The organism is Dickeya dadantii NCPPB 898 (genome assembly GCF_000406145.1).
In the GTDB taxonomy this organism is placed as follows: domain Bacteria; phylum Pseudomonadota; class Gammaproteobacteria; order Enterobacterales; family Enterobacteriaceae; genus Dickeya; species Dickeya dadantii.
In genome coordinates this window covers 4,025,143-4,140,485 of the sequence record NZ_CM001976.1, presented here as the reverse complement: position 1 = coordinate 4,140,485, position 115,343 = coordinate 4,025,143, and the positions used below count along the sequence as shown (strand labels likewise).

The following is a 115,343-nucleotide window of genomic DNA, read 5'->3' as shown; positions in this document are numbered from 1 at the left end:
CGTAGCTACAGGCACAAGCACACCATGACGCAGGATGAACTGAAAAAAGCCGTTGGCTGGGCCGCACTCGACTATGTTCGCCCCGGTACTATTGTTGGCGTGGGGACCGGCTCTACCGCCGCCCACTTTATTGATGCGCTGGCTTCAGTCAAGCATCAGATCGAAGGCGCCGTCTCCAGTTCGGACGCCTCTACCGCCAGGCTCAAAAGCCTGGGAATTCCGGTCTTTGACTGCAATGACGTGGATGTGCTCGATGTCTACGTGGATGGCGCGGATGAAATCAACCCGCACATGCAGATGATCAAAGGCGGCGGCGCGGCGCTGACCCGGGAAAAAATCGTAGCGGCGATCGCCCGTCAGTTCGTGTGTATTGTCGATGCGTCCAAACAGGTGGATGTGCTGGGGCGTTTCCCGCTGCCGGTGGAAGTGATTCCGATGGCGCGCGCCTACGTGGCCCGTGAGCTGGTCAAGCTGGGCGGGCAGCCGGTATATCGTGACGGTGTGGTTACCGACAACGGCAATATCATTCTGGATGTGCACAACATGGATCTGTCCGATGCGGTGGCGATGGAAAATCGTATCAATGGTCTTGCCGGCGTGGTGACGGTGGGGTTGTTCGCTAATCGCGGCGCGGACGTCGCGCTGGTGGGCACGTCCGACGGGGTGAAAACGGTTCGCCTGAAATAAATCGTTGTTGTTTCTTGCCCGTATCCGGTGACGCTAACGGCGGCCGGATTTTTTTATCTAAAAAATCCGGCTAGGGTTAACGGCTCATTTTTGGTACTTAATATCAGTTTTTCTTATTTCGCATCATCCCTGTGTGGTCCTGCTGGTGGTTGGCAGTATTTTTTGTCGTGAAACCCTTCGGGTGAGGTGGCGCGAAAAAACGGGCAGGCAATCGTTTGTATTGCCGCTTGCGTATTTTTTGTTATGTTTGCAGAGACCGGTTTGCAAACCGTTATATCTGAAGTCTGAAAATAAGGTCGGGAAATGGCAAAGGTATCACTGGAAAAAGACAAGATTAAGTTTCTGCTGCTGGAGGGTGTACACCCGAACGCGCTGGAGAATCTGCGCGCCGCAGGTTATACCAATATTGAATACCATAAGGGGGCGCTTGACCCGGAAGCGCTGAAAGCATCGATTCGTGATGCGCACTTTGTGGGAATTCGATCGCGCACGCATCTGACGGAAGAGATTTTCGCCGCCGCCGAGAAACTGGTGGCCGTCGGCTGTTTCTGCATCGGTACCAATCAGGTTGAACTGTCGGCAGCGACCAAGCGCGGTGTCCCAGTCTTCAACGCGCCTTTTTCCAATACCCGTTCCGTGGCCGAATTGGTGATCGGCGAGTTGCTGCTGCTGCTGCGCGGCATTCCGACCGCCAACGCCAAAGCTCACCGTGGTATCTGGCACAAGCAGGCGGTTGGCTGCTTTGAAGCGCGCGGCAAGAAACTGGGCATCATTGGTTACGGTCACATCGGTACCCAACTGGGTATTCTGGCCGAAAGCCTGGGGATGCACGTCTATTTCTACGATATCGAAAGCAAATTGCCGCTGGGCAACGCCCAACAGGTACGTCATTTATCCGACCTGCTGAACATGAGCGATGTGGTCAGCCTGCATGTGCCGGAAACCGACAGTACCCAGAATATGATCGGCGCCGACGAACTGGCGCTGATGAAGCCGGGTTCTATCCTGATCAACGCGTCGCGCGGCACCGTGGTGGACATTCCGGCGCTGAGCAATGCGCTTGCCAGCAAGCACCTCTCCGGCGCAGCTATCGACGTGTTCCCGCAGGAGCCGGCGACCAATAGCGATCCGTTCCTGTCGCCGCTGTGCGAGTTCGATAACGTGCTCCTGACGCCGCATATCGGCGGTTCTACTGAAGAAGCGCAGGAGAACATCGGTGATGAAGTGGCCGGTAAACTGGTGAAGTATTCCGACAATGGTTCCACACTGTCTGCCGTCAACTTCCCGGAAGTGTCGTTGCCGACGCACAGCGACCGCGCCAGCCGTCTGCTGCACATCCATGAAAACCGTCCGGGTATCATGACGCAGATTAACCACATTTTTGCCGAGCAGGGCATCAACATCGCGGCGCAGTACCTGCAGACCAGCCCGGAAATCGGTTATGTGGTGATTGATGTGGAAACCGACGGCGCCGACACCGCGCTGCAACTGATGAAATCCATCCCCGGCACCATTCGCGCTCGTTTGTTGTACTGAGTATGGGGGCAAGCCGGTTGTAACCGATAATTCGGCTTAATGAGGAAGCCAGCCCACCGGGCTGGCTTTTTTTATGCCGGTTTATTTTATGTTGGTTTATTTCATGTTGTTTTAACTACAGCGTGATCACCACTTTGCCGCGCATATGACCGGCCAGTACGGCATCGTGCGCTTGTTTCAGTGTGGTGGTGGTCAGCCCGTTCAACGTTTGGCTGAGGGTGCCCTGCAATTCGCCGCTATCCACCCGTTGCGCCACCTCACGCAGGATTTCGCCCTGACGCGCGATGTCCGGCGTAGTGAACATGCTGCGGGTAAACATGAATTCCCAGTGTAGCGCAGCGCTTTTTAGCTTGAGTTGGTTCTGGTCCAGCGGCCGGGTGTTTTCCACGATGGTGCAAATGTGTCCCAGCGGTGCGATTAACCGACTGATGGCATCCCAGTGGCCGTCGGTATCATTCAGGCAGAAAATATAATCGACCTGCTCAATGTTCTGCTTTTTCAATTCATCCTCCAGATGGCGGTAATCCACCACCAGATGAGCGCCTCGATCACGACACCATTGCGCGGAGTCGGGACGGGAAGCGGTAGCGATGATCGTCGCCTCGCTGCGCTGTGCCGCCAAAGAAATGGCTAGCGAGCCGACGCCGCCGGCGCCGCCGATAATCAGCAGCGTTTTGCCTTTAGCCGCGTGCTGGATGTTCAGATGCTCGAATAATCCTTCCCAAGCGGTCAGGGCCGTCAGCGGCAGCGCGGCTGCTTCAGCCCAGTTCAGCGTGGCAGGTTTATGCGCGGCGATACGCGCATCGATCAGTTGGTGCGTGCTGTTGCTGCCGGGGCGCGTGATATCGCCTGCATACCAGATTTCGTCCCCCGCTTTGAAACCGCTCACCGCTGAACCGGTTTTGATAACGACGCCGCTGGCGTCCCAGCCAAGAATGCGCGGATGTTGCAGGCCGTCCCGACGCAACCCGGCATGAACTTTAGTGTCGACCGGGTTAACCGATACCGCTTTTACGGCCACCAACAGGTCGTGTTCGCCGGGGTGTGGTAATTCGGCGGTGATTTCTATGAAGTTCTCGGGTTGTTTGGGGTCAACGGCTATCGCTTTTACTGTCATGATGAGTTTTTCCATTGTTACGTGTTGGACTGCATAACAGTGTAGAACCTGTCGATAGTGCTGATAAGATGGACAATTACTAACGAAGTGTTCGACTATGAAGAACAATCATGTTCAAACAATTACAGGATATGGCGCTGTTCGCGCTGGTGGCGGAATGCGGCAGTTTTACCGAAGCCGCCAGACAGGCGGGCATAGCCAAGTCGAGCCTCAGCCTGCGCATCAGTCAACTGGAGCAGTCGTTGGGGCTACGGCTGTTTAACCGCACCACTCGCAAGCTCAATCTGACCTTTGCCGGCGAACGTTATCTGGTGCATTGCCGGGAGATGCGGCAAGCCAGTGAACGCGCCGAGATGGCGATGCAGCACTTGCGCGATAATCCCAGTGGGCGTTTGCGGATCACCAGTCCGGCCGGGTTGGGGGCCACCCTGCTGGCGCGCCTGACCGCGGAGTTTCAGTTGCGCTTTCCGGCGGTTTCGCTGGATGTCGTTGTTGCCGATCGGGTCATCGATTTGGTGGACGAAGGGTTTGACGCCGCGCTGCGCACCGGCAAGCCGCAGGATTCTTCCCTGATTGGCCGTTCGCTGGGGCAGGTGCCGCATTATCTGGTCGCTTCGGCTGGGTATCTGGCGGGTTCCGAGCCGATCGCACACCCGCGTGAATTGCAGTCGCACCGCTGTATTGCGCATCGAGCCTGGCCGGAGTGGGGGTTTCATCATGAAGCGGAATATTTCCTCTGGCGGCTACCGCAATCGCATATTACCGATAATTTGCTGTATGCCCGAGCCTGCGCGCTGGCCGGCGGCGGCATTACGCTGTTGCCGGCGTTCCTGTGCCGCGAACAACTGGACAGCGGCGAGCTGGTCTGCTTGCTGCCCGGATGGCGGGCGGATAGCAACGATCTCTATCTGATTTATCCCGGACGCAAACTGAATTCACCCGCCCTTAACTGCTTTATTGATTTTGCTCTGAGTTTTGAGGCATTGCGTGATTATTCTTTTCGTTAAGTGATATCTCGTTCTCCACGGAACCGAAGATCCGATCGCGCGTTATTACACGCCGTCCTGCCAGAGAACGTTATTGTTTACCTTAATGGTTTCAACCTTAATGATTTCAAACCTTGTGTTTTCTGGCGGCAAACGCGGTTTTTTCGGTTTATATCCCTGCTACTTATGGATGACTCAGCCGGAAAAAGGAACCTGACCGTTTCTGTTGACCACTTATCCGTAGAGCATGCTACAGTCATCACGGTTTTTCTTTTTTAAAGAAACAACAATGCAATTAAAATAAAATGTTGTTTTGTTTTCCTGCTCCAGTGTGACGTCTGTTGTCTTTATGGGAACTGATGTGCAGTGTTCGGTGTTTGTCAGGAAATAGTGAATGGCGCAAAGCTATACGTGCTTCTGCTGCTGACGCGGTGGAAGTGATCAGCATCTTGTAGTGAAAGTGAGAAATCGGAATGGCAGAACAAAAAGGGAATATCTCTTCTATAAACAACATTCGTCTTGTGACACTCTTTATCACGCTGTTAACCATTATTCTGATTCTATTTGCTCTCTCAATTGGTACTGCCAGTTATTTTCTCAAACAGAGTAATGCCTCTCTGGGCCGGGCTAATCTGGTGTCTGAGATCCGTGCCGGGGTCAGCAGCAGCATGGACAATTTCCGCGTTTCCCGCCAACTGCTGGTGCAGGCGGTGGCGTCATCACGTATTGGTGATAAGGATTCCTACAGTCAGGCTTTCAATGAAGGCATGGAACGCATCAAAAGCTCCCAGAAGCGCTTTGATGATTATATGGCCCGTACTGATAAGTCGGATGAAGAGAAGGCGCTGGATGCCGAGCTGACCGCCAACTACACCGCCTATCGGGATAAAGTGATGGTGCCGATGGTGGAGTTTGTGCGTAACGGCGAATTCGAAAGCACTATTGAACTGGAAACCACGCTGGCGCGCCAGCTGGATACCAATTACGCCATGCAGGTACGAAAGGAAGTGAAATACCTGACGGAACATGCGAACAGTATTAATGCGCTGGCCTCTGATAATGCTCGTCTGGGAAATATCCTGATGGGCGCGTCGTTTATTCTGTCGATTCTGCTGGCGGCGTTGACTTATCTGGTAATCCGCCGGGCGATTCTGGTGCCGGTCAATGTACTGATTACCCGCATCCAGAAAATTGCGCAGGGCGACCTGACGCAGCCCGCTGAAAATATGGGGCGTAACGAAATCGGTATTCTGGGCCAAAACCTGCAGCACATGCAGGAGTCGTTGACCAACACCGTGACCGTGGTTCGTGAAGGCGCGGACTCTATTTATCAGGGCGCTTCCGAAATCAGCGCCGGCAACGTCGATCTTTCTTCCCGCACTGAACAACAAGCGGCAGCGCTGGAGCAGACGGCGGCCAGCATGGAGGAACTGACCTCCACGGTGAAACAGAACTCGGATAACGCCAATCATGCCAGCCAGCTGGCGCGCAATGCCTCCGGCAAGGCGGAGCAGGGCGGTAATATCGTTCAGGATGTGGTGAAAACCATGGGAGATATTTCGTCCAGCTCGAGGAAAATCTCTGAAATCACCAGTGTTATCAATAGTATCGCTTTCCAGACTAATATTCTGGCACTGAACGCCGCCGTAGAGGCTGCCCGTGCTGGCGAGCAGGGCCGGGGTTTCGCGGTGGTTGCCGGAGAAGTACGCAGTCTGGCGCAACGTAGCGCGCAGGCGGCGAAAGAAATCGAATCGCTGATTGGCGAATCCGGCAGGCTGGTGGATACCGGTTCGGAACTGGTAGCCAAAGCCGGGAATACGATGGAAGAGATTGTGAAAGCGGTGGTCAGCGTGACGGATATCATGGGGGAAATCGCTTCCGCCTCTGATGAGCAAAGCCGGGGCATCGGTCAGGTGAATCAGGCCGTGCTGGAGATGGAAGGGACAACCCAGCAGAACGCCGCGCTGGTGCAGGAGGCTTCGGCCGCCGCCGTCTCGCTGGAATCACAGGCTGAACGTTTGACCCAGGCGGTGGCGGTCTTCAAGCTGAGCCACCGCAGGGACAGTGAGCCGGTTCGCGTCTCGCTGCCATCCCGGCCGACCGCACAGCCGGTCCCGGCGGTAGCCGCTATTGGCGCAGGCAGAGTAAGCCGTAACGACCAGAACTGGGAAACGTTCTGATTGCGGTGATGTGTGGTGGAGGTGGGGTGTGGTGGATCAGGTCACACATCTGATTGGATAAAATGCGATCGCATGAAAAAGGATTACCACCTCTCCAGGAGGTGGTTTAAGACTGACGTTGAAGACTGAAAATGAAAAAGCCCGCCGATTTGGCGGGCTTTTGCTGTCACGGCATTTTTACTGTGACAGGTATACGGGACGCAAATGTCACGCCATTTTCTTGTACTTGATACGGTGTGGTTCCAGCGCTTCCGCACCCAGCGTACGTTTTTTGTACTCTTCGTATTCTGTGAAGTTGCCTTCAAAGAATTCCACCTTGCCTTCATCCTGATAGTCGATGATGTGGGTGGCGATACGGTCCAGGAACCAACGGTCATGGGAAATCACCATGGCGCAGCCAGGGAATTCCAGCAGGGCGTTTTCCAGCGCGCGCAGGGTTTCGATATCCAGGTCGTTGGTCGGTTCGTCAAGCAGCAGCATGTTGCCGCCAACCTGCAGCAGTTTTGCCAGGTGCACGCGGCCACGTTCGCCGCCGGAGAGCTCCCCGATACGTTTGCCCTGATCGACGCCTTTGAAGTTGAAACGGCCGACATAGGCGCGGCTCGGGATCTCGAAATTGCCGATACGCATGATGTCCTGACCGCCTGAAACTTCTTCCCATACGGTCTTGCTGCCGTCCATCTTGTCACGGAACTGATCTACCGACGCCAGTTGCACCGTTTCGCCCAGCGAGATGGTGCCGGAATCCGGTTGTTCCTGAGCGGACAACATACGGAACAGGGTCGATTTACCGGCGCCGTTGGGGCCGATAATACCGACGATGGAGCCTTTCGGAATGGCGAACGACAGGTTATCAATCAGCACCCGGTCACCGTAGGATTTGGTGAGGTTCTGCACTTCCAGCACTTTGTCGCCAAGGCGAGGGCCAGGTGGAATGAACAGTTCGCTGGTTTCGTTGCGTTTCTGGTACTCGACGCTGTTGAGTTCGTCGAAGCGAGCCAGACGCGCTTTGCCTTTGGCCTGACGGCCTTTGGGATTCTGACGCACCCACTCCAGCTCTTTCTCGATGGATTTGCGACGAGCGGCTTCGGTGGAGGCTTCCTGTGCAAGACGCTGGTCTTTCTGTTCCAGCCAGGACGAGTAGTTGCCTTCCCACGGAATCCCTTCGCCGCGGTCCAGTTCCAGAATCCAGCCGGCAACGTTGTCGAGGAAGTAACGGTCATGGGTGATGGCGACCACGGTGCCTTCGTAGTCGTGCAGGAAACGCTCCAGCCAGGCGACCGATTCCGCATCCAGGTGGTTAGTGGGTTCGTCGAGCAGCAGCATGTCCGGTTTTTCCAGCAACAGGCGGCAGATGGCGACACGGCGGCGTTCGCCCCCGGAGAGGTTGGCGATTTTCGCTTCCCACGGTGGCAGACGCAGCGCATCGGCGGCCCGCTCCAGCTGGTTATCGAGATTGTGACCGTCCTGGGCCTGGATAATTGATTCCAGTTCTCCCTGTTCTTTCGCCAGCTTGTCGAAGTCGGCGTTCGGGTCAGCGTAGGCGGCATAAACTTCGTCCAGACGAGTCAGCGCGCGTTTCACGTCGCTGACCGCCTCTTCAACCGCTTCGCGGACGGTATGTTCCAGATTTAACTGGGGTTCCTGAGGCAGGTAGCCGATTTTTATCCCCGGCTGCGGGCGGGCTTCACCTTCGATGTCTTTATCGATCCCCGCCATGATGCGCAGCAGGGTGGATTTACCCGCCCCGTTCAGACCCAGCACGCCGATTTTGGCGCCCGGGAAAAAGCTGAGGGAAATATTTTTCAGGATATGACGCTTCGGCGGAACAACCTTGCCGACGCGGTGCATGGTGTAAACGTATTGAGCCACGTTGCTCTGAGCCTCTTTCTGTCCAGTTTAGCGTTATGCCATTAAAAGCATGGCGCCTGTAGGGGCATGATACCGGAAGAGCGCTGACGCCCCACCGGCAAAAGGAATTTACTGTTGACGGAGTTTAGCTGTTTTCGCTGCGTGATCCCAGCCATCCCGTCATCGTGTTGCTGACTCTGCGAGGCAGCTTCCATCCACGATGGAACCACTGAGACGGATATCAGCCGAAACTGCGGGCGTTCTGGTAAAAGGATGTTAACGCAGCGAATTTCGTTCTGTTTTACGCTGCTTTCGGCGTATCGTTGCCGGGCAGGATATGCCACACTGATTTAGTTTGAAAAAACCAACGTTAGTCGATGGAATGCGGTCGTCATGGGTATAGGGCGATGTATGGCGCGATGGTCGTGAGCGTTGATGGCGGCGTTCGGCGGGTAATGGCGGAAACGATAACGAGTGAGGTCAGGGCAGTTATGTTCAAATTAGGGTATTGGCGCTATATGGCCGCCGCACTGTGTCTTATTGGGGTATCGTGCCAGGCGCTGGCGGATTCGCTGGATGAGCAGCGACAGCGTTATCAGCAAATAAAGTCCGCGTGGGATAATAACCAGATGGATGTGGTTTCCCAGTTAATGCCAACGCTACGCGATTACCCGCTTTACCCTTATCTGGAATACCGGGCGCTGACGCAGGATTTGTCGACGGTCAGCGAGGCTCAGGTCAAACAGTTTATGGCTTCGCATCCGACGCTGCCTGCGGTGCATACGCTCAATAACAGTTTTATCAATGAACTGGCTCGTCGTCAGGACTGGAATGGACTGCTGGTGTTCAGTCCAGAACAACCCAAGCCAGTCGCTTCTCTATGCAACTACTTGTATGCCAAAGTCATGGTGGGCCAGCAGCAAGGCGTCTGGGAACAAACCCGCGATATCTGGCTGACCGGCCGTTCATTGCCGCCGACCTGCGACAAGCTATTTTCAGCCTGGCAGCAGCAGGGCGGGTTGACATCGCTCATGGTCCTTGAGCGGATGCGACTGGCGATAGATGCGGGCAGCGCAGGTCTGGTTAATCATCTTTCCAGACAATTGCCGGCGGATTACAAGACCATCACCGATGCGTTGCTGAGATTGCAAAGCAACCCTAAAACTATCGAGCGCTTCGCCCGCTCTGTCGGCCCGACGGATTTTACCCGAAGAGCAGTATTATCGGCGTTCAGCCGCATTGCCCGCCAGGAGCCGGATGAGGCGCGGGCGTTACTGCCGCAGCTGATTCGCCTGCAGAAAATTCGCCCGCAGGAGCGCCAGAGCATGGAGGATGACATCGCCTGGCGCTTGATGGGCAGCGATACCACCGATGAACAGGCTCGTTGGCGCGATGCCGTAATTCTGCGCAGCGCCTCGGCGCCGTTGCTGGAGCGGCGTGTTCGCATGGCGCTGGGGCAGGGGGACAGGCCCGGGCTGAAGCAGTGGATAGCGCGCTTGCCGGCCGATGTGCAGCAAAAGGATGAATGGCGTTACTGGCGTGCGATACTGCTTATCGAACAAGGGCAGAAGCAGGAAGGCGAGACACAACTGCGCGAACTGATGTCGATTCGAGGTTTTTACCCGATGGCCGCCGCGCAGAAGCTTAATGTGAACTATCCACTGACCATTATGATTGCCGCCAAGCCGGAGCGCTCGATTGGGCAGCTACCGGAAGTGGCGCGGGTACGCGAACTGATGTTCTGGGGACTGGAAAGCCTCGCTCGTTCCGAGTGGGCGGGGCTGGTGGCCAGCCGGGATCGTCCGCAGCAGGAAGCGCTGGCGCGTTTTGCGTTTGAACAGCATTGGTATGACCTGAGCGTTCAGGCCACGATTGTGGCGAAACTCTGGGACAACCTGGAAGAGCGCTTCCCGCTGGCATGGAATGACGATTTCCGCCGGGCGACGCAAGGCAAGGGCATCAGCCAGAGTTATGCGATGGCGATTGCCCGTCAGGAAAGCGCCTGGAACCCGCAAGCGCGTTCCGCTGTGGGGGCGGCCGGCCTGATGCAGTTGATGCCGGCCACCGCGCAGCACACCGCCGAAATGTTTAATATCGCCAGCTATAGCAACAGTAGCCAGCTGCTGGATCCGCAGATGAATATCCAGCTTGGCACCAGTTATCTGGATTATGTTTATCAGTCGTTCGGCCAGAACCGTATTCTGGCATCCGCTGCTTACAATGCCGGTCCATCGCGGGTGACTAACTGGCTGAAGGACAGCGATGGTCGGATTGACGCCATCGCGTTTGTGGAAAGTATTCCGTTTTCCGAGACGCGGGGATACGTCAAAAATGTACTGGCATATGACGTTTTCTACCGTAGCCTGATGCAACAGCGCCCGACAACGTTGCTGATGGACAACGAGTGGCAGCGGCGTTACTAACAACTGTCAGCGGGGATTGCCTGAGATACGCATTTCCCGCCTTACGCGGATGAAAATACGCGAGTGAAGATACGCAGATGAAGAAAGATTTCATCATGCGAGTAGTCATTACCTTACGCCCGTCTCGCTAAGGCGGGTGTTTATCCTATTTTTTACGCTTTTTTTCGTTATGAAGAGTATGTTATGCTGGTGTACTAGTTTAATAGTATGGTGCCCGTTATGACATCACCTTCACTTCATGATCCGGTATTTTCCGAACAAGACGATGAAAACTGGCAGGCGTTTGTCAGCCTGTTCCAACAGGCGATGGCGGAAGGGTTGGAACAACCGCTGCTGCAACTGCTGTTAACTCCAGATGAGAGAACCGCGCTGGGAACCCGGGTACGTATTATTCAGGAATTGATGCGCGGCGAGATGAGCCAGCGTGAACTAAAAAATGAGCTGGGCGCGGGCATTGCGACCATCACCCGAGGTTCCAACAGCCTCAAATCCGCCCCGACCAGGCTGAAAGTCTGGCTGGAGGAACAATTGCTACCAGAGCTACCAGAGAAGAAGGACTAGCGTTCGGAAGCGATCAAACCGGCACATGAATCGGGTGCTGATAAACCGGATTATGAAACGGCACCAGCGCCAGCAGCAACGCCTGATAATACACGCTGGTTCTCGACAGTTTGCCATCCGTGAAGACGCCAATCGCGCCGCCCTGACGTTTGATATCCTGAATGCCGGTGAGCCGGGCCATTTCATCGCCTAGCTCGCGGCCTTCACCAATTCCCTGCAGAATGCTTTCCGGTAATACCAGGCTGGCTGAACGGGATTCACCGCGGATGACCGCATTTTCAATCACCATCCAGGCGAACGTCATGCTTTCTTCAATGCCGGCTTCCACGCCTACCCAGAAATCGGCTTCCGGACGGACCTGTCGCGCCCTCATCACACGATTCCTGGCGCCCGTGCGGGTTTCGACGGAACCTAGCGGTTGACTGGGGACCCCGCTATCCACATCAACCCCTTCGATGCGGCAATTATCCACACCAAAAACGTCGGCAAATGCTAAAGTGATGGCGTTAATCTTGGCCGGGTTGGTCGTAGAAGCGACAACATGGTACATAATGTTTCCCTACCTTGTAGTTAATTTGACGCAGTATAACGGAAAAAAATCATGTTACAGGTATATCTTGTTCGCCATGGTGAAACAGAGTGGAACGTGGCGCGGCGCATTCAGGGGCAGTCGGACAGTCCGCTGACCCTGGGTGGCGAGCATCAGGCCCGGCTGGTTGCTGAAAGGGTAAAGAAGCTGGGAATTACCCATATTTTTACCAGCGATCTGGGGCGCACCCGTCGCACTGCCGACATCATCTCGCAGGCTTGCGGAAACTGCCCTGTTATCATGGAGCCCTCTCTGAGAGAGCTGAACATGGGCGTGCTGGAAGAAAGGCTGATTGATTCGCTAAGCCCTGAAGAAGAGCGCTGGCGTAAACAGTTGGTGGATGGCACCCGCGATGGCCGAATTCCCGACGGCGAGTCTATGTCGGAACTGGCTCTGCGTATGCAACGCGTATTGACAAAGTGTCTGGCGCTGCCGGAAGGCAGCCGTCCACTGCTGGTGAGTCACGGTATTGCGCTGGGCTGTTTGCTGAGTACGTTACTGGGATTACCGGCCTGGGCGGAGCGTCGCCTGCGGCTGCGCAACTGTTCATTGTCTCGCGTCGATTATCAACAGAGCCCCTGGCTGGCGCCCGGATGGATAGTGGAAACCGCCGGAGACATCTCCCATCTTGACGCTCCGGCATTGGATGAATTGCAGCGTTAACGCTGAATTGGAATCAGGTATTCGCAGCGGATGATTTTGGGCGGTTCGGTTTCTTTGTGGCCTTTGGGGTAAAAGCGTTCAGCATCAAAACCTTTGCGACGGGTCAGTTTATAGGTCGGCAGGCAGGTGTCGTACAGGGTAATAATGAAATCCTGCAAATCATCCGCCGGGCCTTCGTAGATAAACATCGCATAGTCGCCGCTCGGCAATACTGCCGGTTCGCCAGGATGAACGCCTTCCGGAACATGATGCGGCTCTAGCGCGGTGGTATACAGCACTTCATGTTCATCATCCTTCTCCTTGCTTGGACGAGAATGGTGCAGACCATATAACACCGGCGGTACCTGTTTGGCCTCTCCCAGATATTGTCGCCAGAAATGGACGCGTATTTCGGTACGAAAACAGGTAATTTGCTCCAGGTTGCAGGTATAGCTCTGGGTCAGACCAACCAACTGCGTTTCCGGCAAGGTGATGAATTGCGGTTGCGGCATGGTAAAGGCGCCAAGACGAATCGGTGGATGGATACCGAAGGTATTCCAGTCATCCGACCGACGATAGGACGCCGGGGTCTGGGCAAACTGCTTTTTGAACGCCCGAGTGAACGTCTGTTGCGAATCGAAACGGTACTGCAAGGCGATATCAAGAATCGGGCGACTGGTCAGACACAGTGCGACAGCCGCTTTGGTGAGCCGACGGGCACGAATGTATGAACCGATGGCATGACCCGTTACGTCCTTGAACATTCTCTGCAAATGCCACTTGGAATAGCCGGCCTTGGCTGCGACATTATCCAGCGATAAAGGCTGGTCAAGATGACCCTCCAGCCAGTTGAGCAGGTCACGTATGATACTGGCTTGATCCATAGATCGTCCTCATAGAACACACCGAGAGCTAAGCGTATAAGCCCGGCATAATAGCAACTTTTTTCCTGGGGCACTTACCAAGATTTTTGTGCCTTATGTATAAAGAATCTGATTAACATAGGCTGCTAAAGAAATCTATCCGACAAACGGTCTTTGAACCACAGAAACTACGCCATGGCGGCGACAAAGTGAGAGAAAGGCAATGATGAAAAGACGAATTGTTTTGATGGCTGCGGTTCTGCTCTGCGGTGTAACGTCGGTCTGGGCTGAGGAAATCGGCTCTGTGGATACGGTCTTTAAGCTGTTGGGGCCGGACCACAAAATCATCGTGGAAGCGTTTGACGATCCGGATGTGACAAACGTGACCTGCTATCTGAGCCGAGCCAAAACCGGCGGCATCAAGGGGGGGCTTGGCCTGGCGGAGGATACGTCGGATGCCGCCATTTCTTGTCAGCAGGTGGGGCCGATTACTCTGAGCGACAAGATTACCGGCAGCAAGGGAAAAGGTAGCGTGGTGTTTCAGCAGCGCACGTCGCTGATTTTCAAGAAACTGCAGGTGGTGCGTTTTTACGATGCGAAACGCAATGCGCTGGTTTACCTGACCTATTCCGATCGTCTGGTGGAAGGGTCGCCGAAAAATGCGCTCAGCGCGGTGCCTATTCTGCCCTGGAGCAAGTAACGGCTGTCTATCCCAGAAATAAAAAGATCGCAGAAATAAAGCAGAAATAAAGAAGCCGGGGTAGACCCGGCTTTTTTACGTACTGGCGCATGATAAGCGCGCTGAGAATCAGTCTTCCAGATCGCCGCAGAAGCGATAACCTTCGCCGTGAATAGTGGCGATGATTTCCGGCGTATCGGCGGTGGATTCGAAATGTTTGCGGATACGACGAATGGTAACGTCGACCGTGCGGTCATGCGGTTTCAACTCGCGGCCGGTCATTTTCTTCAGCAGCTCGGCACGGGACTGGATTTTTCCAGGGTTCTCGCAGAAGTGCAGCATGGCGCGGAATTCGCTGCGCGGCAGTTTGTACTGCTCGCCGTTCGGGCTGACCAGCGAGCGGCTGTTGATATCCAGTTCCCAGCCGTTGAAGCGGTAGCTTTCCACCAGACGACGCTCTTCGGTGCCGCCGCCCAGATTCATGGTGCGGGACAGCAGATTGCGTGCGCGGATGGTCAGTTCACGTGGGTTGAACGGTTTGGTGATATAGTCGTCCGCGCCGATTTCCAGGCCCAGGATTTTGTCGACTTCGTTATCGCGTCCGGTCAGGAACATCAGCGCCACGCTCGCCTGCTCTCGCAGTTCACGCGCCAGCAACAAACCATTCTTGCCCGGCAGGTTGATGTCCATAATGACCAGATTGATGTCATGTTCAGACAGGATGTTATGCATCTCGGCGCCGTCGGTGGCTTCGTGAACAACGTATCCCTCGGCCTCAAAAATACTTTTGAGGGTGTTACGAGTTACCAACTCGTCTTCTACAATAAGAATGTGGGGGGTCTGCATGTTTGCTACCTAAAATTGCCAACTAATATAGAGATTCGAAAGTACAGAAGTCCTGGTTCTCTCGGGCGCTTTGGGAAATCGTGTTCACCGTTTTTTCGCCGACTGACTCAAGTACGTAAATACGTTTTGAAGCACTTGTTTCCACCCGACGCGCGCCTGATAACAGGTGGCGATGAGGTTTTTCAACAGAGCTTATTGTGGCGCACAGTTTAACCTTATTAACAGCAACATAACAGTGAGCACTGATTTCGCCGACTGGCAAATCTACGGTTCCATTGACATATATCAAATTTCATTGTAGCACGTTAGCAATTTGTGGAAAACGCACTACGAATACCGCTATCTATCACAATTTAACATTTTTATATTCGCTGCGGCATAATAAATGCTGATAGCTGAAGCGTTTCCATTCCCGTCGCGTCATCCGGTCGCGCGCCAATGCGGCTGTGGTTTCAGGCCATCTGTCGGGAGGCGTCAAATCCCGGTATCAACTTATTTTCCGGCGTAAATCATCGCCGAACCCTGATTGTCAGCGCCCTGTGGAGGCTAGCTGGGAGGTTGTGTGCAGTTTTATATCATTTTGGTGGCGCCTGCCCGGGCCGAAAACGTCGGTGCGGCGGCGCGTGCCATGAAAACCATGGGTTTCGGCCGGATGCGGATTGTCGACAGTACCGCTCATCTTGAGCCTGCGGCGCGTTGGGTGGCGCACGGCTCCGGCGATATTCTTGACGGAGTAGACGTTTTTCCGACGCTGGCCGACGCGCTGGCGGATATTGAGTTTACAGTGGCGACCACCGCCCGCAGCCGCGCCCGTTTTCATTACTACTGCGAGCCGGCGCAACTGTTGAGCGTGCTGGAGGAAAAGCGTCAATGGGTCAGTTCTGCGGCGCTGGTATTTGGGCGCGAAGATTCCGGGCTGACCAATGAGGAACTGGCGCTGGCGGACATCCTGACCGGCGTGCCGATGGCGGCCGACTATCCGTCATTGAATCTGGGTCAGGCGGTGATGGTGTATTGCTATCAACTGGCGTCGTTGATGCAGGTGGTCGCGGCCGAGCCGACGCAGGCCGAGTTCGGGCAACTGGCGGCGTTGCGCGAGCGGTTTTCACGCTTGCTGGTTCGGGTCGATGCACAACAGGATGAAAAACTGCGCGACTGGCTGCAACAACGGCTCGGGTTACTGGAGCAGCGCGATAGCGCCATGTTGCATCGGCTGTTGCATGATGTGGAAAAAGCACTATCGGCAGAAGATCAGGAAAAATGAGGATTCTCTGGCGAATCATCACGGTTGATTGTTTTTTCTGAATCATTGTTTGGGTTTTTGGTTTTTCCATAGAGACTTTATCCGCCGTCATTGGCGTAAAGTGGAGGGAGGAATAAAGAAATCCGTTGACTTAGCAGGGCGATTGCCCTAACTAATAGAGCAGATAATTTTTCGATCTACGAGAACGTTACGCAATGCATCACATCAGCCTGGTTACCACCACCATTATTATTACCACCGGTACGACGAGTAACGGTGCGGGCTGACGCGTACAGATGAATCCAGAAAAAGCCCGCACTTCACAGTGCGGGTCTTTTTTTTTACAGTTACTGCGGGCTTATTCTTGCCCGCCAACCTTAGTAAGGCCATTGCAAATGGCTTTCAAAAACGCTCCCGGCGTTTTTGGCAACTGAAAGTTCAGGAGAACAGACAAAAATGCGAGTGTTGAAATTTGGCGGGACCTCGGTAGCCAACGCAGAACGATTTGCGCGCGTTGCCGATATCATCGAAAGCAATGCACGTCAGGGACAGGTCGCCACGGTGTTGTCGGCACCGGCGAAAATCACCAACCACTTGGTGGCCATGATTGAAAAAACCGTGGCTAAACAGGATATCCAGCCAAATATCACCGAAGCGGAAGTCATTTTTGCCGATTTGCTGCAAGGACTGGCGCAATCCCAGCCCGGTTTTGCCTATGACCGGCTGAAAGCGCGGGTGGATGAAGAATTTAGCCAACTCAAACAGGTGCTGCATGGCATCGCCTTGCTGGGGCAGTGCCCGGACAGCGTCAACGCCGCCATTATCTGCCGGGGCGAAAAACTCTCCATCGCCATCATGGAAGCAGTATTTCAGGCGCGTGGTTATCAGGTATCGGTCATTGACCCGGTGCGCAGCCTGCTGGCGCAGGGCCATTATCTGGAATCCACGGTCGATATCGCTGAGTCCACCCGTCGCATTGATGAGCAGGCGATCCCCGCTGACCATGTGATTCTGATGGCGGGTTTTACCGCCGGTAACGATAAAGGCGAGCTGGTGGTGCTGGGCCGCAACGGCTCCGATTATTCGGCGGCGGTGCTGGCGGCGTGTCTGCGGGCCGACTGCTGTGAGATCTGGACTGACGTCGACGGCGTGTACACCTGTGACCCACGCCAGGTGCCGGATGCGCGATTACTGAAGTCGATGTCTTATCAGGAAGCGATGGAGTTGTCCTACTTCGGCGCCAAAGTTCTCCACCCCCGCACTATCGCCCCCATCGCCCAGTTCCAGATTCCCTGCCTTATCAAGAACACCGAAAATCCTCAGGCCCCCGGCACGCTGATCGGGCTGGAAAGCAACGATAACCAGTACCCGGTCAAAGGCATCACCAACCTGAACAACATGGCGATGATCAACGTTTCCGGCCCCGGAATGAAAGGGATGGTCGGGATGGCGGCGCGTGTGTTCGCCGCGATGTCCCGCGCCGGTATCTCGGTGGTGCTCATCACCCAGTCCTCTTCCGAATACAGCATCAGCTTCTGCGTGTCCCAGAGTGAGCTGCCGCGCGCGCGCAAAACGCTGGAAGATGAATTCTATCTGGAACTGAAAGAGGGTGTGCTGGAGCCGCTGGACGTGGTGCAGCGGCTGGCGATCATTTCCGTGGTGGGCGACGGCATGCGCACGCTGCGCGGTCTGTCGGCTCGGCTGTTCACCGCGTTGGCCAGCGCCAACATCAACATCGTGGCGATCGCTCAGGGCTCGTCCGAACGCTCGATTTCAGTGGTGGTGAACAATGACGTAGCGACCACCGGCGTGCGGGTGGCTCACCAGATGCTGTTCAACACCAATCAGGCGCTGGACGTGTTCGTGATTGGCGTCGGCGGCGTCGGCGGCGCATTGCTGGAGCAGATCCAGCGTCAGCAGCCGTGGCTGAAACAAAAACACATCGACGTGCGGGTATGCGGCATCGCCAACTCCAAAGCGATGCTGACCAACGTGCACGGTATTCCGATGGATCGCTGGCGCGACGAGCTGGCGCGGGCGCGTGAGCCGTTTAGCCCGGCCGCGCTTAGCCGGCTGGTGAAAGAGTATCACTTGCTGAACCCGGTAATCATCGACTGTACCTCCAGCCAGGCGGTTGCCGATCAATACGCCGATTTCCTGGCGGACGGCTTCCATGTCGTCACGCCCAACAAGAAAGCCAACACAGGCACACTGCGTTATTACCACCAGTTGCGTCAGGCGGCGGCCAAATCTCGCCGCAAGTTCCTGTATGACACCAACGTCGGTGCTGGTCTGCCGGTAATCGAAAACCTGCAAAACCTGCTGAACGCCGGTGATGAGCTGATTCGCTTCAACGGTATTCTGTCCGGTTCGTTGTCCTTTATCTTCGGTAAGCTGGATGAAGGCATGTCGCTGTCCGACGCGACCTTGCTGGCGAAAGAGAAAGGCTTTACCGAGCCGGATCCGCGCGACGACCTGTCCGGAATGGACGTGGCGCGCAAGCTGCTGATTTTGGCGCGTGAAGCAGGTTATGAACTGGAGCTGGATGACATTCAGGTCGACTCCGTGCTGCCGCCGGAATATGCACAGGGCGATGTCGCCAGTTTCCTGGCGCGCCTGCCGGAACTGGACGCCGAATTTTCCCGCCGGGTTGAAGCGGCGCGGTCAGAAGGTAAAGTGTTACGCTACGTCGGCAAGATCGACGACGGCAAGTGCCAGGTGACGATCAGCGCGGTGGGCGGCAACGATCCGCTGTTCAAGGTGAAGGACGGCGAGAACGCGCTGGCGTTTTACAGCCGTTACTACCAGCCGCTGCCGCTGGTGTTGCGGGGCTACGGGGCGGGCAATGATGTAACGGCGGCCGGGGTGTTTGCAGACCTGCTGCGTACGCTGTCGTGGAAGGTGGGAGTGTGAGAATGGTGAAGATTTATGCCCCGGCATCCATCGGGAATGTGAGCGTGGGGTTTGACGTGCTGGGCGCGGCGGTGTCGCCGGTGGACGGCACCCTGTTAGGCGATTGCGTGACCGTGCGGGAAGCCGAGCTGTTTAGCCTGCATAACGAAGGGCGTTTTGTCAGCAAGCTGCCGGACAACCCGAAAGAAAACATCGTTTATCAGTGCTGGGAGCGCTTCTGTCAGGAGATCGGCAAGACCGTGCCGGTCGCCATGACGTTGGAAAAAAACATGCCGATCGGCTCCGGGCTGGGGTCCAGCGCTTGTTCGGTGGTCGCCGGCCTGATGGCGATGAACGAATTCTGCGGCAAACCGTTGGACGATACCCGTTTGTTGACGCTGATGGGCGAGCTGGAAGGACGCATTTCCGGTAGCGTGCATTACGACAACGTGGCGCCGTGCTTCCTAGGCGGCATCCAACTGATGGTGGAAGAGATGGGCATCGTCAGTCAGCCGGTACCGGGATTTGACGACTGGCTGTGGGTGATGGCCTATCCGGGCATCAAGGTGTCCACGGCCGAAGCGCGGGCGATCCTGCCGGCGCAGTACCGTCGTCAGGATTGCATCAGCCACGGCCGTTATCTGGCGGGCTTTATCCACGCCTGCCATACCGGCCAGGCGGAACTGGCGGCGACCCTGATGAAAGACGTGATCGCCGAGCCTTACCGGACGCGTCTGTTGCCCGGTTTTGCCGAAGCGCGTCAGGCCGCCAACGAGTTGGGCGCGCTGGCCTGCGGCATTTCAGGCTCCGGGCCGACGCTGTTCTCCGTGTGCAATAACATGGGCGCCGCGGAACGTCTGGCAAGCTGGCTGCGGGAAAACTATCTGCAGAACGACGAAGGTTTTGTTCATATTTGCCGTCTGGATACCGCAGGCGCGCGACAATTGGGATAACGCATGAAACTGTACAATCTGAAAGATCACAATGAACAGGTGAATTTCGCCGAAGCGATCCGCAAAGGGCTGGGAAGTAATCAGGGCCTGTTTTTCCCGCTGGAGCTGCCGGAATTCGACCGCACGACGATTGATGAACTGCTGGAGCAGGATTTTGTCACCCGCAGCAGCCGCATTCTGTCGGCGTTCATTGGTGATGAAATGTCCGATGAAATCGTCTATCAGCGCGTTAAAGCGGCTTTCCGCTTTCCGGCGCCGGTAGTCCCGGTGAGCGAGGACATCGCCGCGCTGGAGCTGTTTCACGGCCCGACGCTGGCGTTCAAGGACTTCGGCGGCCGCCTGATGGCGCAGATGCTGGCGGAAGTCGCGGGCGATCAACAGATCACGATTCTGACCGCCACCTCGGGCGACACCGGCGCAGCGGTCGCGCATGCGTTTTACGGCCTGAAGAATGTGCGGGTGGTGATTCTGTACCCGAACGGCAAGATCAGCCCGTTGCAGGAAAAACTGTTCTGTACGCTGGGCGGCAATATCCACACTATCGCCGTCGACAGCGATTTCGACGCCTGTCAGGCGCTGGTGAAACAAGCGTTCGATGACGAAGAACTGAAACGTGCGATAGGGCTGAACTCCGCCAACTCCATCAACATCAGCCGTCTGCTGGCGCAGATCAGCTACTACTTCGAAGCGGTGGCGCAGTTGCCGCAGGAAGCCCGCAATCAACTGGTGATCTCGGTGCCGAGCGGCAACTTCGGTGACCTGACCGCCGGTCTGCTGGCGAAATCGCTGGGCTTGCCGGTGAAACGTTTTATCGCCGCCACCAACGCCAACGACACAGTGCCGCGTTTTCTGCAAAACGGAAGCTGGCAACCGAATCCGACTGTGGCGACGTTGTCCAACGCGATGGATGTGAGCCAGCCGAACAACTGGCCGCGTGTGGAAGAATTGTTCCGTCGCAAGAACTGGCAACTGAAGGAACTGGCGTTCGGTGCGGTGAGCGATGAGACCACCAAAGCTACCATGCTGGAACTGGAGGCGTTGGGATATACCTCTGAGCCGCATGCGGCGATTGCGTACCGTTTGTTGCGCGATCAGTTGCAGCCGGGCGAGTACGGCCTGTTCCTGGGCACCGCCCATCCGGCGAAGTTCAAGGAGAGCGTGGAAGAGATTCTTGGTAAGGCACTGCCGTTGCCAACCGCGCTGGCTGAACGCGCCGACCAGCCGCTGCTGTCACACCACTTCGCGCCGGACTTCGCGCAGTTGCGCAAATTCCTGATGGAACTGCCGCACTAATCTTCAATTTATTACCGCGGGAGTGCATTACCGCGGAAGTGCATTACGGCAGGAAGGCATTACGGCCGGAAAGGGGGAAACCGCTTTCCGGCCGTATTCGTTTGTCTAACGAATAACGCGTGTTGTCAGGCGTCGCGTTCGTGGCGCTTGAAGATCAGTTCGTCAGCCGAGGAATCGGCGGCGTCAAAGTAATAGCCTTCGCTGTCAAAGTCTTTCAGTTGCTCCGGCGTGGTCAGGCGGTTCTGAATGATGAAACGGCTCATCAGGCCGCGCGCCTTCTTGGCGTAGAAGCTGATCACCTTGAATTTGCCGTTCTTTTCATCGAGAAAGACCGGTTTTATCAGCCGCGCGTTGAGTTTGGCCGGTTTGACGGATTTGAAGTATTCGTCGGACGCCAGATTGATCAGAATATCGTCGTTCTGCGCTTTCAGTGCCTGATTGAGCGTTTCGGTGATGGTATCGCCCCAGAACTTATACAGGTCGTTGCCTGCGTCGTTTTTCAGCCGGATGCCCATTTCCAGCCGGTAAGGCTGCATCAGGTCCAGCGGCCGCAGCACGCCGTACAGACCGGACAGAATACGCAGATGCTGTTGGGCGAAATCGAAATCCGCCTCGTTGAAATCTTCCGCCGCCAGCCCGGTGTAGACATCGCCTTTGAACGCCAGCAGCGCCTGACGCGCGTTATCCGGCGAAAACGCCGGATGCCATTCCTGAAAACGGGCCGCATTCAGGTCCGCCAGCTTGTCGCTAATGCCCATCAGCGAAGCAATATCCGCCGGGGTCAGTTGTTTGCAGTGTTTAATCAGTTGCCGGGAATAATCCAGCAGTTCGGGTTGCGTATAGCGTTGCGTAGGCAGCGGGCTGGTGTAATCCAGCGTTTTGGCAGGTGAAAGGGTGATCAGCATAAACGTATCCCGTTGGTGTCTTGAATGGCCTTACTGTAGCAAAAGCCGGTAAAAAAGGGGCGATGGCTGCGACAGGCGCGATAAATCAGCGTTGTTTAGGCTCTCGTGCGTTTTTTCATCAAAAATAGAGAGAAAAGAAAAAACAATGACACTTACTTTGTTGATTTTTAATTGAAAAAATATGTTTTTTCTAGCGTGCGGTTTTTTTCTGGTCCGCTTGCGCGGGCTTGGGCGCGTGTTATTATCAGGCTCTGGCGACAGTTCCTGCCACCAGTTCATGCACAAACAATGAGAAAGGCCAACATGACGGATAAACTGACTTCCCTACGCCAATTCACCACTGTGGTGGCGGATACCGGCGATATCGCGGCAATGAAGCTTTACCAGCCGCAGGACGCCACCACCAACCCTTCCCTGATTCTGAATGCCGCGCAAATCCCGGAATACCGTGCGCTGATTGATGACGCTGTGGCCTGGGCACGTGCGCAGAGCGACAAACGTGAGCAACAGGTTGTCGATGCGACGGACAAACTGGCGGTTAATATCGGTCTGGAAATTCTCAAGTTGATTCCAGGGCGCATCTCCACCGAAGTGGACGCCCGTCTTTCCTATGACACCAAGGCCAGCGTCGCCAAAGCGAAGCGCCTGATCAAACTGTACAACGATGCCGGCATCAGCAACGACCGTATTCTGATCAAACTGGCGTCCACCTGGCAGGGTATCTGCGCCGCCGAGCAGCTGGAAAAAGAAGGCATCAACTGTAACCTGACCCTGCTGTTCTCGTTTGCTCAGGCACGTGCCTGCGCCGAAGCGGGCGTGTTCCTGATTTCCCCGTTCGTGGGCCGTATTCTGGACTGGTACAAAGCCAACAGCGACAAGAAAGAGTTTGCGCCGCACGAAGATCCGGGCGTCGTCTCCGTGACCGACATCTACAAATATTACAAACAGCACGGTTATGAAACGGTAGTGATGGGCGCCAGCTTCCGCAATGTCGGCGAGATTCTGGAACTGGCGGGCTGCGATCGCCTGACCATTGCGCCGGCGCTGCTCAAAGAGCTGGCGGAAAGCCAGGGCGATGTGGCGCATAAACTGTCTTACAGCGGCGAGGTGAAAGCGCGCCCGGCCAGACTGACCGAGTCCGAATTCTACTGGCAGCACAATCAGGATCCGATGGCGGTGGACAAACTGGCCGACGGTATCCGCAAGTTTGCGGTAGACCAGGAAAAACTGGAAAAAATGATCGCCGCACTGCTGTAACGTTTACCGCAGTTTCGGTGCGAAAAACGGTCAGCTGGCGCTGGCCGTTGTCGTTTCTGTGGCTCCCTGAGACTGCACGAACGGAATGGTGATGGTGCAGTTGCGGGTTCTTTTTGCCAGATACAGGTTAACGTCGGCGCGGCGGATGATTTCATCCAGCCCCTCGTCCGGCGACTCGACGGCCACCAGCCCGATGCTGACGGTAATGACCGGCGACATTGATGACGAGGTATGGCCGAGCTCATGGATTCCCTCTCTGACGCGTTCCGCCACGCGTACGGCGTTTTCCTGCGAAATGTTGGGCAAGACGACGGCAAACTCGTCGCCGCCCAGACGGCAGAGGATGTCATGACGGCGAAACGAATGCCGAATAACGTTCGCCACCGCTTTCAGCGCTTCGTCGCCTGCCGCGTGCCCCAGCGTGTCGTTCACCTGCTTGAAGTGGTCGATATCAATCAACATGGCACACATCGGCTTGTTCTCATGACGCGCCGCTTTCAACGCACGGTTGGCTGACTGGTAAAACGCATCCCGACGCAGAAAGCCGGTCAGGTCGTCGTAACGCGCCGTGGTGGGCAACTCAATCAGATACTTTTTCGCGACCAGCGACAGCAGGCTGCCCATCACGGCAATCATCAGGCTGATGCAGGCCAGCGTGATGATTTCCGCCGAGGAGGTAGCAATATTGCTAAAGCCGGGCGAGGAGCCCAGCGTAGTGACGCGTATGCGTAAGCCGATGAGTTTATCGGTGGGCGAGAGAATCGGCATGACGGTGGTGAGTTGATTCTTTTCCGGCAGATTGCCGGCGGACGGCAGCAGATTCTGGCATACCCGGATAATCGCCATATCGTTAAGGGAAAGATCCAGCTCCGACAGGCGATTGATGCATTCATGGCCGACGTCGCGGGTGTTGAACGCCATAATGCGCACGCGGGAAAACATCGAATTGCCGACTTTGTAGAAACGATCGCTTTCGGCGATTTCGCCGCCGGTATTATAGGATTCGTACAAGCGGATGATGTTGTCGAAATTGCGTTTTTCCTCTTGCCAGTCTTTCTGGCGGGAGTTCAGCAGCAACAGGCTGGTCAGCGTCACCGAAAACAGACCAAACAAAACAAAAGCGGAAACCGGATTGGCAAATAGCCTGACAAGGTGATTTTTAATGAAATTCATTCACTTTTCCTGCATTTCCCAGTAATGCGCCGTTGTCCGGCAATGGTCTTACTCACAGAGTCCAGCCCCGCTGGGTAATTCGCTTAGCGGGTTAACGCGGATGGGGTTAACGTGGATGGTGCCCGGAATTCGCACAGACGTGATTAACGTTGTGGTTTCCGTTCACTTTCCTTGTTCAATCCGGCTGCGAGAATCACGCAGGCTGAGGTAGACTCTTAATTATTGTTATCGTCAGAAACATTAACCGATGAACGAGGATTAACTCGTTGAATCGTTAGATTTTGTGCACGGTCATAACGCGTTTTATTGTGGGGCCGCGCAGATTTCGAGCATTGTCGCATTAGCGAGCAAATTTTTGAATGGATTTAACGCGTCGGATAATTAATCAGATTGATAGAATAAATTTTTTGATAAACAAGAGGTGCTTATGAACAGTCTATGTGTTGGTTTGGTATCCATTTCTGATCGTGCATCCAGCGGTGTCTATCAGGATGAAGGCATTCCGGCTCTGCAAACATGGCTGGCGGAAGCACTGACCACACCTTTCGATGTGCAAACCCGTCTGGTGCCGGATGAGCAGCCGTTGATTGAGCAGACGCTGTGTGAACTGGTGGATGAATGCGGCTGCCACCTGGTGCTGACTACCGGCGGCACCGGCCCGGCGCGACGGGATGTGACGCCGGACGCCACGCTGGCGGTAGCCGACCGGGAAATGCCGGGGTTCGGCGAACAGATGCGCCAAATCAGCCTGCGTTTTGTTCCTACCGCCATTCTGTCGCGCCAGGTCGGCGTGATTCGTAAGCAGGCGCTGATCCTCAACCTGCCGGGGCAGCCGAAATCTATCCGCGAGACCCTGACCGGACTGAAAGATGCGTCCGGTCAGGTCGTGGTGCCGGGGATTTTCGCCAGTGTTCCCTACTGCATCCAACTGCTGGAAGGACCTTATATCGAAACCAATCCGGACGTAGTAGCAGCTTTTCGGCCCAAGAGTGCGATACGCGATATAAAAAGCTGAAGTTAACGCATTTTGTTGATAACTGTTGCTCGATGCTGGTGTGTCAAAAAACTGCCGCTATAGTAAGGTTTCATTTACACAGCGATTTGAAATTATTTTTCTTATTTTACTGGCATTGTGCGGTGATTTATGGCTGGCGAACAACACCGTCGATTGAATCGACACGATTATAAAACCCTTTCATTGGCGGCGTTGGGCGGCGCGCTGGAGTTTTACGACTTCATTATCTTCGTCTTCTTTGCCGCCGTTATCGGCGACCTGTTTTTTCCGTCGGATATTCCCGAGTGGCTGCGGCAGGTGCAAACCTTTGGTATCTTTGCCGCCGGCTATCTGGCGCGCCCGTTGGGCGGCATCGTGATGGCGCATTTTGGCGATCGGGTCGGTCGCAAAAAAATGTTCAGTTTGAGCATCCTGCTGATGGCGTTGCCCACGCTGGGCATGGGGATGCTGCCGACTTATGCTTCTATCGGTATTGCGGCCCCGTTGCTGCTGCTGTTGATGCGGGTGCTGCAGGGCGCGGCGATTGGCGGTGAAGTGCCGGGTGCCTGGGTGTTTGTGGCGGAACACGTTCCCCGCTCTCGCATCGGCATCGCCTGCGGCACGCTGACCGCCGGGCTGACGCTGGGGATTTTGTTCGGTTCGATGATCGCCACGTTGCTCAATACTTTGCTGCCGCCCGCGCAGATCGTCGCCGGCGGCTGGCGTATTCCGTTCTTTATTGGCGGTATCTTCGGGCTTATTGCGCTGTATTTGCGGCGCTGGCTGCAGGAAACGCCGATTTTCCGCGAGATGCAGGCGCACAAGGCGCTGGCGGAAGAACTGCCGCTGAAGACCATCGTATTGCGTCATAAGAAAGCGATACTGGTCAGCATGTTGCTGACCTGGATGCTATCCGCCGGGATTGTGGTGGTGATTCTGATGGCGCCGGTGTATCTGCAAAAATTGCATGGCATCCCGGCGGCGTTGACATTGCAGGCCAACAGTCTGGCTACCGTCGCGTTGATGGTCGGCTGTATTGTCGCCGGGCTGGCGGCGGACCGGATTGGCGTCGGCCGTACCTTCATCATCGGCAGCCTGTTGTTTGCGACCTGCAGTTGGTTGTTTTACTCCCATGCTGCGCAGAGTCACAGCCTGCTGTTTATCAGCTATGCGCTGGCGGGATTGAGCGTCGGGGTGGTGGGCGCGGTGCCCTACGTGATGGTGCGGGCGTTCCCGGCGGCGGTGCGTTTCTCCGGCATTTCTTTCTCGTACAACGTGGCATACGCCATTTTTGGCGGCATGACGCCGATTTTCGTCACCCTGATGATGAAGTGGACGCCGCTGGCGCCGGCCTTCTACGTGCTGGCGTTGTGCACGTTGGGGCTGGTGCTGGGGATTTATTTGCAAAGCCATACTCACCGCGAAGTGGAAGCGCAGGCGGAGCAGGTCGGTTCACCGGCCGGGGTGTAGGCGATCTCGGATATCCGGACAAAAAAAGAGAGGCGCCTGATGCGCCTCTCTTTTTACGTTGATTTGCGTTGGTGCCGCGCTAAACGGTTTTCCGTTAGTGCGCGCCGCGAGCGCCAATCGGCAGTACGGTACGGCCATACTGTTCGTTGAGCACTTCGGCCATCGCCAGATAGATCGCGCTGGCGCCGCAGATAATGCCTTCATAACCGGCGAAGGTCAGCAGCGCGTGGTTGCCGGTGATGTTGCCGATCGCCAGCAGGGCGAACAGCACGGTCAGGCTACCGAACACGAACTGCAGTGCGCGGTTAGCGCCCAGCGTGCCGAAGAACATGAACAGGGTGAAGATGCCCCACAGCGCCAGGAATACGCCGAGGAACTGTGCATCGGCCGCTTCCGCCAGGCCCATTTTCGGCAGCATGATGATGGCGACCAGAGTCAGCCAGAACGCGCCATAGGACGTAAAGGCGGTCACGCCAAAAGTATTGCCTTTCTTATATTCCAGCAGACCGGCCAGAATCTGGGCGATGCCGCCGTAGAAGATCCCCATGCTCAGAATAATGGAAGTCAGTGGGAAAAAGCCTGCGTTGTGCAGGTTTAACAGAATGGTGGTCATCCCGAAGCCCATCAGTCCCAGTGGGCCTGGATTCGCCAACGTTTTCGCGTGCATACATCCTCTGCAATAACAAAATGGTCAATGTGTTGTTGTATCTGAAGGTTCGCCCGGCAGGCGTTCTTATGAAGTCAACGGAGCGTCGCCGGTACCCGCTGTCAGGCCGGGTCAGTCCCTTTTCTGCGGCGAGCGCGGCATCATAGCGGGCGGGAATGGGCGATACAACCAGATAGCTTGCGAATACTTTGATCAAAAACCGGGAAGATGCAGTTTTTTTGGTTAGTGCCCCTTGATGCGGGAATTGTCGTCCCCATCTTAGAGTCATCAAAGCGGTTTGGCCGAAAAGACTAAAGACGATTTCGGGGTGTTGAAAAGCAACATTTCGCCCGCATAGTAGGTTAAACCACCACACCGGATATGACTTTTAAGTGGAGATGTTTAGATGGGTAAGATTATTGGTATCGACTTGGGTACAACCAACTCTTGTGTAGCGATTATGGACGGTACGCAGGTTAAGGTACTGGAAAACAGCGAAGGCGATCGCACCACGCCTTCCATTATTGCCTATACCCAAGATGGTGAAACTCTGGTTGGCCAACCGGCTAAACGTCAGGCGGTGACTAACCCGAAAAATACGCTGTTCGCCATCAAGCGTCTGATTGGCCGTCGTTTTCAGGATGAAGAAGTGCAGCGTGATACCAACATCATGCCGTACAAAATCATCCCGGCCGACAACGGCGACGCGTGGGTGGAAGTGAAAGACCAGAAACTGGCTCCGCCGCAGATTTCCGCTGAAGTCCTGAAAAAAATGAAGAAAACGGCGGAAGATTATCTGGGTGAAACCATCACCGAAGCGGTCATCACCGTACCGGCCTACTTCAACGACGCCCAGCGTCAGGCGACCAAAGACGCCGGCCGCATCGCCGGTCTGGAAGTGAAGCGTATCATCAACGAACCGACGGCGGCTGCGCTGGCCTACGGCCTGGACAAAGGCGTCGGTAACCGTACTATCGCGGTGTACGACCTGGGCGGCGGTACGTTCGATATCTCCATCATCGAAATCGACGATGTGGACGGCGAGAAAACCTTCGAAGTACTGGCGACCAACGGTGATACTCACCTGGGCGGCGAAGACTTCGATAGCCGTATGATCAACTACCTGGTTGACGAATTCAAAAAAGAGCAGGGCTTTGACCTGCGTAACGACCCGCTGGCGATGCAGCGTCTGAAAGAAGCGGCGGAAAAAGCGAAGATTGAACTGTCTTCCGCTCAGCAGACCGACGTCAACCTGCCGTACATCACGGCGGACGCCACCGGTCCGAAACACCTGAACATCAAGGTAACCCGCGCCAAACTGGAATCGCTGGTGGAAGATCTGGTGACCCGTTCTCTGGAGCCGCTGAAAGTGGCGCTGCAGGATGCCGGCCTGTCCGTTTCCGAAATCCAGGATGTGATTCTGGTCGGTGGTCAGACTCGTATGCCGCTGGTGCAGAAGAAAGTTGCCGATTTCTTCGGTAAAGAGCCGCGTAAAGACGTGAACCCGGACGAAGCGGTAGCGATCGGCGCCGCGGTGCAGGGTGGTGTGTTGGCCGGCGACGTGAAAGACGTGCTGCTGCTGGACGTGACGCCGCTGTCTCTGGGTATCGAAACCATGGGCGGCGTGATGACTCCGCTGATTACCAAGAACACCACTATCCCGACCAAACACAGTCAGGTGTTCTCGACGGCGGAAGACAACCAGTCTGCGGTGACCATTCACGTGCTGCAGGGCGAGCGTAAACGTGCTCACGATAACAAATCGCTGGGTCAGTTTAATCTGGACGGTATCCAGCCGGCGCCGCGCGGTATGCCGCAGATCGAAGTTACCTTCGATATCGATGCCGACGGTATCCTGCACGTTTCCGCCAAAGACAAGAACAGCGGCCGCGAGCAGAACATCACCATCAAGGCGTCTTCCGGCCTGAACGAAGACGAAATTCAGAAGATGGTGCGTGACGCTGAAGCCAACGCCGAAGCGGATCGCAAGTTTGAAGAGCTGGTGCAGGCGCGCAACCAGGGCGACCACCTGTTGCACAGCACCCGCAAACAGCTGGAAGAAACCGGCGACAAACTGGCCGCAGCCGACAAGGCCGCTATCGAAGAGGCGCTGAAAGCGCTGGAAACCGCGCTGAAAGGCGAAGACAAGGCGGACATCGAAGCGAAGATCCAGAAGCTGGCGGAAGCGTCCACCAAACTGCTGGAAGCCGCTCAGCAGCAACAGGCTCAGGCCGGTGCTGCGGGTGCCGACAATGCAGCCCGTCAGGATGATGATGTCGTTGACGCCGAGTTCGAAGAAGTCAAAGACAAGAAATAATCGCCCTTAAGCGGGCGCAGTGGCGGTAGCTCATACTGTTGCTGGCAACCAGCACGGGCGTCGGGGAAACTCTGCGCCCGTGCACGCATGTTGAGGGCAGGAAAAAAAGAATGGCGAAGCAAGACTACTACGAGATTCTGGGCGTTGCGAAAGACGCAGATGAGCGTGAAATCAAAAAGGCTTACAAACGGCTGGCGATGAAATATCACCCGGATCGCAATCCGGGCGACAAAGACGCCGAGGCCAAATTTAAGGAAGTCAAAGAAGCCTATGAGATTTTGACCGATGCTCAGAAACGCGCTGCCTACGATCAGTATGGACATGCCGCGTTTGAGCAGGGCGGTATGGGCGGCGGTGGCGCAGGTGGTTTCGGCGGCGCTGATTTCGGTGATATTTTCGGCGACGTTTTCGGTGATATCTTTGGCGGCGGTCGCCGTCAGCGTGCGAGTCGCGGCTCTGATTTACGCTACACCATGGAGCTGACGCTGGAAGAAGCGGTACGCGGCGTCACCAAAGAGATCCGTATCCCGACACTACAGGAATGCGATGTTTGTCATGGCAGCGGCGCCAGACCGGGCAGCAGCGCGGTGACCTGTCCAACCTGTCACGGTAACGGGCAGGTGCAGATGCGTCAGGGGTTCTTCACGGTGCAGCAAACCTGTCCGCACTGTCATGGCCGCGGCAAGATCATCAAAGATCCTTGCACGAAGTGTCATGGTCACGGGCGCGTTGAGAAAAGCAAAACGCTGTCGGTCAAGATCCCGGCCGGCGTGGACACCGGCGATCGCATCCGCCTGGCGGGTGAAGGGGAAGCAGGGGAATTTGGCGCCCCGGCTGGCGATCTGTACGTACAAGTGCAGGTACGCGAGCACCCGATCTTCCAGCGCGAAGACAATAACCTCTACTGTGAAGTGCCGATCAACTTCGCCATGGCGGCGTTGGGCGGTGAAATTGAAGTGCCGACGCTGGATGGCCGCGTGATGTTGAAAGTGCCGGCGGAAACGCAAACCGGCAAGCTGTTCCGCATGCGCGGCAAAGGCGTGAAGTCGGTACGCGGCGGTATGCAGGGCGACCTGCTGTGCCGGGTGGTAGTAGAAACCCCGGTCAACCTGAGCGATCGTCAAAAACAGCTGTTGCAGGAACTGCAGGAAAGCTTCGGTGGCCCGACAGGCGAAAGCAACAGCCCACGTTCCAAAAGTTTCTTCGACGGCGTGAAGAAGTTCTTTGACGACCTGACGCGCTGATCCTGAGTGCCGCAGTGACGTACGATAAAAACCGGCCGGGTTGATCCTGGCCGGTTTTTTTGTTGCTATCGTTCGATGATTCGGTTTTTTCGAGTATTAATCCAGTTTAAAACTGCTTTTAACGATGAGTAGTGTGGCTTAACCTTGCTATCCATTATTGGGCAGTGATGCCCGCCGATGATGTTTAAGGCCGATATTTAAGGCCGATGCTGCAAGGGAGAATAAACGTGATAAAGCTGTTCCGCTATCTGACCGGGCTGGAAGCCGCCGCCGGCATGATTTTAATTGCCGCGACCTTGCTGGCGCTGCTGGTCGCCAACATTCCGGCCACATTGCCGTGGTATCAGTCCTTTCTGGAGATACCGGTGGTGATGGGCATCGGCGCGCTGGAAATCAACAAGCCGCTGCTGTTGTGGATCAATGACGGCCTGATGGCGCTGTTTTTCCTGCAGGTCGGTCTGGAAGTCAAACGCGAACTGGTGGTCGGCGCGTTGGCGAGCCGGCGACAGGCGATACTGCCGGTGGTGGCGGCCTTTGGCGGGATGCTGGTTCCCGCGCTGTTTTTCCTGTTGTTTAACGCCGCTGACGCGGAAACCCGATCCGGCTGGGCGATCCCCACCGCGACGGATATCGCTTTTGCGGTCGGCATTCTGGTGCTGCTGGGCAAACGAGTGCCGGCAGGGCTGAAGGTGTTTCTGCTGGCGCTGGCGATCATTGACGATCTGGGCGCGATCGTAATTATCGCGCTGTTCTACACTCAGCAATTGCACTGGGTGGCGCTGTCGGGCGCACTAGCGGCGATTGCTGTGCTGGCGTACATGAATCACCAGCAGGTGATGAAAACCTCTGCCTATCTACTGGTCGGGATAGTGTTATGGGTCTGCATTTTGAAATCCGGTGTGCATGCCACGCTGGCCGGGGTGATCGTCGGTTTCTTTATTCCGCTGCGTGTTCCGGCAGGTAACCCTTCGCCCGCCAGTGCGCTGGAACACGGCCTGGCAAGCTGGATCGCATTTCTGGTGATCCCATTGTTTGCCTTCGCCAACGCCGGCATTTCGTTGCAAGGCGTCGCCGTGGGGCATTTGCTGTCGCCATTGACGCTGGGTATCGCCAGCGGATTACTGCTGGGTAAACCGATTGGCGTGTCGCTGTTTAGCTGGCTGGTGATTCGACTGGGGCTGGGTAAATTGCCGAGCGGCGTGGATTTCCGTCAGGTGATGGCGGTGTCGGTGCTGTGCGGCATCGGGTTCACCATGTCTATCTTCATTACGCTACTGGCGTTTGGCGAGGTGTCGGCGCAGGACATCCTGTACGCCAAACTGGCGATTTTGCTGACGTCGCTCACGACGGCGGTGCTGGGCTACCTGACGTTACGTTCGGTATTGCCTGCCGCACAACGCTGAGGCGCGCACGAGAAGCAAGGGGAACGATGGCATGTCGCACATCAACTTCAATCATCTCTATTATTTTTGGCAGGTGTGCAAGACCGGTTCGGTGGCGGGCGCCGCCGAACGGTTGTTCCTGACGCCGCAGACGATTACCGGGCAGATCAAGTCGCTGGAAGAACGTTTGCAGGGCAAGTTGTTCAAACGTAAAGGGCGTGGCCTGGAGCCAACCGAGCTGGGGCAACTGGTGTTTCGTTATGCGGACAAGATGTTTGCGCTGAGCCAGGAAATGCTGGATATCGTCAATTATCGCAAGGAGTCTAGTCTGCTGTTTGATGTCGGCGTTGCGGATGCCTTGTCCAAACGGCTGGTGAGCCGGGTGCTGGAAACGGTGGTGAATGAACAGACGCCAATTCACCTGCGCTGTTTCGAGTCTACCCATGAGATGCTGATCGAGCAGTTGAGTCAGCATAAGCTGGACATGATCCTGTCGGATTGTCCGGTCGACTCCGGCCAGCAGGCGGGGCTGTTTTCCCGTAAGCTCGGCGAGTGCGGCGTGAGTTTTTACTGTCGTCGGCCGGGGCCAAACCTGCCTTTTCCCGCTTGTTTGTCGCAGCGAAAACTGTTGATCCCGGCTCGTCGCACCATGCTGGGCCGCAAATTGCTCAACTGGTTTAACGAACAGAGCCTGCCGGTGGAGATCATGGGGGAGTTTGACGACGCAGCGCTGATGACCGCTTTCGGCATGGGCCATGACGCGATTTTTGTCGCGCCGTCGCTGCATGCCCGTGAGATGGCCGCGCAGGGCGAGATGATGGAACTCGGCCGCCTCGACAACATTCAGGATGAATATTACGTCATCTTCGCAGAGCGGATGATCCAACATCCGGCGGTGCAGCGCGTGTGCAACGAGGATTTCTCTTTGCTGTTTCGAGAATGAACCGATTTTCGTCGTTTTTCAGACACAAAAAAACCGGCCTGAGCCGGTTTCTTCAGCGATTAATCACGTAAACGTGATTATTGCATCGCGTTGATCTGCGCAGTCAGATTGGATTTATGACGAGCAGCTTTGTTTTTGTGGATCAGACCTTTGCTGGCCTGACGATCCACGATCGGTTGCATGTCATTAAATGCTTTCTGCGCAGATTCTTTATCGCCGCTGGCGATGGCCGCATACACTTTCTTGATGAAAGTACGCATCATGGAGCGACGGCTTGCATTGTGCTTGCGGCGCTTCTCAGACTGTACGGCGCGTTTCTTAGCTGATTTGATATTAGCCAAGGTCCAACTCCCAAATATATTCTATCGAGGACAATTCAAAGGCCGAGGAATATGCCCTTTTAGCCTTCTTTTGTCAATGGATTTGTGCAAATAAGCGCCGTTTGTACGCCAGCGCTTGTTACGTTGTGATGGCGCGGGATTTTAACAGCTTAAGCGTCGGGAATACAGCCTTTCGCGTCATAAATTCACCCTTTGCCGCCTTTGTCGCGTCAAGCGTTTGATTACGGGTTAAAAGCCGCGCGCCCGACGAGGCGCCCGATTTCCGGTATTATGAAAAATTCTCATCGGAGCGGGACGCCGAAATCCGCCGAGCCGGCAACAAAAGGCATGAATCGCGGGTTAACCTTGCTCGCTGTACAAGGTATAATCCGCCGATTTCCACTGTTTTGAGCCAGTTATGCAGCTAATTCGCGGTATACACAATCTCCAGGCCTGCCATTACGGCTGTGTGCTAACTATTGGTAACTTTGACGGTGTCCACCGCGGACATCAGGCACTGCTCGAACGCCTGAAGCAGGAAGGGCAGGCGCGCGGGTTGCCGGTGATGGTGATGATTTTCGAACCTCAGCCGCTGGAACTGTTTGCCCCGGAGAAAGCGCCGGCACGACTGACCCGCCTGCGCGACAAAGTGAAATATCTGGCGCAGGCCGGCGTGGATTACCTGCTGTGCGTAACCTTTGACGCCGGCTTTGCCGCTAACCATGCCAATACCTTTATCTCCAGTCTGCTGGTGGAAAAACTGGGGGTGAAGTTTCTGGTCGTGGGAGATGACTTCCGCTTCGGGGCTGGCCGGGAGGGGGATTTCCTGTTATTACAGAAAGCCGGCGCCGAGCAGAATTTCGAGGTGATCAGCACCACCACCTTCTGTAGCAGCGGCAAGCGGGTGAGCAGCACCGCCGTGCGTGAAGCGCTGGCGCAGGACAACCTGGCGCTGGCGGAGGAACTGCTGGGGCATCCGTTCAGTATTTCTGGTCGGGTGGTGCACGGCAATGAGCTGGGGCGCACTATCGGTTTTCCAACGGCCAACCTGCCTCTCAAACGCCAGGTATCGCCTGTCAGCGGCGTGTATGCGGTTCAGGTGTACGGGCTGGGCGACGCGCCGTTGCCCGGCGTGGCCAATATCGGCACCCGCCCGACGGTGAACGGCGACAAACGCCAGCAACTGGAAGTGCATCTACTGGATGTGGCACTGGATCTGTATGGCCGACATATAGATGTGGTGATGTGTAAAAAATTACGTAGTGAGCAGCGGTTTGCTTCGCTGGATGCGCTGAAGCAGCAAATCGCCAACGATGTGGTGGCCGCCCGTGAGTTCTTCGGGTTGAAGGCACCGGTTTAATTTTTCTCTAGCCGAAAACGAAATCGAGAAGCGAATGAGTGACTATAAAACTACCCTGAATTTGCCGGAAACAGGGTTCCCGATGCGTGGCGATTTGGCCAAGCGCGAACCTGACATGCTGAAACGTTGGTATGAACAGGATTTGTACGGGATTATTCGTGGCGCCAAGAAGGGTAAAAAAACCTTTATCCTTCACGATGGCCCGCCGTATGCGAACGGCAATATTCACATTGGTCACTCGGTTAACAAGATTCTCAAAGACATTATTATCAAGTCCAAAGGTCTGTCTGGTTATGACTCGCCGTACGTGCCGGGTTGGGACTGCCACGGCCTGCCGATCGAACTGAAAGTAGAACAACTGGTGGGCAAGCCGGGCGAGAAGGTCAGCGCCGCGCAGTTCCGTGAAGAGTGCCGCAAGTATGCCGCCGAGCAGGTTGCCGGACAGAAAAAAGATTTCATCCGTCTGGGCGTGCTGGGCGATTGGGATCGCCCCTACCTGACGATGGATTTCAAAACCGAAGCCAACATTATTCGCGCACTGGGCCGCATCATCGAAAATGGCCATCTGCACAAGGGCGCCAAGCCGGTGCACTGGTGCGCCGACTGCGGTTCCGCGTTGGCGGAAGCGGAAGTAGAGTATTACGACAAAACCTCTCCGGCGATTGATGTGGCGTTCAACGCGGTCGATCGCGCGGCGGTGCTGGCGAAATTCGGCCTGGCCGCCGATGCGGTAAACGGCGATGTCGCGCTGGTCATCTGGACCACCACCCCCTGGACGTTGCCGGCCAACCGCGCCATCTCACTGAACGCCGAGTTTGACTATGCGCTGATTCAGGTGGCCGGCAAAGCCATCATCGTTGCCGAAGGGCTGGCCGACGCGGTCGCTAAACGCGTGGCCGGGAGCGACGCCAGCACCCGTCTGGGTCATACCGTCAAAGGCAGCGATCTGGAACTGCTGCGTTTCCGCCATCCGTTCATGGATTTCGACGTGCCTGCCATTCTGGGCGATCACGTTACGCTGGACGCCGGTACCGGTGCGGTACATACCGCCGGTGGTCACGGCCCTGACGACTATGTCATCAGCCAGAAATACCAACTGGAAATCGCTAACCCGGTCGGACCGAACGGTTGTTTCCTGCCGGGCACGTTCCCGGGGCTGGATGGCCTGTTCGTGTTCAAAGCCAACGACAAGATTGTCGAGCTGCTGCGTGAGCGCGGCGCGCTGCTGCATGATGAAAAATTGCAGCACAGCTATCCGTGCTGCTGGCGTCATAAATCGCCGATCCTGTTCCGCGCCACGCCGCAGTGGTTCGTGAGCATGGACCAGAACGGCCTGCGTAAACAGTCGCTGTCCGAAATCAAGGGCGTGCAGTGGATCCCGGACTGGGGTCAGGCGCGTATCGAATCCATGGTGGCGAACCGTCCTGACTGGTGCATTTCCCGTCAGCGTACCTGGGGCGTGCCGATGTCGTTGTTCGTGCACAAAGAGACGCAGGCGTTGCACCCGCGTACCACCGAACTGATCGAAGCGGTGGCTAAGCGCGTCGAACAGGACGGTATTCAGGCATGGTGGGATTTGAACCCGGCTGACCTGCTGGGTGCGGACGCCGCCGAGTACGAAAAAGTGCCGGATACGCTGGATGTGTGGTTCGATTCCGGATCAACCCACGCATCAGTGGTGGATGTGCGTCCGGAATTCAGCGGTCACGCGGCGGACATGTATCTGGAAGGTTCCGACCAGCATCGCGGCTGGTTCATGTCTTCGCTGATGATTTCTACCGCCATCAAAGGCAAGGCGCCGTACCGTCAGGTACTGACCCACGGCTTCACCGTGGACGGCCAGGGCCGCAAGATGTCGAAATCCATCGGCAACACCGTCAGCCCGCAGGACGTGATGGATAAACTGGGCGCGGATATTCTGCGCCTGTGGATCGGTTCTACCGACTACTCCGGCGAGATCGCGGTGTCCGACGAGATCCTCAAGCGTTCCGCCGATGCCTATCGCCGTATCCGCAACACCGCGCGTTTCCTGCTGGCCAACCTGAACGGTTTCGACCCGGCGCAGCACAGCGTGAAACCGGAAGATATGGTGGTGCTGGATCGCTGGGCGGTGGGCTGCGCTAAAGCCGCGCAGGACGAGATCGTCGAGGCTTACGAGAGCTACGATTTCCACCGTGTGGTCCAGCGTTTGATGCAGTTCTGCTCCATCGAGATGGGGTCGTTCTATCTGGATATCATCAAGGACCGTCAGTACACCGCGAAACACGATAGCGTGGCGCGTCGCAGCTGCCAGACCGCGCTGTTCCATATCGCCGAAGCGCTGGTGCGCTGGATGGCGCCGATTCTCTCCTTTACCGCGGATGAGATCTGGGCCTACCTGCCGGGTGAGCGCGCGCAGTATGTCTTCACCGAAGAGTGGTATGACGGTTTGTTCGGACTGGCGGACAGCGAGCCGATGAACGATGCTTTCTGGACCGACATGCTGAATGTACGCGGTGAAGTGAACAAAGTGATCGAACAGGCGCGTAACGACAAGCGCATCGGTGGTTCTCTGGAAGCGGCGGTAACGTTGTATGCCGACGACACGCTGTTTGCGAAGCTCAGCAGCCTGCAGGGCGAACTGCACTTTGCCTTGTTAACCTCCAGGGCGCGTCTGGAACATGACGAAAATGCGCCGGCGGATGCCCAGCAGAGTGAATTACCGGGTCTGAAAGTTGTCCTTAGTAAGGCCGACGGGGAGAAATGCCCGCGTTGTTGGCACTATGAAACGGATATCGGCAGCGATGCCGCGCATCCGGATGTGTGTGGTCGCTGTGCGACCAATGTTGGCGGCAATGGCGAAGAGCGTAAATTTGTCTGATGAGTAAATCTACTGGAGCAACGGGTCTGCGCTGGCTGTGGCTGGCTGCACTGGTACTGGTGGTCGATTTGGGCAGCAAACAGTGGGTGATGACCCACTTTCAGCTGGGCGAATCGGTACCGCTGGTGCCATTCTTCAATTTTACCTACGCTCATAACTATGGCGCGGCGTTCAGCTTCCTGGCGGACAAAGGCGGCTGGCAGCGCTGGCTGTTTGCCGTAATCGCGTTGGTGATTATTGTGGCGCTGCTGGCGATGATGCATCGCTCCAGCGCCAGCCAGAAGCTGAATAATATTGCGTATTCGCTGATTATCGGCGGCGCGATCGGCAATCTGGCCGATCGACTGGTGCATGGTTATGTGATCGATTTTCTGGATTTTTATGTCGGCAACTGGCATTACCCGACGTTTAATCTGGCGGATAGCGCGATTGTGGTCGGCGCACTGCTGATTGTGCTGGAGGGGTTTCTGGCTTCTCCGCAAAAAAAGCAGGCGGAAGGTAAATAACGCATGACGGAATGGGTGACAAACGGTTGTGAAGTGCTGGTGCATTTTGCGCTGATGCTGGAAGACGGTTCCGTGGCGGAATCGACGCGCGAAAGCGGTAAGCCGGCGATGTTCCGGTTGGGCGACGGCAGCCTGTCGGCGGCGCTGGAGGCTCAGTTGCTGGACCTGCGGGTTGGCGACAGGCGCCAGTTCAGTCTGCCGCCGGAGTCTACGTTCGGTCCCTCGAATCCGGACTTGATCCAGTTCTTCCTGCGCCGCGACTTTGCGCAGACCGGGGTGCCCGACGTGGGCACCATCATGCTGTTCAGCGGCATGGCCGGTAACGATATGCCGGGCATCATTCGCGAGGTGGCGGAAGAGTCGGTTACGGTGGATTTCAACCATCCGCTGGCCGGGCACACCATCACCTTTGACGTGGAAGTACTGGAGATTCATCCCCCTTCAGCGGAGGCAACGCATGAAAATCCTGCTGGCTAATCCGCGTGGATTTTGCGCTGGCGTCGACCGCGCCATCAGCATTGTCGAGCGGGCGCTGGAAGTCTACGGCGCGCCGATTTACGTCCGTCATGAAGTGGTACATAACCGCTATGTGGTGGAAGGGTTGCGCGAGCGCGGCGCTATCTTCATCGAGCAAATCGAAGATGTACCGGATGGCGCCATTCTGATTTTTTCCGCTCACGGCGTCTCGCAGGCGGTGCGGGCGGAAGCCAAAAGCCGGGAACTGACCGTCTTCGATGCCACCTGCCCGCTGGTGACCAAAGTGCATATGGAAGTGGCGCGCGCCAGCCGTAAGGGAACGGAGGCGATCCTGATCGGCCATGCCGGGCATCCTGAAGTGGAAGGCACCATGGGCCAGTACAACAACCCGAACGGCGGTATGTATCTGGTGGAAGGTCCCGAGGACGTCTGGGCGCTGCAGGTGAAAGACGAATCCAACCTCTGTTTCATGACCCAGACCACGTTGTCGGTGGACGATACGTCGGCGGTGATCGATGCGCTGCGGGCGCGTTTCCCGCAGATTGTCGGGCCGCGCAAAGACGATATTTGCTACGCGACCACCAACCGTCAGGAAGCGGTGCGTAATCTGGCGGCCGAAGCCAGCGTGGTGCTGGTGGTCGGCTCGAAAAACTCGTCCAATTCCAATCGCCTGGCAGAGCTGGCTCAGCGCGTCGGTAAACCGTCTTACCTGATTGATTCCGCTGATGATATTCAGGAAGGGTGGCTGAAGAGTGTCGCCTGTGTCGGGGTAACGGCTGGAGCTTCCGCGCCGGACGTGCTGGTTCAGCAGGTGATCAAACGCCTGCAGAGCATGGGCGGACAGATCGCGATGGAGATGCAGGGGCGCGAAGAGAACATCGTGTTTGAAGTGCCGAAGGAACTGCGTATGGACGTTCGTGAAGTGGAATAACACGTTCGCCTTGTCATTATGAGAAGATGCCAGACGATGAAAATCGCCTGGCATTTTTTTGGGAGAAAGATCATGAAGCGAATCCCGATTATTCTGGATACCGACCCGGGTATTGACGATGCCGTTGCTATCGCCGCCGCCTTATTTGCTCCTGAACTGGAGCTGAAGCTCATCACCACGGTAGCGGGAAACGTGGATGTGGAAAAAACCACCCGCAACGCGCTGCAACTGCTGCATTTTTGGGGCTCGACGGTGCCGGTTGCACAAGGGGCGGCGACGCCGCTGGCGCGCGCGTTGCGTGACGCGGCTTACGTCCACGGTGAGTCCGGGATGGCGGGGTATGACTTTGTGGCGCATGACCGGGTAGCGCTGGAAAAGCCCGCGGTGCAGGCGATGTATCAATGCCTGAGCAGCAGCCCCGAGCCGGTGACGCTGGTCACCATCGGGCCGCTCACCAATATCGCATTGCTGCTGACCCAATACCCGCAGTGTAAAAGCAGTATTAAACGTCTGGTAATGATGGGCGGTTCGTCAGGGCGCGGCAACTTTACGCCGAATGCGGAATTCAATATCGCGATTGATCCGGAAGCGGCGGCACGAGTGTTCGACAGCGGAATCGACATCGTGATGTGTGGTCTGGACGTTACCAACAATGCGGTGCTGGCGCCGGATTATCTGGAAGCGTTGCCGGGGCTTAACCGGACCGGTGCCATGCTTCATGCGTTGTTCAGTCACTACCGCAGCGGCAGCATGGCGACCGGTTTGCGTATGCATGATCTATGCGCTATTGCTTATCTGGTGCAACCGGCGTTGTTTACCCTGCAGCACTGCTTTGTGGCGGTGGAAACCCGCGGCGAGTATACCGCGGGCACCACGGTGGTGGATCTTCAACACCATCTGAGCCGCCCGGCCAACGCGCAGGTGGCGTTAGCGCTGGATGTGGCTGGTTTCCGCGCCTGGGTGGCGCAGGTGTTGGCGCTGGCGCCTTGAGCCGTGCGTCATCGCTGCCGGGGCTGCGCCAGTGACATGAATACGGGTGGGTACGGCTTAATCGTCAGGCGGCGGATAATCGCGGCGGCCGTGAGGCTCTGGCTAATAAATAGCTTTTACTGATATCCCTGCTGTTTTGTCGTAAATTTCTAATTATTGGCGTTTTCGGCTGGCGGCCCTGGGCCGGGCTGGTTAACCTGATAACGTTTTCTCATTCATCAACAGATAAAGAGTATGAATATGCGTGATGCACAAATCCGCGTCGCCATCGCGGGAGCGGGTGGCCGCATGGGACGGCAGTTGATTCAGGCTGCGTTGCAGATGGATGGCGTAGCGCTGGGCGCTGCGCTGGAACGTGAAGACTCGTCCCTGCTTGGCAGCGATGCGGGAGAATTGGCCGGCGCAGGTAAAACGGATATCACCGTACAAAGCAGCCTTGAGGCGGTCGTTGACGATTTCGATGTATTTATCGATTTCACCCGTCCGGAAGGTACGCTGAGCCACCTGGCTTTTTGCCGTAAGCACGGTAAAGGGATGGTGATAGGCACCACCGGTTTTGACGAGCAGGGCAAAGCCGCGATCCAGCAGGCTGCCGCCGACATTGGGATTGTCTTTGCCGCCAACTTTAGCGTCGGGGTTAACGTGCTGCTCAAGCTGCTGGAAAAAGCGGCCAAAGTGATGGGCGATTACACGGATATTGAAATCATTGAAGCGCACCACCGCCACAAAGTGGATGCGCCGTCAGGCACCGCGCTGGCGATGGGGGAAGCGATCGCCGGAGCGCTGGGCCGCGATCTGAAGCAATGTGCGGTTTATGCACGTGAAGGCTATACCGGCGAACGGGAGCCGAAAAGCATCGGTTTTGCCACTATTCGTGCCGGCGATATCGTGGGTGAACATACTGCCATGTTTGCAGATGTCGGTGAACGTATCGAGATAACGCACAAGGCTTCCAGCCGCATGACGTTTGCAAATGGCGCGGTCAGGTCCGCATTGTGGGTAAGCTCTCGTAATCATGGTCTTTTTGATATGAGAGATGTGCTGGGGCTTGATGACATATAACAGGAAAATATTTTTCTGTTTCTAATTAATTGATTTTAATGGCGCTAAAATTAGCGCCATTATTTTTGTGTAAAAATACTGGTTTCGTGTCTTATTTTTATCAAAGCATATTTTTATTGGTGTTATCTGTCTTTTTCTCATCTGTGTGTCAGCCATTTACGATTCGGTTTAGCGATTTTGGCGTGATTTTAATCATTCTATCAATCATTGACGCTGGCAACCGTTTACTTTCGAGAGTTGATGTGTGTTTTTACGGGTATAACCGCGCATTACCTTCTTAAGCCATAAAATAGTGAAAAAAAATCCGGTTTGGCTAGACAACAGTCAGGGGCATCATTAAAATGCGCGCAATTTGCCGAAAATTTGCCTTACAGGTGGTTTTTGCATTGATTTAGTACGTCAAATCTGAATTAATATGCAAATAACATGATTTTTTATTCCTTGGAGGGTGTTTTGATTAAGTCAGCGCTATTGGTTCTGGAAGACGGAACCCAATTCCACGGTCGGGCCATTGGGGCAGAGGGAACGGCAGTGGGGGAAGTGGTTTTCAATACGTCAATGACCGGTTATCAAGAAATCCTCACTGATCCTTCCTATTCCCGCCAGATTGTCACTCTTACTTATCCCCATATCGGTAATGTCGGCGCCAATAAAGCCGATGAAGAATCCCCCGCCGTTCATGCTCAGGGCCTGGTCATCCGCGATTTACCCCTGATTGCCAGCAACTACCGCAGCGAAGAAAGCCTGTCTGATTACCTCAAGCGCAACAACATTGTGGCGATTGCGGACATCGACACCCGCAAACTGACGCGACTGCTGCGTGAAAAAGGCGCGCAGAACGGCTGCATCATCGCGGGCGATGCGCCGGATGCGGCACTGGCGTTGGAAAAAGCCAAGGCGTTCCCCGGCCTGAAAGGCATGGATCTGGCGAAAGAAGTCACCACCCACTCCAGCTATAGCTGGTTGCAGGGCAGTTGGACGCTGGAAGGCGAGCTGCCGGCAGCGAAAGAAGAGAGTGAACTGCCGTACCACGTGGTGGCGTACGATTACGGCGTGAAGCGCAATATCCTGCGCATGCTGGTGGATCGCGGCTGCCGCCTGACGGTAGTGCCGGCGCAAACCCCGGCGGAAGAAGTGCTGAAGCTCAACCCGGACGGCATTTTCCTGTCCAACGGCCCTGGCGATCCGGAGCCGTGCGATTACGCCATCAGCGCGATCAAAACCTTCCTGGAAACCGAGATTCCGGTGTTCGGCATCTGTCTGGGCCACCAGTTGCTGGCGCTGGCCAGCGGCGCGAAAACCGTCAAGATGAAATTCGGCCACCACGGCGGTAACCATCCGGTCAAAGATCTGGACGGCAACCGGGTGATGATCACCGCGCAAAACCACGGGTTTGCGGTAGACGAGACGTCTCTGCCCGCCACGCTGCGCACGACGCATAAGTCGCTGTTCGACGGTTCGCTGCAGGGCATTCACCGCACCGATAAAGCGGCGTTCAGTTTCCAGGGTCACCCGGAAGCCAGCCCCGGCCCGCATGATGCCGCGCCGCTGTTCGATCACTTCATCGAGCTGATTGAGTCTTACCGTAACACCAAATAATCAGAATCCGTTTAGTCACGCTGCGATAGAGAGAAAGAATATGGCGGAAGCGCCGGCGCGGCGGTGAGTAAACGGGTTCGCAGGAGCGAAAAATGCCAAAACGTACAGACATAAAAAGTATCCTGATTCTCGGTGCCGGCCCGATCGTGATCGGTCAGGCGTGCGAGTTTGACTACTCCGGCGCCCAGGCGTGTAAAGCGCTGCGTGAAGAAGGCTACCGCGTGATTCTGGTGAACTCCAACCCGGCCACCATCATGACCGACCCGGAGATGGCCGACGCCACCTATATAGAACCGATCCACTGGGAAGTGGTGCGCAAAATCATCGAAAAAGAGCGCCCGGACGCGGTGCTGCCGACCATGGGCGGCCAGACGGCGCTGAACTGCGCGCTGGAGCTGGAGCGTCAGGGCGTGCTGGAAGAATTCGGCGTGACCATGATCGGCGCGACCGCCGATGCCATCGATAAAGCGGAAGATCGTCGCCGTTTCGATATCGCGATGAAGAAAATCGGCCTGGAAACCGCTCGCTCCGGCATCGCGCATAACATGGACGAAGCGCTGGCGGTGGCGGCGGACGTGGGCTATCCCTGCATTATCCGTCCGTCCTTCACCATGGGCGGCACCGGCGGCGGCATCGCTTACAATCGTGAAGAGTTCGAAGAGATTTGTACCCGCGGTCTGGATCTGTCGCCGACCAAGGAACTGCTGATCGACGAATCGCTGATCGGCTGGAAAGAGTATGAAATGGAAGTGGTGCGGGATAAAAACGACAACTGCATCATCGTCTGCTCGATCGAAAACCTCGACGCCATGGGGATCCACACCGGCGACTCCATCACCGTCGCGCCGGCGCAAACCCTGACCGACAAGGAATACCAGATCATGCGTAACGCCTCGATGGCGGTACTGCGTGAAATCGGGGTGGAAACCGGCGGCTCCAACGTGCAGTTCGCGGTCAATCCGAAAACCGGCCGTCTGATCGTCATCGAAATGAACCCGCGCGTGTCCCGCTCTTCGGCGTTGGCCTCCAAAGCCACCGGCTTCCCGATCGCCAAGATCGCCGCCAAGCTGGCGGTCGGTTATACGCTGGATGAGCTGATGAACGACATCACCGGCGGCCGTACCCCGGCGTCGTTCGAGCCGTCCATCGACTACGTGGTCACCAAGATCCCGCGCTTCAACTTCGAAAAATTCGCCGGCGCCAACGATCGCCTGACCACGCAGATGAAGTCGGTCGGCGAAGTGATGGCGATTGGCCGCACCCAGCAGGAGTCGCTGCAGAAAGCGCTGCGCGGTCTGGAAGTCGGCGCCACCGGCTTCGATCCGAAAGTCGATCTGGACGACCCGGAAGCGCTGACCAAAATCCGCCGCGAGCTGAAAGACGCCGGCGGCGACCGTATCTGGTATCTGGCGGATGCGTTCCGCGCCGGGATGTCGATTGACGGCGTGTTCAACCTGACCAATATCGACCGCTGGTTCCTGGTGCAAATCGAAGAACTGGTGCGTCTGGAAGAGCAGGTGGCCGAGCAGGGCGCCAACGGCCTGACGAAGGAATTCCTGCGTCTGCTGAAACGCAAAGGCTTTGCCGACGCCCGCCTGGCGAAGCTGGCCGGCGTGTCTGAAGGTGAAATCCGCAAGCTGCGTTACAAATACGACCTGCACCCGGTCTACAAGCGCGTGGACACCTGCGCCGCCGAATTCGCTACCGACACCGCCTACATGTACTCCACCTATGACGAGGAGTGCGAAGCCAACCCGAATCAGGATCGCGACAAGATCATGGTGCTGGGCGGCGGTCCGAACCGTATCGGTCAGGGCATCGAATTCGACTATTGCTGCGTGCACGCGGCGCTGGCGCTGCGTGAAGACGGCTATGAAACCATCATGGTTAACTGTAACCCGGAAACCGTATCCACCGATTACGACACCTCCGATCGCCTGTACTTCGAGCCGGTCACGCTGGAAGACGTGCTGGAGATCGTGCGTATCGAGCAGCCGAAAGGCGTGATCGTGCAGTACGGCGGCCAGACTCCGCTGAAACTGGCGCGTCAGCTTGAAGCCGCCGGCGTGCCGGTGATCGGCACCAGTCCGGACGCCATCGACCGCGCGGAAGACCGCGAGCGCTTCCAGCAGGCGGTGAACCGTCTTGGCCTGAAGCAGCCGGCTAACGCCACCGTCAGCACCATCGATCAGGCGGTGGAAAAAGCGGTCGGCATCGGCTATCCGCTGGTGGTACGTCCGTCTTATGTGCTGGGCGGTCGGGCGATGGAAATCGTTTACGACGAAGTGGATCTGCGCCGTTACTTCCAGACCGCGGTCAGCGTTTCCAACGATGCGCCGGTGCTGCTGGACCGCTTCCTGGACGACGCGGTGGAAGTGGACGTGGACGCCATCTGCGACGGCGAGCGCGTACTGATTGGCGGCATCATGGAGCATATCGAGCAGGCCGGCGTGCACTCCGGCGACTCCGCCTGTTCACTGCCGGCCTACACCCTGAGCAAAGACATTCAGGACGTGATGCGCCGTCAGGTGGAAAAACTGGCGTTCGAACTTTCCGTGCGCGGCCTGATGAACGTGCAGTTCGCGGTGAAGAACAACGAAGTGTACCTGATTGAGGTTAACCCGCGCGCCGCCCGTACCGTGCCGTTTGTCTCCAAGGCGACCGGCGTGCCGCTGGCGAAAGTTGCGGCTCGCGTTATGGTTGGGCAGACGCTGGCTCAGCAGGGCGTCACCAAAGAAGTGATCCCGCCGTACTACTCCGTCAAGGAAGTGGTGCTGCCGTTCAACAAGTTCCCGGGCGTGGACCCGATCCTCGGGCCGGAAATGCGCTCCACCGGCGAGGTGATGGGCGTGGGCCGTACCTTCGCGGAGGCTTTTGCCAAAGCGATGCTGGGCAGCAACTCGCCGATGAAGAAAACCGGCCGCGCGCTGCTGTCGGTGCGTGAAGGCGACAAGGCGCGGGTGGTGGATCTGGCGGCTAAACTGCTCAAGCACGGTTTTGAACTGGACGCGACCCACGGCACCGCCGTGGTACTGGGCGAAGCCGGTATCAATCCCCGTCTGGTGAACAAGGTGCATGAAGGCCGTCCGCACATTCAGGATCGCATCAAGAATGGCGAATACACCTATATCGTCAACACCACGGCAGGTCGTCAGGCGATCGAAGATTCCAAACTGATTCGCCGCAGCGCGCTGCAATATAAGGTGCATTACGACACCACCATGAACGGCGGTTTCGCCACTGCCATGTCGTTGAATGCCGACCCGACCGAGCAGGTGGTTTCCGTTCAGGAAATGCATGCCCGTATTCAGGGGTAATGGGTAAAAAAAACCGTGCCGGTTCCGGCACGGTTCAGCGAGAGGCAAAACCGGTCAGTTATCTGGCCGGTTTTTTTTTCGTCTGCATCCGGGGGGATGTTTAGCTTAAGGCGACTTTGATGCCGAGGCTGATCAGCACGCCGCCCAGCAGCTTGTCGATTAGCTTCTGGGCTTTGGTCAGGCCGCGACGCACCGGTTCGCTTTGGATCAGGATAACCAGCAACGGCCACCAGACCAGCGTCAGCCCCCAGATGATCCCGGCGTACCACAGTTTTTCACCAACGCTGGAATTCAGGCTCAGCACTTGGGTAAACACCGCCAGAAAAAACAGCGTGGCTTTCGGGTTCAGCAGGTTGCAGAGGTAGCCCTGAATAAACGCTTTCCATAGCCCGACGCGCTGTGGCGCCAGGCCGGACAGATCCAGCGTGTTGCCGCCGCGTGAGCGCAACGCCTGAATGCCCAGCCAGATCAGGTAGGCGGCGCCGACGTATTTCAGCAGGCTAAACAGCCAGGGCGTGGTGGTGATGACCACCGCCAGCCCGGCGACGCAGTAGGCCATGTGGGTGGCGACGCCGGCAATCACGCCGACGGCGGTCATCATGGCGGCCAGCCGCGGGTAGCGGACCGCGTTTTTGATCACTAAAAAGAAGTCAGGACCGGGGGAGATCATCCCCAGCGCGGCGATGGTCGCAACGAATAAAGAGGTTTCAAGCATGATGGATTCAGAATGACAATCAAGGAACCGACGGAAAAAGGTGGGCATAATACCGTCGGTGGCATTTTTTCGCACTATCAATCATCGATTTGAAATGTTAATAAACTTATAAAAACCACGCTTATAGTGGTTGTATTCAAGGCAGGGGACGGGAACGTAACATGGTAAATGAAACCACACAGCAGCGGGATATTACCCGGTTGTGTATTCAGTGCGCGCTGTTGCTGTTACAGCATGGCGCGGAAAGTATGTTGGTCGAGCAGCTGTCATCGCGGCTCGGCGTTGCGCTGGGGATGGACAGTGTGGAAAGCTCGATTTCGGCTAACGCGATTGTGCTGACCACCATCATGCAAGGGCATTGCCTGACCTCCACCCGTAAAAATGTGGATCGCGGCATCAATATGCACGTGGTGACCGAAGTGCAGCACGTGGTGATCATGGCTGAACATAAGCTGCTGGATGTGGACGGGGTGGCAAAGCGTTTCAGTCATATCAAACCGTTGCGTTATCCGCGCTGGCTGATGGTGACGATCGTGGCGCTGTCGTGCGGCTGCTTCAGCCGTCTGAACGGCGGCGGCTGGGATGCGTTTCTGGTCACGTTGCTCGCCAGCGGCATGGCGATGTATGTGCGGCAGGTGCTGACCGCCCGGCATCTCAATCCGTTGATTAACTTCTGCATTACCGCCTTTGTGGCGACGTCGGCGTCCGGGCTGCTGATGCGTGTGCCCGGTCTGGAGCACAGCTCCTCCGTGGCGATGGCCGCCAGCGTGCTGCTGCTGGTGCCCGGCTTCCCGTTGATCAATGCGGTGGCGGATATGTTCAAAGGCCATGTCAACACCGGTCTGGCGCGCTGGACGATGGCCAGCCTGCTGACGCTGGCGACCTGTATTGGCGTGGTCACGGCAATGGCGATATGGGGGCTGCACGGATGGTCATTGAACTGATTTGGGCGTTGATTCAGGACATGGTGCTGGCGGCGGTGCCGGCGGTAGGGTTCGCTATGGTATTTAACGTGCCGGTGAAGGCATTGCCTTATTGCGCGTTGCTGGGCGGGCTGGGGCACGGCGTACGTTTCCTGATGATTCACTTTGGTATCCCCATCGAATGGGCGACCTTCGTGGCGTCGATCATGGTGGGTATCATCGGTATTCGCTGGTCGCGCTGGTTTCTGGCACATCCCAAAGTGTTTACCGTTGCGGCGGTGATCCCAATGTTCCCCGGTATTTCAGCCTACACGGCGATGATTTCGGTGGTGCAGCTTTCCCATCAGGGGTACAGCGAAGCGTTGATGCAAATGCTGATCACCAACTTCCTGAAGGCCAGTTTTATCGTCGGCGCGCTCTCCATCGGGCTATCGTTGCCGGGGATCTGGATTTATCGTAAACGGCCGGGAGTATAAGGATTCGGTGTTCTCTTAAATATTGGGCAGCGACCCGGTAATCATATCGACGCATCAATGGGCTTTCCGTATAGTGGCACCAATTTTGTAGCCTGCAGGGTTTTACCATGGTGATTAGTTTGATTGCCGCATTGGCAGTAGATCGTGTTATCGGTATGGAGAACGCCATGCCGTGGCATTTGCCGGCCGATTTGGCGTGGTTTAAGCGCAATACGCTCAACAAGCCCGTGATTATGGGGCGCAACACGTTCCGCTCCATCGGTCGGCCGCTGCCGGGGCGGTTGAATATTGTGGTGAGCAGCCAGCCGGGCGACGATGACCGCGTCACCTGGGCGGCTTCGCTGGAAGCGGCGCTGGTGGCGGCTGGCGAGGTAGACGAAGTTATGGTGATCGGCGGCGGTAGTATCTATCAACAGATGTTGCCGCAAGCCGGCCGTCTCTATCTGACCCACATCGACGCCGAGGTGGAGGGTGATACCCATTTCCCGGATTACGAGCCGGACGAGTGGGTGTCCACTTTTAGCGAGTTTCATGACGCGGACGAACAAAATTCCCACAGCTATTGCTTCGAGATCCTCGAACGACGTTGATTGCCGCTGATTCGCCATCTCAAACCCGCTCATCGAGCGGGTTGAGGCTGTTGACAAACAGCCATGTTGTTTTATGAATTGTGAATTTGTCCGGTCAGTGAATAGTTTCGTGCGGGATAAGCGGTATAATTTCTTTGCCACTTTATCGCACGCACGACAAGGAGAGGCTCAAACGCCGCCTCTCCTTGACCACTGGCTGGTGGCTAAACAGTGGCGCTACGCGCTACCTTCGGCGTTCGACTTCGCTACTCGGGCCACCCGTGACGCGTTTACTCGCCCCATCCATGTGGCTCGCCCTACGGGCCAGCGTAAACGCTGTTCAAAAACGCTCCCGGCGTTTTTGTCCGACGCGACACGGGCTTTCGCCGCGTCCATGCGGCTCACCCGGCGAAGTCGTCCACCTCAGCACTGTTTGGGACGCCAGAAAAACCCACTCACCGATAATCAAGGTGTTTGTCAGCAATCTGACCCGCTCATCGAGCGGGTTTTTCTTTTTTTATTTTAATGTATCTATATGTGTAAGCCTTACACCAGAACCGCCTTCCTGTTTTCAACCGGGTCATACTCAGGAAGAACATTATTTGAATAAGCTGAAGTTCAGCTTATTCATCAGGTTAATAATCCGACTTACTTATCAAGGAATCTGAAACCTGGCAGCAAACAGGCTGATTGCGTTATACCCTATCTACTTTACTCTCTTACATTGTCACCAGCATTTCTTTATTTTTCGCTATGTTAATATTGAAAAATGGCCTATAAATAAATTCTCAGGAGCTATACCCAAGATTATCCGGGTTGCAGGAACGCCGCCAACACACCGGTACCTTGAAGTATGATGGGTATAAAGGTTAAGGAGATAAAGGACTGTCAGTATATGAAAATTTTATCAATTCAGTATTTGCGCGGGCTGGCTGCTTTGCTTGTAGTCGTGGCGCATAATTCTTCAATGCTGGGAAGTGAGTGGACAAAGCGCATTCCTGGCGCGCTTGGTGTGGATGTTTTTTTTATAATTAGCGGTTTTATCATGACATTCATTACCTATCATACACCTGGCAGTCCGGTTGCATTTATAGTTAAACGCTTCTTTCGCATATGGCCGGTCTTTTTTTTCGTTTGGCTGTTTTCTTTTATTTTTGTGTACAATGAAAGAAGTTTTAGTCAGATGGCATGTACACTCTATTTTTGCCTGCAGGATTACAGCCAGCCAGGACCAACCTTCGGCTACAGTGCTCTTGGCCCTCCGTGGACGTTATCCTACGAAATAATGTTCTACTTTATTTTTTCTGTATCGATGTACATCAATTACCGCTATCGCAGCTACATTTGCACGCTGGTTTTTGTGGCCGCCATGACAGGTTTTCAGCTGTACTACAACGGCAATTTTAATTTCTCATCACAGGTGTCGCCGGATATTATGGTTACACACTGGTGGCAAGCTTGGATTAAATTAATAAGTAATACCATCATGTTTGAATTCATTGCTGGTATGTTGCTGGCTGAATTAATGATCAGGGGGAGAATCAATAAATCACCTTGCAGCCGGACCGTTGCGAAAATAGCCTTCGCTGCTGCAGCAGCTGGTGCTGTTATTGTTGGTCCACAGGTTTTTGGCTTGAGTGGCGGTTTCTGGTTGGCGTTGGTTATCATGATTTCGGCCATTATACTGAATGGTAACAATGAGACAGGAAATAGTCGGATACTGACTTTTCTCGGGGGCATCTCCTATTCACTTTATCTCGTTCATTATCCTGTAATGGTTTTTTTAAAAAACCATTTATCAGACTCAGCGACATCTATCGAAAGAATGGCAATATTTATGCTCTCTATTGCCGGCAGTATCCTAATGTCATCAGTTATGTTCACATGGATTGAAACGCCTTCGATTCGGGCAGGAAAAAAGGTAGCGGCAATTTTATCTGTGATGAGGAAACCTTATCAGCATTGAGCTTTGGCGATATCGGCATGGCTGGATGGTAGCGATCGGCCCGCTTAGTCCAGCATCGACTTTGGTCATCATGTTCACCCGAGAAGACGGCGGTGTGATCGGGGCGTAATGTTGTAGATCGGGGCAGGCGTGCGATATCCGGCGACAACCGCCGCCGGATACATCAAATGGCGTCGGTTTCCGGGGCCGTCAGCGACGGTTGGGTGAAGTAGCGCTGGTCTTCCCAGCGCAGGCCGGTGAGCGCGCCTCCCCAGCAGCAGCCGGTATCCAGCGCGTAGATGCCTTCCGGCGTGCCTCTACCTTCCAGCGACGCCCAGTGGCCGAACGCGATGGCGTATTCGGCCGATACCGGTCCCGGCAGTTCGAACCAGGGTTTCAACAAGGACGGCGCCTGCGACGGCGCTTCCTTGCACAGCATGTCGAGCTGGCCGCCGGAGAAGCAGTAGCGCATGCGGGTAAATACGTTGGTGCTGAACCGCAGACGCGCCAGCCCGCTCAGTTCCGGACTCCAGTGGTTCGGCATGTCACCGTACATCGCGTCCAGAAACAGTGGGTAGCTATCGCTGCTGAGGATCGCTTCCACTTCCCGCGCGCACATTTTGGCGGTGTCCAGATCCCACTGCGGCGTGATGCCGGCATGGGACATCACCAGCTTGCGTTCCTCGTCCACCTGCAGCAGCGGCTGGCGGCGTAGCCAGTTGATCAGCTCGTCCGCATCCGGCGCCGACAGCAGCGGATCCAGGCGATCCTTGGGTTTGTTGCGGCTGATGCCGGCGTACACCGCCAGCAGATGCAAATCGTGGTTGCCGAGCACCATGCGCACCGCGTCGCCCAGCGAACGGACATAGCGCAGCACTTCCAGCGAATCGGGACCGCGGGCGACCAGATCGCCGGTCAACCACAGAGTGTCATGCTCGGGGTCAAAGGCGACTTGCGCCAGCAGCGCTTTGAGTTCGATGGCGCAGCCGTGAACGTCGCCGACAAGATAGGTAGCCATAATCTTTCAGTGTATCAGTGAGGGGATGGCCAGGCGGAATACCGTAATGGGGACCTGAAATGTTTCACCCTGATGGTCAATCATCTGGTAATGGCCTTCCATGGTGCCCATCGGCGTTTCCAGAATGGCGCCGCTGGTGTATTGGAATTCGTTGCCCGGCTGAATGACGGGCTGAAGGCCAATCACGCCTTCGCCCTGAACTTCGGTTTGCTTGCCGTTGCCGTTGGTAATCGTCCAGTAACGGCTGAGCAGTTTGACGTCATGACGACCCAGATTGCGAATAGTGATGGTATAAGCGAAGACGAAACGCCCTTCTTCTGGCTGGGACTGCGCTTCAACGTAGAAGCTTTGAACCTGTATACACACTCGGGGGGCGTTCATCATGACGACAACTCCAGCTTATTCCTGCGATGTGGGATGCGCGGTCAGCCACTCGGCCAGACGACAATACTGCGTAATGGTGACGTTTTCCGCCCGGACGTTCGGGTCCACCTCCAGCGCGGTCAATTGCTCCGGTGTGAACAGGTTGCCCAGGCTGTTACGCAGCGTTTTGCGTCGCTGATTAAAGGCTTCCGTGGTAATCCGGCTCAGAATTCGCGTATCCACCGCCGGATAAGGCGATGTGGTGTGCGGCACCAGACGCACCACCGCGGAATCCACTTTAGGAGCCGGTTTGAAGGCCGTCGGCGGCACTTCAAGCACCGGAATGACCTGACAATAGTACTGCGCCATCACGCTCAGCCGACCATAAGCCTTGCTGTCCGGCCCTGCCACCAGCCGGTTGACCACCTCTTTCTGCAACATGAAGTGCATGTCGCGAATAGCCTGAGTATAGCTGAACAGGTGGAACATCAGCGGTGTCGAAATATTATACGGCAGGTTACCAAAAACCCGCAGCGGTTGTCCCGCCTGTTGTGACAACGCGGCGAAGTCCACCGTCATTGCGTCCTGCTGGATGATGGTCAGCTTGTCTCTGAGCGTGGGGTGAACCTCCAGCCGGGCGGCCAGATCGCGGTCCAGCTCCACCACGGTAAAGCTGTCGATACGCTCGCCGACCGGGATGGTGAGCGCCCCCAGGCCGGGGCCGATTTCCACTATCGCCTGACCCGGCTGCGGGTGGATGGCGGAAACAATACTGTCGATCACAAACTGATCGTTAAGAAAATTTTGGCCGAAACGCTTACGGGCGAAGTGGCCTTGATGGACGCGATTATTCATTACGGTTAGCAATCATATGTAGAGCGAGATTCAATGCGGTGCGGAAGCTACCCGGATCGGCCTGACCGCTGCCGGCAAGTTCCAGCGCGGTACCATGGTCGACGGACGTGCGGATAAACGGCAGCCCCAGCGTGATGTTGACGGCCCGGCCGAAGCCCTGATATTTCAGTACCGGCAGGCCCTGATCGTGATACATCGCCAGTACGGCATCGGCGTGTTCGAGATACTTGGGTTGGAACAGGGTATCGGCCGGCAGCGGGCCGACCAACTGGATACCGGACTGACGTAGTTCATCCAGCGCCGGAATAATCACATCCAGTTCTTCACGCCCCATGTGGCCGCCTTCGCCGGCGTGCGGATTCAGGCCGCAGACGTAGATGACCGGTTGGGCGAGGCCGAACTTGCGCTGCAAGTCCCGATGCAGAATGGTGATGACTTCGTGCAGGCTGTCGCGGGTAATAGCGTCCGAGACGGCTTTTAGCGGCAGATGGGTGGTCGCCAGCGCGACGCGCAGCTCCTCGGTCGCCAGCATCATCACCACGCGCGCGCAGTGACTGCGCTCAGCGAAAAATTCAGTGTGACCGGAAAACGGAATACCGGACTCGTTGATGATGCCCTTGTGCACCGGCCCGGTGATCAGCGCGGCGAAGTCGCCATTCAGGCAGCCGTCGCAGGCGCGGGTCAGCGTATCCAGCACATAGCGGCTGTTCGCCACGTTCAGTTGCCCCGGCACCACGGTGGCGTCGGCGACGACCGGCAGCAGCGTCAGTGTGCCGGCGGTTTGCGCCTGCGCCCGCTGGTGCGGCTGGTACTCACGCAATGTCAGCGGCAGTTTCAGCGCCAGCGCGCGGCTCAACAGCAGCTCGGCGTCAGCGCACACCACCAGTTCCACCGGCCAGTTTTGCTGCGCCAGCGCTACAACCAGATCAGGACCAATCCCGGCGGGTTCGCCGGGTGTGATCACCACTCGCTGCACCTGCGTTTCAGTCGGCATCAGTTCTGCCCGTTCAGGATTTTCACGTAAGCCGCGGCGCGTTTTTCCTGCATCCAGGTTTGCGCTTCCTCGGCGAATTTACGGTTAAACAGCATGCGATAGGCGCGATCTTTCTGGGCGGCGTCGGTCTTGTCCACCTGACGGGTATCCAGCAACTGAATCAGGTGCCAGCCGAAGGAGGAATGCACCGGCGCGCTGATTTCGCCTTTCTTCAATTGGGTCAACGCGTCGCGGAATGACGGGTCATACATGTCCGGCGATGACCAACCCAGATCGCCGCCCTGATTGGCGGTGCCCGGATCCTGCGACAGCTGTTTGGCGGCGTTGGCGAAGCTTAACTTGCCGCTTTTGATCTGGCTGGCGATATCTTCCAGTCTGGCTCTGGCCTGTGCATCGTTCATGACCACCGAGGTGCGCAGCAGAATGTGGCGGGCGTGTACTTCGGTCACCGATACGGACTGATCGCCGCCGCGGGTGTCGTTGACGCGCAGAATATGGAAACCAACGCCGGAGCGGATCGGCCCGATAACCTGGCCTTTCTGCGGATTGGTCAGACGTTCGGCGAACAGCGACGGCAATTCCTGCGGACGGCCCCAGCCCATTTGTCCGCCTTTCAGCGCCTGCGGATCGGCGGAGTAGGTGATAGCCAGTTTACCGAAGTCGGCGCCCTGCGAGGCTTCTTTCACCAGACGATTAGCCAGGCTTTCCGCCTTGTCGACCTGATCCTGCGTCGGGTTTTCCGGCAGCGGGATCAGAATCTGGCTCAGGTTGACCTCGGGGCCGCTCGCTCCCTGGCTGGCAATCTGCTGGGCCAGCGAATCCACTTCCTGCGGCAGCACGGTGACACGACGGCGCACTTCGCTGTTACGCACTTCGGCAATGATCATGTCTTTGCGAATCTGGCTGCGGTAGGTATCAAAGCTGACGCCTTCGGCTGCCAGACGGCTGCGCAACTGGTCCACGCTCATGCGGTTCTGCGCGGCGATGTTGGCGATAGAACGATCCAATTGCTCGTCGGTGACCTGAACGCCCATCTTCTGCGCCATCTGCAGGATGATGTTATCCATGATCAAGCGCTCCAGAATCTGGTGACGGAGCGTAGCGTCGTCCGGCAACTGTTGACCGGCTTCTTGCGCGTTCAACTTGACGGACTGCAACAGGCTATTGATATCGCTTTCCAGAACCACACTGTTGTCGACGACCGCGGCGATCTTGTTGACCTCCTGCGGCGCCGCAAACGCCATGTTGGCACTCAGTGCCAGCCCCAGAACAAGCGCTCTCCAGTTCTTCATACCTTTCCCGTTAATTTTTCCGCCAGGGCGGGTTAAATGTTTAATCGCTACCGGTCATTAGACGTTTATTGCCGCCAGAGTTCCCGGCGTTACATTATTCATAACGCACCATCAGAACGCGCGCTGGTAAGGCAAAATACCGGTTTTCAGCATTTTGTCCGTACCCAGACCATAATTGCTGCTCAGGCCGCGCAGTTCAAAGCTAAAGCCGATCTTGTTGTCGTAAACGCTTTGATTGGTGGTGCTGTTCCACTTGGTGATTTTGCGCTCATAGCCGACGTTAACCGCCCAGCAGCAGGTATTGTATTGCAGACCCAGCAACTGGTCGGCCGGTTGGTTGGCTTTGGTATCGTAGTAGTAAGCGCCCACGATAGCCCAGCGATCCGTCAGCGGCCAGCTGGCGGTGGCGCCAACCTGGGAAATGCCCTGCTGGAAGCCTGGGTTTGTCACGGTCGGCAACATAGCCTGAATATATTTTGAACTGGCGAAACGGTAGTTCAACTGGAACATACGTTCGCCGCCGCCACGGTATTCCAGCACGGCATCGCCGAGCGTGAAGTCCTTCAGGCGTTGATCATACTGTGCGCCGCCCCGGATACCCCAGTTGTCGGCGAACTTCCAGTACGAGTCTCCCGCCCAGCTCAGGCTGCCACGATCATCGTTCTGGTCAATGGTGGATGCGGTGCCGGTGCGTGGACGTTCAAAGTAATAAATCTGCCCCAGCGACGCGTTGAAGCGTTCTTCCAGCGAGCCGTCGTACAAACGGGTGGTCATGCCGGTCGATACCTGATTGGCGGACGCGATGCGATCCAGACCACTGAAGGTGCGATCGCGGAACAGACCGGCGTAATCCGCCTGCAGCAACGTGGAGTCATAGGTGCGAATGGATGACTGATCCCGGTACGGCACGTACAGGTATTGCACCCGCGGCTCCAGCGTCTGGGTGTAGCCTTTGGCCCAATCCATGTCGCGTTCAAACACCATCTTGCCGTCGGTTTTGAACTGCGGCATCACGCGATTCACAGTGCCTTTCAACAACGTAGCATCCGCATTGTCGGCGTGATTAGCCAAATATGTATCCAGATTCTCTTGCTGATAGTGGGTGGCCATCAACTTGGCTTCGGTGCTCAGACTGGCCCAGCCGTTGGAAATCGGCAGCGACAGCGTCGGCTCGATATGGAGCCGGGTTGCATCCGGATAAGTGGGGTTGACGTTAGTAAACTTCGCCGCCTGACCGTACAGGTATAAGTCAAAGGGGCCGATATCATTCTTGGCGAAGTTGATATCCAACTGCGGCATCGCCCGGTAGACGTCCCGATTAGCCAGGTTGCTGAAGATCTGATACTGGCGCGTCGACAGCGTGGCGTCCCAGTTGCGGGTGGCGTAACCCAGGCTGAACTTCTGGGTGGCGTAGCCGTCGGTGGTGTTGCCGTAAACCGAATCCAGGTCGGTGAAATAGTTCTGATCGCTGACCTTGGTGTAATCGACGTTGATACGCCAGACCTGATCGACAACGCCGCTGTGCATCCAGTGGAACAGCCAACGGGTGTAGTTATCGTCGGCGGCATAGCCGGATTTGCCGGAGAGGACATCGCTTTTATACTGTCTGTCGTTCTGCAGCCAGTCGAATTCGAACACGCTGAAACCAAAACGGGACAGATTACGGAACTCGTTCTGCCACTGGATGCCGCGGTTGGTCTGCACATGCGGCGTGATGGTGGCGTCGTAGTTGGGGGCGATGTTCCAGTAGTAAGGGGTGATCAGTTCAAAGCCATTGCGATTACCGTATTTGGCATTGGGGATCAGAAAACCGGAACGGCGCTTATCGCCAATAGGCAACTGCATGTAAGGGCTGTAGAACACGGGAACGCCGGCGATGTGGAAGCGGGCGTTCCAGATTTCAGCCACTTCTTCCTGCCGGTCCTGGATCACTTCCGAACCGACGACACTCCAGCTATCATCACCGGGCAAACAGGAGGTAAACGAGCCGTTATCCAGAATGGTGTAACGGTTGTTTTCACGCTGTTTCATCTTGTCGGCATCGCCGCGCCCCTGACGGCCCACCATCAGATAGTCGCCGTTTTCCACGTCGGTATCTTTGGTGTTGAGGTTGGACCAGGCTCGCGGGCCTTTCAGGATGACCTGGTTGTCATCGTAATGCGCGTTGCCGATCGCGGTAACGGTGCGGATAGGGTCGGCCTGACCGGGCTGCGGCTTCTGGTGCAGCTGTACCTGATCTGCGGTGAGCACGCGATTACCCTGCTCGACGTTGACGTTACCCGTAAAAACAGCGCTATCCGGGTAATTAGCCTGCGACTGATCGGCTTTGATATGCACCGGCAACTGGCTGGTGTCGCCGGTGACCAGCGGGCGATTATATACGGGAACGCCCGACATACACTGAGAGGCGAGATCGGCCAGCGCCTGCTGGCTGTACAGCGCCGACCAAATTAATGAGGCCAGCAGGGTTGGAAAACTTTTTTTCATACGCGGTATCTGGTGTTCCGTCATCAAGGGCGTCATGCCGGCAAACGGTCAGAGACTATATCAGCCACCGGCGTGGCGCCAGTGCAAAATCCCCGCCATTTTCTATGCGTTGCCGTTAGGAGCAAAGATAAATGACAGGTATGATAAAGCAATTTTTGGCCGACGGCATGGGGATTTGAGGAGTATATGCGGTATTGGGGAAAGTTGCTGGGGCTAGCGCTGGGGATTGCGTCCAGCGCCGGTATCGGCGGATTGATAATCGGACTGTTGTTGGGTCATTTGCTTGACAGAGCCCGTGCATCCCGTCGGCGCGACTTTTTTACCGCGCAAGCTACCCGCCAGGCGCTGTTTTGTCTGACAACCTTTCAGGCGATGGGGCACCTGGCTAAGTCGAAAGGCCGGGTGACGGAATCCGATATCCGTATCGCCACCACCATGATGGACCGGCTGGAACTGCGTGGCGAGGCGCGCAATGCCGCGCAACAGGCGTTCCGGGAAGGCAAAGCCAGCCAGTTTCCGGTACGCAGCAAACTGCGCAAATTGCGCGACGCCTGTATCGGCCGCTTTGATTTGATCCGGATGTTTCTGGAGATTCAACTGCAGGTGGCGTTTGTCGACGGCGCACTGCACCCTAGCGAGCGCCGGTTGCTGTACCTGTTCGCCGATGAGCTGGGCGTGACCCGCGAACAGTTCGAGTTGTTCATGCGTAATATGGAACGCGGCAACCACCAGTCATCAAAGCAGAGCAACGGCAGCGGTTACCAGTCGCGGCAGGGCAATAACTATCAGTCTCGTCAGAACAACAACCATCAGTCTCGCCAGAACAACAACTATCAGTCACGGCAGAACAGCCATCAGTCATCGCGTCAGGGCAACAAATCTTACCAGCGGCGCAATCAGTCGTATGGCGGGCAGTCTTACGGTCAGCGGCCGCCGGTGTCGTCGTATGGGCCGACGGTTGAAAGCGCCTGCCGCACGCTGGGAGTGCGCAGCAGCGATGACGCCGCCACGGTGAAACGAGCTTATCGTAAACTGATGAGCGAACACCACCCCGATAAGATGATGGGTAAGGGCCTGTCGCCGCGCATGATTGAAATGGCCAAGCGCAAAGCGCAGGATATTCAGGCCGCCTATGAGTTTCTCAAAATCAACAAGTTTTCCCGCTGATTTCTCTTCCTTTGATAGTCTGTCCGGCTGTCGTTAACCCTTGTTTCCTGCCCAACGTGCGTATCAGAAATCCGCTTCGCAGCGAAAATGCATCGGCGTGTTAAACGCCGGATGGGCGATCGCCAGTTCCTGCGCGTGCAGCAGCAAGCGGGGCGCCATGGCTTTCGCCTGCGGGTGGGCGTAGAACCCGTCGCCGAGAATCGGGTGGCCCAGCGCCAGCATGTGGACGCGCAACTGGTGCGAGCGGCCGGTGATCGGCATCAGCTTCACGCGGGTGGTGCCGTCGCTGTCCCGTGATAACACGACATAGCCGGTTTGGGCGGGCTTGCCCTGTTCAAAACAGACTTTTTGTTTTGGGCGGTTCGGCCAGTCGCAAATCAGCGGCAGGTCCACCAGCCCGTCATCCTGTTCCAGATGGCCCCAGACGCGGGCGATGTAGGATTTCTTCGGCTCCCGTTCGCGGAACTGGCGTTTCAGTTCCCGTTCCGCCGCTTTGGTCAGCGCCACCACCATCACGCCGCTGGTCGCCATGTCCAGACGATGGACGGATTCGGCGGCGGGAAAGTCGGCCTGAATGCGGGTCATAATGCTGTCCTTGTGTTCCTCGGCGCGGCCGGGAACGGAGAGCAGTCCGCTGGGTTTGTTCACCACCATGATGTGCTGATCCTGATACAGGATGTGCAGCCAGGGATCGCGGGGTGGGTTGTAGGGTTCCATGAATGGCTCCGGCATCGCGGCAAGGGCAGGCCTTGCCGCGAAGTATATAGACAACCGATGGGGCTTACTGGTGCGCCACCATCACCAGACGGATGGCATCGAGACGCCAGTTGGCCTGCTGCAGGTTGAGCAGTACCTGCTCGCGCTGTTCTTCCAGCGCCTCCAGTTCGTCGTCACGGATGTTCGGGTTGACCGCCTTGAGCGCTTCCAGCCGCTCCTGTTCGCGGCGCAACTGCGTTTCGGCGCTGCGCTGCGCGTCGGCGATTAGCGCCTGCGCCTGCGCTTCTACCAGCGGCTGAGCTTTTTGCAGCATGTCATGCACATCGTCCTGCACCGCGTTCACCAGCTTGCTGGAGGTATGGCGATTGACCGCGCTCAACTGACGGTTGAAGCTCTCGAACTCCACCTGCGCCGCCAGATTGGCGCCTTTGCGGTCCAGCAGGACGCGAATCGGCGTCGGCGGCAGGAAGCGGGTCAGTTGCAGTTTCTTCGGCGCCTGCGCTTCCACCACGTACACCAGTTCCGTCAGCAGGGTGCCGACCGGCAGCGCCTTGTTTTTCAGCAGCGACACGGCGCAGCTGCCGGTGTCGCCGGACAGGATCAGATCCAGCCCGTTGCGGATCAGCGGGTGTTCCCAACTGACGAACTGCGCGTCTTCGCGGGATAGCGCCTGATCGCGATCGAAGGTGATGGTGCAGCCGTCCTGCGGCAGGCCGGGGAAATCCGGCACCAGCATATGGTCGGACGGCGTCAGCACGATCAGGTTATCGCTGCGGTCGTCCTGATGAATACCGATGATGTCGAACAGGTTGAGGGCGAAATTCACCAGATTGACGTCGTTATCCTGTTCGGCGATCGCTTCGGCCAGCGCCAGCGCCTGTTCGCCGCCGTTGGAATGCATCTCCAGCAGGCGGTCACGGCCCTGTTCCAGTTGGACTTTCAGCGCGTCATGCTGCTGGCGGCAGGTGTGGATGAACTCGTCCAGCCCCGTCTGTTCGGACGGTTTGGCGAGCAGGTTAATCAGTTGCTCGTAGTGGCTGTCATAAATCGAGCGGCCGGTCGGGCAGGTGTGCTCGAACGCATCCAGCCCTTCGTGGTACCAGCGGACCAGCAGCGCCTGGGCGGTATTTTCCAGATACGGCACCAGAATCTGGATATCGCGGCTCTGGCCGATACGGTCCAAACGGCCGATGCGCTGTTCCAGCAGATCCGGGTTAAACGGTAGATCAAACATGATCAGGTGGCTGGCGAACTGGAAGTTACGGCCTTCGGAACCGATCTCGGAACAGATCAGCACCTGTGCGCCTTCCTCTTCGGAAGCGAAGTAAGCGGCGGCGCGGTCGCGTTCCAGAATCGACAACCCCTCGTGGAACACCGCGGCGCGGATGGCTTCGCGGGTGCGCAGCACCTGCTCCAGTTGCAGCGCGGTGGCGGCCTTGGCGCAGATCACCAACACTTTCTCGTCGCGGTGGCTGGTCAGAAAATCCAACATCCATTCGACGCGCGGATCGAAGCTCCACCAGGTGGCGTTGTCGTCTTCAAACTGCTGATAGATCTGCTCCGGATAGAGCATGTCGCGTGCGCAGTCTTCGGCGGATTTACGGGCATTCATGATGCCGGATACGCGGATAGCCGTCTGGTACTGTGTCGGCAGCGGCAGCTTGATCTGATGCAGTTCGCGTTTCGGGAAGCCTTTCACCCCCTGACGGGTGTTGCGGAACAGCACGCGGCTGGTGCCGTGGCGGTCCATCAGCATGGTGATCAGTTCCTGACGCGCCGCGACGCTGTCTTCGCTGTCGCTGGCGATGGATTTCAGCAGCGGCTCGATATCCTGTTCGCCCAGCATCTCGCCGAGCGCGTTGCGTTCGCCATCGCTGATACGGTTGCCGCTCAGCAGCAGCGTGACCGCGTCGGCCACCGGGCGGTATTGCTGCTGTTCGGCGATAAACTCGTGGTAGTCATGGAAGCGGTTCGGATCGAGCAGCCGCAGACGGGCAAAATGGCTCTCCTGACCCAATTGTTCCGGCGTCGCGGTCAGCAGCAGCACCGCGGGGATGGCGCGCGCCAGACGCTCAACCGCCTTGTATCCGGCGCTGGGCGCGTCTTCGCTCCATACCAGATGGTGCGCTTCGTCCACCACCAGCAGGTCCCAGTCGGCGTCCAGCAGTTGTTCGAAACGGGACGGGTTGCGACGTACAAAATCCAGCGAACAGATGATCAACTGCTCAGTTTCAAACGGATTGTCGCTGTCAAGGCGGGCTTCGGCGTAGCGCTCATCGTCAAACAGCGAGAACAGCAGGTTGAAGCGGCGCAGCATTTCCACCAGCCACTGGTGTTGCAGCGTTTCCGGCACCACGATCAGTACGCGTTCCGCCCGGCCCGCCAGCAACTGCTGGTGGATAATCATGCCGGCTTCGATGGTTTTGCCCAAGCCCACTTCGTCCGCCAGCAACACACGCGGCGCGTGGCGTTGGCCCACTTCGCGGGCGATGTGCAACTGATGCGGAATCAGGCTGGCGCGCATGCCGCGCAGCCCGCCCCACGGCTGCAACGCCTGTTCGAGCTGGTGACGGTGCGCGCGGTAACGCAGCGCAAAGCGATCCATCCGGTCGATTTGACCGGCGAACAGCCGATCCTGCGGTTTATTGAACGTCAGCTTGCTGTCGAGGAACACTTCCCGCAGTTCGGCGGGTTCATCGGTGTCCAGCCGTTGGCCGATATAGGTGCGCAGGCCATCCTCGTCACGAACATCCTCCACCTGTAACTGCCAGTTTTCGTGGCTGGTAATGGTATCGCCGGGATTGAACATGACACGGGTAATGGGGGCGTCATTTCTGGAATAGAGGCGGTTTTCGCCACTGGCCGGAAACAGCAGAGTGACCATGCGGGCGTCTATCGCCACCACCGTACCCAATCCTAAATCGCTTTCTGTATCGCTGATCCAGCGTTGACCAAGTGTAAAAGGCATAAATTCTAAGCTCGATACTCGTCGTTGTCGGAGAATGTCTGGGCAAAGGGCCGCCGACCCTTGCGCCCGGCAATACCTGACCCGCCCTGCGCGACAGTCGTGATGTCGGGCACAGCCTGTGATGCGGGTGTGGGGGAGCGCCCCGGGTATTCCGGTTGTTTAATTGACCGTTGTCTAACAGACAGACGTGGACCCACGCCTGATATTTTTGAAAGGGCGCTATGGTACTGGATGGTAGCCTGTTCGTCACCTGTCAGGCACCATCGGATTACTAAAATAGCCCCATCTGTCCGGTAACCAGTGTAGCAAAATCATCGTGAATGAAAGGCAGAATAGCATCGGCTACCGGTTGCAGCTGTTTTTCCACGTAGTGACTGTAATCCAGCGGCGAGCGGCGATTTTCCAGCGGTTCCGGGCCATTCACCGTGATGACGTAGCTTATCCAGCCGCCGCTCTGGTATTGCAACGGTCGGTCATGCTGGCGGTTGTAATCGTCGGCCATTCTGGCGGCGCGTACCTGCGGCGGCACGTTGCGCTGATAGTCGCTCAGCTTGTGGCGCAGGCGTTTGCGGTACACCAGCAGGTCGTCGTGCTCGCCGTTCAGCGTCTTTTCTACGTACTCCCGCACCCACTCCTGATACGGTTCGCGGTGGAAGACGCGCTGGTAAAGCTGTTGCTGGAATTGCTGCGCCAGCGGCGTCCAGTCGGAACGTACCGTTTCCAGCCCTTTGAACACCATCTGTTCGCCCTGCGCGTTAATGGTCATGCCGGCGTAGCGTTTTTTGCTGCCCAATTCGGCGCCGCGGATGGTGGGCATCAGAAAGCGGTGAAAATGAGTTTCGTACTCCATCTCCAGCGCGCTGGCCAGCCCGTGTTGCTGGTGCAGATGTTGCTGCCACCAGTCGTTGATGTAAGCCACCAGTTCATGACCGATGATGTTCGCGTCGTCCTCACTGTGGGCGCGCTTAAGCCAGACGAAGGTGGAGTCGGTATCGCCGTAAATCACCTGATAGCCTCTGGCTTCGATCAGGGAGCGGGTCTGGCGCATGATCTCATGGCCGCGCAGGGTGATGGAGGAAGCGAGGCGCGGATCGAAAAAGCGACAGCCGCTGGACCCCAGCACGCCGTAAAACGCATTCATGATGATTTTCAGCGCCTGCGACAGCGGTTTGTTGTTGTGCTGTTTGGCGAGGTCGCGTTCATGCCAGATGCCTTCCACGATGGCGGGCAGACAATGGTGGCGACGGGAGAACCAGGCGCCGCGAAAGCCCTCTACCGCATGTTGCTCGTCGGGCTGCTGCAAACCGGTCACCAGGCCGATCGGGTCGATCAAAAACGTGCGGATGATGGAGGGATACAGGCTTTTGTAGTCCAGCACCAGCACCGAATCATACAGACCGGGACGGGAGTCCATCACGTAGCCGCCGGGGCTGGCTTCCGGCGGCACCTCGCCGAGATTGGGCGCCACGAATCCAGCCCGGTGCATCCGCGGCAGGTAAAGGTGGGTGAACGCCGCCACCGAGCCGCCGCTGCGGTCCGCCGCCAGCCCGGTGACGCTGGCGCGCTCCAGCAGAAAAGGCATCAGATGGGTTTTCTCGAAGATGCGCGTCACCAGTTCACAGTCTTTCAGGTTGTAGCGCGCCAGCGCCGGCTTATCCTGTTGAAAGCGCTGTTCGATTTCTTCCAGCCGTTGGTAGGGATTGTCGCTGGCCTTGCCTTCGCCCAGCAGCGACTGAGCGACAAATTCCAGGCTGAACGAGGCAAAGTTCCAGGTGGCGGACTTCAGCGCTTCGATGCCATCGACGATCAATCGACCCGGCGCGCCGGCGAAAAAGTGCCCCTGCCGGTAGCCGTGCTCGCGCCATTCCATTTCCTGACCGCCGCGCCCGAGCCGTAGCGGAATGCGATAGCGTTCGGCGTGCTGTTGCAGTACCCGCAGGTCGAACTGCACCAGATTCCAGCCGATGATCACATCCGGATCGTAGGTCTGTAGCCAGTGATTGAGTTTTTCCAGCAGTTGCGGGCGACTGGCGACGTATTCCAGCGTCAGGTCGCCGGCATCGTCGGCGTTACCGTTCTCCGGCCCCAGCATAAACACCTGACGCTGACCGCAGCCTTCCAGACCGATGCAGTACAGCTCGCCGTGACGGCTGGTTTCGATATCCAGCGACACGGTTTTCAGCGGCGGACGATAGTCGGGCGCCGGCTTCAGCCTGACCTGATCGATCAGGCCGTCGGCGGTTTCCTCGCCGCTGAACCAGACTGGGGCGGTAATAAAGCGTTCCATCAGAAACCGCTCCGGCGGGCGGATATCCGCTTCGTACACCGGAATCCCCGCTTCCTGCAGTTTCTTTTCCAGACGCAACAATTGACGGTATTGCAGGCAATAGAGCCCGAGCTGCGGCTCGTGGTGGAAGTTTTTCAGTGCCAGCGGCCGCAGTTGCCAGTGCCTTTCACCGCTCAACAACTGGGTAATCCGCGCCTGATGGCGCATCGGCACAAACGCCACCGCCTGCTGCGGAGATAGCCTGACCCGGCAGGGGCCGTTATCGGTCGCCAGCCAGCATTCGACCTGAACCCCAGCGGGCGTGTCCTGCCAGTGGCGGGTGAGTACGAATCCCTGACGCGGTGGTGAAGGAGTCATGAGGTGTTAGTCAGAGGAAGCAGTGAAACAATACGATGAATTATGTATATACATACAGTACTTGTCCAGTTTCATTCTCCATACCGTTATTGCCAGACCACGGTGTTGCATTGTTGTTAGGAATGTTTATTTAACCTGAAGGTATTCCATTCAGAATAAAACGATGAAAACGAAACTATTCCGGAAATAATTGCTGAAGCCGTCGCGCTGCAAAATGATAGACAGAGAATAATACATTTATGGGGAAACGCATGATCACCCATATGGCATCTTTTGCTATTGGTTGATTTATCTGTGAAAAGCGATGCCGTTTTCGCACTAATAAAAAGCATGGCGGTAATCAATTGGTGCATGGCCGCCAAAGGCGGCTGCGCGGGGCGGGGGAATTATTCATATCTTTTTCTTTTATGTTTTGATTATTAATACATTAATTATTCTTGTTATTTTGGCATATTTATTGCTGCCACTTCCCCGGTGAACAGCCTGGATATCCTGTCACACAGATCTTCTTTTTATCACCCTGTATGCAGCGTCATTTCACAACTGAAATGTGATCTTTATTTTTGAAGAGGCGATCATGAAGAACAAATTTTTCAGATTTACTGTCGCAGCGGTAGCCGTATCGTCTTCACTGGCTTCGGTGGGGGCGTGGGCGGATGACATCAAGATTGGCGTGGTATTGCCCCTGAGCGGGGCATTGAGCGGTTATGGTCAGCCGTCGCTGAAAGGACTGGAACTGATTAACGGTATCGATACCAAACTGAAGAACGGCGATACCATCAAGCTGGTGGTGATTGACGACAAGAGCGACAAGGTGGAAGCGGCCAACGCCATGCAGCGCCTGGTATCCAGCGATAAAGTGGATGCGGTGATCGGCGAGGTGACCTCCACCAATACCATGGCGATGACTAAAATGGCGGAAGACACCAAAACGCCGATCGTCTCGCCGACCGCCACCAACGACCGGGTGACCAAAGGCAAGGAGTACGTCAGCCGCGTCTGCTTCTCCGACAGTTTTCAGGGCGTGGTCGGCGCCAATCTGGCGACCCGCGACCTGAAGGCGAAGAAAGCCGCCATCATGTTCGACAGCAGCAACGACTACTCGGTAGGGCTGGCTAAATCATTCCGCACCCAATTCCTGAAAAACGGCGGCACCATCCCGATTGAAGTGCAGGCGCCCGGCGGCAGCAAAGATTTCAAAGCCCAGCTCTCCACCATCAAATCCCACAATGTGGACGTGATCTACATGCCGATTTATTACACCGAAGGCGCGCTGATCGCCGTGCAGGCCAAACAGCTCGGGCTGAAGGTGCCGGTGGTCGGCGGCGACGGTCTGGCGGCGGATCCGGTGTTCTTCAAAATGGGGCAGGATGCGGTGGAAGGGTGGATGACCACCGACTACTACTCGCCGAACGCCAAAGAGCAGACGCCGGAAGGGGAAAAGTTCATCAAAGCCTGGACCGCCAAATACAAGGAACCGACCCACACCTGGGGAGCGATGACGGCGGACGCCTACAAGATGATCGTCAACGCCATGAACACCTGTAGCGATCCGCACGATCGCGTCTGCGTCAACAAGGCGATTCGCGCTACCAGCAACTTCACCGGCATCACCGGCACCCTGACCCTGAAAGACGGCGACGCCATTCGTCCGGCGGTGATCAACGAAGTGAAAGGCGGCGAGATGGTGTTTAAAACGGTGATCAACCCGTAATCGGCTTTGCCCCGTCGTTTGTCTGGTCTACCACACTTCACGGCTGGCGCCTTGCCGCGCGGAATCATCGCCGCTAGCGGCATCCGCGAATAGCAAGGCGGGGCGCAGCCTAACAGTAAAGGATGACATGATGGATCTTGCCGTTTTCTTGCAGCAAGTGGTCAATGGCATGAGCCTTGGCAGCATGTACGCGCTGATCGCCATCGGCTATACCATGGTGTACGGCGTGCTGCGGCTGATCAACTTCGCTCATGCCGATATCATGATGGTCGGGGCTTTTATGGCCCTGCTCGGTTTCACCTCCCTCGGGTTGCCTTTCGGGGCCGCCGTGATCCTCGCCATTCTCATCGCCGCGCTGCTGGGGATCGGTATCGATCAAATCGCCTACCGCCCGCTTAGGCAGGCATCGAAGATCTCGATGCTGATCACCGCCATCGGCGTCAGTTTCTTTCTGGAGAACCTGTTCAATGTGGTGTTCGGCGGCAGCCCGCGTTACTTCGAGTCGCCGCCGTTCTTTAATCAGACCATCAATCTCGGGCCGATCGTCGTCACCAATGTGGCCTGGATCGTACCGTTGATGACGCTGGCGCTGCTGGCGGTGATCCTGTGCATTCTTTATCGCACCCGGCAGGGGATGGCGATCCGCGCGGTGGCGTTTGACGTCAACACCGTGCGGCTGATGGGCATCGACGCCAACCAGATCATCGCCTTCGTGTTCGCGCTCGGCAGCGCGCTGGCGGCGCTGGGCGGCGTGTTCTACGCCATCAGCTACCCCTCTATCGATCCGCTGATGGGGGTGTTGATCGGCCTGAAAGCCTTCGCCGCGGCGGTGCTGGGCGGCATCGGCAGCGTCACCGGCGCGGTGATCGGCGGTTTTATCCTCGGCTTTACCGAAGTGGTGGCGGTGGCGCTGTTTCCGGAATTGGGCGGCTATAAAGACGCCTTTGCCTTCATGTTTTTGATTCTGGTACTGCTGTTCAGACCGGTAGGCATTATGGGCGACGAACGACTGGAAAGGAGCCGTTTCTGATGAGAATGCCGCGGACTTCCCCGACGATGTGGCTGGGATATTTCGCCGTGTTTGCGCTGGCTCTGCTGGCGCTGACCGGGTTGGATGCGCTGTTTAATGACTATATCGTGCGCATCTTCTGTAACATCTTCATTTTTATGATTCTGGCGGTCAGCTATAACCTGATTAACGGCGTGACCGGGCAGCTGTCGCTGGAGCCTAACGGCTTTGTGGCGATCGGCGCTTACATTACGGCGCTGCTGCTGTTGAGCGCGGATGCCAAAACCAATATGTTCGAGATGACGGCGCCCAGCCCGCTGATTCTGGCGGTGCATGCGTCGTTTCTGCCGGCGCTGATCATCAGCGGGGTATGCGCGGCGGCGGTGGCGGTGTGCCTGTCGTTTCCGGTATTCCGCGTGCGCGGCGATTATCTGGCGATCGTCACGCTGGGGTTCGGCTTCATCATCAAGATCTTCGCCATCAATAACCCGCAATTTACCAACGGCGCCATTGGTCTGAACGAGATCCCGCAGGTCAGTCATATTCTGTACTGGTGCGGTTTCATCGCGCTGGCGGCGGTGCTGTTCATCCTACAATTGGTCTACTCCAAATACGGCCGCGCCATGAAAGCGGTGCGCGACGATGAAGACGCGGCGATTGCAATGGGCATCAATACCTTTCGCGTCAAGACCTGCGCTTTCGCCACCAGCGCCTTTTTCGAGGGCATCGGCGGCGGGCTGCTGGCGTCGTTGCTGACGATCATCTCGCCGGATCTGTTCGACTTCATGCTGACCTTCCAGTTGCTGATCATCATCGTACTCGGCGGGTTGGGCAGCACCACCGGCGCCATTCTCGGCACGATCATCGTGATCGGCAGCGGCGAGTGGCTGCGCTTCCTCGATCAACCGCTGACGCTGTTCGGCCAGGATCTGGGGGCGCATCCGGGGTTGCGGATGGTGGTGTTCTCGCTGGTGCTGCTGGTGATCATGCTGTTCGCCCGCGAAGGGCTGCTGGGCAAGCAGGAAGTCTGGGATATCCGCAGGAGAAGCGCGAATGGAAAATAACTCGCTGTTGCGCGTCGAGGGCGTCACCATGCAGTTTGGCGGCCTGCGCGCCATCGATGGCGTTAGCTTCACCATCAACCCGGCGGAGATCTTTGGGTTGATCGGCCCCAACGGCGCCGGCAAAACCACGATGTTCAACGTGATCACCGCCAACTATAAACCGACCGGCGGCGCCGTCTGGCTGGACGGGCAGACGCTAAGCGGGCTGAAACCCAATCAGGTGGTCAACCGTGGTATCGCCCGTACTTTCCAGAATATCCGCCTGTTTCCATCGATGACGGTACTGGAGAACGTGTTGATCGGTCTTGATCGCTTTATTCCATACTCGTTTCTGGAGGCGGCGCTGCGTATCGGCCGCTTCTTCCGTGCCGAACGGCAGGCGCGGGAAACCGGCATGGCGCTGTTGGAATACATCGGCATCGCCGAACATGCGCATTCGCTGGCGACCAACCTCAGTTACGGCAACCAGCGCAAGGTGGAGATTGCCCGCGCACTGGCGACCTCGCCCAAGCTATTGCTACTGGATGAACCGGCGGCCGGCATGAACCCGCGCGAAACGGCCGAGCTGGCGCAGCTGATTTTCCGCATGCGCGCCGACTACGGTCTGACGGTGCTGCTGATCGAGCACGATATGTCGTTCGTCAACACGCTGTGCGAACGGGTGATGGTGCTGGATTACGGCAAACCGCTGTTCAGCGGCACGCCGCAGGACGCGGTGAATCACCCCGAGGTGATAGCCGCCTATCTGGGGGACATCGATTATGCTTAAGGCCAGCGATCTGCAGGTGTTTTACGGGCTGATTCAGGGGCTAAAAGGCATCGATCTGGAAGTGAACAACAGCGAAATCGTCACCCTGATCGGCAGCAACGGCGCCGGGAAAACCTCAACTCTCAACGGCATCATCAATCTGGTGAAATCCACCGGAGCGGTCGGTTTTCTCAACGAGGATATTTCCCACAGCCCAACGCACCAAATCGTGCGCAAAGGGCTGGCGCTGGTGCCGGAAGGGCGCAAGGTGTTCACCAATCTGACCATTGAAGAAAACCTGCGTATGGGCGCTTACAATAACCCGGTCAACTTTACCTACCTGCGCGACAAAATGTACGCGCTGTTTCCGCGTCTCAAAGAACGGCGCGGCCAGATGGCCGGCACCATGAGCGGCGGCGAACAGCAGATGCTGGCAATCGCCCGCGCGCTGATGAGCGAACCGGTGTTACTGATGCTGGACGAACCAAGCCTGGGGCTGGCGCCGAAGGTGGTGGGCGAATTATTCTCAACCATCAAGCAGTTGCAAAAAGAAGGCATCACCATCCTGCTGGTAGAGCAGAACGCCACCGCGGCGCTGAAAATCGCCGATCGCGCCTATGTGCTGGAAAACGGTCGTATTGCATTGCATGGCCCGGCGCAGGAGATTCTCGCCAATCCGGAGGTTAAGCGGATGTATTTGGGGGGATGAGAGAAGAGAGTGCGCCGTGTCACGTCGGCGCACTTGTCTATATTGTTGCTCTGGTTTAGGTTATGCCTTCGATCAGTCTCTTTTCTATGTGATCTGGTTGGGATTTCGTGGCGCAAGTGAATTAACCACTGTACTTAAAGAATAATGAGTAAGAAACATATGAACATATTGTTCAGGCTGATTTTTATTTCATCTTTTCTTACCTATTCTCTTAATGTTGGTGCTTGCATCCCCTCTTTGATTGGTTTTGACAGCAGTCAATTAATTGATCCAATAATAAAAAACGTACCCAAAATATCTCAAAAATATCAAATTAAACACGGCGATGCTGAAGGGCCTGGGAAGCAGGTCACTGGTATATATTTTGAAAATACCACCGATATTGAGACGTTAAGGAACTATTTGAAATTATTGAAGTTTACGCTCAATATGGATGATGGCTACCGAGAGGTATGGGAATCGCCAGATAAAAATAAATTTATTGTGCTTTCCGTTAATCGTGAAGATAATGCTACTTATTTTGAATTGCTGTTATAATTGCCTCTATTTTCCTGCTGGATTTATAATTAATGATACGTCTGGATTAACGTGAGATGTTTTGAGAAAAATATTTCCTGAGACCCTGTAAATAATTCTGTGTAATTGCCACCGTATTAAAGGTGATCGCTCAGGCGGTCACCGAACTCGATAATAAAACGGCTCATCGCCAGCCGCCAGTTCTGGATCGGCATACTCCATTTTTTCGAGGCCGACTGTATTGCCAGATAAATCACTTTACGTACCGAATCATCTGTCGGGAACACCTTACGTTTCTTTATCGCCTGCCGAATAACACTGTTCAGCGACTCGATGGCATTGGTGGTGTAGATAGCCTTGCGGATATCCGGCGGGTAGCCAAAGAACGTGTTGAGATTTTCCCAGTGCGCACGCCAGCTTTTACTGATTTGGGGGTATTTTTCATCCCAGATGCCGGAGAACTTGTCCAGCGCCATCAACGCCGCTTCCTCAGTTGGGGCCTGATACACCGCTTTCAGCCCGCTGGTGACGCCCTTGTAATCCTTCCACGAGACATATTTCAGGCTGTTGCGCACCATATGGATGATGCATAACTGGATATGTGTCTGAGGATAAACGCTGTTTATCGCCTCCGGGAAACCTTTCAGACCGTCCACGCAGGCAATCAGGATATCCTGAAGTCCCCGGTTTTTAAGCTCCGTCAGCACATTGAGCCAGAACTTCGCGCCTTCGTTTTCGGCCAGCCACATACCCAGCAGCTCTTTCTGGCCGTCTGTGTTGATGCCCAACGCAAGGAATACCGCTTTGTTAATGACGCTGCCGCTATGACGGACTTTCACCACGATACAATCAAGATAAACAATGGGATATAGCGGGTTCAGTGGCCGGTTTTGCCATTCTGTCACCTGCTCTTTAACCGCATCGGTCACTTTGGATATCAGCGTGGGAGACACATCAGCATCGTACATCTCTTTGAATGTAGAAACGATTTCACGGGTCGTCATGCCTTTGGCGTACAGAGATAAAATCTGGCTGTCCATCTGCGTGATACGTGTCTGATTTTTCTTTATCAGTTGCGGCTCGAAGGTGTTTTCGCGGTCACGTGGCGTACTCAGTTCAATCTCACCGTCGTCGCATAACACGGTTTTAGACGAGTAACCATTTCGGGTATTAGAGCCTGATTTAGGGGCATTTTTCTCGTGCCCGAGATGCTCAGTCAGTTCTGTATTGAGCGCGGTTTCGACGGTTAACTTCGTCAGCATGCGGGAAAACGCATTGAGGTCAGCTTCGGTTTTAAGGCCTTTAGCCAATTCAGCAGCCAGTGCTTTGAGTTTCTTTTCGTCCATCGTTTGCCTGTCTCCGTTGTTGGAGTGAACATATCAAAAACAGGCAATTACACAATTTTAATTACAGTCTCTTTCCTGAGCATTGCAATGCTTTTTTCATCACTATTATTTTGTAGACTATCGACAAGGGCATTTTTATCTGCGATCGTTATTTTATCTTTATCTAACTCAATCAAAAAATAGTTTTTAGCTCGTCTGTCTCTTAATCCAACAGTATAAACAAACCCTATATATGTTTTCTTCCTAACATCTATTTTTCCAACTGCATCGAGACTTAAGCAAGTTGAGTTTTCGAAATCACCTTGACCAATAGATGGAACAATATTACTGATTTCTTTTTTGTCTATAGACCAACCAATAAAGCATAGCGGATTGTATTTTCTATAATAACCCTCGGCAGGGATTAGTGTGCCTAGATATTTACCGTTTTCAGTAATGTCAAAAGATTGTCCATTATCTATTTTTATCTGGTCTATTCCCAAGGGCTGTGTTTTTATCGACAGCTGCAATAATAGATTACTGCTATCAATCGGCGTTAACGTAATTGATGCATGCGCTTGAAGCGATATTGATAATGTTATTATTGTCAATATTTTCTTCATTGCTATTTCTCATCAATTTTCTTTATATCTCTTCTGAGATCAGCTATGCTCTTTTTTTCTGAGTCATTTTGAAATTTTTCAATGAGTTGACTTTTATCTTCTATAGTTCTTTTTTCTCTATTAAGCTCAATGAGAAAGTAGTTTTGAGCATATCTGTCTCTCAACCCTACAGTGTATATAAAGCCAATAAAGGTTCTTCCTTTTTCCTCTATTTTTCCTATTGCATCAAGTTTTGAACAGAGGGAAAGTTCAAAATATCCTTGCCCTATTGATGGGATGATTTTTGATATTGTTTTTTTATCAGTTGACCAACCAATAAAGCATAGCGGGTAATAGTTTTTATGAAATCCTTTGGCTGGAATGATTGTTCCTATGTATTTCCCGTCGTCAATAATGTCAAAGCTCTGATCGCTCTGGGTTTTTATATCAACTAGCCCTTTTTTATTTCCATATTTTATTACTTCACTTGATAGGGTTTTATCCTCATTCTTGATTAAATTAATAGATGCATAGGCTTGTAATGAGGCCAATAGCGCTATTAATAGTGAAGCATGTGCTATTTTTTTCATATGGGTCACCCTAACTTAACTCTGTTGTTCTGCAATGTACCAACAGGAAAAGCAATCCTGGCTTCTTCCATGAGTCAATCCATTTATTGTCCTAATGTGATGCTTTTATAACAAAAAAATGGTGTTGCTTCAAGGCAATGGTTGCCAGTTATGATTAAACTATCCTGACACGTATCGGCAGGATTTTTATTTGCTTAGAATATAGATATGTAATAGAAATTACATTATCATCGTTGGTTGTATCTTGCTTAATTAATATATTTCAATTGTTAAAGGGAATTTTATGGCCAATATCATTTATCTGAAAATAGAAGGTAAAAATCAGGGGCTGATCTCTTCTGGATGTGGATCTTATGACTCAATGGGGAACAAATGGCAAAAAGGGCATGAAAATGAGATTTTTGTCTATGAGCTAAACAATGCAGCAGAGCGTATCGATAATGTTGCATATCAACCTGTTGAAATTAGGAAACCAATTGATAAATCGACACCATTATTATTGAGCACGTTAAACGAGAACGAATATTTAACCTGTACTTTCATTTTCTACCGAACTTCAGAGAATGGGGGGATGGAGCAATATTTCTCAATAAAATTGACCGATGCAAAAGTAAAAAATATCAGAATGCACTACCCCAGTTCGATAACGCACAATGAATATCAACCAGAAGAGTTTATCTCTTTTACTTATAAAAACATGTTATGCGAACATGTCAAAGCCGGAACCAGTGCATATTGCATTTGGGAAAGTCAGCTGTTTTAATTAGTGGGATCTTCCTGCGTTATTATCTGGCACCATTGTGTGATATTAGGTGCCAGATAATTAAGCTGAAATTTAACGGTTTTTAGCTTTTTACAGCTTGCAAATTTTCTTCAAGGTACTTTTTAAGATCAATGATGCTTTTCTTTTCAGAGTAAAATTGTAGTTTTTCAATTGTATTGCTTACGTCTGTTATTGTTTTTCTTTCTTTATCTAGTTCAAGTAAAAAATAGTTTTGCGATGTTCTGTCACGCAATGCTACGGTATAAACAAAACCAATGAACGTTTTTCCTTTAACTTCAATTTTTCCTACTGCATCGAGACTCAGGCAGGTCACTGTTTCAAAAAATCCCCGACCGATAGAAATTTTTATATCTGAGATATTTTTATTATCTGAAGACCATCCAATGAAACAGAGTGGTTCAATATTGTTGTAATATCCTTCTGCGGGCACGATAGTGCCTATGTATTTTCCGTCTTCGCTGATGTCGAAAGTCTGATCTTTCTGTATTTTTATGCGGCTGATATCTGATGCTTGGCCTTTTATTATCAATTTCTTCAATATGCTACTATCATTAATTTTAGTTAGTTTAATAGTAGAATATGAACTCAATGGAATTATCAATGTGAGTATTGCCAACAGAACTTTCATTCTTTATCTTCCATCACCTTTTTAAGATGTCTTCTGATTGCAGAAATACTTTTTCTTTCATTGGTGTTTTGCAGAGGTTCTACAAGTTTACTTTTATCTACAATAGCTCTTCTATCCTGATCTAGCGCCAATAAAAAATAATTTTGTTCCGTTCTACCATCAGGTAAACCGACTGAATAAACAAATCCAATGAATATCTTTCCTGCGGACTCTATTTTTCCTAGCGCATCAAGGGTTTCGCATTGTGAAAACTCAAAATCACCATTCCCCATTGAGAAGACAATATTGGATATTGTCTTCTTGTCAGTAGACCAGCTAATAAAACAAACTGGATAGTAATTTTTATAAAATCCTTTTCCTGGTATTATTGTTCCTATGTTTTTATTGTTTTCATTAATGTCAAAAATTTGCTCTTCTTGTATTTTTATATCAACAATGCCTCTTTTATTGGCATCTTCAATGACTTGCTTTATCAGTGAATCTTCATTGTTTTTTATTAGGTTAATTGATGCGTAAGATTGCAACGATATTACCATAAAGAATATCATTGATACCGCTCTCACTCTTTTTTCTCCTTGGTGTTTTCAAGATGTTTTCGGAGTGCTGTAATGCTTTTTTTCTCACCATTATTCTGTAGCTCATCAATAACTGTACTTTTATCTACGATCGTTCTTTTATCTTTATCCAGCTCAAGCAAGAAGTAGTTTTTTGCTCGTCTATCTCTTAATCCAACAGTATAGACAAATCCTATATATGTCTTATCGCTAACGTCTATTTTCCCTACTGCATCGAGACTTAAGCAGGTTGAATTTTCGAAATCACCCTGGCCAATAGATGGAACAATATTACTGATTTCTTTTTTGTCTATCGACCAACCAATAAAACATAGCGGATTGTATTTTCTATAATAACCCTCGGCAGGGATTAGTGTTCCTAGATATAACCCATCCTTTTCTATTTCAAATGTTTGATCTTTTTCTATGTTAATGTCACTTATTTCTAATGATTTTGTTTTTTCAGTAAGTTGCCTGGAAAAATCAATGTTTTCAGGTTTTTTTAAGTTTATAGATGCGTAAGATTCGAATGATAATAATATGATTAAGTATGTCAGGAGTTTTTTCATTTTTTATCCTTATCTGTTTGTTAGTAGATTATAGTTGTTAGCTATAATTAAATCATATTTTTTCTTTTCGTAATCCTTGCCATTATAGTGTCTTGCAAATTTTTTCCAGTCTTTATGTTGTAGCGCTGAAAGTAGAACTGTTGAGCTTTTTATATGATTGATGAAAGAAAATACTTGCCCATTAATATTACTCATCGCGGCTACGAAACTTTCGACATCATCAAAGCCAGCTGTTCTATAATTTGCCCCCATAATCTGGAAAGCTCCCCATGAGGCCGACATTAATGCTGCTCGCCTGTCTAGTCTTATTGCTTGTTCAAGCCGCTCGTATTGACGGTTATTTGAACCATAACGATCGTATTGATCACCCGATATATCCGGATTTGACCGGTCGTATCTACCTTGTGTCAGACGACGAAAGTAGTGTCGTTCATAAAGTATTTTGGGTTTACCTGGGCTGATAAACGCGCTATTTAGCGCGGTTTCAGTCATTACAATCGCTTTAATCGCCGCTACTTCGCAGTTTAGCTCTCTGGCTGCATTCAGATAGAGCTCTTCGGAAACGCTGTCGCCGGAGTCGGCAGAAAATGATGGCTGAGAGGTTGCCGGGCGTCGGGTGTGAAGATGGTTTAATTTTCTCAGTGTAGGTCCGTGCGGGGAGACAATACCGTCAGGTGTACCCATTCCTAATATCTGGCGTTGAAAGTGGATAATGGCTGCCTGTGTTCTGGTGCCGACAATACCGTCAACGCTCAGTGTTCCGTTTGACCGGCTGTTCAGCAACTGTTGAACGGTTTTTACGTCTTCAACTCTGTTGATCTGCCCGTTGCCAACAGGAAAAGCAATCCTCGCTTCTTCCATGAGTCAATCCATTTATTGTCCTAAAGTGATACTTTTATAACAAAAAAAGGGTGCTGCTTCAAGGAAATGGCTGTCCAGTCGTGGTGAGCTTCGCGTCAGCCGTGCTTTTACTACTATCTGCCATATTCCTGCCGTTTCCTGCTATCATCCCGTTATCTTTGTTCATAAAAAAGCAGAAATGTAGAGGTTTATGGAAGCCTGGCTGGAGCATCTGATCACTCAATCGTTAGCCTGGTCGCTGACGGCGGTACTGCTGGTGGCGTTTCTGGAGTCGCTGGCGTTGGTGGGGCTGCTATTGCCCGGCACGCTGATGATGGCGTCGCTGGGGGCGCTGATCGGCAGCGGTAATATGGGGCTGTACCCGGCCTGGGGCATGGGCATCATCGGTTGCCTGCTGGGAGACTGGATTTCCTATTTTATCGGCTGGCGTTTCAAGGACCGGCTGCATAACTGGTCGTTTCTGCAAAAGCATCGGGCGTATCTGTATCGCACGGAAAAAATGCTGCATCAGCACAATATGGCGACCATCCTGATTGGGCGGTTTTTTGGCCCGACTCGTCCGCTGATCCCGATGGTGGCGGGGATGCTGGAGTTGTCGCCCCGGCGCTTTGCGTTGCCGAATATCATCGGCTGCCTTACCTGGCCGCCGGTTTATCTGCTGCCCGGCATTCTGGCCGGCGTGGCGATCGATATCCCCAAACAGGCCGACAGCGGCAGTTTCAAGTGGCTACTGTTGGTCACGGCTATTTTGCTGTGGGGAGCGGGCTGGCTGGTGTGGCGTCTGTGGCGTGTTCGTCGCGGAGCGAAAGCCGAATCAACCGGTTGGTTGACGGCTTCGCGTCTGTACTGGCTGGCGCCGCTGGTGTCGGTTATCGCCGCCGTCAGTCTGTGGCAGCTGTGGCAGCATCCGTTGATGCCGGTGTACCGTCGCCTGCTGTGGCAAATTCTGAATGGCTGAATCAAGGCCGAAGGCCATACCGGGAATCGGTATGGCCTCTGCGGCTCAGCGGTAAAACTCCGCCACCTGATCAAAAATACGCATCTCTTCGCCGTGGCGAGTCACCTGTAGCACGTCTTCCAGCTTTTCCACCTGACTGATCATCTGCGGCAGGCGCTGATCGTCTTTCACCAGTAGCCAGATACGGCTTTGCTCATTGCCCGGCAGCGGCATACACATGATGCCTTCTACGTTGAACGCGCGGCGGGCGAATAGCCCGCACACGTGCGACATCACGCCTGGGTGGTTGCGTACCGAGAGTTCCAGCGTGACCTGTGCGGTAATGGATGGGGTCTGCATGAGTTAATCTCCAATCATCTCAATGTTGGCGGCACCCGGCGGTACCATCGGGAACACTTTTTCGTTGATATCGATAGCGGCGTGAATTAAAGCCGGGCCGGGTTGTTGCAGGGCGTCGCGCAGGGCGGCTTGCGGGTTTTCAGCGGCGTTCAGATCGCAAGTGGCGAAGCCGAATCCGGCGGCAATCGCCAGAAAGTTGGTCTGATAGCGGTAGTCGGAGGCCACAAAATTCTGTTGGTAGAACAGATCCTGCTGCTGGTGCACCAGCCCCAGCGACTGGTTGTTCATCAACACGATTTTTACGTTCAGGTTTTCTTCCACGGCGGTAGCCATTTCCTGAATGTTCATCATCAGGCTGCCGTCGCCGGAAAAACAGACCACGGTACGCTGCGGTTCCGCCAGCGCGGCGCCGATAGCCGCGGGGACGCCAAAACCCATGGTGCCGAAACCGCCGGAGGTCAGCCACTGACGCGAGCGCCGCAGCGGATACGCCTGCGCCACCCACATCTGGTGCTGGCCCACATCGGTGGTAATGATGGCCTGATCGTCCAGTTGCTCGGCCACGGCGCGGATCAAACCATAGTGGCTGAGCGGATCGTCGGCGTTGGGCATACTGAACGGGAAATCGTGTTGCAGGGCGCGCACCTGGGCGAGCCAGTCGGCGCGCGGCTGACGGTCGACCAGCGGCAGCAACTGATCCAGCGCCTGCGCCACATCGGCGTGCAGCGCCACGTGCGGCTGGCGAATCTTGCCGAACTCCGCCGAATCAATATCGATATGGATCACGCGGGCATCCGGGCAGAACTCTTCCGCTTTGCCGATGGCGCGATCGTCAAAGCGGGCGCCCAGCACGATCAACAGGTCCGATTGCTGCAGGATCATATTGGTATAACGGGCGGCGTGCATGCCGAGCATACCGAGCGACAGCGGGTGATCCACCGGCATGGCGCCCAGCGCCATCAGCGTCATGGTGGTAGGCAGCCCGGCGCGTTCCGCCAGTTCGATAGCCTGCTGATGTGCGCCGGCGCTGATAATGCCGCCACCCAGATACAGGATCGGCCGTTTGGCCTGATTGATCATGGCGGCGGCGGCGCGCAGGGCATCCTGATCCACTACCGGCGCCGGGGTAAGCTCGGCCGGCGCGGGCAGTTCCGCCAGCTCAATGGTGGCCGTTTGTACGTCTTTGGGAATGTCCACCCAGACCGGACCGGGACGACCGGACTGCGCCAGCCGGAAGGCGTCATTGATCACCTGCGGCAGTTCGCTGATGTCGCGCACCAGATAGTTGTGCTTGGTGACCGGAATCGAGATGCCGTAGGTATCCACTTCCTGAAAGGCATCGGTGCCGATCATGCCGGACGGCACCTGGCCGGTGATGCACACCAACGGAATGGAGTCGAGTTTGGCATCGGCGATGGCGGTGAGCAGGTTGGTGGCGCCGGGACCGCTGGACGCCATGCAAACCGCTGCCTTACCGCTGGCGCGCGCCATACCCTGCGCGATGAATCCGGCTCCCTGTTCATGGCGGGCGAGTACGTGGCGAATGGTACGGCTTTTTCCCAACGCATCGTACAGCGGCAGCGCCGCCCCGCCCGGAATACCACTCACTGTGGTGATGCCTTGCTGCTCCAGCAGACGGATGATCAGCTCAGCTCCTGTATAACGCATAGTCATATCCTTTATCAGAGCCGGTGTCAGGGAGAGCGGGGAGGGTGGATAAAAGAAACCCCGCTCGGCTTGCGCCGGCGGGGTTTGGGAATCTAGGTTTGATTCGGAACCCGTTACGGCGCGCTGCCGACCACGACCACCACGCGCACGACGACGACCGCGTCAAGCAGCGCGGTGTTGTTTAGTAGTGCGAAAGTAGAGGCGGCGTGTTTCACGGAGAACCTTATATTCGTTTGGGTTAATCAGCGTCTTCATCTAACCATGAGTGCGGAAAATCAGACAAGGCTCTGTCGCACTGAAAACGCAAAATCGTGCGTAAGATCACATTTTTTTAGTAAGGGTTTCATTCTGTCATTTCAGACAGCACTGCCATCCCAGACCGCGCTGTCACCTCAAACCCAGGATCCGCGCCGCATCCGGGTGGCTGGCCAGTTCCCCGGTTGGGCCATCGTGATAGATGCGGCCGTCCACCACCAGTACGCAGCGCGGTGCGATGCGCATGGCGTCTTCCAACTGGTGCGACACCATCAACAGCGTTAACCGGCGATCCCGGCAGATCTCGTCCACCAGCGACAGCATTTCCTGGCGCAGAGCCGGATCGAGCGCGGAGAACGGCTCGTCCAGCAGCAGGATTGGTTGCTGGCGAATCAGGCAGCGCGCCAGTGCCGCCCGTTGCCGCTGGCCGCCGGACACCTGCGACGGCAGGCGTTCCAGTAAGTCCGACAGCCCCATGCGGCCGGCGATATCGCGCAGCGTCCCTTGTTGGTCCGCGGTCAGTTTCAGTCCGGGGTGCAGACCGAGCGCGATATTCTGCGCCAGCGTCAGGTGAGGAAACAGGTTGTTTTCCTGGAACAGGATCGACACCGGGCGTTTTGCCGGCGGCGTGGCGAGGTGATCCTGTCCGTTGAGCTGCAATCGGCCGCCGTCGGCCGGCAGGAAACCGGCGATCAGGCTGAGCAGCGTGCTTTTGCCTGCACCGCTTGGGCCGAGAATGGCGATGCGTTCGCCGGGCTGCGCTTGTAAATCAAAGCGCATCGGTAGGTGCTGGTAGAGGTAGGTCAACTTATCGAGCGCGATCATTAAGGCCTGCCAGTTTCTCAATCAGGGTAAACAGCATAAAACACAGCAGCAGCAGTAGCAGCGCCGTCACCGCGCCGTCGGCGCTGCGATAAGCGCCAATTTGCTGATAAAGATAAAACGGCAGGGTGCGGAACTGTTCGTTGCCGAACAAGGCGATGATGCCGAAATCGCCCACCGACAGCACGCTGGCAAAGGCTAGCGCCTGCGCGATGGGCGCGCGCAGCGCCTTCAGTTCCACCACCCTGAGACGATGCCAGCCGCGGATATCCAGCGACTGGCACAACAGACTGTAACGCGCCGCCGTGTCGACCATCGGGTTTTCCAGCACTTTCATCGCATAAGGAATGGCCAGCAGCGCGTTGGTCAATACCACCAGCCCGTAAGGGGAAGCCGGTAACCCGACGGTGCGGTTAAACAGCAGGAAAAAACCGGACGCCAGCACAATCCCCGGCATCGCCAGAATCAGCATTCCGCTGATATCCAGCAACTGGGCGGGCAGCCGCCGCTGGCGCAGTTTCAGTTCCCGGCTGCTCCACAGCAGCATCAATGTCAGCACCACGCTGAGCGCGCCGGCGGCCAGCGCGATGCGCAGCGAGGTCCGGAGCGTTTGCCATAACGCCGGCTGGCGTAACACGCCCGGCAGTGAACGGTTCAGGCCGTCCGCCACCACCGCCAGCAGCGGCGGCAACAGCAGCAGCAGCGCCGCCGCAATCAGCAGTGTATCGGTAACGCGGCTGAACCGGCTGTCCTGCGGATCGCGCCAGCTCAGGCGGTTGCCGGCGCCCACCGCCAGCAACTGGCCCAGCCGTTGGCTGAGTAGTACCAACCCCAGACAGCACACCATCTGCAATAGCGCCAGCAACGCGGCGCGCGCCGGGTCATAATCAAAGCTGAGCGCCTGATAGATCGCCAGTTCAATGGTAGTGGCTTGTGGACCGCCGCCCAGCGCCAGCACGGTGGCGAAGCTGGCGAAACACAGCATGAAAATCAGCGCGCCGGCGGGCAACAGCTGGCGGCGCAGCCACGGCCACTCCACCAGCCGGAAAAAGTGCCAGCCGCGCAGGCCAAGCTGGGCCGCCAGCTGGCGCTGCTCGGTGGCGATACCTTCCAGCGCCTGTAAAAATAGCCGGGTCGCCAGCGGCAGATTAAAAAAGACGTGGGCCAACAGAATGCCCCGCAAACCGTAAGGCGAAAAACGGTATTCGATGCCGACCTGCATCAGCAGGCGCGCCAGCCAGCCTTCACGGCCGTAGACGCTGAGAATGCCGAATACCGCCACCAGCACCGGCAGCACCAGCGTCATCGCGCACAGGCGTAACAGCAGGCGATGACCGGGAAAGCGGCGGCGGTACAACGCCCTCGCCAGGAACAGCGCGGGCAGGGTGGAAAGCAGCGCCGACAGCAGCGCCTGCCAGAAGCTGAAGCGGATGACATGCCACAGGTAACTGTCATCCCACAGCGATCGCCAGGGCGCACCGGGTGCGTCCAGCCACAGCGCGGCGAACGCCAGCGTCGCGGTGCCGGTCAACAGCGCGGCCGCCAGCAGCCCCGGCCACAGCCAGCCGGGAATCAGCGGCTGACGGCGCGTTGCCATGCCTGTACCCAATTCGCACGCTGTTCGGCCACCTGCTGCGAGGTGAATTCCAGCGCGGTGGCCGGCAGAGACAGGGTGTTATAGCCTGCGGGCAGCTCGGTTTTGATCACCGGGTACATCCAATTGGTGGTGGGGATGATCTGCTGGAAGGTCGGGCTGACCATGAATTGCAGGAAGCGTGCCGCCAACTGCGGGTTTTTACTGCCGGCCAGTTGCGCCGCCACTTCCACCTGCAGGTAGTGGCCTTCGCTGAAACTGGCCGCCGCGTAATTATCTTTCTTCTCGGCGATAAGGTGGTAAGCCGGCGAGGTGGTGTAGCTCAGCACCAGATCGGCTTCGCCCTTCAGGAACAGGCCGTAGGCTTCGCTCCAGCCTTTGGTGACGGTGACGGTTTTGGCCGCCAGTTTCTGCCAGGCCTGCGGCGCCTTGTCGCCATAGACTTTCTGCATCCACAGCAGCAGCCCCAGACCCGGCGTGCTGGTGCGCGGATCTTCATAGATCACTTTCCACGGCTGGTCGCTTTCTACCAGTTCGCGCAGGCTTTTCGGCGGGTTCTTCAGCTTATCCTTGTTGTAGACGAAGGCGAAATAGCCGTAGTCGAAGGGCAGGAAGGTGTCGTTGTGCCAGCCGCCGGGCACCGTCAGCCCGCTGGTGTTGACGCCATGCGGGGCGAACAGGCCGGTCTGTGCCGCCGCCTGCACCAGATTATTATCCAGCCCCAGCACCACGTCCGCCGGGGTATTTTTACCTTCCATGCGCAGGCGATTGAGCAGGGCGACGCCGTCTTCCAGCGCCACGAATTTCAGCTCGCAGTCGCACTCTTTTTCAAAGGCGGTTTTGACGCCCGGACCGGGGCCCCACTCCGAGGCGAACGAATCATAGGTGTAGACCGTCAGGGTCGGTTTGGCGAACACGGGGGCGGACAGCAGTAACAGGCAGGACAGTAATTTCTTTAACACTTTGCGCTCCAATTGTTGAAGGCGGCAAAGGTCTTTGAGCAAGCGGGATGCAGTCTCAAATCCCTTCGCCGGTATTAACCGGATCAGGTTCGACGGGTATTTTCTCAGCGACGCAAACGTACACGAACGTTGGCCGCACCCCGTTGAGAACGGCGGTATTGTAAAGTGTTTGTCACATCAGGAAAAGCGCCATCACCGTCGGCGGGCGGTTATGCTGTCGGATTCGGCGGCGCAAACCAGGCGGATTTGAAATCGAACCAGCCCAGGGTGTTCATTCGCAGCCCGCGCATGCTGACCTGCCCCTGCAACCGCAGCCAGTGGTGGAACAGCGGATGGATCTGCTGGCGGCTGACCAGTGACTGGCACCACTCCGCCAGCGATAACTGGCCCTGACGCCACTGGCGCGCGGTGTGTTCCAGTTCGTCATCGCCCAGGCAGTGCCGCAGCAGCGGCAGTTCGTACAGCATCGCGAACAGCGAAAATTCCAGCGGCAGATAGAAGTTGGCGCTGCCGAGCCAGAGATCGCTGGCGTCGTCGCCCTGACACCAGGCATCGAATTCCAGGCTGCGTAACGTCAGCGTGACGCCGTGCGACGCCAGCAGGCGGCCCATAATGCTGCTTATCACTTCGTATTCGGGGTGATCGCGGTAGCAGGTGAGGGTGAGGTGGGTCAGGCCGACCGGTTTTTCCCGCACCGCCCGCGGCGGGCTGTGATGCCAGCGCGGCAGCAGGCCGTAAGCGGGTGACCACTCGCTCTGGTACGGGCTATCGGCCAGGCCCAGCATCGCCACCGGGCTTAGCACCTGACACAACCAGTGACGGATCTCCGGGTCTGCCATTTGCGGCGAACGGCGGTCGAACAGCAGGAAATAGCAGCCTTCTTCGAGCCGGTTCTCCAGTTCATTGTCAGTGGTGTCGTCGCCCTGCAACGTGACGGTACAGGCGGGAATGATCGGCGCGTCCGGCAGCACCCAGATACTGACTTCGTCAATCAACGCCCGGTAGCCGAAATAGTCGTCAAACGCGGCGATTTTCAACTGGTTGGGCGAGTTGCGCACCACCTGATACGGCCCGGTGCCGATAGGCTGGCGCATAAAGTCCGGCAGCGTTTGCCACTCTTTGGGCAGGATCATCGCCGGTACGCTGCCGAGCAGCCACGGCAGCCAGTCGTCCGGCATGCTGAGCCTGATATCCAGCACGAACGGCGTGGGGGAGGCGATGTCGGTCAGGTGCGAGAACAGCGGCAGCGCCGTCAGTCGTGACAACGAGGCGATCACGTCCTCCATGGTCAACTCCCGGCCGTGGTGAAAACGAACCGCCGGGCGCAGATAGAAACGCCAGTGCAGCGGCGACAGCGCCTGCCAGTGGTGGGCGATATCCGGCAACAGTTCCCCATTTTCCTCATTTAGGCTGGTCAGCCCGCTGAAAATCTGGCGGGCGATGTGGGTTTCCGAACGTCGCAGCGCGCTGCCGGGCAGCAGATTGTGCATCGGCCGGTAGTACAGGATACGCAGCAGATGACGCCCTTGCCGCACGCTGCGACCAAGGTGCGACAGCAGCATCTGGCGTACGGTTTCCTTGTCGCCCACCAGTTGCACCAGTTGGTCGATGCGGTCCTGCTCCAGCAGGTCTTCAGCGCGCTGCTGTTGCAGGGTTAACCCGGTATAGAGAAAGCTGAGGCGCGAGCGTTTACCGCGTCCGGCTTCCGCCTGCCAGGTGAGCCAGCCCTGTTGTTGCATGGCGTTCAGCAGGGAGCGGATATGGCGGCGCGAGCAGTTGAGCAGCAGCGCCAGCTCCTGCAACGTGGTGTTGGTGTCCTGCCCCTGCAGGCATTGCCATAGCCGGATGAACTGCTGTTGCAGGCGTGGCGAAGACATAAAAGAGGAACTCCACGACTCAAGGTCATCAATATATTTTTCCCTATATTACGCGGATACTTTGAGTCAGTGAATGGTTCAGTGCATGAACCGCTGTGAAGGGGAGGCGATATGTGCCGGTTATTCCGCTTTTATCATCACTGGCTTTGCCGGGGTTGCCGTCGGGGATGGGGCGTGCTCACCGCCGCCCAGCGGATGGCGTTGCTGCTACAGGTTACCCAATGGCAGATCCCGGAAATGGATGAGGAAGACTATCGCCGCTGGCTGTAAAGCAGGCGGCAACATCGAATGAGAGTGAGAACGGCGGCGGGAAACCGCCACAGTGTTCTGAGTAATGGTGCTGTTCACCAGCCAGCGGCGTGTTCCGCTGGCTTTTTTTATGGCGAGTTCTATGGCGGAGCGTTATTCCACCGGTTTCAGGCGGGCGACAAAGTGGCGTAATACCGGCGGCTCGTAGGTGAAGGTCAGGCCTTTGATACCGCTGGCTCTTTCCTTCAGCGCAATCAACGAATCGGCGATGTAATCCATGTGATCGTTGGTATACACCCGGCGCGGGATGGTCAGGCGCAGCAGTTCCAGCGGCGACGGTTTCTGCTCGCCGGTGTCCGGATCTCGCCCCAGCAGCAACGAACCGATTTCCACACTGCGGATGCCCGCTTCCAGATAAAGCTCGTTATTCAGCGCCTGTGCCGGAAACTGTTCCGCCGGGATATGCGGCAGCAGCTTTTTGGCATCGACAAACACCGCGTGCCCGCCCACCGGGTACTGAATCGGGATGCCGCCGGCGCGCAGGCGCTCGCCAAGGTAGGTCACCTGACCGATGCGGTAGGTCAGATAATCCTCGTTCATGCCTTCCTCCAGCCCGATGGCCAGCGCTTCCATGTCGCGCCCGGCCAAACCGCCATAGGTGACGAAGCCTTCCATCGGCACGCAGCGGATGCGCACTTCATTAAACAGCTCTTCGTCGCTGCGAAAACAGCACAGGCCGCCGATGTTCACCATCGGGTCTTTCTTCGCCGACATGGTGAGCATGTCGCCGTATTGGTACATCTCGTGGACGATCTCCTTGATCGAACGGTTTTCGTAACCGGCTTCGCGCTGTTTGATAAACCAGGCGTTTTCACAGAAGCGGGCGGAGTCGATCACCACCGGAATGCCGTGCTGCTGCGCGATACGATACACCTCGCGCATGTTGCCCATCGAAATCGGCTGGCCGCCGGAGCTGTTGCAGGTGACGGTGGTGATGATCGCCACCACGTTGTCCGCGCCGTGTTGCTCGATGGTGGTGTGCAGCAGGTCAAGGTCGAAGTCGCCCTTCCAGTCGTAATAGGCGGTGGTGTCGAAGGCTTTTGGCGTCACCACGTTGATGGCGCGCGCGCCGTTCAGCTCCACATGGGCGGCGGTGGTGTCGAAATGGAAGTTGGAAATAAACACCGGTTTCTTGCCGCCGCCGGCGCGCTGCTTTTTGGCGATCAGACATGGGAACAGGATTTGCTCCGCGCCGCGCCCCTGATGGGTCGGGATGGTGAACGGATAACCCAGCAGCGCTTTCACCTGATCGCACAGGTGGTAGTAGTTGCGCGACCCGGCGTAGGCTTCGTCGCCCATCATCAGCCCCGCCCACTGACGGTCGCTCATGGCGCCGGTGCCGGAGTCGGTCAGCAGGTCGATGTAGACATCCTCGCTGCGCAGCAGAAACGGGTTATAGCCTGCTTCCTGCAGGGCGCGTTCCCGTTCGTCGCGGGTGGTCATGCGGATGTTTTCTACCATTTTGATGCGAAAAGGCTCAGGGATGCGTTTCATGCGATATCTCCACGACGCCCACCAGCAGACGTAACCGCCGCTGTATGACGTCAAAAATAGATTGAAATAAAAGGGAAAAATCAGAGCAAAGCTGAATCAGGCATGAAACGGGCGTGGGAAATCGTTGGTGAGACGGTGGTCGATGTTGAACCAGGGGCGACAATCGCCGGAGAGGCTCAGGTGATAACACCGGATAGCGCGTGTCATGAGGTCTCCTTATCTCGTGAATACGAATGATCAGAATAGGCGAAAAGCGATGGACAAAACCGTGATCCCGCAGGCAATCCGGAGGTCGTTGGTTGTGATTGGCATGAGAATAGAAATTGAGTCAATAATGTTTCTCATTATCGTGAGTAAATGATAAAACTGTGCGGGGTTTGAGGCCGTTATCGGCGCAAGTACCAACGGGCGGCGCGTTGCCGGAGAGTCACAAGCAGAGAGGTAAAGGCGAGTTATGGCTGGGGTAAAGGAATATAAAGTGTTTGATGTTACGTTGGCCCGCAAGACGTTGCTTACCCCATCGCTGATGTGCTGTGTATTCAGTGGCGAAGCGGTGAAAAAGATGAAAATCTGCTCGCCGGATCAACGAATTAAAGTGTTGCTGCCAGCAGAAGACGGCACGCCGTCGCGCCTGCCGGATGTCGGGGAGTGGTATAAGCTGGTGCAGGCAATGCCCAAAGAGCAACGCCCGATTCCCCGCACCTATACGCTGCGCAGTCTGGATACCGTCGCCGGAGAAATGGTGGTGGAATTCGTGGTACACGGCACAGAAGGCCCGGCTTCGGCCTGGGCGCTGAGCGTACAGCCCGGCGAAGAATTGCAGGTGGTGGCGCCGCGCGGCGATTTTGCCGGCGATAACGGCGGCTACGAGTGGGTGCTGTCGGAAAACGCCCGTCAGGTGCTGCTGATGGGGGATGAAACCGCGCTACCGGCGATTAAAGGCATTCTGGAACAGTTATCGCAACAGGATAACCCGCCGCAGGTGCAGGCGTTTATCGAAGTACCGTTGCAGGCGGATTGCATCGACTATCGCCATCTGGATTTCGCCGAGGTGGTCTGGCTGCCGCGCGAAGGCACCGGCGCGACCTATGGCGAGCGCTTGCTGGACGCGGCGCGTCAGTCGGCACGGCTGCCGGAGCATATCCACGCTGGCGCGGTAACGGTGGCCGAGATCCCGGATGGCGAAATCATGTGGGAACGGGCAAATGCTCAGCAAGGCCAATTCTTCGGCTGGGTAGCCGCCGAATCGTCAGCAGTGAAGGCGTTGCGCCGTTATCTGCTGGGAGAAAAAGGCATGACGCAGGAATCCATCACCTTTATGGCCTACTGGAGCCGGGGTCCGCGTTCTCATTGAGGTTGTTGACAAACAACCGTGTTGTTTTTGTTGCTGACGAGTTTATGCCAGATCGGTGGGAGGTTTCGTGCGTGACCTTGCACTTAAGAGGGGCTGCAATCAAAAGCCCACCGAGGTGGGCTTTGTGTGAGTGATAAAACGTCAAGCCGTAAGACGGCAAGGCCGAATTAACGCAGGAATACCGGTTGTTGCTGCTCGTAGCGGGCGATGGATGCGTCGTGCTGCAGTGTCAGACCGATGCTGTCCAACCCGTTGATCATGCAGTGACGGCGGAAGCTGTCTATCTCAAACGAGTAGGTGCTGTCACCCGCTTTAACCTGCTGCGCTTCCAGATCCACCGTGAAGGTGATGCCTTCATGGCTCGCCACCAGTTTGAACAGGTCGTCGATATCGGATTCGCTCAGTTTGACCGGCAACAGCTGGTTGTTGAACGAGTTGCCGTAGAAAATATCGGCAAAGCTCGGTGCGATCACCACCTTGAAGCCGTAGTCGGTCAGCGCCCACGGCGCGTGCTCGCGGGAAGAACCGCAGCCGAAGTTTTCGCGCGCCAGCAGAATACTGGCGCCTTTGTAACGCGGCTGGTTCAGCACGAAATCCGGGTTGGGCTGCTGGCCGGCGTCATCCAGAAAACGCCAGTCGTGGAACAGATGCTGACCGAAACCGGTGCGGGTTACCTTTTGCAGAAACTGCTTCGGGATAATGGCATCGGTATCGACGTTGGCGGCATCCAGCGGCACCACCAAACCAGTATGTTGGGTAAATTTAGCCATGGATTGCCTCTCTTAATTCAGTTCTCGAATGTCTGCGAAACGACCGGTAATCGCCGCCGCCGCCGCCATGGCCGGGCTGACCAGATGGGTACGGCCGCCGCGGCCCTGACGCCCTTCAAAGTTGCGGTTACTGGTGGAAGCGCAACGCTCGCCCGGATTCAGGCGGTCGTTGTTCATCGCCAGACACATGGAGCAGCCGGGCAGACGCCATTCGAAGCCGGCATCCAGAAAGATTTTGTCCAGACCTTCCTCTTCCGCCTGCGCCTTAACCGGGCCGGAGCCGGGAACCACATACGCCTGAACGCCGGCAGCCACTTTACGGCCTTTGGCGATGGCGGCGGCGGCGCGCAGATCTTCAATTCGGGAGTTGGTGCAGGAGCCGATAAATACTTTGTCGATCGCCACCTCGGTCATTTTCACGCCCGGTTGCAGGCCCATGTAGGCCAATGCTTTTTCTGCTGAGGCGCGCTCCACCGGGTCGCTGAAGGATTCCGGCGCCGGGATGATTTGATCGACGGCGATCACCTGACCGGGGTTGGTGCCCCAGGTCACCTGCGGGGCGATATCGGCGGCGTTCAGCGTTACTACCGCGTCGTAGTGGGCGTCGGCATCGGAACGCAGGGTTTTCCAGTATGCTACCGCGGCGTCCCAGTCGCTGCCGGTGGGCGCGAACTGGCGGCCTTCCAGGTAAGCGAAGGTGGTGTCGTCCGGCGCCACCAGACCGGCTTTAGCGCCCATTTCGATCGCCATGTTGCACAGGGTCATGCGGCCTTCCATGCTCAGCGCCTCAATCGCTTTGCCGGTGAATTCCACTACATGACCGGTGCCACCGGCGCTGCCGGTTTTACCGATGATCGCCAGCACGATGTCTTTGGCGGTGATGCCGGAAGCGGCGTCGCCGGCAACCTCGATTTTCATGGTTTTGGCACGGCCCTGTTTCAGGGTCTGGGTCGCCAACACATGCTCTACTTCCGAGGTGCCGATGCCGAACGCCAGCGAGCCGAACGCGCCGTGGGTGGCGGTGTGGGAGTCGCCGCAGACGATGGTCATCCCCGGTAGCGTCATGCCCTGCTCGGGCCCGATAACGTGCACGATGCCCTGAAACGGGTGGTTCAGGTCATACAACTGCACGCCGAACTCGGCGCAGTTCTTGATCAATTCCTGCATCTGGATGCGGGCCATCTCGCCGCTGGCGTTGATGTCGCGGGTCTGGGTGGACACGTTATGGTCCATGGTGGCGAAGGTCTTGCCCGGCTGGCGGACTTTGCGGCCCATGGCGCGCAGGCCGTCGAACGCCTGCGGCGACGTCACTTCATGTACCAGATGACGGTCGATATACAGCAACGGGGTTTCATTCGGCGCTTCGTGCACCAGGTGCGCGTCGAACAGCTTCTGATATAAGGTCTTACCCATGATTAGGCCCCTTCTGCTACAAACCGGGCGATGGCGTCGCCCATTTCATCGGTGGTGATGGCGTTGCCGCCGCTGACCAGATCGCCGGTGCGGTAACCTTCCGCCAGCGCCTGATTAACCGCCTGCTCGATGGCGGTGGCGGCGTCGTCGGCCCCCAGGCTATAGCGCAGCAGCAGCGCGGCGGAGAGGATCTGGGCGATCGGGTTAGCGATGTTCTTGCCGGCGATATCCGGCGCGGAACCGCCTGCCGGTTCATACAGACCGAAACCTTGCTCATTCAGGCTGGCGGACGGCAGCATACCCATCGAACCGGTGATCATCGCGCACTCGTCGGACAGGATGTCGCCGAACAGGTTGGAGCACAGCAGCACGTCGAACTGAGACGGGTCTTTGATCAACTGCATGGTGGCGTTGTCGATGTACAGATGGTTCAGACGGACATCCGGGTAGTCGCGGGCGATCTCGCTGACGATTTCACGCCACAGGATCGAGCTTTGCAGCACGTTGGCTTTGTCGATAGACGTGACGATGCTGCGGCGTTTGCGCGCGGACTCAAAGGCGATGCGGGCGATACGCTCGATTTCGAAACGGTGATACACCTCGGTGTCGAAGGCGCGTTCGTACATGCCGCTACCTTCGCGGCCTTTCGGCTGGCCGAAGTAGATACCGCCGGTCAGTTCACGCACGCACAGGATGTCAAAGCCGTTGGCGGCGATGTCGCTGCGCAGCGGGCAGAAAGCTTCCAGCCCCTGGTACAGGCGCGCCGGGCGCAGGTTGCTGAACAGGCGGAAGTGTTTACGCAGCGGCAGCAGCGCGCCGCGCTCCGGTTGCTCCGCCGGCGGCAGGTGTTCCCATTTCGGGCCGCCGACCGAACCGAACAGAATGGCGTCCGCCTGCTCGCAGCCTTCAATGGTGCCCTGCGGCAGCGGCGTGCCCTGACGGTCGATGGCGATGCCGCCTACGTCGTATTCGCTGGTGGTGATGCGCAGACCAAAACGCTGGCGAACCGCATCCAATACTTTATACGCCTGAGCCATGACTTCCGGGCCGATGCCGTCACCGGGTAAGACGGCGATATGGTAACTCTTGGTCATCACACTGTTTCCTGACTGTTGTGTTTGTTGTGTTGCTGCAAACGCTGCACTTCTTTTTCGACCAGTTGCGCACGCTTGATGTTGTTTAATACGTTAACCATCGCGTTGGCGGAGGATTCCACAATATCGGTCGCCAGACCCACGCCGTGGAAACGACGTCCCTGATATTCCACCACGATGTCCACCTGCCCGAGCGCTTCCTTACCTTGTCCCTTAGCGGACAACTGGTATTTGACCAGCGTGATCGGGTAGCCGGTAATGCGGTTGATGGCCTGATATACCGCGTCTACCGGGCCGTTGCCGGTGGCGGCTTCGGACAGTGTCTCTTCGCCGCATGACAATTTGACGGACGCGGTCGCCATTACGCTGGAGCCGGACTGAACGCTGAAGTAGTCCAGACGATAAAACTCGGAGCTTTCCTGCTGGTTGTTGATGAACGCCAGCGCTTCCAGGTCATAGTCGAACACCTGACCTTTCTTGTCGGCCAGTTTGAGGAAGTCGGCGTACAGAGTGTCCAGATTGTAGTCGCCTTCTTTATAACCCATCTCTTCCATGCGGTGTTTGACCGCGGCGCGGCCGGAACGGGAAGTCAGGTTCAACTGCACTTCTTTCAGGCCGATGGATTCCGGCGTCATTATTTCGTAGTTTTCGCGGTTCTTCAGTACGCCGTCCTGATGGATGCCGGAAGAGTGGGCGAAAGCGTTGGAGCCAACCACCGCCTTGTTGGCCGGGATCGGCATGTTGCAGATCTGGCTGACGATCTGGCTGGTGCGGTAGATTTCCTGATGGTTGATGCCGGTGTGCAGGTTCATCAACTGGCTGCGCACTTTGATTGCCATAATCACTTCTTCCAGCGAACAGTTGCCGGCGCGTTCGCCGATACCGTTCAGGGTGCCTTCCACCTGACGCGCGCCGGCGTGTACCGCCGCCATCGCGTTGCCGACCGCCAGACCGAGGTCGTCGTGGGTGTGTACGGAAATAATGGCTTTATCGATGTTGGGAACGCGCTGATACAGTGAAGCGATGATGTTGCCGAATTCGTGGGGCAGGGTGTAACCGACGGTGTCCGGGATGTTGATGGTACGGGCGCCGGCGTTGATCGCGGCTTCCACTACCCGGCTCAGGTCTTCGATCGGGGTACGGCCGGCGTCTTCGCAGGAGAACTCCACGTCGTCGGTGTAGTTGCGGGCGCGTTTGATCATATAGGTCGCCCGTTCAATCACCTCATCCAGCGTGCTGCGCAGCTTGGTGGCGATATGCATCGGCGAGGTGGCGATAAAGGTGTGGATGCGGAATGCATCGGCGACGCGCAATGATTCGGCAGCGACATCGATATCTTTTTCGACGCAGCGGGCGAGGGCGCAGACGCGGCTATTTTTGATATTACGGGCGATGGTCTGTACGGATTCGAAATCACCGGGGGAGGACACCGGAAAACCCACTTCCATCACATCGACGCCCATCCTTTCCAGCGCCTGCGCAATCTGGAGTTTTTCCTTCACACTCAGGCTGGCCTGCAGCGCTTGCTCACCGTCACGCAACGTCGTATCGAAAATAATAACTTGTTGGTTCATCGGTCTGGTTCCTTTGTTCTGTTTGCTTGGGCGCCCGGCGAGTAAAAAAAAACCCGCGCATCGGCGCGGGTTTTTTATATGAGGTGTGACGTGAAATCAGCTCTGGATTTCGCCCACCGGCATACCGCGCACGTGAGATGCGTTTAGTAGTAGGCCTGGTAGCTGAGCGAAGTTAAACATGCTGTTTCGTTGTCCAAATCGATTAAAAGTTCAGTTCTGCTTTTATTGGTACTTGATTCCCGCATTGATGTCAACCTCGGGATCGCATACGGTAGCGGTATGTGGTGTGTTTTACCCGTCACATTCCCGGCTGAAAAGCGGCGGAAAGCGCTTTGACGACGTTGATGAGCGCGGTAGACTGCCTGCCCGATTTTTCCGCCTATTTTTGAGATTGCCAGGCCCGCACGCGCATGAAGACGAATTCACTCCCGCAATACCATCTGGTTCACCGCATTCAGCAGCAGATTGCTCAGCGCCCTGACGCGCTGGCATTTCGCGAGTGGGCACCCGAACAGGAACAACAACTCGACTGGCATCAGGTGGGCGAGCGTATCCGCCGCATCGCCTGCGGCCTGCTGGGGCTGGGCGTTGATGTTCAGGAACGGGTGGCGATCTTTTCCGACAATGCTATCAACTGGTCGCTGGCGGATCTGGCGTTGCTGCACCTGCGGGCGATTACCGTACCGCTCTATGCCACCAGCTCGGCGGCGCAGGCGTCGTTCATTCTCAATGAGGCGGATATTCGTACCGTTTTTGTCGGCGGACAGGCGCAGTTTGATCTGCTGATGTCGCTGCGCGATAGCTGCCCGCAATTGCGCACCATTATTCTGCTGGATGAGCAGATTCGCCGTCGCGGTTGTGATATCGCGATATCGCTACAGGAGTTTGAAGAACAGGCGGAACTGTCGGTGTGGGAGCCAGTGCTGCGCCAACGGGTGGCCGATCGGGATTTAAGCGATCTGTTCACGTTGATCTATACCTCCGGCACCACCGGCGAGCCCAAAGGCGTGATGCTGGATTACGCCAATATGGCGACCCAACTGGTGCTGCATGATGAACGGTTGCAGACCAGCGAACAGGACGTCTCGTTGTGTTTTCTGCCGCTGTCACATGTCTTCGAACGCGCCTGGAGTTTCTTTATCATGCACCGCGGCGCGCAGAACGTGTACCTGCGTGACACCAATCAGGTGCGTGAGGCGATGGCGGCGGTCAGCCCTACCGTGATGTGCGCAGTGCCGCGTTTCTACGAGAAGGTGTTCAGCGCGATCCATGAGAAGGTGGCGCAGGCGCCGTGGCACCGTCGCACGTTGTTTCACTGGGGAATCGCACAAGGCAATAAGCGCTGTTTGCGCCGGCAGGCCGGAAAACGCGCCGGGGTGTGGAACGCGTTGACGTATCGCCTTGCCGATCGGTTGGTGTTGTCGCGTTTGCGCCAATTGCTGGGGGGAAAGGTGCGTTTTCTGCCGGCGGCGGGCGCGCGTCTGGATGACAATATCATCGCCTTCTTCCAGGCCATGGGGGTCCGTATCATTTATGGCTACGGCCTGACGGAAACCTGCGCCACCGTGTCCTGTTGGGAAGCTGACCACTACCGGCTTGGGTCGGTTGGTACGCCGTTGTCGGGCATCGAAGTGCGCATCGGCGAGCAAAATGAAATTCAGGTACGCGGCGCCACCGTGATGCGCGGTTACTACCAGCGCCCACAAGACACCGAGGCAGCGTTCACGCCAGACGGCTGGTTTAAAACTGGTGATGTGGGCGACGTAGACGGTAACGGTAACCTTTTCATCACCGAACGCCTCAAAGATCTGATGAAAACCTCGGGCGGTAAATATATTGCGCCACAGCATTTGGAAGGCGCGTTGGGGCAGGATCGCTTCATTGAGCAGGTCGCGGTGATCGCCGACGCCCGCAAGTATGTCTCCGCGTTGATCGTTCCCTGCTTTGAGGCGCTGGAGGAGTACGCCCGTTCGATCAATCTGGGGTATCAGGACCGGCTGGAGCTGCTGCGCCACAGCCACATCTTGTCGCTGTTCGAACAGCGCTTGCGCGACATGCAGAAAGAGTTTGCTCGTTTTGAACAGGTGAAAAAGTTCACCCTGCTGCCCGCGCCGTTCAGCCAGGAAGAAGGTGAACTGACCCCGACGTTAAAACTCCGCCGGAAGGTCATTCATCAGCGTTATCAGCTGGAAATCGAAGCCATGTACGCCGACTAGCAGTCGTTTCGATGGTAATCGTTGCGCCGTAACGCAATTTTATCGTCAATATTTCACTCTGTAATGCCTGACCACGGCGGGATATTTTTTAACGCTGTGGTCACTCCCCAGCGTTTTATCTCTCTGCTCTCTCTTTTAACAGTTGATTTACCATAATCACGTCATTCCCCGTTCCGGCGCGGCGTTTGCCTGCTTCATAATCCGGCGTTATGTTAATAAGTTATATGTAAAAACCCGGGCGGTGTTTGGCGATGGGGCCGGCGTGCGATTAACAACCGAATCTACGCCTTGCTCTCTACATCGAATACCGTCTCAATGAGCACGGGGTGTTCCCTGTCAATACAGAAGCGACTCGCTATCTGAACAATTCGCTATCTGAACAATAAGAGGCAAACCCATGGAGATGTTGTCAGGCGCCGAGATGGTGATTCGATCGCTGATCGATCAGGGCGTAAAACATGTGTTCGGCTATCCGGGCGGCGCGGTGCTGGATATTTATGATGCGTTGCACACCGTCGGCGGCATAGAACACATTCTGGTGCGCCACGAACAGGGCGCGGTACATATGGCCGACGGCTACGCCAGAGCGACCGGCGAAGTGGGCGTGGTGCTGGTCACCTCCGGTCCGGGCGCCACCAACGCCATTACCGGCATCGCCACGGCGTATATGGATTCCATTCCGCTGGTGGTGATTTCCGGTCAGGTCGCCACCTCGCTGATTGGCTATGACGCCTTTCAGGAATGCGACATGGTGGGGATTTCCCGTCCGGTGGTGAAACACAGCTATCTGGTCAAACAGACCGAAGATATTCCCACCGTGCTGAAAAAAGCCTTCTATCTCGCCTCTACCGGCCGCCCCGGTCCGGTGGTGGTGGATTTGCCGAAAGACATTCTCAACCCGGCCAAAAAACTGCCTTACGCTTACCCCGATCAGGTCAGCCTGCGCTCTTACAATCCGACGGTGCAGGGACATAAAGGCCAAATCAAACGCGCGCTGCAGACGTTGCTGGCCGCCGAACGTCCGGTGATTTACAGCGGTGGCGGGGTGATCAACGCCGATTGTCATCAGGAACTGCGCGAACTGGCGGAAAAACTCAACCTGCCGGTGGCCAGTTCGCTGATGGGGCTGGGCGGTTTTCCGGGCACGCATCGTCAGAGTCTGGGTATGCTTGGTATGCACGGCACCTACGAAGCCAATATGGCGATGCACAACGCCGATGTGATTTTTGCCGTCGGGGTGCGGTTTGACGACCGAACCACCAATAACCTGACTAAGTACTGCCCGAACGCCACCATTCTGCATATCGATATCGACCCGGCGTCCATCTCCAAAACCGTGGCGGCGGATATCCCGATCGTCGGCGATGCTCGTCAGGTGCTCAGCCTGATGCTGGAGCTGCTGGCGCAAGGTGGCGACGTACAACAGAAATTTGACGCGATGCGTGACTGGTGGCTGCGCATTGAGCAGTGGCGCGCGCGTCAGTGCCTGAAATACAACACCGATGGCGATGCCATCAAACCGCAGGCGGTGATCGAAACCCTGCACCGTCTGACGGAAGGCAAAGCTTACGTGGCATCCGACGTGGGGCAGCACCAGATGTTCGCCGCGCTGTATTATCCGTTTGATCAGCCGCGCCGTTGGGTCAACTCCGGCGGTTTGGGCACCATGGGCTTCGGCCTGCCTGCCGCGCTCGGCATCAAGCTGGCGTTGCCGCAGGAAACGGTCATCTGCGTCACCGGCGACGGCAGTATCCAGATGAATATTCAGGAATTGTCCACCGCGTTGCAGTATGACCTGCCGATTGTGGTGGTCAGCCTCAACAACCGTTTCCTCGGCATGGTTAAACAGTGGCAGGACATGATCTATTCCGGGCGCCACTCCAGTTCCTACATGGAATCCCTGCCGGATTTCGTCAAGCTGGCGGAAGCTTACGGTCACGTCGGCATTACCATCGATACTCCGGATGAGCTGGAACCGAAGCTCAAAGCGGCGCTGGAACAGAAAAATCGTCTGGTGTTCGTGGATGTGCGGGTGGACAGCAGCGAGCACGTCTATCCGATGCAGATCCGCGGCGGCGGGATGGATGAGATGTGGTTAAGCAAAACGGAGAGGACCTGATCATGCGTCGTATTTTGTCGGTATTGCTGGAGAACGAATCGGGTGCTCTGTCGCGCGTGATTGGCCTGTTTGCTCAACGTGGTTACAACATTGAAAGTTTAACCGTCGCCCCGACGGACGACCCGACCCTGTCGCGGATGACCATCCAGACGGTGGGTGACGAGAAAGTGCTGGAACAGATTGAAAAGCAACTGCATAAGCTGGTGGACGTGTTGCGGGTCAGTGAGCTGGGACAAGGTGCTTATGTTGAACGCGAGCTGATGCTGGTCAAATTGCAGGCCACCGGTTACGGCCGTGAGGAGGTCAAGCGCAGCGCGGAAATCTTCCGCGGGCAGATCGTCGATGTCACCGCATCGCTGTATACCGTTCAGCTGGCGGGCACCAGCGAGAAGCTGGACGCGTTTCTCAACAGCGTGCGCGAAGTGGCTGAAATTGTTGAAGTCGCGCGCTCCGGTATCGTGGGCGTATCGCGCGGTGACCGCGTCATGCGCTGAAGTCGTGCTGAAATTCGGCCGATTGTCTGATGGTTTGCTGATTTTCATACAGCAATACTGGCTTTTCTGATGGTAATATCTGGCCCGGCCATGACGCCGGGCTTTTCTGATCCTGATTGAAGTAAATAATAAAAGCGGTTGCCCGTCAGTGTTTTCTGCGCTTAGATCGGTATCATATCCACGGTTAATTCATGGTTATCGTTTCATTCTTTATTTTTTGTCCGGCTTATTAAGGGGTTGCCAGTGAAACTGGATGAAATCGCGCGTCTTGCTGGGGTTTCGCGTACAACGGCCAGTTACGTTATTAATGGCAAGGCGAAGCAATATCGTGTCAGCGATAAGACCGTTGAGAAAGTGATGGCGGTGGTCAGGGAGCACAACTACCATCCGAACGCCGTCGCAGCCGGCTTGCGTGCCGGACGCACCCGCTCCATCGGGCTGGTCATTCCGGACCTGGAAAACACCAGTTATACCCGTATCGCCAATTATCTGGAGCGCCAGGCTCGTCAGCGCGGCTATCAATTGCTGATCGCCTGTTCTGAAGATCAACCTGATAACGAGATGCGCTGCATCGAGCATCTGCTGCAGCGTCAGGTGGATGCGATTATCGTTTCGACGGCGCTGCCGCCGGAACACCCGTTTTACCAGCGTTGGGCCAATGATCCGCTGCCGGTGATCGCGCTCGATCGGGCGTTGGATCGCGAGCATTTCACCAGCGTGGTCGGGGCGGACATGGAAGACGCGGAGATGCTGGCGCAGGAGCTGCGCAAGGTGCCGGCGGAATCGGTGATGTATCTTGGCGCGCTGCCGGAGCTGTCGGTCAGTTTCCTGCGCGAGCAGGGATTCCGACGCGCCTGGGCGGAAGATCCGCGTCAGGTGAATTATATCTACGCCAACAGCTATGAACGCAGCGCGGCGGCGGCGGTGTTTGAGGAATACCTGAAAACCCACCCGATGCCGCAGGCGTTGTTTACGACCTCGTTCCCGCTGTTGCAGGGGGTGATGGACGTGACGCTCAGACAGAGTGGACGTCTGCCGAACAATCTGGCTATCGCCACATTCGGTGATAATGAATTGCTGGATTTCCTGGAATGCCAGGTGCTGGCGGTGGCGCAGCGCCATCGTGAGGTGGCGGAACGGGTGCTGGAGCTGGTGCTGGCGAGTCTGGATGAGCCGCGTAAACCGAAACCGGGTTTATACCGTATTCGTCGTAATCTCTACCGTCGTGGTTTTCTAAGCCGTCTCTGATCGTGAGTCGTTTCTGATCGTTAGTCGTTTTTGAACGATAGTTGTTTTTGAACGATAGTTGTTTTTGATCGATAGCTGTTTTTTGATCGATAACATGCGGCGCTGGAATATTCTCCATTCTGCGCCGCATAAGATAATTCCTATTTTTATCCCGTTTTTCCCTCTTTTTATATACCCAAAATAATTCGAGTCGCAGGACAAAACGCGTTGACCCTTCAGGGCAAGACTCATAATGAGTCTTGTAACGCGGCGACGCAGCTCGCTGCGGTTCCGAAGGGGCGAGGCCCAGTGATGGGCCGAGTAATAAAGCCAACGCACCTGCAGCTTGAAGCATGACGGGGATATTTATTCCATAGCCGCTTGTTGCGCTGGATTAATGGCTGGCAATTTGCGGACGGGAAGGAACGCCGACCCGGAACAGACGGCGACAATATTCCAGAAAATAACCGTACGCCACTCCCATGAACATAGAAATTACCGCGTTGCTGGCAACCGCTTTCAGGATTTGCGATGGATCGGCGCCAATCGTCAACAAAATAGCGGCATAAACCGGCGACTGAAAACTGACATAGGCAAACAGGTCCGCCATATTTTTTCCCCAGCGCAAATCCGCGTTCAGGCGTAACGCCAGGGCGACGATACGATCGCGGTAAAGGCCGTAGGGCCAGGCAATGACGATGTTGACCGGAATCGATAGCAGCCGGGAAGAGAGCGACTGCTGGAAGGTCATGCCGGACAGCAGGATTTCGATCGCCATGCCGGTCAGGAAGCAATACACCACCATGGCAACGGTATCGGCAACGATGCCACGCACGCGGGAAATGGGGGAAAGCATATTGTATGGCTCCATGGTAAAGGATAATAACGTTGCTTATGGTCTATTTTTTTGGTGTTTAGTTTTGGTTTGTTGCTTTATTTGTAGTCTACATAACTATTTATCGCGTTTTAACTAGCTTAAAAAACTTATTTTTGCTCGTTTTTTGTTCAGTGGCGCAACTTTATGGTTGCAAATCGTCTTTTTCATTCGATTATCACGAGTTGGGTATCTAACCTTATATAAAACAATCAATTAATGAGATGCGGGCGACGGGGGGAAAAGCCGGCCGGAAACGGCGTAGTTTGGAATGAAAAGGTTGCTGAACGGTAAAGTGCAAGTGAATGTGAACGATACTGGAAATAAAACCAGTTATTATTCCTGACGCAGATGAAACAGCCGGTTAATGTTTCAGACATGAATAGATAACGTGAGTTGAAGTAACCAACAGTGTGGTTCAGGTCAAAAAAATGGGATCCCGAGTTCAATAAATTTATTTTGCTCGCCACGCTTTGTGACGACAGGAAAAATAATGTTTAAAAATGCTTAAAAATCAGTCGATAAAAATATTTCGATATCGTATGAAAATTTAAGAAATACGTATCGAACTGTGACAGGCAAAATAATATTGCACCGGATGAAAAATTCTATATCTTTATGCGCCTCCCCGAGAGCCATTAATTTTCCTTAAATAATCACAGCGTTAATCCTCATTATTTCTTCGTGGTGGTTTTTTTGCGGTTTTTTCACTCTCTGATTCGGCGGGAAATAATGCCCGGGCGCAGCCGTGCTGGCTTGACAAGCTTTTCATCCCCTCCGTAAACTCTCAATAGTGGGGATTTGTGGGGCAAAGTGGTGAAAAAGGTCATGAAGGGTTAAATACTGTCATGTTTCGTGGGGCGACACTGGTCAACCTCGACAGTAAAGGACGGCTTGCCGTTCCCACCCGTTACCGGGACTTACTGAACGAGGAAGCTCAAGGGCAAATGGTATGCACCATTGACCTTCATCAGCCCTGCCTGCTGCTTTACCTGCTACCCGAATGGGAAATTATCGAACAGAAACTTTCTCGCCTGTCGAGTATGAACCCAGCTGAACGCCGCGTTCAGCGCCTGCTACTCGGGCATGCCAGCGAATGCCAGATGGATAACGCCGGAAGGATACTGATTGCCTCTACGCTGCGGCAGCATGCGGGTCTTACGAAAGAAGTGATGCTGGTCGGCCAGTTCAACAAGTTTGAACTGTGGGATGAACAGACCTGGTATCGACAAGTCAAGGAAGATATTGACGCTGAGCAGTCCACTCAGGAGCCCTTATCTGAGCGGCTGCAGGACTTATCACTATAGTCATGGCAGAAACGTTTAAACACACCACCGTGTTGCTGGATGAAGCCGTCAACGGCCTGAACATTCGCAGCAACGGTATCTACATTGACGGTACGTTTGGCCGGGGTGGCCATTCCCGTCTCATTCTGTCCCGTCTTGGGCCGGAAGGCCGTTTGTTGGCCATCGACCGCGATCCTCAGGCGGTCGCAGTCGCCAATACCATTGATGATGCGCGTTTTTCCATTATTCACGGACCGTTTTCCGAACTGGCTGAGTACGTCGACGAGCGTGGGCTGACCGGCAAAATCGACGGCATCCTGCTGGATTTGGGCGTCTCGTCGCCTCAGCTCGACGACCCCGAACGGGGATTTTCTTTTATGCGGGACGGGCCGCTGGACATGCGTATGGACCCTACTCGGGGCCAGTCGGCGGCGGAATGGCTGATGAAAGCGGAAGCGGAAGACATCGCCTGGGTGCTGAAAACGTTCGGTGAGGAGCGTTTCGCCAAACGCATCGCGCGGGCGATTGTGGAGCGGAACCGTGTCGAACCGTTGACCCGCACCAAAGCGCTGGCGGAGCTGATTGCCGCCGCCAGCCCGATTCGCGAGAAGCACAAGCATCCGGCGACCCGTTCCTTTCAGGCCATTCGTATCTATATCAACAGCGAGCTGGAAGAGATCGAGCGGGCGTTGGACGGCGCATTGCAGGTGCTGGCGCCTGAAGGTCGCCTGTCGGTGATTAGCTTCCACTCGCTGGAAGACCGGATTGTGAAACGCTTTATCCGCCAGCACAGCCGGGGGCCGCAGGTGCCCGCAGGCCTGCCGCTGACGGAAGAGCAACTGCGCAGCCGTGGCGGCCAGACGCTCAAGGCCGTAGGCAAAATGATGCCGCCAGATGAAGAAGTGGCGGACAATCCGCGCGCGCGCAGTTCGGTGCTGCGCTTTGCCGAGAGACTGCCGTCGTGATCGGCAACGAGCGCCATTCGCTGGGCGGCGTGATTGGCGATGATCTGCTGCGACACGGAAAACTGCCGCTGTTGCTGCTGATCGCGGTGTTGGTGTCCGCCATTCTGGTGGTGACCACCGCGCACCGTACGCGCCTGCTGACGGCGGAGCGTGAGCGATTATTGCTGGAACGCGATGCGCTGGATATCGAGTGGCGCAACCTGATTCTGGAAGAGAACGCCCTGGGCGATCACAGCCGCGTCGAGCAGATCGCCACCGAGAAACTGCACATGGTGCACGTTGATCCTTCACAGGAAAATATTGTGGTTAAACAACAATGAGCTGACAGGTATCGCCTAAATTATGAAAGCAGCGCGACCGGGAAAATTGAAGCGTCAGGAAGAACATGCCAGCTTTGTCAGCTGGCGTTTTGCGTTGCTTTGCGGCGGTATTCTGCTGTGCATGGTGGGGTTGATGTTGCGGGCGGCGTATCTGCAGGTGATCGCGCCCGACAAGCTGGTGCGTGAAGGCGACATGCGCTCCCTGCGCGTGCAGGAGATTCCGACCGCGCGCGGTATGATCAGCGATCGCGCCGGTCGTCCGCTGGCGGTTAGCGTGCCGGTTAACGCTGTCTGGGCCGACCCGAAAGATCTCAACGATCATGGCGGTATTTCACTGGATACCCGCTGGAAGGCGCTGGCGGACGCGCTGGGAATCCCGCTGGACCAAATCGCCTCTAAGGTGAACGCCAACCCGAACGGCCGCTTTGTCTATCTCGCCCGCCAGGTGAACCCGGCGGTCGGTGAGTACATCCACAAACTGAAACTGCCGGGCATCAATCTGCGGCAGGAATCCCGCCGTTATTATCCTTCCGGTCAGGTGACGTCGCATCTGATTGGTCTTACCAATATCGACGGTCAGGGAATTGAAGGCATCGAGAAGAGCTTCGATCGCTGGCTGACCGGCCGCCCCGGCGAGCGTACCGTGCGCAAAGACCGCTTTGGGCGGGTCATCGAAGACATATCCTCGGTAGACAGTCAGGCGGCGCACAACCTGATGCTCAGTATCGACGAACGCCTGCAGGCGCTGGTGTACCGCGAGCTGAACAACGCGGTGGCGTTCAACAAAGCCGAGTCGGGCACCGCGGTGCTGGTGGATGTCAACACCGGTGAAGTGCTGGCGATGGCCAACAGTCCCTCCTACAACCCGAACAACCTGACCGGCACGCCGACCGACGTGATCCGCAACCGCGCCATTACCGATATTTTCGAACCCGGTTCGACCGTGAAACCGATGGTGGTGATGACGGCGCTACAGCGCAACGTGGTTAAGGAAAATGCGGTGCTCAACACGTTGCCGTATTACATCAACGGTCATGAAATCAAGGATGTGGCGCGTTATAGCGAACTGACCCTGACCGGCGTGCTGCAAAAGTCCAGTAACGTTGGCGTATCGCATCTGGCGCTGGCGATGCCGGCTTCCGCGTTGGTGGACACTTACTCCCGATTTGGTCTGGGCAAAGCCACCAATCTGGGGCTGGTGGGAGAGAGTTTGGGTCTGTACCCGAATCGCCAGCGCTGGTCGGATATCGAGCGCGCCACGTTTTCGTTTGGCTACGGCCTGATGGTGACCCCGCTGCAACTGGCGCGTGTCTACGCCACTATCGGCAGCTTTGGTATTTACCGTCCGCTTTCCATCACTAAAGTCGACCCGCCGGTACCGGGCGAGCGCGTGTTTTCCGAACAGATTGTCCGCACCGTGGTGCACATGATGGAGAGCGTGGCGTTGCCCGGCGGCGGCGGCACTAAAGCAGCGGTGAAAGGCTACCGCATCGCGATTAAAACCGGTACGGCGAAGAAGGTCGGCCCGGATGGCAAGTACATCAACAAATACATCGCCTATACCGCCGGGGTGGCGCCGGCCAGTAACCCGCGCTTTGCGCTGGTAGTGGTCATTAACGACCCGCAGGCGGGGAAATACTATGGCGGCGCGGTGTCGGCGCCGGTGTTCGGGGCGATCATGGGTGGCGTACTGCGCACCATGAATATCGAACCGGATGCGTTGCCGACGGGTGAAAAAAGTGAGTTTGTAATCAACAGAAAAGAGGGTTCAGGTGACAGATCGTAACTTGCGCGATGTCCTGGCTCCGTGGGTGACCGATGCCCCGGAGCGCGCGCTGCGGGAAATGACATTAGACAGCCGCGTGGCGGCTGCCGGGGATCTGTTTGTGGCGGTAGTCGGCCACAAGACGGATGGGCGGCACTATATTCCGCAGGCTATTGCGCAGGGCGTCGCGGCGGTTGTCGCGCAGGCGGATGAGGCCACGCCCGATGGCACCCTGACTGAAATGCACGGCGTGCCGGTGATTTATCTTGAAAACCTGAATCAGCGTTTATCCGCGCTGGCAGGGCGTTTTTACCGCCAGCCATCGGCCTCGCTGCAACTGATCGGCGTCACCGGCACCAACGGTAAGACCACTACCACCCAGTTGCTGGCGCAGTGGAGTCAGGCGCTGGGCAAAACCAGCGCGGTGATGGGCACGGTCGGCAACGGCTTGCTGGGGCATGTGGCGCCGTCGGAAAACACCACCGGTTCGGCGGTGGATGTGCAACAGATTCTGAGCCAACTGGTGGAGCAAGGGGCGGATTTCGCCGCCATGGAAGTGTCTTCGCATGGGCTGGTACAGCACCGGGTGGAGGCGCTGTCGTTCGCCGCCGCGGTGTTTACCAACCTGAGCCGCGACCATCTTGATTATCACGGCGATATGACGAATTACGAAGCCGCCAAATGGCGGTTGTTCGCCGAGCATCAGGTCGGGCAGAAAATCATTAACGCCGATGACGAGGTTGGCCGTCGTTGGTTGCAGCGCCTGCCGGACGCTGTCGCGGTGAGCGTGGCGGGCGAGATCGACGCCGGTCGGGCGCATTGGCTGAAAGCCACCCATATCGATTATCACGACAGCGGTTTCACCGTGCAGTTCGACTCCAGTTGGGGCGCTGGCGAGATCAATAGCCGTCTGATGGGCGCGTTCAATGTCAGTAACCTGTTGCTGGCGCTGGCGACGCTGCTGTCGCTGGGTTATTCGCTGGAGCAGCTGGTGAAGACCGGTTCTGCGCTGCAGCCGGTCTGCGGTAGAATGGAAGTTTTTCTTGCCAGCGGCCGGCCGACGGTAGTGGTGGATTACGCCCATACCCCGGACGCGCTGGAAAAAGCGCTGGCGGCGGCGCGTTTGCACTGCCGGGGCGTGCTGTGGTGCGTATTCGGCTGCGGCGGCGATCGCGACAGAGGTAAGCGCCCACTAATGGGGGCGATTGCGGAACAACTGGCGGATAGGGTGATCGTTACCGACGATAACCCGCGCAGTGAAGACCCGCAGGCGATTGTGGCCGATATCCTGAGCGGATTGCTGGATGCGGGCCGGGTGCAGGCGATCGCCGGCCGGGCGGAAGCCGTCACCAGCGCGGTAATGCAGGCTGCCGCCGATGATGTGGTGCTGGTCGCCGGCAAAGGGCACGAAGACTATCAGTTGGTAGGAAACGAGCGGTTGGATTATTCGGATCGCATTACTGTCGCGCGTCTGCTGGGGGTTATCGTATGATCAGCGTCTCGTTGCGGCAGTTGGCTGATGTACTGGGCGCTCGCCTGGTAGGGGAAGACCTGACTATCAGCGAAGTGTCCACGGATACTCGTAAGCTCACCACCGGTTGTCTGTTCGTCGCGTTGCGCGGGGAAAAATTTGACGCTCATGATTATGCGGCGGATGCCGTTAATGATGGGGCGGCCGCATTATTGGTGAGTAAGCACTTACCAATAGATGTGCCGCAATTGGTGGTGGATGATACGCGCCTGGCGCTGGGTACGATGGCGGGCTGGGTGCGGCAGCAAAGCCGGGCGCGCGTCGTGGCGCTGACCGGTTCGTCGGGAAAAACCTCCGTCAAGGAAATGACCGCTGCGATTTTGCGCCAGTGCGGCAATGTGCTGTATACCGCCGGTAATTTCAACAACGATATCGGCGTGCCGCTGACGCTGTTCCGTTTGATGCCCGAGCATGACTACGCGGTGATTGAGCTGGGCGCCAACCATATCGGCGAGATTGCTTACACCACGGCGATGGTGCGTCCGGAAGCGGCGCTGGTAAATAACCTGGCCGCCGCGCATTTGGAAGGATTTGGTTCGCTCGAAGGCGTAGCGCAGGCCAAAGGCGAGATTTTTAGCGGTTTGCCGGCGCAGGGCGTAGCGATCCTCAATGCCGACAGCCACGATGAGGCGCGCTGGCACGATGCGCTGGCGGGGAAAACCCGCTGGCGCTTTTCACCGCAGGCGCGCGCAGGCGTCGATTTTTACGCCAGCGATGTCGGTATCAGCGAACGCGGGACCGATTTCGTGTTGCATACGCCGGCAGGCGATATTGCGGTGACCTTGCCGCTGCCGGGGCGCCATAACATCGCCAACGCGCTGGCGGCGGCGGCGCTGTCGCTGGCAGTAGGTGCGTCGCTGGACGCGGTGAAGGCTGGACTGGCGCAATTGCAGGCTGTGCCGGGGCGGTTGTTCCCGATTGCGCTGGCACCGGGAAAATTACTGCTGGACGACAGTTACAACGCCAACGTCGGTTCGATGACCGCGGCGACGCAGGTGCTGGCGGAGATGCCGGGCTACCGGGTGATGGTGGTCGGCGATATGGCCGAACTGGGCCAGGACGCGCAGGCGTGTCATCGCCAGGTGGGCGAAGCGGCCCGCAAGGCAAACATTGACAAGGTATTGAGCGTGGGTGTGCTGAGCGCGCTTATCGGCGACGCCAGCGGCACAGGTGAGCATTTTGACAATAAAACTGCGTTGATCGCCCGTTTGCGGGCGCTGGTGGCGCAGCACAATACCATTACCGTTTTAATTAAAGGTTCACGCAGCGCTGCGATGGAACAGGTAGTACACGCATTACAGGAGAATGCCACATGTTAGTTTGGCTGGCCGAGCATCTGGTCAAGTTTTATTCCGGCTTTAACGTCTTTTCGTATTTGACGTTCCGGGCCATTGTCAGCCTGCTGACGGCGTTAATCATTTCCCTGTGGATGGGGCCGCATCTGATCGCCTGGCTGCAACGCCTGCAAATCGGTCAGGTGGTGCGTAACGAAGGGCCGGAGTCCCATTTCAGCAAGCGCGGCACGCCGACCATGGGCGGGGTGATGATTCTGGCGTCGATCATTATTTCGGTGCTGTTGTGGGTCAACCTGGCTAACCCGTATGTCTGGTGCGTGCTGCTGGTGCTGGTGGGTTACGGCGCCGTCGGATTTGTGGATGACTACCGCAAGGTGGTGCGTAAAGACACCCGTGGGTTGATTGCCCGCTGGAAGTACTTCTGGCAGTCGGTGCTGGCGTTGGTGGTCGCGTTTTCCATGTACGCGATTGGCAAGGATACGCCGGCGACGCAGCTGGTGGTGCCGTTCTTCAAAGACGTGATGCCGCAACTGGGCGTGATGTACATCGTGCTGGCCTACTTCGTGATTGTCGGCACCAGCAACGCCGTCAACCTTACCGATGGCTTGGACGGGCTGGCCATCATGCCGACGGTGTTTGTGGCGGTTGGCTTTGCGCTGGTGGCCTGGGCGACCGGCAACATGAATTTCGCCAGCTACCTGCACATTCCGTATATCCGGCATGCCAGCGAGCTGGTGGTGGTGTGTACCGCGATTGTCGGCGCCGGCCTCGGATTTTTGTGGTTCAACACCTATCCGGCGCAGGTATTCATGGGCGATGTCGGCTCGCTGGCGCTGGGCGGCGCGCTAGGCACCATTGCGGTGCTGCTGCGTCAGGAGTTTTTGCTGGTGATCATGGGCGGGGTGTTTGTGGTGGAAACCCTGTCCGTCATTTTGCAGGTGGGTTCCTTCAAGCTGCGCGGCCAGCGGATTTTCCGTATGGCGCCGATCCACCACCACTACGAACTTAAGGGGTGGCCGGAGCCGCGGGTGATTGTGCGGTTCTGGATTATTTCGCTGATGCTGATGCTCATCGGCCTGGTAACGCTCAAGGTACGGTAAAAAATGGACTATCAGGGTAGAAAGGTTGTCATTATCGGGTTAGGGCTGACAGGGCTCTCCTGTGTTGATTTTTTCCTTGCACGCGGGGTGGTGCCGCGCGTGGTGGATACCCGTATCAGTCCGCCGGGCCTGGATAAACTGCCTGAGTCCGTTGAGCGTCATCTGGGCAGCCTCAATGATGAATGGCTGCTGTCCGCCGATCTGATCGTCGCCAGTCCGGGTATCGCGCTGGCGACGCCGATCCTGTGCGAAGCGGCGGAAGCCGGCATCGAGATTGTCGGCGATATCGAATTGTTTTGCCGTGAAGCGCAGGCGCCGATCGTCGCCATTACCGGTTCCAACGGCAAAAGCACCGTTACCACGCTGGTGGGTGAAATGGCGCACGCGGCCGGTTGGGCCGTCGGCGTGGGCGGCAACATCGGCGTTCCGGCGCTGGAGCTGCTCAAGCAGGAAAGCCAGCTGTATGTGCTGGAGTTATCAAGCTTCCAGCTGGAAACCACCTACAGCCTGCACGCTGTCGCGGCTACGATCCTCAATGTGACCGAGGATCACACCAACCGCTATCCGTTGGGATTACAGCAGTACCGCGCCGCTAAATTGCGTATTTATGAAAACGCCAAAGTTTGCATTGTGAACGCGGACGACGCCCTGACCATGCCGGTGCGCGGCGCCGACGCGCGCTGCCTGAGTTTCGGCGTGGATGTGGGCGATTACCACCTGAACCGGCAGCAGGGCGAAACCTGGCTGCGGGTGAAAGGTGAGCGGGTGTTGAATACCCGCGAAATCAAACTGGTCGGTCAGCACAACTACACCAATGCGCTGGCAGCGCTGGCGCTGGCGGACGCTGTGGGTATTCCCCGCTCGTCGGCCCTGATCGCGCTGACCTCTTTTACCGGCCTGCCGCACCGTTTCCAACTGGCGCTGGCGCGTCATGACGTGCGCTGGGTCAATGATTCCAAGGCTACTAACGTCGGCAGTACCGAGGCGGCGCTGAGCGGGCTGCATGTCGATGGCACGCTGCATTTGCTGCTGGGCGGCGACGGCAAATCGGCGGATTTCTCTCCGTTGCTGCGTTACCTGCAAGGCGACCGTATCCGACTGTACTGCTTTGGCCGTGATGGTGGGCAACTGGCGGCGCTGCGCCCGGAAATCGCCGAAAAGACCGAAACCATGGAGCAGGCGATGCGCCTTATCGCCAGCCGCACCCAGCCGGGAGACATGGTGCTGCTGTCGCCGGCCTGCGCCAGTCTCGATCAGTTCCGCAGTTTCGAACAGCGCGGCGATGAGTTCGCCCGTTTGGCGGAGGAGCTGGGATAATGCGCTTTATCGGGGCCGGCATGGTCGAACGTCTGAAAAGCTGGGTGATGGGGACGCGTGAAAGCGACAACCTCAGCACCGTGCTGTACGACCGGACGCTGCTGTGGTTGACCCTGGGGCTGGCGGTGATCGGCTTTGTGATGGTGACCTCGGCGTCGATGCCGGTCGGGCAGCGGCTGGCCAGCGATCCGTTTCTGTTCGCCAAGCGCGATGCGCTGTATCTGGGGCTGGCGTTCGGTCTGTCGCTGGTCACCATGCGAGTGCCGATGGAGGTCTGGCAGCGTTACAGCGTGGTATTGCTGCTGGCGTCGCTGGTGATGCTGCTGATCGTGCTGGCGGTGGGCAGCTCGGTTAACGGGGCGTCACGCTGGATTTCTCTCGGCCCGCTGCGTATCCAGCCGGCAGAGTTATCGAAGCTGTCGTTGTTCTGTTACCTCTCCAGCTACATGGTGCGCAAAGTTGATGAAGTGCGGAACAATTTCTGGGGCTTTTGCAAGCCGATGGGCGTGATGGTGGTGCTGGCGGTACTGCTGCTGGCTCAGCCGGACCTCGGCACGGTGGTGGTGCTGTTCATCACCACGCTGGCGATGTTGTTTCTGGCCGGAGCCAAACTGTGGCAGTTCCTGGCGATCATCGGCTGTGGCATCTTCGCCGTCGCGCTGTTGATTATCGCGGAACCGTACCGCGTGCGCCGCGTGACCTCGTTCTGGAATCCGTGGGACGACCCGTTCGGCAGCGGCTATCAGTTGACCCAGTCGTTAATGGCGTTTGGCCGTGGCGAACTGTGGGGGCAAGGGCTCGGTAATTCTATCCAGAAACTGGAATATCTGCCGGAAGCGCATACCGACTTCATTTTCTCCATCCTGGGGGAGGAACTGGGCTATATCGGTGTGGTTTTAGCGTTGTTAATGATATTCTTCGTCGCTTTTCGGGCGATGTCGATCGGGCGGCGGGCGCTGGAAATCGATCAGCGTTTTTCGGGCTTTCTGGCCTGCTCCATCGGTATCTGGTTCAGTTTTCAGACGCTGGTGAATGTCGGCGCGGCCGCGGGCATGTTGCCGACCAAAGGGCTGACGTTGCCGCTGATCAGTTACGGTGGTTCCAGTCTGCTGATTATGTCGACGGCTATCGTGTTGTTGTTGCGAATTGATTATGAAACGCGCCTGACCAAAGCGCAGGCGTTTACGAGGGGTGCCCGATGAGTGGCGAAGGCAAGCGTTTGATGGTGATGGCTGGCGGTACCGGCGGGCATGTGTTTCCCGGTCTGGCGGTGGCGCATCACTTGATGGCGCAAGGCTGGCAGGTGCGCTGGCTGGGCACGGCCGACAGAATGGAAGCGGATCTGGTGCCGAAACACGGTATCGACATCGACTTTATCCGTATTTCCGGTCTGCGCGGCAAAGGATTGACCGCATTGTTACTGGCGCCGGTGCGTATCTTCCGGGCGGTGCGGCAGGCGCAGGCGATTATGCGCCGCTATCAGCCGGACGTTGTGCTGGGAATGGGCGGCTATGTGTCCGGCCCCGGCGGTCTGGCGGCCTGGTTGTGTGGTATCCCGGTGGTTTTGCACGAGCAAAACGGTATTGCCGGGTTGACCAACCGCTGGTTATCGCGCATCGCCAAAAAAGTATTACAAGCGTTCCCGGGCGCGTTTCCCCACGCGGATGTGGTGGGAAATCCGGTGCGCACCGATGTGCTGGCGCTGCCGTCGCCGACAGAGCGGCTGGCTGACCGTAGCGGCCCGGTGCGGGTGCTGGTGGTTGGCGGAAGTCAGGGCGCGCGGGTGCTGAATCAAACCCTGCCCGGCGTGGCGGCGCGGTTGCATGACGCCGTTACCATCTGGCACCAGACCGGCAAAGGGGCTCAGGCAGAAGTACAGGCTGCCTATGCGCAGGCCGGTCAGCCGCAGCACCGGATTACCGAGTTTATCGACGACATGGCGGCGGCGTATGCCTGGGCCGATGTGGTGGTGTGCCGCTCCGGCGCGCTAACGGTCAGCGAGATTGCCGCAGCCGGGTTGCCGGCGTTGTTTGTGCCGTTCCAGCATAAGGATCGGCAGCAGTACTGGAATGCGTTGCCGCTGGAGCGTGCGGGCGCGGCAAAGATTATCGAACAGGCCGATCTCAGCGTGGATACGATCAGCGAGGTGCTGGCGGCCTGGGATCGCGCCACGTTACGCGATATGGCGCAAAAAGCCCGAACCGTGGCGATTCCCGATGCGACGGAACGGGTGGCGGCCGAAGTGGCGGCAGCGGCGATGCAGCGGGCGGTTCACGCTGTCCGGAATTAATGATAATGGCCGGCAATTGCCGGCGTTGATGTAGGTTGCGATAGAAGATAGTGAATACTCAAGAATTGGCGAAACTGCGTTCAATCGTGCCTGAGATGCACCGCGTCCGGCACATCCATTTTGTTGGCATCGGTGGTGCCGGCATGGGCGGTATCGCCGAAGTCCTGGCTAACGAAGGCTATCAGATCAGCGGTTCTGATCTGGCGCCCAACGCTGTGACGCAGCAATTGACCGATTTGGGCGCACGGATTTATTTCCATCATCGCCCGGAAAATGTGAACGAAGCGAGCGTGGTGGTGGTGTCCAGCGCCATTTCGGCGGACAACCCGGAGATTATCGCGGCGCATGAGGCCCGTATTCCGGTGATTCGCCGGGCAGAGATGCTGGCAGAATTGATGCGCTTTCGTCATGGCATCGCCGTCGCCGGGACGCATGGCAAAACCACGACCACCGCGATGGTGACCAGCATTTACGCGGAAGCGGGGCTGGACCCGACGTTCGTCAACGGCGGGCTGGTCAAAGCTGCGGGAACGCACGCCCGGTTGGGGTCGAGCCGTTACCTGATTGCGGAAGCGGACGAGAGCGATGCATCGTTCCTGCATTTGCAGCCGATGGTGGCGATTGTGACCAACATCGAAGCCGACCATATGGATACGTATCAGGGCGATTTTGAGAACCTCAAACAGACGTTCATCAACTTCCTGCACAACCTGCCGTTTTACGGTCATGCGGTGATGTGTCTGGATGATGCGGTGATTCGGGAGCTGTTGCCGAAAGTAGGGCGCCATATCACCACGTATGGTTTCAGCGACGATGCGGATGTTCGGCTGGCTGACTACCGTCAGGTCGGGGCGCAGGGGCTATTTACACTGGCGCGTCAGGGCAAACCGCTGCTGAATGTGACGCTGAACGCGCCGGGCCGTCATAACGCGCTGAATGCGGCGGCGGCGGTAGCGGTGGCGACGGAACAAGGCATTGACGACGATGCGATTCTGCGAGCACTGGCGCGCTTTCAGGGGACGGGACGTCGGTTTGATTTTCTGGGCGAATTCCCGTTGCAGCCGGTTAACGGCAAAAGCGGCAGCGCCATGCTGGTGGACGATTACGGGCATCACCCGACGGAAGTGGACGCCACCATCAAGGCGGCGCGCGCCGGCTGGCCGGATAAACGCCTGGTGATGATTTTTCAGCCGCATCGCTATACCCGCACGCGGGATCTGTACGATGACTTCGCGCACGTGCTGTCCCAGGTGGATGTGCTACTGATGCTGGACGTGTATTCGGCTGGGGAAGCGCCGATTCCGGGGGCGGACAGCCGGTCGCTGTGCCGTACCATTCGCGGGCGCGGCAAAATCGACCCGATCATGGTGCCGGATGTGGAGACGCTGCCTGAACTGCTGGCGCAGGCGCTGCAGGGCGATGATCTGGTGCTGGTTCAGGGCGCCGGCAACATTGGCAAACTGGCGCGTCGGCTGGCGGAAAACCGTCTGCAGGCGAAGACCAAAGACTGAGAACAGGATGACTGAGCACGTGATGGTAGTGATGCAACGTACCCACGCTGGCCACAGCGAAACCGGCCGATGGCCGGCTGCGGTTCGGTGCGCCGACGTTTCGTGCCCAGTCATGGCAGACAACGGTTACCGCCGCGTATCCGTTGTGGAGTTGGCTGATTAGTATGTCGCAGGCGGCGTTGAATACACGCGGACGTGAGCAGGAAAAGGGCGCACGACGCAGTAATGGCGGTCAACTGGCGGGGATTATTTTCCTGCTGATGGTGGCCGGCACCATTTTGTGGGGAAGCTGGATGGTGCTGGGCTGGATGAAAGATGCCAGCCGTCTGCCGCTGTCCAGGCTGGTGGTGACCGGCGAGCGGCACTACACCACCAATGACGACATCCGCCAGGCGATTTTGTCGCTGGGTTCGCCGGGAACGTTCATGACGCAGGATGTGAATGTTATCCAGCAGCAGATCGAGCGCTTGCCCTGGATTAAACAGGCCAGCGTACGTAAGCAGTGGCCGGACGAATTAAAGATTCATCTGGTTGAATACGTTCCGTTTGCGCGCTGGAATGACCAGCTTATGGTTGACAGCGAGGGTAACGCCTTCAGCGTGCCGGCTGAGCGCATCGGCAATAAAAAAATGCCGATGCTGTACGGTCCG

Annotated in this window: 98 protein-coding genes, 1 riboswitch and 1 other annotated feature (1 of these 100 running past the window's edge); of the genes, 59 read left to right on the top strand and 39 right to left on the bottom strand. The window is 56.3% G+C overall.

The window, feature by feature from the left end; all coding sequences use genetic code 11:
* The first annotated feature begins 24 nt into the window (after positions 1–24).
* Entirely contained in the window at positions 25–687 is a 663-nt protein-coding gene (gene rpiA / locus DDA898_RS18550) for a ribose-5-phosphate isomerase RpiA (protein WP_038902135.1), read from the top strand.
* 303 nt (positions 688–990) lie between these two features.
* Positions 991–2,223: a phosphoglycerate dehydrogenase gene (serA, locus tag DDA898_RS18545; RefSeq protein ID WP_013319556.1), complete on the top strand. Its 1,233-nt coding sequence runs from the start codon at positions 991–993 to the stop codon at positions 2,221–2,223.
* Between the two features lie 115 nt (positions 2,224–2,338).
* Here the strand turns inward: serA and DDA898_RS18540 are convergent, their stop codons facing one another.
* On the bottom strand, positions 2,339–3,340 hold the full coding sequence (locus tag DDA898_RS18540) for a zinc-binding alcohol dehydrogenase family protein (protein ID WP_013319555.1): 1,002 nt from the start codon (positions 3,338–3,340) through the stop codon (positions 2,339–2,341).
* Positions 3,341–3,450: 110 nt separating this feature from the next.
* Here DDA898_RS18540 and DDA898_RS18535 point away from each other — a divergent pair, with 110 nt between their 5' ends.
* Positions 3,451–4,347, top strand: coding sequence for a LysR family transcriptional regulator (locus DDA898_RS18535; RefSeq protein ID WP_038902134.1), 897 nt, complete (start codon positions 3,451–3,453; stop codon positions 4,345–4,347).
* 452 nt (positions 4,348–4,799) lie between these two features.
* A complete protein-coding gene (locus DDA898_RS18530) occupies positions 4,800–6,506 on the top strand; it encodes a methyl-accepting chemotaxis protein (RefSeq protein ID WP_038912003.1) in 1,707 nt (568 codons plus the stop codon).
* A gap of 207 nt (positions 6,507–6,713) precedes the next feature.
* On the opposite strand, the gene ettA is transcribed toward DDA898_RS18530, so the two are convergent.
* A complete protein-coding gene (ettA, locus tag DDA898_RS18525) occupies positions 6,714–8,378 on the bottom strand; it encodes an energy-dependent translational throttle protein EttA (protein WP_013319552.1) in 1,665 nt (554 codons plus the stop codon).
* A 470-nt stretch (positions 8,379–8,848) separates the two neighbouring features.
* Here ettA and sltY point away from each other — a divergent pair, with 470 nt between their 5' ends.
* Together sltY and trpR are read left to right on the top strand one after the other, a co-directional pair.
* Entirely contained in the window at positions 8,849–10,780 is a 1,932-nt protein-coding gene (gene sltY, locus DDA898_RS18520) for a murein transglycosylase (protein ID WP_038912002.1), read from the top strand.
* Between the two features lie 219 nt (positions 10,781–10,999).
* Entirely contained in the window at positions 11,000–11,341 is a 342-nt protein-coding gene (gene trpR, locus DDA898_RS18515) for a trp operon repressor (RefSeq protein ID WP_013319549.1), read from the top strand.
* Between the two features lie 13 nt (positions 11,342–11,354).
* Here the strand turns inward: trpR and yjjX are convergent, their stop codons facing one another.
* Positions 11,355–11,891 (bottom strand): inosine/xanthosine triphosphatase, encoded by a 537-nt coding sequence (yjjX, locus tag DDA898_RS18510; protein ID WP_013319548.1) that lies wholly within the window; start codon positions 11,889–11,891, stop codon positions 11,355–11,357.
* 51 nt (positions 11,892–11,942) lie between these two features.
* On the opposite strand from yjjX, the gene gpmB reads away from it, so the two are divergent.
* Positions 11,943–12,593 (top strand): 2,3-diphosphoglycerate-dependent phosphoglycerate mutase GpmB, encoded by a 651-nt coding sequence (gene gpmB / locus DDA898_RS18505; protein WP_013319547.1) that lies wholly within the window; start codon positions 11,943–11,945, stop codon positions 12,591–12,593.
* Here gpmB and robA read toward each other — a convergent pair.
* Positions 12,590–13,456 carry an MDR efflux pump AcrAB transcriptional activator RobA gene (robA, locus tag DDA898_RS18500; RefSeq protein ID WP_013319546.1) on the bottom strand — a complete coding sequence of 289 codons (867 nt, stop codon included), beginning with the start codon at positions 13,454–13,456 and terminating at the stop codon, positions 12,590–12,592. The two genes, gpmB and robA, sit on opposite strands and share 4 nt — an antisense overlap.
* A 202-nt stretch (positions 13,457–13,658) precedes the next feature.
* On the opposite strand from robA, the gene creA reads away from it, so the two are divergent.
* Positions 13,659–14,135, top strand: coding sequence for a protein CreA (gene creA, locus DDA898_RS18495; RefSeq protein ID WP_013319545.1), 477 nt, complete (start codon positions 13,659–13,661; stop codon positions 14,133–14,135).
* A 108-nt stretch (positions 14,136–14,243) separates the two neighbouring features.
* Here the strand turns inward: creA and arcA are convergent, their stop codons facing one another.
* On the bottom strand, positions 14,244–14,960 hold the full coding sequence (gene arcA, locus DDA898_RS18490) for a two-component system response regulator ArcA (protein WP_012768295.1): 717 nt from the start codon (positions 14,958–14,960) through the stop codon (positions 14,244–14,246).
* A 562-nt stretch (positions 14,961–15,522) separates the two neighbouring features.
* On the opposite strand from arcA, the gene DDA898_RS18485 reads away from it, so the two are divergent.
* The 4 genes from DDA898_RS18485 (at position 15,523) to thrC (ending at position 21,341) form a co-directional block, all read left to right on the top strand.
* Positions 15,523–16,224, top strand: coding sequence for a tRNA/rRNA methyltransferase (locus DDA898_RS18485; protein WP_038912001.1), 702 nt, complete (start codon positions 15,523–15,525; stop codon positions 16,222–16,224).
* Between the two features lie 201 nt (positions 16,225–16,425).
* Positions 16,426–16,545, top strand: a sequence feature (Thr leader region).
* A gap of 114 nt (positions 16,546–16,659) precedes the next feature.
* Positions 16,660–19,116: a bifunctional aspartate kinase/homoserine dehydrogenase I gene (gene thrA, locus DDA898_RS18480; RefSeq protein ID WP_038912000.1), complete on the top strand. Its 2,457-nt coding sequence runs from the start codon at positions 16,660–16,662 to the stop codon at positions 19,114–19,116.
* A gap of 2 nt (positions 19,117–19,118) precedes the next feature.
* The gene (gene thrB, locus DDA898_RS18475; protein ID WP_013319542.1) at positions 19,119–20,048 is read left to right on the top strand and encodes a homoserine kinase; all 930 of its coding nucleotides are present in this window, start codon (positions 19,119–19,121) and stop codon (positions 20,046–20,048) included.
* A 3-nt stretch (positions 20,049–20,051) separates the two neighbouring features.
* On the top strand, positions 20,052–21,341 hold the full coding sequence (thrC, locus tag DDA898_RS18470) for a threonine synthase (RefSeq protein WP_038911999.1): 1,290 nt from the start codon (positions 20,052–20,054) through the stop codon (positions 21,339–21,341).
* Between the two features lie 125 nt (positions 21,342–21,466).
* Here thrC and yaaA read toward each other — a convergent pair whose 3' ends face one another.
* Complete coding sequence (gene yaaA / locus DDA898_RS18465) at positions 21,467–22,246, bottom strand: peroxide stress protein YaaA (protein ID WP_038902125.1); 780 nt, start codon at positions 22,244–22,246, stop codon at positions 21,467–21,469.
* A gap of 303 nt (positions 22,247–22,549) precedes the next feature.
* Here yaaA and tal point away from each other — a divergent pair, with 303 nt between their 5' ends.
* Positions 22,550–23,503, top strand: a complete 954-nt coding sequence (gene tal / locus DDA898_RS18460; protein WP_038902124.1) for a transaldolase — start codon at positions 22,550–22,552, stop codon at positions 23,501–23,503.
* Between the two features lie 30 nt (positions 23,504–23,533).
* On the opposite strand, the gene DDA898_RS18455 is transcribed toward tal, so the two are convergent.
* The gene (locus DDA898_RS18455) at positions 23,534–24,676 is read right to left on the bottom strand and encodes a GGDEF domain-containing protein (protein ID WP_038911998.1); all 1,143 of its coding nucleotides are present in this window, start codon (positions 24,674–24,676) and stop codon (positions 23,534–23,536) included.
* Positions 24,677–25,103: 427 nt separating this feature from the next.
* On the opposite strand from DDA898_RS18455, the gene mog reads away from it, so the two are divergent.
* Positions 25,104–25,691, top strand: a complete 588-nt coding sequence (mog, locus tag DDA898_RS18450) for a molybdopterin adenylyltransferase (protein WP_038902122.1) — start codon at positions 25,104–25,106, stop codon at positions 25,689–25,691.
* 129 nt (positions 25,692–25,820) lie between these two features.
* A complete protein-coding gene (locus DDA898_RS18445) occupies positions 25,821–27,140 on the top strand; it encodes an MFS transporter (RefSeq protein WP_038911997.1) in 1,320 nt (439 codons plus the stop codon).
* A 94-nt stretch (positions 27,141–27,234) separates the two neighbouring features.
* Here the strand turns inward: DDA898_RS18445 and satP are convergent, their stop codons facing one another.
* Positions 27,235–27,807 carry an acetate uptake transporter gene (gene satP / locus DDA898_RS18440; RefSeq protein ID WP_013319535.1) on the bottom strand — a complete coding sequence of 191 codons (573 nt, stop codon included), beginning with the start codon at positions 27,805–27,807 and terminating at the stop codon, positions 27,235–27,237.
* 385 nt (positions 27,808–28,192) lie between these two features.
* Between satP and dnaK the strand changes: the two genes are divergently transcribed.
* From dnaK to nhaR, 4 genes are all read left to right on the top strand, one after another.
* The gene (dnaK, locus tag DDA898_RS18435) at positions 28,193–30,103 is read left to right on the top strand and encodes a molecular chaperone DnaK (RefSeq protein WP_013319533.1); all 1,911 of its coding nucleotides are present in this window, start codon (positions 28,193–28,195) and stop codon (positions 30,101–30,103) included.
* Between the two features lie 110 nt (positions 30,104–30,213).
* Positions 30,214–31,347, top strand: coding sequence for a molecular chaperone DnaJ (gene dnaJ / locus DDA898_RS18430; protein WP_022634930.1), 1,134 nt, complete (start codon positions 30,214–30,216; stop codon positions 31,345–31,347).
* Between the two features lie 227 nt (positions 31,348–31,574).
* A complete protein-coding gene (gene nhaA / locus DDA898_RS18425; RefSeq protein ID WP_038911996.1) occupies positions 31,575–32,750 on the top strand; it encodes a Na+/H+ antiporter NhaA in 1,176 nt (391 codons plus the stop codon).
* A 31-nt stretch (positions 32,751–32,781) separates the two neighbouring features.
* On the top strand, positions 32,782–33,672 hold the full coding sequence (gene nhaR, locus DDA898_RS18420) for a transcriptional activator NhaR (protein WP_013319530.1): 891 nt from the start codon (positions 32,782–32,784) through the stop codon (positions 33,670–33,672).
* 77 nt (positions 33,673–33,749) lie between these two features.
* Here nhaR and rpsT read toward each other — a convergent pair whose 3' ends face one another.
* A complete protein-coding gene (rpsT, locus tag DDA898_RS18415) occupies positions 33,750–34,013 on the bottom strand; it encodes a 30S ribosomal protein S20 (protein ID WP_013319529.1) in 264 nt (87 codons plus the stop codon).
* Positions 34,014–34,410: 397 nt separating this feature from the next.
* Here rpsT and ribF point away from each other — a divergent pair, with 397 nt between their 5' ends.
* The 9 genes from ribF to carB all read left to right on the top strand — a co-directional run bounded on the left by ribF (position 34,411) and on the right by carB (position 47,094).
* Positions 34,411–35,352, top strand: a complete 942-nt coding sequence (ribF, locus tag DDA898_RS18410; RefSeq protein ID WP_013319528.1) for a bifunctional riboflavin kinase/FAD synthetase — start codon at positions 34,411–34,413, stop codon at positions 35,350–35,352.
* 34 nt (positions 35,353–35,386) lie between these two features.
* Positions 35,387–38,212, top strand: a complete 2,826-nt coding sequence (ileS, locus tag DDA898_RS18405) for an isoleucine--tRNA ligase (RefSeq protein ID WP_038911995.1) — start codon at positions 35,387–35,389, stop codon at positions 38,210–38,212.
* A complete protein-coding gene (gene lspA, locus DDA898_RS18400; RefSeq protein ID WP_013319526.1) occupies positions 38,212–38,718 on the top strand; it encodes a signal peptidase II in 507 nt (168 codons plus the stop codon). The genes ileS and lspA overlap by 1 nt, the downstream gene beginning before the upstream one ends.
* Positions 38,719–38,721: 3 nt before the next feature.
* Positions 38,722–39,195 carry an FKBP-type peptidyl-prolyl cis-trans isomerase gene (gene fkpB / locus DDA898_RS18395; RefSeq protein WP_013319525.1) on the top strand — a complete coding sequence of 158 codons (474 nt, stop codon included), beginning with the start codon at positions 38,722–38,724 and terminating at the stop codon, positions 39,193–39,195.
* Positions 39,176–40,126 carry a 4-hydroxy-3-methylbut-2-enyl diphosphate reductase gene (ispH, locus tag DDA898_RS18390; protein WP_013319524.1) on the top strand — a complete coding sequence of 317 codons (951 nt, stop codon included), beginning with the start codon at positions 39,176–39,178 and terminating at the stop codon, positions 40,124–40,126. The genes fkpB and ispH overlap by 20 nt, the downstream gene beginning before the upstream one ends.
* Before the next feature lie 72 nt (positions 40,127–40,198).
* Positions 40,199–41,116 (top strand): ribonucleoside hydrolase RihC, encoded by a 918-nt coding sequence (rihC, locus tag DDA898_RS18385; RefSeq protein ID WP_038912650.1) that lies wholly within the window; start codon positions 40,199–40,201, stop codon positions 41,114–41,116.
* Positions 41,117–41,356: 240 nt separating this feature from the next.
* Positions 41,357–42,178: a 4-hydroxy-tetrahydrodipicolinate reductase gene (gene dapB, locus DDA898_RS18380; RefSeq protein ID WP_013319522.1), complete on the top strand. Its 822-nt coding sequence runs from the start codon at positions 41,357–41,359 to the stop codon at positions 42,176–42,178.
* A 453-nt stretch (positions 42,179–42,631) separates the two neighbouring features.
* Positions 42,632–43,777, top strand: a complete 1,146-nt coding sequence (gene carA, locus DDA898_RS18375) for a glutamine-hydrolyzing carbamoyl-phosphate synthase small subunit (protein WP_013319521.1) — start codon at positions 42,632–42,634, stop codon at positions 43,775–43,777.
* A 92-nt stretch (positions 43,778–43,869) separates the two neighbouring features.
* Positions 43,870–47,094 (top strand): carbamoyl-phosphate synthase large subunit, encoded by a 3,225-nt coding sequence (carB, locus tag DDA898_RS18370; RefSeq protein WP_038911994.1) that lies wholly within the window; start codon positions 43,870–43,872, stop codon positions 47,092–47,094.
* A 100-nt stretch (positions 47,095–47,194) separates the two neighbouring features.
* Here carB and DDA898_RS18365 read toward each other — a convergent pair whose 3' ends face one another.
* Positions 47,195–47,809 carry a LysE family translocator gene (locus tag DDA898_RS18365; protein ID WP_038902781.1) on the bottom strand — a complete coding sequence of 205 codons (615 nt, stop codon included), beginning with the start codon at positions 47,807–47,809 and terminating at the stop codon, positions 47,195–47,197.
* A 161-nt stretch (positions 47,810–47,970) separates the two neighbouring features.
* Between DDA898_RS18365 and DDA898_RS18360 the strand changes: the two genes are divergently transcribed.
* From DDA898_RS18360 to DDA898_RS18345, 4 genes are all read left to right on the top strand, one after another.
* A complete protein-coding gene (locus DDA898_RS18360) occupies positions 47,971–48,753 on the top strand; it encodes a threonine/serine exporter family protein (RefSeq protein WP_013319518.1) in 783 nt (260 codons plus the stop codon).
* Positions 48,738–49,208 (top strand): threonine/serine exporter, encoded by a 471-nt coding sequence (locus DDA898_RS18355; RefSeq protein ID WP_013319517.1) that lies wholly within the window; start codon positions 48,738–48,740, stop codon positions 49,206–49,208. The genes DDA898_RS18360 and DDA898_RS18355 overlap by 16 nt, the downstream gene beginning before the upstream one ends.
* Positions 49,209–49,315: 107 nt before the next feature.
* Positions 49,316–49,798, top strand: a complete 483-nt coding sequence (gene folA, locus DDA898_RS18350; RefSeq protein WP_038911993.1) for a type 3 dihydrofolate reductase — start codon at positions 49,316–49,318, stop codon at positions 49,796–49,798.
* An 874-nt stretch (positions 49,799–50,672) separates the two neighbouring features.
* Positions 50,673–51,743, top strand: a complete 1,071-nt coding sequence (locus DDA898_RS18345; protein ID WP_038912649.1) for an acyltransferase family protein — start codon at positions 50,673–50,675, stop codon at positions 51,741–51,743.
* A 163-nt stretch (positions 51,744–51,906) separates the two neighbouring features.
* Here the strand turns inward: DDA898_RS18345 and apaH are convergent, their stop codons facing one another.
* The 6 genes from apaH to lptD form a co-directional block, all read right to left on the bottom strand.
* A complete protein-coding gene (apaH, locus tag DDA898_RS18340; RefSeq protein WP_038911992.1) occupies positions 51,907–52,740 on the bottom strand; it encodes a bis(5'-nucleosyl)-tetraphosphatase (symmetrical) ApaH in 834 nt (277 codons plus the stop codon).
* Positions 52,741–52,746: 6 nt separating this feature from the next.
* A complete protein-coding gene (apaG, locus tag DDA898_RS18335; protein WP_013319513.1) occupies positions 52,747–53,124 on the bottom strand; it encodes a Co2+/Mg2+ efflux facilitator ApaG/CorD in 378 nt (125 codons plus the stop codon).
* 15 nt (positions 53,125–53,139) lie between these two features.
* Positions 53,140–53,958, bottom strand: a complete 819-nt coding sequence (gene rsmA, locus DDA898_RS18330; protein ID WP_013319512.1) for a 16S rRNA (adenine(1518)-N(6)/adenine(1519)-N(6))-dimethyltransferase RsmA — start codon at positions 53,956–53,958, stop codon at positions 53,140–53,142.
* Complete coding sequence (pdxA, locus tag DDA898_RS18325; protein ID WP_038911991.1) at positions 53,951–54,952, bottom strand: 4-hydroxythreonine-4-phosphate dehydrogenase PdxA; 1,002 nt, start codon at positions 54,950–54,952, stop codon at positions 53,951–53,953. Before pdxA ends, rsmA begins: the two co-directional genes overlap by 8 nt.
* Positions 54,952–56,244: a peptidylprolyl isomerase SurA gene (surA, locus tag DDA898_RS18320; RefSeq protein WP_038911990.1), complete on the bottom strand. Its 1,293-nt coding sequence runs from the start codon at positions 56,242–56,244 to the stop codon at positions 54,952–54,954. Before surA ends, pdxA begins: the two co-directional genes overlap by 1 nt.
* 111 nt (positions 56,245–56,355) lie before the next feature.
* A complete protein-coding gene (gene lptD, locus DDA898_RS18315) occupies positions 56,356–58,767 on the bottom strand; it encodes an LPS assembly protein LptD (RefSeq protein ID WP_081639264.1) in 2,412 nt (803 codons plus the stop codon).
* A 150-nt stretch (positions 58,768–58,917) separates the two neighbouring features.
* Between lptD and djlA the strand changes: the two genes are divergently transcribed.
* Entirely contained in the window at positions 58,918–59,898 is a 981-nt protein-coding gene (djlA, locus tag DDA898_RS18310) for a co-chaperone DjlA (RefSeq protein WP_038902112.1), read from the top strand.
* A gap of 63 nt (positions 59,899–59,961) precedes the next feature.
* Here djlA and rluA read toward each other — a convergent pair whose 3' ends face one another.
* From rluA to DDA898_RS18295, 3 genes are all read right to left on the bottom strand, one after another.
* Positions 59,962–60,615, bottom strand: a complete 654-nt coding sequence (gene rluA, locus DDA898_RS18305; protein ID WP_038911989.1) for a bifunctional tRNA pseudouridine(32) synthase/23S rRNA pseudouridine(746) synthase RluA — start codon at positions 60,613–60,615, stop codon at positions 59,962–59,964.
* 64 nt (positions 60,616–60,679) lie between these two features.
* Positions 60,680–63,583, bottom strand: a complete 2,904-nt coding sequence (gene rapA / locus DDA898_RS18300; RefSeq protein ID WP_038911988.1) for an RNA polymerase-associated protein RapA — start codon at positions 63,581–63,583, stop codon at positions 60,680–60,682.
* Positions 63,584–63,854: 271 nt separating this feature from the next.
* The gene (locus tag DDA898_RS18295; protein ID WP_038911987.1) at positions 63,855–66,227 is read right to left on the bottom strand and encodes a DNA polymerase II; all 2,373 of its coding nucleotides are present in this window, start codon (positions 66,225–66,227) and stop codon (positions 63,855–63,857) included.
* Positions 66,228–66,804: 577 nt separating this feature from the next.
* Between DDA898_RS18295 and DDA898_RS18290 the strand changes: the two genes are divergently transcribed.
* The 6 genes from DDA898_RS18290 (at position 66,805) to DDA898_RS18265 (ending at position 72,008) form a co-directional block, all read left to right on the top strand.
* Entirely contained in the window at positions 66,805–67,941 is a 1,137-nt protein-coding gene (locus DDA898_RS18290; RefSeq protein WP_033112419.1) for an ABC transporter substrate-binding protein, read from the top strand.
* Positions 67,942–68,071: 130 nt separating this feature from the next.
* The gene (locus tag DDA898_RS18285) at positions 68,072–68,971 is read left to right on the top strand and encodes a branched-chain amino acid ABC transporter permease (RefSeq protein WP_022634903.1); all 900 of its coding nucleotides are present in this window, start codon (positions 68,072–68,074) and stop codon (positions 68,969–68,971) included.
* Complete coding sequence (locus DDA898_RS18280; protein WP_038911986.1) at positions 68,971–70,014, top strand: branched-chain amino acid ABC transporter permease; 1,044 nt, start codon at positions 68,971–68,973, stop codon at positions 70,012–70,014. Before DDA898_RS18285 ends, DDA898_RS18280 begins: the two co-directional genes overlap by 1 nt.
* On the top strand, positions 70,004–70,783 hold the full coding sequence (locus DDA898_RS18275) for an ABC transporter ATP-binding protein (RefSeq protein ID WP_038911985.1): 780 nt from the start codon (positions 70,004–70,006) through the stop codon (positions 70,781–70,783). The genes DDA898_RS18280 and DDA898_RS18275 overlap by 11 nt, the downstream gene beginning before the upstream one ends.
* Positions 70,776–71,471, top strand: coding sequence for an ABC transporter ATP-binding protein (locus tag DDA898_RS18270; protein ID WP_038911984.1), 696 nt, complete (start codon positions 70,776–70,778; stop codon positions 71,469–71,471). Before DDA898_RS18275 ends, DDA898_RS18270 begins: the two co-directional genes overlap by 8 nt.
* Positions 71,472–71,630: 159 nt before the next feature.
* Positions 71,631–72,008, top strand: a complete 378-nt coding sequence (locus tag DDA898_RS18265; RefSeq protein ID WP_236616683.1) for a hypothetical protein — start codon at positions 71,631–71,633, stop codon at positions 72,006–72,008.
* 116 nt (positions 72,009–72,124) lie between these two features.
* Here DDA898_RS18265 and DDA898_RS18260 read toward each other — a convergent pair whose 3' ends face one another.
* The 3 genes from DDA898_RS18260 to DDA898_RS18250 are packed head-to-tail and all read right to left on the bottom strand — an operon-like array spanning position 72,125 to position 74,504.
* On the bottom strand, positions 72,125–73,333 hold the full coding sequence (locus DDA898_RS18260; RefSeq protein WP_038911982.1) for an IS256 family transposase: 1,209 nt from the start codon (positions 73,331–73,333) through the stop codon (positions 72,125–72,127).
* 47 nt (positions 73,334–73,380) lie between these two features.
* Complete coding sequence (locus tag DDA898_RS18255; protein WP_038911981.1) at positions 73,381–73,935, bottom strand: hypothetical protein; 555 nt, start codon at positions 73,933–73,935, stop codon at positions 73,381–73,383.
* 2 nt (positions 73,936–73,937) lie between these two features.
* Positions 73,938–74,504, bottom strand: coding sequence for a hypothetical protein (locus tag DDA898_RS18250; protein WP_038911980.1), 567 nt, complete (start codon positions 74,502–74,504; stop codon positions 73,938–73,940).
* A 283-nt stretch (positions 74,505–74,787) separates the two neighbouring features.
* Between DDA898_RS18250 and DDA898_RS18245 the strand changes: the two genes are divergently transcribed.
* Positions 74,788–75,267: an Hcp family type VI secretion system effector gene (locus tag DDA898_RS18245; protein WP_038911978.1), complete on the top strand. Its 480-nt coding sequence runs from the start codon at positions 74,788–74,790 to the stop codon at positions 75,265–75,267.
* 82 nt (positions 75,268–75,349) lie between these two features.
* On the opposite strand, the gene DDA898_RS18240 is transcribed toward DDA898_RS18245, so the two are convergent.
* The 4 genes from DDA898_RS18240 to DDA898_RS18225 are packed head-to-tail and all read right to left on the bottom strand — an operon-like array spanning position 75,350 to position 77,900.
* Complete coding sequence (locus DDA898_RS18240) at positions 75,350–75,916, bottom strand: hypothetical protein (protein WP_038911977.1); 567 nt, start codon at positions 75,914–75,916, stop codon at positions 75,350–75,352.
* A complete protein-coding gene (locus tag DDA898_RS18235) occupies positions 75,913–76,479 on the bottom strand; it encodes a hypothetical protein (RefSeq protein WP_038911976.1) in 567 nt (188 codons plus the stop codon). Before DDA898_RS18235 ends, DDA898_RS18240 begins: the two co-directional genes overlap by 4 nt.
* Positions 76,476–77,039 (bottom strand): hypothetical protein, encoded by a 564-nt coding sequence (locus DDA898_RS18230; RefSeq protein ID WP_038911975.1) that lies wholly within the window; start codon positions 77,037–77,039, stop codon positions 76,476–76,478. Before DDA898_RS18230 ends, DDA898_RS18235 begins: the two co-directional genes overlap by 4 nt.
* 9 nt (positions 77,040–77,048) lie before the next feature.
* On the bottom strand, positions 77,049–77,900 hold the full coding sequence (locus tag DDA898_RS18225) for an N-acetylmuramidase domain-containing protein (protein ID WP_038911973.1): 852 nt from the start codon (positions 77,898–77,900) through the stop codon (positions 77,049–77,051).
* 190 nt (positions 77,901–78,090) lie between these two features.
* Between DDA898_RS18225 and DDA898_RS18220 the strand changes: the two genes are divergently transcribed.
* Complete coding sequence (locus tag DDA898_RS18220; protein ID WP_038911972.1) at positions 78,091–78,858, top strand: DedA family protein; 768 nt, start codon at positions 78,091–78,093, stop codon at positions 78,856–78,858.
* Between the two features lie 45 nt (positions 78,859–78,903).
* On the opposite strand, the gene ilvN (DDA898_RS18215) is transcribed toward DDA898_RS18220, so the two are convergent.
* The 6 genes from ilvN (DDA898_RS18215) to sgrR all read right to left on the bottom strand — a co-directional run bounded on the left by ilvN (DDA898_RS18215) (position 78,904) and on the right by sgrR (position 86,375).
* On the bottom strand, positions 78,904–79,197 hold the full coding sequence (gene ilvN / locus DDA898_RS18215) for an acetolactate synthase small subunit (protein ID WP_013319493.1): 294 nt from the start codon (positions 79,195–79,197) through the stop codon (positions 78,904–78,906).
* A 3-nt stretch (positions 79,198–79,200) separates the two neighbouring features.
* Positions 79,201–80,865 (bottom strand): acetolactate synthase large subunit, encoded by a 1,665-nt coding sequence (ilvB, locus tag DDA898_RS18210; protein ID WP_038911971.1) that lies wholly within the window; start codon positions 80,863–80,865, stop codon positions 79,201–79,203.
* Positions 80,866–81,252: 387 nt separating this feature from the next.
* Positions 81,253–81,945 (bottom strand): thiamine ABC transporter ATP-binding protein ThiQ, encoded by a 693-nt coding sequence (gene thiQ, locus DDA898_RS18205; RefSeq protein WP_038911970.1) that lies wholly within the window; start codon positions 81,943–81,945, stop codon positions 81,253–81,255.
* A complete protein-coding gene (gene thiP / locus DDA898_RS18200) occupies positions 81,929–83,539 on the bottom strand; it encodes a thiamine/thiamine pyrophosphate ABC transporter permease ThiP (RefSeq protein ID WP_038911969.1) in 1,611 nt (536 codons plus the stop codon). The genes thiQ and thiP overlap by 17 nt, the downstream gene beginning before the upstream one ends.
* A complete protein-coding gene (thiB, locus tag DDA898_RS18195) occupies positions 83,515–84,498 on the bottom strand; it encodes a thiamine ABC transporter substrate binding subunit (protein ID WP_038912646.1) in 984 nt (327 codons plus the stop codon). The genes thiP and thiB overlap by 25 nt, the downstream gene beginning before the upstream one ends.
* Positions 84,499–84,540: 42 nt before the next feature.
* Positions 84,541–84,651, bottom strand: a riboswitch (TPP riboswitch).
* A gap of 56 nt (positions 84,652–84,707) precedes the next feature.
* Entirely contained in the window at positions 84,708–86,375 is a 1,668-nt protein-coding gene (sgrR, locus tag DDA898_RS18190) for an HTH-type transcriptional regulator SgrR (protein ID WP_038911968.1), read from the bottom strand.
* 111 nt (positions 86,376–86,486) lie between these two features.
* Here sgrR and sgrT point away from each other — a divergent pair, with 111 nt between their 5' ends.
* The gene (sgrT, locus tag DDA898_RS18185; protein ID WP_033112088.1) at positions 86,487–86,645 is read left to right on the top strand and encodes a glucose uptake inhibitor SgrT; all 159 of its coding nucleotides are present in this window, start codon (positions 86,487–86,489) and stop codon (positions 86,643–86,645) included.
* Between the two features lie 132 nt (positions 86,646–86,777).
* On the opposite strand, the gene tnaA is transcribed toward sgrT, so the two are convergent.
* Positions 86,778–88,178: a tryptophanase gene (gene tnaA, locus DDA898_RS18180; RefSeq protein WP_038902096.1), complete on the bottom strand. Its 1,401-nt coding sequence runs from the start codon at positions 88,176–88,178 to the stop codon at positions 86,778–86,780.
* A 96-nt stretch (positions 88,179–88,274) separates the two neighbouring features.
* Positions 88,275–88,385, bottom strand: a complete 111-nt coding sequence (gene tnaC, locus DDA898_RS22535) for a tryptophanase leader peptide (RefSeq protein WP_071604566.1) — start codon at positions 88,383–88,385, stop codon at positions 88,275–88,277.
* A gap of 247 nt (positions 88,386–88,632) precedes the next feature.
* Here tnaC and DDA898_RS18175 point away from each other — a divergent pair, with 247 nt between their 5' ends.
* Positions 88,633–89,532: a siderophore-interacting protein gene (locus DDA898_RS18175; protein ID WP_038911967.1), complete on the top strand. Its 900-nt coding sequence runs from the start codon at positions 88,633–88,635 to the stop codon at positions 89,530–89,532.
* Between the two features lie 167 nt (positions 89,533–89,699).
* On the opposite strand, the gene leuD is transcribed toward DDA898_RS18175, so the two are convergent.
* From leuD to leuA, 4 genes are read right to left on the bottom strand one after another with little or no spacing between them, the layout of a single operon-like run.
* Positions 89,700–90,302, bottom strand: coding sequence for a 3-isopropylmalate dehydratase small subunit (leuD, locus tag DDA898_RS18170; RefSeq protein WP_038911966.1), 603 nt, complete (start codon positions 90,300–90,302; stop codon positions 89,700–89,702).
* 12 nt (positions 90,303–90,314) lie between these two features.
* The gene (gene leuC, locus DDA898_RS18165; protein ID WP_038911965.1) at positions 90,315–91,715 is read right to left on the bottom strand and encodes a 3-isopropylmalate dehydratase large subunit; all 1,401 of its coding nucleotides are present in this window, start codon (positions 91,713–91,715) and stop codon (positions 90,315–90,317) included.
* Between the two features lie 2 nt (positions 91,716–91,717).
* A complete protein-coding gene (gene leuB / locus DDA898_RS18160; protein WP_013319482.1) occupies positions 91,718–92,809 on the bottom strand; it encodes a 3-isopropylmalate dehydrogenase in 1,092 nt (363 codons plus the stop codon).
* Positions 92,809–94,383, bottom strand: a complete 1,575-nt coding sequence (gene leuA / locus DDA898_RS18155) for a 2-isopropylmalate synthase (RefSeq protein ID WP_013319481.1) — start codon at positions 94,381–94,383, stop codon at positions 92,809–92,811. The genes leuB and leuA overlap by 1 nt, the downstream gene beginning before the upstream one ends.
* A gap of 410 nt (positions 94,384–94,793) precedes the next feature.
* Here leuA and DDA898_RS18150 point away from each other — a divergent pair, with 410 nt between their 5' ends.
* From DDA898_RS18150 to cra, 4 genes are all read left to right on the top strand, one after another.
* A complete protein-coding gene (locus tag DDA898_RS18150) occupies positions 94,794–96,599 on the top strand; it encodes an AMP-dependent synthetase/ligase (protein WP_038911964.1) in 1,806 nt (601 codons plus the stop codon).
* A gap of 397 nt (positions 96,600–96,996) precedes the next feature.
* Complete coding sequence (gene ilvI, locus DDA898_RS18145; protein ID WP_038911963.1) at positions 96,997–98,718, top strand: acetolactate synthase 3 large subunit; 1,722 nt, start codon at positions 96,997–96,999, stop codon at positions 98,716–98,718.
* 2 nt (positions 98,719–98,720) lie between these two features.
* Positions 98,721–99,212, top strand: a complete 492-nt coding sequence (ilvN, locus tag DDA898_RS18140) for an acetolactate synthase small subunit (RefSeq protein WP_038911962.1) — start codon at positions 98,721–98,723, stop codon at positions 99,210–99,212.
* A gap of 243 nt (positions 99,213–99,455) precedes the next feature.
* Positions 99,456–100,460, top strand: coding sequence for a catabolite repressor/activator (cra, locus tag DDA898_RS18135; RefSeq protein WP_013319476.1), 1,005 nt, complete (start codon positions 99,456–99,458; stop codon positions 100,458–100,460).
* A gap of 373 nt (positions 100,461–100,833) precedes the next feature.
* Here the strand turns inward: cra and DDA898_RS18130 are convergent, their stop codons facing one another.
* Entirely contained in the window at positions 100,834–101,295 is a 462-nt protein-coding gene (locus DDA898_RS18130) for an L-alanine exporter AlaE (RefSeq protein WP_038911960.1), read from the bottom strand.
* An 866-nt stretch (positions 101,296–102,161) separates the two neighbouring features.
* Between DDA898_RS18130 and mraZ the strand changes: the two genes are divergently transcribed.
* The 12 genes from mraZ to ftsQ all read left to right on the top strand — a co-directional run.
* Positions 102,162–102,620: a division/cell wall cluster transcriptional repressor MraZ gene (mraZ, locus tag DDA898_RS18125; protein WP_012768364.1), complete on the top strand. Its 459-nt coding sequence runs from the start codon at positions 102,162–102,164 to the stop codon at positions 102,618–102,620.
* A gap of 2 nt (positions 102,621–102,622) precedes the next feature.
* Positions 102,623–103,564, top strand: a complete 942-nt coding sequence (rsmH, locus tag DDA898_RS18120) for a 16S rRNA (cytosine(1402)-N(4))-methyltransferase RsmH (RefSeq protein WP_013319472.1) — start codon at positions 102,623–102,625, stop codon at positions 103,562–103,564.
* Entirely contained in the window at positions 103,561–103,884 is a 324-nt protein-coding gene (ftsL, locus tag DDA898_RS18115) for a cell division protein FtsL (protein WP_013319471.1), read from the top strand. Before rsmH ends, ftsL begins: the two co-directional genes overlap by 4 nt.
* A 22-nt stretch (positions 103,885–103,906) precedes the next feature.
* Entirely contained in the window at positions 103,907–105,670 is a 1,764-nt protein-coding gene (locus DDA898_RS18110; RefSeq protein WP_038902086.1) for a peptidoglycan glycosyltransferase FtsI, read from the top strand.
* Positions 105,657–107,141, top strand: coding sequence for a UDP-N-acetylmuramoyl-L-alanyl-D-glutamate--2,6-diaminopimelate ligase (gene murE / locus DDA898_RS18105; RefSeq protein ID WP_013319469.1), 1,485 nt, complete (start codon positions 105,657–105,659; stop codon positions 107,139–107,141). The genes DDA898_RS18110 and murE overlap by 14 nt, the downstream gene beginning before the upstream one ends.
* On the top strand, positions 107,138–108,499 hold the full coding sequence (gene murF / locus DDA898_RS18100; protein ID WP_038911959.1) for a UDP-N-acetylmuramoyl-tripeptide--D-alanyl-D-alanine ligase: 1,362 nt from the start codon (positions 107,138–107,140) through the stop codon (positions 108,497–108,499). The genes murE and murF overlap by 4 nt, the downstream gene beginning before the upstream one ends.
* A complete protein-coding gene (gene mraY / locus DDA898_RS18095; RefSeq protein ID WP_013319467.1) occupies positions 108,493–109,575 on the top strand; it encodes a phospho-N-acetylmuramoyl-pentapeptide-transferase in 1,083 nt (360 codons plus the stop codon). The genes murF and mraY overlap by 7 nt, the downstream gene beginning before the upstream one ends.
* A gap of 3 nt (positions 109,576–109,578) precedes the next feature.
* Positions 109,579–110,892, top strand: a complete 1,314-nt coding sequence (murD, locus tag DDA898_RS18090; RefSeq protein ID WP_038911958.1) for a UDP-N-acetylmuramoyl-L-alanine--D-glutamate ligase — start codon at positions 109,579–109,581, stop codon at positions 110,890–110,892.
* A complete protein-coding gene (gene ftsW, locus DDA898_RS18085; protein ID WP_038911957.1) occupies positions 110,892–112,094 on the top strand; it encodes a cell division protein FtsW in 1,203 nt (400 codons plus the stop codon). Before murD ends, ftsW begins: the two co-directional genes overlap by 1 nt.
* Entirely contained in the window at positions 112,091–113,182 is a 1,092-nt protein-coding gene (murG, locus tag DDA898_RS18080) for an undecaprenyldiphospho-muramoylpentapeptide beta-N-acetylglucosaminyltransferase (RefSeq protein ID WP_038911956.1), read from the top strand. Before ftsW ends, murG begins: the two co-directional genes overlap by 4 nt.
* A 50-nt stretch (positions 113,183–113,232) precedes the next feature.
* Complete coding sequence (murC, locus tag DDA898_RS18075) at positions 113,233–114,693, top strand: UDP-N-acetylmuramate--L-alanine ligase (protein ID WP_038902081.1); 1,461 nt, start codon at positions 113,233–113,235, stop codon at positions 114,691–114,693.
* A 164-nt stretch (positions 114,694–114,857) separates the two neighbouring features.
* Positions 114,858–115,343: the 5' portion of a cell division protein FtsQ gene (ftsQ, locus tag DDA898_RS18070; RefSeq protein ID WP_013319462.1), read on the top strand. It continues 369 nt past the right edge of the window; the window shows 486 of its 855 coding nt (coding positions 1–486); it begins with the start codon at positions 114,858–114,860; the stop codon falls past the right edge of the window.

Coding starts and splice junctions, on each gene's coding strand:
- leuB (WP_013319482.1), bottom strand. CDS start 92,809: ATGACCAAGAGTTACCATATCGCCGTCTTACCCGGTGACGGCATCGGC.
- DDA898_RS18280 (WP_038911986.1), top strand. CDS start 68,971: ATGAGAATGCCGCGGACTTCCCCGACGATGTGGCTGGGATATTTCGCC.
- thrA (WP_038912000.1), top strand. CDS start 16,660: ATGCGAGTGTTGAAATTTGGCGGGACCTCGGTAGCCAACGCAGAACGA.
- yjjX (WP_013319548.1), bottom strand. CDS start 11,891: ATGTACCATGTTGTCGCTTCTACGACCAACCCGGCCAAGATTAACGCC.
- dnaJ (WP_022634930.1), top strand. CDS start 30,214: ATGGCGAAGCAAGACTACTACGAGATTCTGGGCGTTGCGAAAGACGCA.
- gpmB (WP_013319547.1), top strand. CDS start 11,943: ATGTTACAGGTATATCTTGTTCGCCATGGTGAAACAGAGTGGAACGTG.
- thiP (WP_038911969.1), bottom strand. CDS start 83,539: ATGGCAACGCGCCGTCAGCCGCTGATTCCCGGCTGGCTGTGGCCGGGG.
- DDA898_RS18230 (WP_038911975.1), bottom strand. CDS start 77,039: ATGAAAAAACTCCTGACATACTTAATCATATTATTATCATTCGAATCT.
- DDA898_RS18360 (WP_013319518.1), top strand. CDS start 47,971: ATGGTAAATGAAACCACACAGCAGCGGGATATTACCCGGTTGTGTATT.
- DDA898_RS18220 (WP_038911972.1), top strand. CDS start 78,091: ATGGAAGCCTGGCTGGAGCATCTGATCACTCAATCGTTAGCCTGGTCG.
- tnaA (WP_038902096.1), bottom strand. CDS start 88,178: ATGAAACGCATCCCTGAGCCTTTTCGCATCAAAATGGTAGAAAACATC.
- DDA898_RS18255 (WP_038911981.1), bottom strand. CDS start 73,935: ATGAAGAAAATATTGACAATAATAACATTATCAATATCGCTTCAAGCG.
- leuD (WP_038911966.1), bottom strand. CDS start 90,302: ATGGCTAAATTTACCCAACATACTGGTTTGGTGGTGCCGCTGGATGCC.
- lspA (WP_013319526.1), top strand. CDS start 38,212: ATGAGTAAATCTACTGGAGCAACGGGTCTGCGCTGGCTGTGGCTGGCT.
- DDA898_RS18240 (WP_038911977.1), bottom strand. CDS start 75,916: ATGAAAGTTCTGTTGGCAATACTCACATTGATAATTCCATTGAGTTCA.
- rsmA (WP_013319512.1), bottom strand. CDS start 53,958: ATGAATAATCGCGTCCATCAAGGCCACTTCGCCCGTAAGCGTTTCGGC.
- DDA898_RS18260 (WP_038911982.1), bottom strand. CDS start 73,333: ATGGACGAAAAGAAACTCAAAGCACTGGCTGCTGAATTGGCTAAAGGC.
- thiQ (WP_038911970.1), bottom strand. CDS start 81,945: ATGATCGCGCTCGATAAGTTGACCTACCTCTACCAGCACCTACCGATG.
- DDA898_RS18175 (WP_038911967.1), top strand. CDS start 88,633: ATGGCTGGGGTAAAGGAATATAAAGTGTTTGATGTTACGTTGGCCCGC.
- mraZ (WP_012768364.1), top strand. CDS start 102,162: ATGTTTCGTGGGGCGACACTGGTCAACCTCGACAGTAAAGGACGGCTT.
- DDA898_RS18150 (WP_038911964.1), top strand. CDS start 94,794: ATGAAGACGAATTCACTCCCGCAATACCATCTGGTTCACCGCATTCAG.
- mraY (WP_013319467.1), top strand. CDS start 108,493: ATGTTAGTTTGGCTGGCCGAGCATCTGGTCAAGTTTTATTCCGGCTTT.
- creA (WP_013319545.1), top strand. CDS start 13,659: ATGATGAAAAGACGAATTGTTTTGATGGCTGCGGTTCTGCTCTGCGGT.
- arcA (WP_012768295.1), bottom strand. CDS start 14,960: ATGCAGACCCCCCACATTCTTATTGTAGAAGACGAGTTGGTAACTCGT.
- ilvB (WP_038911971.1), bottom strand. CDS start 80,865: ATGCGTTATACAGGAGCTGAGCTGATCATCCGTCTGCTGGAGCAGCAA.
- dapB (WP_013319522.1), top strand. CDS start 41,357: ATGCGTGATGCACAAATCCGCGTCGCCATCGCGGGAGCGGGTGGCCGC.
- lptD (WP_081639264.1), bottom strand. CDS start 58,767: ATGACGCCCTTGATGACGGAACACCAGATACCGCGTATGAAAAAAAGT.
- rpiA (WP_038902135.1), top strand. CDS start 25: ATGACGCAGGATGAACTGAAAAAAGCCGTTGGCTGGGCCGCACTCGAC.
- tal (WP_038902124.1), top strand. CDS start 22,550: ATGACGGATAAACTGACTTCCCTACGCCAATTCACCACTGTGGTGGCG.
- leuA (WP_013319481.1), bottom strand. CDS start 94,383: ATGAACCAACAAGTTATTATTTTCGATACGACGTTGCGTGACGGTGAG.
- DDA898_RS18265 (WP_236616683.1), top strand. CDS start 71,631: ATGAACATATTGTTCAGGCTGATTTTTATTTCATCTTTTCTTACCTAT.
- murG (WP_038911956.1), top strand. CDS start 112,091: ATGAGTGGCGAAGGCAAGCGTTTGATGGTGATGGCTGGCGGTACCGGC.
- DDA898_RS18455 (WP_038911998.1), bottom strand. CDS start 24,676: ATGAATTTCATTAAAAATCACCTTGTCAGGCTATTTGCCAATCCGGTT.
- murD (WP_038911958.1), top strand. CDS start 109,579: ATGGACTATCAGGGTAGAAAGGTTGTCATTATCGGGTTAGGGCTGACA.
- folA (WP_038911993.1), top strand. CDS start 49,316: ATGGTGATTAGTTTGATTGCCGCATTGGCAGTAGATCGTGTTATCGGT.
- DDA898_RS18290 (WP_033112419.1), top strand. CDS start 66,805: ATGAAGAACAAATTTTTCAGATTTACTGTCGCAGCGGTAGCCGTATCG.
- mog (WP_038902122.1), top strand. CDS start 25,104: ATGAACAGTCTATGTGTTGGTTTGGTATCCATTTCTGATCGTGCATCC.
- fkpB (WP_013319525.1), top strand. CDS start 38,722: ATGACGGAATGGGTGACAAACGGTTGTGAAGTGCTGGTGCATTTTGCG.
- leuC (WP_038911965.1), bottom strand. CDS start 91,715: ATGGGTAAGACCTTATATCAGAAGCTGTTCGACGCGCACCTGGTGCAC.
- DDA898_RS18345 (WP_038912649.1), top strand. CDS start 50,673: ATGAAAATTTTATCAATTCAGTATTTGCGCGGGCTGGCTGCTTTGCTT.
- DDA898_RS18250 (WP_038911980.1), bottom strand. CDS start 74,504: ATGAAAAAAATAGCACATGCTTCACTATTAATAGCGCTATTGGCCTCA.
- ilvI (WP_038911963.1), top strand. CDS start 96,997: ATGGAGATGTTGTCAGGCGCCGAGATGGTGATTCGATCGCTGATCGAT.
- satP (WP_013319535.1), bottom strand. CDS start 27,807: ATGCACGCGAAAACGTTGGCGAATCCAGGCCCACTGGGACTGATGGGC.
- DDA898_RS18270 (WP_038911984.1), top strand. CDS start 70,776: ATGCTTAAGGCCAGCGATCTGCAGGTGTTTTACGGGCTGATTCAGGGG.
- rluA (WP_038911989.1), bottom strand. CDS start 60,615: ATGGAACCCTACAACCCACCCCGCGATCCCTGGCTGCACATCCTGTAT.
- ispH (WP_013319524.1), top strand. CDS start 39,176: ATGAAAATCCTGCTGGCTAATCCGCGTGGATTTTGCGCTGGCGTCGAC.
- apaG (WP_013319513.1), bottom strand. CDS start 53,124: ATGATGAACGCCCCCCGAGTGTGTATACAGGTTCAAAGCTTCTACGTT.
- ftsW (WP_038911957.1), top strand. CDS start 110,892: ATGCGCTTTATCGGGGCCGGCATGGTCGAACGTCTGAAAAGCTGGGTG.
- djlA (WP_038902112.1), top strand. CDS start 58,918: ATGCGGTATTGGGGAAAGTTGCTGGGGCTAGCGCTGGGGATTGCGTCC.
- DDA898_RS18530 (WP_038912003.1), top strand. CDS start 4,800: ATGGCAGAACAAAAAGGGAATATCTCTTCTATAAACAACATTCGTCTT.
- serA (WP_013319556.1), top strand. CDS start 991: ATGGCAAAGGTATCACTGGAAAAAGACAAGATTAAGTTTCTGCTGCTG.
- thrB (WP_013319542.1), top strand. CDS start 19,119: ATGGTGAAGATTTATGCCCCGGCATCCATCGGGAATGTGAGCGTGGGG.
- rihC (WP_038912650.1), top strand. CDS start 40,199: ATGAAGCGAATCCCGATTATTCTGGATACCGACCCGGGTATTGACGAT.
- dnaK (WP_013319533.1), top strand. CDS start 28,193: ATGGGTAAGATTATTGGTATCGACTTGGGTACAACCAACTCTTGTGTA.
- trpR (WP_013319549.1), top strand. CDS start 11,000: ATGACATCACCTTCACTTCATGATCCGGTATTTTCCGAACAAGACGAT.
- DDA898_RS18110 (WP_038902086.1), top strand. CDS start 103,907: ATGAAAGCAGCGCGACCGGGAAAATTGAAGCGTCAGGAAGAACATGCC.
- ribF (WP_013319528.1), top strand. CDS start 34,411: ATGCAGCTAATTCGCGGTATACACAATCTCCAGGCCTGCCATTACGGC.
- ilvN (WP_038911962.1), top strand. CDS start 98,721: ATGCGTCGTATTTTGTCGGTATTGCTGGAGAACGAATCGGGTGCTCTG.
- DDA898_RS18285 (WP_022634903.1), top strand. CDS start 68,072: ATGGATCTTGCCGTTTTCTTGCAGCAAGTGGTCAATGGCATGAGCCTT.
- ileS (WP_038911995.1), top strand. CDS start 35,387: ATGAGTGACTATAAAACTACCCTGAATTTGCCGGAAACAGGGTTCCCG.
- tnaC (WP_071604566.1), bottom strand. CDS start 88,385: ATGACACGCGCTATCCGGTGTTATCACCTGAGCCTCTCCGGCGATTGT.
- rapA (WP_038911988.1), bottom strand. CDS start 63,583: ATGCCTTTTACACTTGGTCAACGCTGGATCAGCGATACAGAAAGCGAT.
- murF (WP_038911959.1), top strand. CDS start 107,138: ATGATCAGCGTCTCGTTGCGGCAGTTGGCTGATGTACTGGGCGCTCGC.
- DDA898_RS18535 (WP_038902134.1), top strand. CDS start 3,451: ATGTTCAAACAATTACAGGATATGGCGCTGTTCGCGCTGGTGGCGGAA.
- rsmH (WP_013319472.1), top strand. CDS start 102,623: ATGGCAGAAACGTTTAAACACACCACCGTGTTGCTGGATGAAGCCGTC.
- DDA898_RS18355 (WP_013319517.1), top strand. CDS start 48,738: ATGGTCATTGAACTGATTTGGGCGTTGATTCAGGACATGGTGCTGGCG.
- sgrT (WP_033112088.1), top strand. CDS start 86,487: ATGTGCCGGTTATTCCGCTTTTATCATCACTGGCTTTGCCGGGGTTGC.
- thrC (WP_038911999.1), top strand. CDS start 20,052: ATGAAACTGTACAATCTGAAAGATCACAATGAACAGGTGAATTTCGCC.
- DDA898_RS18275 (WP_038911985.1), top strand. CDS start 70,004: ATGGAAAATAACTCGCTGTTGCGCGTCGAGGGCGTCACCATGCAGTTT.
- DDA898_RS18225 (WP_038911973.1), bottom strand. CDS start 77,900: ATGGAAGAAGCGAGGATTGCTTTTCCTGTTGGCAACGGGCAGATCAAC.
- DDA898_RS18540 (WP_013319555.1), bottom strand. CDS start 3,340: ATGACAGTAAAAGCGATAGCCGTTGACCCCAAACAACCCGAGAACTTC.
- carB (WP_038911994.1), top strand. CDS start 43,870: ATGCCAAAACGTACAGACATAAAAAGTATCCTGATTCTCGGTGCCGGC.
- yaaA (WP_038902125.1), bottom strand. CDS start 22,246: ATGCTGATCACCCTTTCACCTGCCAAAACGCTGGATTACACCAGCCCG.
- sgrR (WP_038911968.1), bottom strand. CDS start 86,375: ATGTCTTCGCCACGCCTGCAACAGCAGTTCATCCGGCTATGGCAATGC.
- ilvN (WP_013319493.1), bottom strand. CDS start 79,197: ATGCAGACCCCATCCATTACCGCACAGGTCACGCTGGAACTCTCGGTA.
- apaH (WP_038911992.1), bottom strand. CDS start 52,740: ATGGCTACCTATCTTGTCGGCGACGTTCACGGCTGCGCCATCGAACTC.
- surA (WP_038911990.1), bottom strand. CDS start 56,244: ATGAAGAACTGGAGAGCGCTTGTTCTGGGGCTGGCACTGAGTGCCAAC.
- DDA898_RS18130 (WP_038911960.1), bottom strand. CDS start 101,295: ATGCTTTCCCCCATTTCCCGCGTGCGTGGCATCGTTGCCGATACCGTT.
- DDA898_RS18445 (WP_038911997.1), top strand. CDS start 25,821: ATGGCTGGCGAACAACACCGTCGATTGAATCGACACGATTATAAAACC.
- pdxA (WP_038911991.1), bottom strand. CDS start 54,952: ATGCCGACTGAAACGCAGGTGCAGCGAGTGGTGATCACACCCGGCGAA.
- DDA898_RS18365 (WP_038902781.1), bottom strand. CDS start 47,809: ATGCTTGAAACCTCTTTATTCGTTGCGACCATCGCCGCGCTGGGGATG.
- sltY (WP_038912002.1), top strand. CDS start 8,849: ATGTTCAAATTAGGGTATTGGCGCTATATGGCCGCCGCACTGTGTCTT.
- nhaR (WP_013319530.1), top strand. CDS start 32,782: ATGTCGCACATCAACTTCAATCATCTCTATTATTTTTGGCAGGTGTGC.
- robA (WP_013319546.1), bottom strand. CDS start 13,456: ATGGATCAAGCCAGTATCATACGTGACCTGCTCAACTGGCTGGAGGGT.
- DDA898_RS18245 (WP_038911978.1), top strand. CDS start 74,788: ATGGCCAATATCATTTATCTGAAAATAGAAGGTAAAAATCAGGGGCTG.
- DDA898_RS18295 (WP_038911987.1), bottom strand. CDS start 66,227: ATGACTCCTTCACCACCGCGTCAGGGATTCGTACTCACCCGCCACTGG.